Origin of the sequence: Quisquiliibacterium transsilvanicum (assembly GCF_014202215.1) — a bacterium.
GTDB lineage: Bacteria > Pseudomonadota > Gammaproteobacteria > Burkholderiales > Burkholderiaceae_E > Quisquiliibacterium > Quisquiliibacterium transsilvanicum.
In genome coordinates this window covers 1-107911 of sequence record NZ_JACHGB010000009.1, presented here as the reverse complement: position 1 = coordinate 107911, position 107911 = coordinate 1, and the positions used below count along the sequence as shown (strand labels likewise).

General features: G+C 69.9%; 94 protein-coding genes, 1 tRNA gene, 1 pseudogene and 1 riboswitch. Of the genes and pseudogenes, 28 read left to right on the top strand and 68 right to left on the bottom strand.

What is annotated here, in order from left to right; translation table 11 throughout:
• Window positions 1–263: 263 nt before the first annotated feature.
• From HNQ70_RS19530 to galU, 6 genes are all read right to left on the bottom strand, one after another.
• The gene (locus HNQ70_RS19530; protein ID WP_183970758.1) at window positions 264–1430 is read right to left on the bottom strand and encodes a sugar-transfer associated ATP-grasp domain-containing protein; all 1167 of its coding nucleotides are present in this window, start codon (window positions 1428–1430) and stop codon (window positions 264–266) included.
• 76 nt (window positions 1431–1506) lie between these two features.
• Entirely contained in the window at window positions 1507–2319 is an 813-nt protein-coding gene (locus tag HNQ70_RS19525; RefSeq protein WP_183970757.1) for a glycosyltransferase family 2 protein, read from the bottom strand.
• Window positions 2320–2359: 40 nt separating this feature from the next.
• Entirely contained in the window at window positions 2360–3460 is a 1101-nt protein-coding gene (gene wecB / locus HNQ70_RS19520) for a non-hydrolyzing UDP-N-acetylglucosamine 2-epimerase (protein WP_183970756.1), read from the bottom strand.
• Between the two features lie 6 nt (window positions 3461–3466).
• Window positions 3467–4804: a nucleotide sugar dehydrogenase gene (locus HNQ70_RS19515; RefSeq protein WP_183970755.1), complete on the bottom strand. Its 1338-nt coding sequence runs from the start codon at window positions 4802–4804 to the stop codon at window positions 3467–3469.
• The gene (locus tag HNQ70_RS19510) at window positions 4801–6090 is read right to left on the bottom strand and encodes a glycosyltransferase (protein WP_183970754.1); all 1290 of its coding nucleotides are present in this window, start codon (window positions 6088–6090) and stop codon (window positions 4801–4803) included. Before HNQ70_RS19510 ends, HNQ70_RS19515 begins: the two co-directional genes overlap by 4 nt.
• 49 nt (window positions 6091–6139) lie before the next feature.
• Window positions 6140–6961, bottom strand: a complete 822-nt coding sequence (galU, locus tag HNQ70_RS19505; protein ID WP_183970753.1) for a UTP--glucose-1-phosphate uridylyltransferase GalU — start codon at window positions 6959–6961, stop codon at window positions 6140–6142.
• 193 nt (window positions 6962–7154) lie between these two features.
• Here galU and HNQ70_RS19500 point away from each other — a divergent pair, with 193 nt between their 5' ends.
• The 5 genes from HNQ70_RS19500 to HNQ70_RS19480 all read left to right on the top strand — a co-directional run bounded on the left by HNQ70_RS19500 (window position 7155) and on the right by HNQ70_RS19480 (window position 10049).
• Entirely contained in the window at window positions 7155–7412 is a 258-nt protein-coding gene (locus HNQ70_RS19500; protein WP_183970752.1) for an acyl carrier protein, read from the top strand.
• Between the two features lie 4 nt (window positions 7413–7416).
• A complete protein-coding gene (locus tag HNQ70_RS19495) occupies window positions 7417–8379 on the top strand; it encodes a serine aminopeptidase domain-containing protein (RefSeq protein ID WP_183970751.1) in 963 nt (320 codons plus the stop codon).
• The gene (locus HNQ70_RS19490) at window positions 8366–9355 is read left to right on the top strand and encodes a hydrolase 1, exosortase A system-associated (RefSeq protein WP_183970750.1); all 990 of its coding nucleotides are present in this window, start codon (window positions 8366–8368) and stop codon (window positions 9353–9355) included. The genes HNQ70_RS19495 and HNQ70_RS19490 overlap by 14 nt, the downstream gene beginning before the upstream one ends.
• 78 nt (window positions 9356–9433) lie before the next feature.
• Complete coding sequence (locus HNQ70_RS19485) at window positions 9434–9727, top strand: BrnT family toxin (protein WP_183970749.1); 294 nt, start codon at window positions 9434–9436, stop codon at window positions 9725–9727.
• Window positions 9714–10049 (top strand): hypothetical protein, encoded by a 336-nt coding sequence (locus HNQ70_RS19480; protein ID WP_183970748.1) that lies wholly within the window; start codon window positions 9714–9716, stop codon window positions 10047–10049. Before HNQ70_RS19485 ends, HNQ70_RS19480 begins: the two co-directional genes overlap by 14 nt.
• A 26-nt stretch (window positions 10050–10075) precedes the next feature.
• Here the strand turns inward: HNQ70_RS19480 and HNQ70_RS19475 are convergent, their stop codons facing one another.
• Complete coding sequence (locus HNQ70_RS19475; RefSeq protein WP_183970747.1) at window positions 10076–11287, bottom strand: right-handed parallel beta-helix repeat-containing protein; 1212 nt, start codon at window positions 11285–11287, stop codon at window positions 10076–10078.
• Here HNQ70_RS19475 and HNQ70_RS19470 point away from each other — a divergent pair.
• A complete protein-coding gene (locus HNQ70_RS19470; protein ID WP_183970746.1) occupies window positions 11286–11426 on the top strand; it encodes a hypothetical protein in 141 nt (46 codons plus the stop codon). The two genes, HNQ70_RS19475 and HNQ70_RS19470, sit on opposite strands and share 2 nt — an antisense overlap.
• 245 nt (window positions 11427–11671) lie before the next feature.
• On the opposite strand, the gene HNQ70_RS19465 is transcribed toward HNQ70_RS19470, so the two are convergent.
• The 15 genes from HNQ70_RS19465 to HNQ70_RS19395 all read right to left on the bottom strand — a co-directional run bounded on the left by HNQ70_RS19465 (window position 11672) and on the right by HNQ70_RS19395 (window position 24464).
• The gene (locus tag HNQ70_RS19465) at window positions 11672–11947 is read right to left on the bottom strand and encodes a helix-turn-helix domain-containing protein (RefSeq protein WP_183970745.1); all 276 of its coding nucleotides are present in this window, start codon (window positions 11945–11947) and stop codon (window positions 11672–11674) included.
• Window positions 11934–12254, bottom strand: coding sequence for a type II toxin-antitoxin system RelE/ParE family toxin (locus HNQ70_RS19460; RefSeq protein ID WP_183970744.1), 321 nt, complete (start codon window positions 12252–12254; stop codon window positions 11934–11936). Before HNQ70_RS19460 ends, HNQ70_RS19465 begins: the two co-directional genes overlap by 14 nt.
• Before the next feature lie 184 nt (window positions 12255–12438).
• Complete coding sequence (locus HNQ70_RS19455) at window positions 12439–13569, bottom strand: TadE/TadG family type IV pilus assembly protein (RefSeq protein WP_183970743.1); 1131 nt, start codon at window positions 13567–13569, stop codon at window positions 12439–12441.
• Between the two features lie 11 nt (window positions 13570–13580).
• A complete protein-coding gene (locus HNQ70_RS19450; RefSeq protein ID WP_183970742.1) occupies window positions 13581–14237 on the bottom strand; it encodes a hypothetical protein in 657 nt (218 codons plus the stop codon).
• Window positions 14238–14512: 275 nt separating this feature from the next.
• Window positions 14513–14902: a DUF192 domain-containing protein gene (locus HNQ70_RS19445; protein WP_183970741.1), complete on the bottom strand. Its 390-nt coding sequence runs from the start codon at window positions 14900–14902 to the stop codon at window positions 14513–14515.
• Complete coding sequence (locus tag HNQ70_RS19440; RefSeq protein WP_183970740.1) at window positions 14899–15780, bottom strand: type II secretion system F family protein; 882 nt, start codon at window positions 15778–15780, stop codon at window positions 14899–14901. Before HNQ70_RS19440 ends, HNQ70_RS19445 begins: the two co-directional genes overlap by 4 nt.
• Complete coding sequence (locus HNQ70_RS20555) at window positions 15777–16628, bottom strand: type II secretion system F family protein (protein WP_183970739.1); 852 nt, start codon at window positions 16626–16628, stop codon at window positions 15777–15779. The genes HNQ70_RS19440 and HNQ70_RS20555 overlap by 4 nt, the downstream gene beginning before the upstream one ends.
• Window positions 16625–18427: a TadA family conjugal transfer-associated ATPase gene (locus HNQ70_RS19430; RefSeq protein WP_183970738.1), complete on the bottom strand. Its 1803-nt coding sequence runs from the start codon at window positions 18425–18427 to the stop codon at window positions 16625–16627. Before HNQ70_RS19430 ends, HNQ70_RS20555 begins: the two co-directional genes overlap by 4 nt.
• Before the next feature lie 16 nt (window positions 18428–18443).
• Window positions 18444–19841 (bottom strand): type II and III secretion system protein family protein, encoded by a 1398-nt coding sequence (locus tag HNQ70_RS19425; RefSeq protein WP_183970737.1) that lies wholly within the window; start codon window positions 19839–19841, stop codon window positions 18444–18446.
• 19 nt (window positions 19842–19860) lie between these two features.
• Window positions 19861–20844 (bottom strand): Flp pilus assembly protein CpaB, encoded by a 984-nt coding sequence (gene cpaB, locus HNQ70_RS19420; RefSeq protein ID WP_183970736.1) that lies wholly within the window; start codon window positions 20842–20844, stop codon window positions 19861–19863.
• Window positions 20841–21020: a hypothetical protein gene (locus HNQ70_RS19415; protein ID WP_183970735.1), complete on the bottom strand. Its 180-nt coding sequence runs from the start codon at window positions 21018–21020 to the stop codon at window positions 20841–20843. Before HNQ70_RS19415 ends, cpaB begins: the two co-directional genes overlap by 4 nt.
• On the bottom strand, window positions 21017–21802 hold the full coding sequence (locus HNQ70_RS19410; RefSeq protein ID WP_183970734.1) for a hypothetical protein: 786 nt from the start codon (window positions 21800–21802) through the stop codon (window positions 21017–21019). The genes HNQ70_RS19415 and HNQ70_RS19410 overlap by 4 nt, the downstream gene beginning before the upstream one ends.
• Window positions 21799–22722, bottom strand: coding sequence for a hypothetical protein (locus tag HNQ70_RS19405; RefSeq protein ID WP_183970733.1), 924 nt, complete (start codon window positions 22720–22722; stop codon window positions 21799–21801). The genes HNQ70_RS19410 and HNQ70_RS19405 overlap by 4 nt, the downstream gene beginning before the upstream one ends.
• Complete coding sequence (locus tag HNQ70_RS19400; protein WP_183970732.1) at window positions 22712–24139, bottom strand: pilus assembly protein TadG-related protein; 1428 nt, start codon at window positions 24137–24139, stop codon at window positions 22712–22714. Before HNQ70_RS19400 ends, HNQ70_RS19405 begins: the two co-directional genes overlap by 11 nt.
• Window positions 24140–24167: 28 nt before the next feature.
• Window positions 24168–24464 (bottom strand): Flp family type IVb pilin, encoded by a 297-nt coding sequence (locus tag HNQ70_RS19395; protein ID WP_246435165.1) that lies wholly within the window; start codon window positions 24462–24464, stop codon window positions 24168–24170.
• Window positions 24465–24699: 235 nt separating this feature from the next.
• Between HNQ70_RS19395 and HNQ70_RS19390 the strand changes: the two genes are divergently transcribed.
• From HNQ70_RS19390 to HNQ70_RS19370, 6 genes are all read left to right on the top strand, one after another.
• Complete coding sequence (locus HNQ70_RS19390; RefSeq protein WP_183970731.1) at window positions 24700–24984, top strand: type II toxin-antitoxin system RelE/ParE family toxin; 285 nt, start codon at window positions 24700–24702, stop codon at window positions 24982–24984.
• Window positions 24985–24989: 5 nt separating this feature from the next.
• Window positions 24990–25337 (top strand): HigA family addiction module antitoxin, encoded by a 348-nt coding sequence (locus HNQ70_RS19385; protein ID WP_183970730.1) that lies wholly within the window; start codon window positions 24990–24992, stop codon window positions 25335–25337.
• 142 nt (window positions 25338–25479) lie between these two features.
• Window positions 25480–25752, top strand: a complete 273-nt coding sequence (locus tag HNQ70_RS20465) for a type II toxin-antitoxin system prevent-host-death family antitoxin (protein WP_183970729.1) — start codon at window positions 25480–25482, stop codon at window positions 25750–25752.
• Window positions 25749–26132: a PIN domain-containing protein gene (locus HNQ70_RS19375; protein WP_183970728.1), complete on the top strand. Its 384-nt coding sequence runs from the start codon at window positions 25749–25751 to the stop codon at window positions 26130–26132. The genes HNQ70_RS20465 and HNQ70_RS19375 overlap by 4 nt, the downstream gene beginning before the upstream one ends.
• Window positions 26133–26144: 12 nt before the next feature.
• Entirely contained in the window at window positions 26145–26273 is a 129-nt protein-coding gene (locus HNQ70_RS20460) for a hypothetical protein (protein WP_281381719.1), read from the top strand.
• Window positions 26274–26278: 5 nt separating this feature from the next.
• Entirely contained in the window at window positions 26279–26749 is a 471-nt protein-coding gene (locus HNQ70_RS19370; RefSeq protein ID WP_183970727.1) for a HigA family addiction module antitoxin, read from the top strand.
• Here the strand turns inward: HNQ70_RS19370 and HNQ70_RS19365 are convergent.
• On the bottom strand, window positions 26688–30359 hold the full coding sequence (locus tag HNQ70_RS19365; RefSeq protein WP_183970726.1) for a hypothetical protein: 3672 nt from the start codon (window positions 30357–30359) through the stop codon (window positions 26688–26690). The two genes, HNQ70_RS19370 and HNQ70_RS19365, sit on opposite strands and share 62 nt — an antisense overlap.
• A gap of 264 nt (window positions 30360–30623) precedes the next feature.
• A riboswitch (cobalamin riboswitch) is annotated at window positions 30624–30831 on the top strand.
• Window positions 30832–30988: 157 nt separating this feature from the next.
• Here HNQ70_RS19365 and HNQ70_RS19360 point away from each other — a divergent pair.
• A complete protein-coding gene (locus tag HNQ70_RS19360) occupies window positions 30989–33814 on the top strand; it encodes a ribonucleoside-diphosphate reductase subunit alpha (protein WP_183970725.1) in 2826 nt (941 codons plus the stop codon).
• Window positions 33811–34956 (top strand): ribonucleotide-diphosphate reductase subunit beta, encoded by a 1146-nt coding sequence (locus HNQ70_RS19355; RefSeq protein WP_183970724.1) that lies wholly within the window; start codon window positions 33811–33813, stop codon window positions 34954–34956. The genes HNQ70_RS19360 and HNQ70_RS19355 overlap by 4 nt, the downstream gene beginning before the upstream one ends.
• 11 nt (window positions 34957–34967) lie before the next feature.
• Here HNQ70_RS19355 and HNQ70_RS19350 read toward each other — a convergent pair.
• The 19 genes and pseudogenes from HNQ70_RS19350 to HNQ70_RS19260 form a co-directional block, all read right to left on the bottom strand.
• Window positions 34968–35098 (bottom strand): annotated as a pseudogene (locus HNQ70_RS19350) (VapC toxin family PIN domain ribonuclease); the annotation flags it as partial.
• A gap of 176 nt (window positions 35099–35274) precedes the next feature.
• Window positions 35275–36591, bottom strand: coding sequence for an isocitrate lyase (gene aceA / locus HNQ70_RS19345; protein ID WP_183970723.1), 1317 nt, complete (start codon window positions 36589–36591; stop codon window positions 35275–35277).
• Between the two features lie 300 nt (window positions 36592–36891).
• Complete coding sequence (locus tag HNQ70_RS19340; RefSeq protein WP_183970722.1) at window positions 36892–38175, bottom strand: EAL domain-containing protein; 1284 nt, start codon at window positions 38173–38175, stop codon at window positions 36892–36894.
• A gap of 31 nt (window positions 38176–38206) precedes the next feature.
• Entirely contained in the window at window positions 38207–41209 is a 3003-nt protein-coding gene (locus HNQ70_RS19335; RefSeq protein ID WP_183970721.1) for a PAS domain-containing protein, read from the bottom strand.
• Complete coding sequence (locus tag HNQ70_RS19330; RefSeq protein WP_183970720.1) at window positions 41199–44150, bottom strand: ATP-binding protein; 2952 nt, start codon at window positions 44148–44150, stop codon at window positions 41199–41201. Before HNQ70_RS19330 ends, HNQ70_RS19335 begins: the two co-directional genes overlap by 11 nt.
• Entirely contained in the window at window positions 44147–45445 is a 1299-nt protein-coding gene (gene nosR / locus HNQ70_RS19325; protein ID WP_183970719.1) for a response regulator c-di-GMP phosphodiesterase, NosR family, read from the bottom strand. The genes HNQ70_RS19330 and nosR overlap by 4 nt, the downstream gene beginning before the upstream one ends.
• Window positions 45438–46943, bottom strand: coding sequence for a sensor histidine kinase (locus tag HNQ70_RS19320; protein ID WP_183970718.1), 1506 nt, complete (start codon window positions 46941–46943; stop codon window positions 45438–45440). The genes nosR and HNQ70_RS19320 overlap by 8 nt, the downstream gene beginning before the upstream one ends.
• Window positions 46940–49000, bottom strand: a complete 2061-nt coding sequence (locus HNQ70_RS19315) for a putative bifunctional diguanylate cyclase/phosphodiesterase (protein WP_183970717.1) — start codon at window positions 48998–49000, stop codon at window positions 46940–46942. The genes HNQ70_RS19320 and HNQ70_RS19315 overlap by 4 nt, the downstream gene beginning before the upstream one ends.
• Entirely contained in the window at window positions 49001–49660 is a 660-nt protein-coding gene (locus HNQ70_RS19310) for a response regulator transcription factor (RefSeq protein WP_183970716.1), read from the bottom strand.
• Complete coding sequence (locus HNQ70_RS19305) at window positions 49657–50769, bottom strand: ATP-binding response regulator (RefSeq protein ID WP_183970715.1); 1113 nt, start codon at window positions 50767–50769, stop codon at window positions 49657–49659. The genes HNQ70_RS19310 and HNQ70_RS19305 overlap by 4 nt, the downstream gene beginning before the upstream one ends.
• On the bottom strand, window positions 50756–51181 hold the full coding sequence (locus tag HNQ70_RS19300) for a response regulator (protein WP_183970714.1): 426 nt from the start codon (window positions 51179–51181) through the stop codon (window positions 50756–50758). Before HNQ70_RS19300 ends, HNQ70_RS19305 begins: the two co-directional genes overlap by 14 nt.
• Window positions 51182–51215: 34 nt before the next feature.
• Entirely contained in the window at window positions 51216–54566 is a 3351-nt protein-coding gene (locus tag HNQ70_RS19295) for a PAS domain S-box protein (RefSeq protein WP_183970713.1), read from the bottom strand.
• 93 nt (window positions 54567–54659) lie between these two features.
• Complete coding sequence (locus HNQ70_RS19290) at window positions 54660–56000, bottom strand: DNA recombination protein RmuC (RefSeq protein ID WP_183970765.1); 1341 nt, start codon at window positions 55998–56000, stop codon at window positions 54660–54662.
• Between the two features lie 28 nt (window positions 56001–56028).
• On the bottom strand, window positions 56029–56511 hold the full coding sequence (locus HNQ70_RS19285) for a globin domain-containing protein (RefSeq protein WP_183970712.1): 483 nt from the start codon (window positions 56509–56511) through the stop codon (window positions 56029–56031).
• Window positions 56508–59003: an ABC transporter permease gene (locus HNQ70_RS19280; protein ID WP_246435162.1), complete on the bottom strand. Its 2496-nt coding sequence runs from the start codon at window positions 59001–59003 to the stop codon at window positions 56508–56510. The genes HNQ70_RS19285 and HNQ70_RS19280 overlap by 4 nt, the downstream gene beginning before the upstream one ends.
• 127 nt (window positions 59004–59130) lie before the next feature.
• Entirely contained in the window at window positions 59131–60765 is a 1635-nt protein-coding gene (locus HNQ70_RS19275; protein ID WP_183970711.1) for an ABC transporter ATP-binding protein, read from the bottom strand.
• Window positions 60762–61793: an ABC transporter permease gene (locus HNQ70_RS19270; RefSeq protein ID WP_183970710.1), complete on the bottom strand. Its 1032-nt coding sequence runs from the start codon at window positions 61791–61793 to the stop codon at window positions 60762–60764. The genes HNQ70_RS19275 and HNQ70_RS19270 overlap by 4 nt, the downstream gene beginning before the upstream one ends.
• Window positions 61790–62833, bottom strand: a complete 1044-nt coding sequence (locus HNQ70_RS19265; RefSeq protein WP_183970709.1) for a microcin C ABC transporter permease YejB — start codon at window positions 62831–62833, stop codon at window positions 61790–61792. Before HNQ70_RS19265 ends, HNQ70_RS19270 begins: the two co-directional genes overlap by 4 nt.
• 13 nt (window positions 62834–62846) lie before the next feature.
• Complete coding sequence (locus HNQ70_RS19260; RefSeq protein ID WP_221302910.1) at window positions 62847–64679, bottom strand: extracellular solute-binding protein; 1833 nt, start codon at window positions 64677–64679, stop codon at window positions 62847–62849.
• A 135-nt stretch (window positions 64680–64814) separates the two neighbouring features.
• Between HNQ70_RS19260 and fabI the strand changes: the two genes are divergently transcribed.
• On the top strand, window positions 64815–65609 hold the full coding sequence (fabI, locus tag HNQ70_RS19255; RefSeq protein WP_183970708.1) for an enoyl-ACP reductase FabI: 795 nt from the start codon (window positions 64815–64817) through the stop codon (window positions 65607–65609).
• 117 nt (window positions 65610–65726) lie between these two features.
• On the opposite strand, the gene HNQ70_RS19250 is transcribed toward fabI, so the two are convergent.
• Entirely contained in the window at window positions 65727–66962 is a 1236-nt protein-coding gene (locus tag HNQ70_RS19250; protein WP_425504394.1) for an NAD(P)H-dependent flavin oxidoreductase, read from the bottom strand.
• Window positions 66963–67121: 159 nt separating this feature from the next.
• On the opposite strand from HNQ70_RS19250, the gene senB reads away from it, so the two are divergent.
• Window positions 67122–68138: a selenoneine biosynthesis selenosugar synthase SenB gene (senB, locus tag HNQ70_RS19245; protein WP_183970707.1), complete on the top strand. Its 1017-nt coding sequence runs from the start codon at window positions 67122–67124 to the stop codon at window positions 68136–68138.
• Complete coding sequence (selD, locus tag HNQ70_RS19240; RefSeq protein WP_183970706.1) at window positions 68135–69193, top strand: selenide, water dikinase SelD; 1059 nt, start codon at window positions 68135–68137, stop codon at window positions 69191–69193. The genes senB and selD overlap by 4 nt, the downstream gene beginning before the upstream one ends.
• Window positions 69194–69200: 7 nt before the next feature.
• On the opposite strand, the gene HNQ70_RS19235 is transcribed toward selD, so the two are convergent.
• Complete coding sequence (locus tag HNQ70_RS19235) at window positions 69201–71624, bottom strand: penicillin acylase family protein (RefSeq protein WP_343060839.1); 2424 nt, start codon at window positions 71622–71624, stop codon at window positions 69201–69203.
• Between the two features lie 66 nt (window positions 71625–71690).
• On the opposite strand from HNQ70_RS19235, the gene HNQ70_RS19230 reads away from it, so the two are divergent.
• From HNQ70_RS19230 to HNQ70_RS19215, 4 genes are all read left to right on the top strand, one after another.
• Window positions 71691–72395, top strand: a complete 705-nt coding sequence (locus tag HNQ70_RS19230) for an ABC transporter ATP-binding protein (RefSeq protein ID WP_183970705.1) — start codon at window positions 71691–71693, stop codon at window positions 72393–72395.
• 6 nt (window positions 72396–72401) lie between these two features.
• The gene (locus HNQ70_RS19225; RefSeq protein WP_183970704.1) at window positions 72402–74951 is read left to right on the top strand and encodes an FtsX-like permease family protein; all 2550 of its coding nucleotides are present in this window, start codon (window positions 72402–72404) and stop codon (window positions 74949–74951) included.
• 1 nt (window position 74952) lies between these two features.
• Window positions 74953–76035 carry a lipocalin-like domain-containing protein gene (locus HNQ70_RS19220; RefSeq protein ID WP_183970703.1) on the top strand — a complete coding sequence of 361 codons (1083 nt, stop codon included), beginning with the start codon at window positions 74953–74955 and terminating at the stop codon, window positions 76033–76035.
• Between the two features lie 118 nt (window positions 76036–76153).
• The gene (locus tag HNQ70_RS19215) at window positions 76154–77206 is read left to right on the top strand and encodes an aldo/keto reductase (protein WP_183970760.1); all 1053 of its coding nucleotides are present in this window, start codon (window positions 76154–76156) and stop codon (window positions 77204–77206) included.
• A gap of 172 nt (window positions 77207–77378) precedes the next feature.
• On the opposite strand, the gene HNQ70_RS19210 is transcribed toward HNQ70_RS19215, so the two are convergent.
• From HNQ70_RS19210 to gspG, 12 genes are all read right to left on the bottom strand, one after another.
• Window positions 77379–77897 carry a YkvA family protein gene (locus tag HNQ70_RS19210; protein ID WP_183970702.1) on the bottom strand — a complete coding sequence of 173 codons (519 nt, stop codon included), beginning with the start codon at window positions 77895–77897 and terminating at the stop codon, window positions 77379–77381.
• 193 nt (window positions 77898–78090) lie between these two features.
• Window positions 78091–79296, bottom strand: coding sequence for a type II secretion system inner membrane protein GspF (gspF, locus tag HNQ70_RS19205; RefSeq protein WP_183970701.1), 1206 nt, complete (start codon window positions 79294–79296; stop codon window positions 78091–78093).
• Between the two features lie 58 nt (window positions 79297–79354).
• On the bottom strand, window positions 79355–80794 hold the full coding sequence (gene gspE, locus HNQ70_RS19200; protein WP_183970700.1) for a type II secretion system ATPase GspE: 1440 nt from the start codon (window positions 80792–80794) through the stop codon (window positions 79355–79357).
• Window positions 80795–80805: 11 nt separating this feature from the next.
• Window positions 80806–83211, bottom strand: coding sequence for a type II secretion system secretin GspD (gspD, locus tag HNQ70_RS19195; protein WP_183970699.1), 2406 nt, complete (start codon window positions 83209–83211; stop codon window positions 80806–80808).
• Window positions 83208–84008: a type II secretion system protein N gene (gene gspN / locus HNQ70_RS19190; RefSeq protein ID WP_183970698.1), complete on the bottom strand. Its 801-nt coding sequence runs from the start codon at window positions 84006–84008 to the stop codon at window positions 83208–83210. Before gspN ends, gspD begins: the two co-directional genes overlap by 4 nt.
• Window positions 84009–84509: a type II secretion system protein GspM gene (gene gspM, locus HNQ70_RS19185; RefSeq protein ID WP_183970697.1), complete on the bottom strand. Its 501-nt coding sequence runs from the start codon at window positions 84507–84509 to the stop codon at window positions 84009–84011.
• Window positions 84506–85747 carry a type II secretion system protein GspL gene (gspL, locus tag HNQ70_RS19180; RefSeq protein WP_183970696.1) on the bottom strand — a complete coding sequence of 414 codons (1242 nt, stop codon included), beginning with the start codon at window positions 85745–85747 and terminating at the stop codon, window positions 84506–84508. The genes gspM and gspL overlap by 4 nt, the downstream gene beginning before the upstream one ends.
• A complete protein-coding gene (gene gspK, locus HNQ70_RS19175) occupies window positions 85729–86655 on the bottom strand; it encodes a type II secretion system minor pseudopilin GspK (protein WP_183970695.1) in 927 nt (308 codons plus the stop codon). The genes gspL and gspK overlap by 19 nt, the downstream gene beginning before the upstream one ends.
• Window positions 86656–86690: 35 nt before the next feature.
• Window positions 86691–87320, bottom strand: a complete 630-nt coding sequence (locus HNQ70_RS19170; protein WP_183970694.1) for a prepilin-type N-terminal cleavage/methylation domain-containing protein — start codon at window positions 87318–87320, stop codon at window positions 86691–86693.
• Between the two features lie 41 nt (window positions 87321–87361).
• Window positions 87362–87793: a type II secretion system minor pseudopilin GspI gene (gspI, locus tag HNQ70_RS19165; RefSeq protein WP_183970693.1), complete on the bottom strand. Its 432-nt coding sequence runs from the start codon at window positions 87791–87793 to the stop codon at window positions 87362–87364.
• Complete coding sequence (gene gspH, locus HNQ70_RS19160) at window positions 87762–88238, bottom strand: type II secretion system minor pseudopilin GspH (RefSeq protein WP_343060838.1); 477 nt, start codon at window positions 88236–88238, stop codon at window positions 87762–87764. Before gspH ends, gspI begins: the two co-directional genes overlap by 32 nt.
• A complete protein-coding gene (gspG, locus tag HNQ70_RS19155; protein WP_183970692.1) occupies window positions 88226–88675 on the bottom strand; it encodes a type II secretion system major pseudopilin GspG in 450 nt (149 codons plus the stop codon). Before gspG ends, gspH begins: the two co-directional genes overlap by 13 nt.
• Window positions 88676–88790: 115 nt before the next feature.
• Here gspG and HNQ70_RS19150 point away from each other — a divergent pair, with 115 nt between their 5' ends.
• From HNQ70_RS19150 to HNQ70_RS19130, 5 genes are all read left to right on the top strand, one after another.
• Window positions 88791–89555, top strand: a complete 765-nt coding sequence (locus tag HNQ70_RS19150) for a type II secretion system protein N (RefSeq protein WP_183970691.1) — start codon at window positions 88791–88793, stop codon at window positions 89553–89555.
• A 99-nt stretch (window positions 89556–89654) separates the two neighbouring features.
• Complete coding sequence (locus HNQ70_RS19145; protein ID WP_183970690.1) at window positions 89655–90308, top strand: TetR/AcrR family transcriptional regulator; 654 nt, start codon at window positions 89655–89657, stop codon at window positions 90306–90308.
• Window positions 90305–91099 (top strand): thymidylate synthase, encoded by a 795-nt coding sequence (locus HNQ70_RS19140; protein ID WP_183970689.1) that lies wholly within the window; start codon window positions 90305–90307, stop codon window positions 91097–91099. The genes HNQ70_RS19145 and HNQ70_RS19140 overlap by 4 nt, the downstream gene beginning before the upstream one ends.
• Window positions 91099–91647, top strand: a complete 549-nt coding sequence (locus tag HNQ70_RS19135) for a dihydrofolate reductase (protein ID WP_183970688.1) — start codon at window positions 91099–91101, stop codon at window positions 91645–91647. Before HNQ70_RS19140 ends, HNQ70_RS19135 begins: the two co-directional genes overlap by 1 nt.
• Before the next feature lie 41 nt (window positions 91648–91688).
• A tRNA-Arg gene (locus tag HNQ70_RS19130) sits at window positions 91689–91764 on the top strand.
• An 85-nt stretch (window positions 91765–91849) separates the two neighbouring features.
• Here the strand turns inward: HNQ70_RS19130 and HNQ70_RS19125 are convergent.
• From HNQ70_RS19125 to HNQ70_RS19110, 4 genes are all read right to left on the bottom strand, one after another.
• Window positions 91850–93841: a putative bifunctional diguanylate cyclase/phosphodiesterase gene (locus tag HNQ70_RS19125; RefSeq protein WP_183970687.1), complete on the bottom strand. Its 1992-nt coding sequence runs from the start codon at window positions 93839–93841 to the stop codon at window positions 91850–91852.
• Window positions 93842–94040: 199 nt separating this feature from the next.
• Entirely contained in the window at window positions 94041–94562 is a 522-nt protein-coding gene (locus tag HNQ70_RS19120) for a flavodoxin family protein (protein WP_183970686.1), read from the bottom strand.
• Window positions 94563–94569: 7 nt separating this feature from the next.
• A complete protein-coding gene (locus HNQ70_RS19115; protein ID WP_183970685.1) occupies window positions 94570–96036 on the bottom strand; it encodes a UbiA family prenyltransferase in 1467 nt (488 codons plus the stop codon).
• A 40-nt stretch (window positions 96037–96076) separates the two neighbouring features.
• Window positions 96077–96766, bottom strand: a complete 690-nt coding sequence (locus HNQ70_RS19110; protein WP_183970684.1) for a TetR/AcrR family transcriptional regulator — start codon at window positions 96764–96766, stop codon at window positions 96077–96079.
• A gap of 171 nt (window positions 96767–96937) precedes the next feature.
• On the opposite strand from HNQ70_RS19110, the gene HNQ70_RS19105 reads away from it, so the two are divergent.
• Both HNQ70_RS19105 and HNQ70_RS19100 read left to right on the top strand, forming a co-directional pair.
• On the top strand, window positions 96938–98092 hold the full coding sequence (locus HNQ70_RS19105; protein WP_183970683.1) for an acyl-CoA dehydrogenase family protein: 1155 nt from the start codon (window positions 96938–96940) through the stop codon (window positions 98090–98092).
• A gap of 121 nt (window positions 98093–98213) precedes the next feature.
• A complete protein-coding gene (locus tag HNQ70_RS19100; protein WP_183970682.1) occupies window positions 98214–98993 on the top strand; it encodes an enoyl-CoA hydratase-related protein in 780 nt (259 codons plus the stop codon).
• Window positions 98994–99172: 179 nt separating this feature from the next.
• Here HNQ70_RS19100 and HNQ70_RS19095 read toward each other — a convergent pair whose 3' ends face one another.
• The 8 genes from HNQ70_RS19095 to HNQ70_RS19060 all read right to left on the bottom strand — a co-directional run bounded on the left by HNQ70_RS19095 (window position 99173) and on the right by HNQ70_RS19060 (window position 107751).
• Window positions 99173–100354: an ABC transporter substrate-binding protein gene (locus HNQ70_RS19095; RefSeq protein WP_183970681.1), complete on the bottom strand. Its 1182-nt coding sequence runs from the start codon at window positions 100352–100354 to the stop codon at window positions 99173–99175.
• Between the two features lie 49 nt (window positions 100355–100403).
• A complete protein-coding gene (locus HNQ70_RS19090; RefSeq protein WP_183970759.1) occupies window positions 100404–102230 on the bottom strand; it encodes an AMP-dependent synthetase/ligase in 1827 nt (608 codons plus the stop codon).
• Window positions 102231–102325: 95 nt separating this feature from the next.
• Window positions 102326–103102 (bottom strand): ABC transporter ATP-binding protein, encoded by a 777-nt coding sequence (locus HNQ70_RS19085; RefSeq protein WP_246435157.1) that lies wholly within the window; start codon window positions 103100–103102, stop codon window positions 102326–102328.
• Window positions 103102–103860 (bottom strand): ABC transporter ATP-binding protein, encoded by a 759-nt coding sequence (locus tag HNQ70_RS19080; protein ID WP_183970679.1) that lies wholly within the window; start codon window positions 103858–103860, stop codon window positions 103102–103104. The genes HNQ70_RS19085 and HNQ70_RS19080 overlap by 1 nt, the downstream gene beginning before the upstream one ends.
• A gap of 4 nt (window positions 103861–103864) precedes the next feature.
• A complete protein-coding gene (locus HNQ70_RS19075; protein WP_183970678.1) occupies window positions 103865–104941 on the bottom strand; it encodes a branched-chain amino acid ABC transporter permease in 1077 nt (358 codons plus the stop codon).
• Between the two features lie 13 nt (window positions 104942–104954).
• Window positions 104955–105830 (bottom strand): branched-chain amino acid ABC transporter permease, encoded by an 876-nt coding sequence (locus HNQ70_RS19070; RefSeq protein ID WP_183970677.1) that lies wholly within the window; start codon window positions 105828–105830, stop codon window positions 104955–104957.
• A gap of 195 nt (window positions 105831–106025) precedes the next feature.
• Window positions 106026–107180 (bottom strand): acyl-CoA dehydrogenase family protein, encoded by a 1155-nt coding sequence (locus tag HNQ70_RS19065; protein WP_183970676.1) that lies wholly within the window; start codon window positions 107178–107180, stop codon window positions 106026–106028.
• An 82-nt stretch (window positions 107181–107262) separates the two neighbouring features.
• On the bottom strand, window positions 107263–107751 hold the full coding sequence (locus tag HNQ70_RS19060; protein ID WP_183970675.1) for a response regulator: 489 nt from the start codon (window positions 107749–107751) through the stop codon (window positions 107263–107265).
• Window positions 107752–107911 lie beyond the last annotated feature (160 nt).

Here is a 107911-nt window from a genome sequence, read left to right as displayed (position 1 = left end):
AACCGACGAAACGACAGGCGTAGCTGAGCGGTTCGACATCAACTTTCGCATTGACGTGGTCCGGCGTGCGGAAGTCCAGTTGTGCAGACCTTCCCTAACACCCGTCTGGCAAGGGCCTTAAGATTCTTCACGTGAGCGCTCCAACTGCCGCCTAAAGCCGAAACGATAGATGCCCTCAAGGACGCGGTTGCTGCGAGCGCCGCATTGGCCATCCCCTTCAGACACCGGGTATCCTCCATTTGCAGCGCGACGGCAGGGCAAGGTCAAAGCGCCCGCCGCGCCAGCGGCCCCCAGATTCGATGATTCAGCAAGGCGCGCCCAATCGGCCCACTTAGTACGCCACGTCCCGTCGCCGCTTGAATGAGATTCATGTCACCGTCATAGTTCATCTCTAGAATCAAAGGCCCCTCCTTCGTAACTGCAACGTCCCAACTCTGAAGAGGGACGCCGGGGAAGGCCAACGCTGCACGAGACATCGTCTCCAATAGCACCGTCCATCCAGGCAGGACAATTCCGTCAAGGCAAGCGCCACTATCCGGATGCTCATGCACGAGCATTTGCTTGAGTCCAAGCCCTGAAAGCACTCGCCGTACCCTGCCAGTATCTGGGTCCACATCGGCCAGCAGGTTCCCGGTCGCCCCCCCTGAAAAATGATCGGTTAGTTGATCCGTTCGCTTGACCTTCCAAATCGCGTGTATCACCTGCGGTCCGCCGTCCCCGACGAGCACCACCAACCTCAGCCCCGAGACCCCGCCCGGCGCCAATCGTTCAAGGTCGGGATGCTGACGCACCAACTCCTGGAACACGAATCCCGTCCGACCATACCGGCGCAACTGTTCAACGAACTCCGAGACGGGGACTGGAGGCTTGCCTTCCAAAAGAAGCAGCTTATTCTCGTGATCGTAGCCCTTGATCAATGCAGCCCCATTTCCATGCGTTCCTTGAATTGGCTTGCAGAAAAGAGGAAGGCATGTCGCTTGTGCGAAAAAAGAGACGACATCAGACTCATCGCGCAGGAGCACCGCACCCATGGATGTTCGACCCACACCTGAATAGACGGCATGCACGCGTGGAAAAGGAATCTGGACTGCATCGCAAATTGAGTAGAACGAAAGCTTGTCGAACGACAAGGCCCCCCATCGGAGGTCATTCAGGGCTAGATTCAATGCCATGACACGCCCGTAACCGACAAATCCGTTCTGTATTTTAGGCACGCGCATGTTCGGCTCAAACAAACGATAGTCGATGTACTCGGAAGGCGTGAGCTTTCGTCCGGAGAGATAGCCGCTCGCCATCTCGATGAATTGCTTGGCAATTGGATACCCAGCGAGTTCCTTGGCCTGCGAAGCACTGCGCCAAGTGCGCAAGATCTTTCCCCAAACCATCCTGATCTCTCCGTGTTCTAATTCGAATTTAACTACTGGTTTCACCAACCATATTCTGCGCTTCGGCGCAGGTGAGGTCGGCTCGCAAAGCGATAGGTCAGCTCTGTTGGTGTCATGAAAGTCAAGATCCTTTGGACTGACGTCCGATTCGCCGGTACAAGCGCGCTAAACTGAGAAAGTACCCGTGCTTCCAGAACAGATACGCCAGCCCCTTCGCGTGCCGTGTAGCAAACCCGTTGAGTTTCGCCCCGCGCGACAGCTCCTGCGCGTCATGCACGGCCTTCACCCGGGGGTCGTACACCACCGTGTACCCCGCCTTCCAGACGCGCAGGCAGAAGTCCACGTCCTCCGGCGAATAGAAGATCTTCTCGTCGAGCAGCCCCACCGCATCCAGCAGCGACCTGCGGAACAGCCACAGCGCGGAGATGGCGTAGTCCACCGTGCGGGGCTCGGTGGGCGGCTTTGCGCTCGCCTCCAGGTTGCGCAGACCCACCAGCCGGTGCAGCTTGCGCACCAGCGTGGGAAAGGTGTCTGTGGAGAGCTGGAAGCGGCCGTCCGGGTACTCCAGGCGCGGCACGGCGATGCCGCAGCGCGGGTCCGCTTCCAGCGTGCGGATCAGAGCTGCCAGCGTGGGCGCCTCCACCCAGGCGTCCGAATCCATCACCAGCACGTACTCGCCGGTGGCGCGGCGCAGCGCCTGGTTGCGCGACACGGTGGTGCCCAGGTTGCGCTCGTTGTAGGTCACCTTCAGCAGGGACGGAAACTCGCGCTCTAGCGCCTGCAGGATCTGCACCGATCCGTCGGAGGAGCCGTTCTCCACCACCCAGAGCTCGTTCTCGCCGCCCAGCGCAGCGAAGGCCTGCGCAAGCGAACGCACGCACTTCTCGATGTGGCGCCTGGAATTGAACGACAGCACCACCGCGGAGATCTTCATCCTCGCTCCTTCGGCATTCGTTGCAGGCTGGGCGGGCCGCTCACAGCAGCCTGTCCAGCGCGTCCACGATGCGCTCCGAAGCGTGGCCATCCCACAACTCGGGCCTGCGCCCTGCCTTGCCCTCGCCGCGCAGGACCGCGGCGGCGGCCTGCAGGATGCGCTGCGGGTCCACCCCCACCAGCGTGTTGGTGCCCTCGGTCATCGTCACAGGCCGCTCGGTGTTTTCGCGCAGCGTGAGGCAGGGCACGCCCAGCGCCGTGGTCTCTTCCTGCAGGCCGCCGCTGTCGGTCATCACCAGCGCGGCGTCCTTCCAGAGGTTGAGGAAGTCCATGTAGGACAGCGGCCGGGTGAGCTCGATTCCCGGCCCCAGTTCCAGGCCGAAGCGCTCGATGTTCTGCCGGGTGCGCGGATGCACCGGGAACACCAGCGGCAGCTCGCGCGAGATTTCGCCCAGCGCCCGCACGATCGGGCCCAGCGTCTCGGGATGGTCCACGTTGGACGGCCGGTGCAGCGTCACCACGCCGTAGCGCCCCAGCCGCGCCTTCAGCGCCGGGCTCTCGCCCGCGCCCGGCCCTTCGGCCTCGAGCTTGGCGCGCTGGAAGAGCAGGTTGTCCACCATCACGTGGCCGACGAAGAAGACGCTCTCGCGCGGCTTGCCTTCCTGCAGCAGGTTCTCCACGCCGGCGGGCTCGGTGACGAAGAACCAGTCGCTGATCGCGTCGGTGACCAGGCGGTTGATCTCCTCAGGCATGCGGCGGTCGCCGCTGCGCAGGCCGGCCTCCACGTGCGCCACCGGCACGTGCGCCTTCTTGGCAACGATGGAGCAGGCCAGCGTGGAGTTGACGTCGCCAACGACCAGCACGCAGGCGGGGAGCTCGCGCTGCAGGATCTCCTCGAAGGCCACCATGATCTTCGCGGTCTGCGCGGCGTGGCTGCCGCCGCCGGCCTCAAGGTGGAAGTCCGGCTTGGGGATGCCCAGCTCGTCGAAGAAGACGTCGCTCATCTCCCGGTCGTAGTGCTGGCCGGTGTGCACCAGGCGGAAGTCGAAGCGGTCGGCCCGCGCCTGCAGCGCCCGCACGATGGGCGCGATCTTCATGAAGTTGGGCCGCGCGCCGGCCACCAGCAGGATGGTCTGCTTCATCGATGCTCAGCCCTCGACCAGCGCGGCCGGACGGCCCACCGAGTGGTACTCGAGGCCGTGGCGGCGCACCGCCTCCGGTTCGTAGAGGTTGCGTCCGTCCAGGATCACCGGATGCTTCAGGCGCGCGCGGATCTCGTCGAACGGAGGCGAGCGGAACTCCTTCCACTCGGTGACGATCATCAGCGCGTCCGCGCCGCGCACCGCTTCCAGCGGCGAGGCCGCCAGCGTGAGGTCGGCGCGCTCGCCGTAGATGCGCCGGCACTCGTCGGCGGCGATTGGGTCGTAGGCGCAGACGCTGGCGCCCTCGGCCCACAGCGCCTCGATCACGCTGCGCGCGGGCGCCTCGCGCATGTCGTCGGTGTTGGGCTTGAAGGCCAGCCCCCAGATCGCGAAGCGCCGGCCCTGCAGCGCGCCGAAGCGCTTCACCGCCTTGCGCACCAGCGTGGTCTTCTGGTCGTCGTTCACCGCCTCCACCGCGGCCAGCAGCCGCAGCGGCGCGCCATGCTCGTCCGCGGTGCGCATCAGCGCCTGCACGTCCTTGGGGAAGCATGAACCGCCGTAGCCGGTGCCCGCGTACAGGAAGGAGTAGCCGATGCGCGGGTCCGAGCCGATGCCGCGGCGCACGTCCTCGATGTCCACGCCCACCACCTCGGCCAGCCGCGAGAGGTCGTTCATGAACGAGATGCGCGTGGCCAGCATGGCGTTGGCTGCGTACTTGGTGAGCTCCGCGGCCCGCCGCGACATCACCAGCGTGCGCTCGTGGTTGCGCTGGAAGGGCTGGTAGAGCTCGCGCATGATCGCCTCGGCGCGTGCGTCCGACAGGCCCAGCACGATGCGGTCGGGCTTCATGCAGTCGTCGACCGCTGCGCCCTCCTTCAGGAACTCCGGGTTGGACACCACGGCGAAGTCGATGTCCGCCCCGCGCTTCGCGAGTTCCTCGCGCACCGCGGCCTCCACCCGGTCGCCGGTGCCCACCGGCACCGTGCTCTTGTCCACGATCACCCGGTAGTCGGGCATGTGGCGCCCGATGTTGCGCGCCGCGGCAAGCACGTACTGCAGGTCGGCCGAACCGTCCTCGTCCGGCGGCGTGCCCACCGCGATCATCTGCACCTCGCCGAACTCGGCGGCCTTCTTCGCGTCCAGCGTGAAGACCAGGCGCCCGGCCTCCACGTTGCGCTTGACGATCTCGTCCAGGCCCGGCTCGTGGATGGGGATGATGCCCCGCTCCAGGCTGCGGATCTTGGCCTCGTCCACGTCCAGGCACATCACCTCGTTGCCCATGTCCGCGAGGCAGGCGCCGGTGACGAGGCCCACGTAACCGGTTCCGATGACACTGACTTTCACTTCGACTCCATCAAGGGGGAGGCGACCGTCGCCCGCGCCGCGCGCGACGCGGCGAGCGCCTCGAATTCATCGACCAGCGCATCGATGCGCAGGTCCCAGGCATTGCCGCGGGCATAGGCCAGCAGCGCCTCGCGATCCCAGTCGCGGGCCAGCGCGGCGGCCAGGGCCTGGCCGAATGCCTCGCCGTCCCAGAACTCCACCAGCGTGCCCACGGCCTCGCTGGCCACCACCTCGGCGTTGCCGCCCACGCGCGTTGTCACTACGGGCACGCCGCAGGCCATCGCTTCGAGCAGCACGTTTGCCCAGCCCTCGTAGGACGTGGCCAGCGCGAACACGTCGGCCGCGCCGTAGTACCACTTGAGCTCCTCGGGCGCCTGGCGCCCGCACAAGCGAACGCATTCCGCCACCCCGTGCTCGCGCGCCAGCGCAAGGATCCGCTCGCTCATGTCGCCCTGCCCCGTGCCGCCGCCCACGATCAGGTAGACCACCTTGCCGAAGCGCTCGCGCAGCGCAGGCAGCAGCGGCACCACGCGGTGGAAGCCCTTGAGCTCGATGAGGTTGCCCACGCCGATGAGCACCTTGGCATCCGCATCCAGCCCCAGCCGACGCCGAGCCTCGGTGCGGTCGACCGGCTCGAACTTCTCCAGGTCCACCCCGTTGCCGATGACGCGCGCCCGCTCGGCCGGCAGTCCCAGCGGCTCGGCGACCTCATGGCGCAGGGAGTCCGACACCGCGATGACACGATCCGCATGCGCCAGCGCATCGCGCAGCGAGGGCTCGCAATCGGTGCCGATCAGCCGCTGGTCCTTGCTGCCGCGCAGGGTGATGGTCACCGGCAGCCCCAGCCTGCGGCCGATCAGCGTCGCTGCATGCCCATCCGGATAGGCGAAGTGTGCATCGATGATGTCGACGCCGAAGCGCCGCTGCTGGGCGCGCACGCAGCCCAGCGTGCTCCAGGCCATCAGCCGGCTGTCGAGCCGCTTGAGCACGCCCGGCAGGCTTAGGAAGCGCGGGCGCAGGATCTCGATGCCCTCGACCACCTCGCGCGCAGCGCCCATCGGCCTGAAGCCCTTGCGCACCATCCGCACCAACCAGTCGAACGGCGACCAGGGCTGCGGCGCCACCACCACCAGCGGCAGGCGCTTTGCCACCCGGAACATGCGCTCGCGGATGAAGGTGCCTGCGGTGGGTGCGGCGGCGCTGGGGAACAGGCTGGAGTAGACGAGGATGCGGGGGCCCTTGGGCAGCCCGCCATTCCCCGGCCCGCTCTGCGTGACAATGCTCATCGTGCCAACGCAAGCCGGAACGTGCGCACCACGGTCGATCCGCGCCCGCTCAACGCAGCCCGAAGTAGATGTTCGCCGTGAGGAAGCCCTGCTTGCTGCCGCAGTCGAAGCGCTTGCCGCCGAAGCGGTAGCCGTACAGGCCGGGGTTGTCCACCTGGCGCGCCAGCGCGTCGGTGAGCTGGATCTCGCCGCCGCTGCCGGGGGCCTGGGTCTCCAGCGCGTCCATCACGCTGGGGTGCAGGATGTAGCGGCCCACCACCGCGAAGGTGGACGGCGCCTCTTCGACAGGGGGCTTCTCGACGATGGCCTTCACCTTCATCACCGTGCCCTGGGTGGACTCGGGATCGATGATGCCGTACTTGCTCACGTCGGCCCGCGGCACCTGCTCGATCGCGATCACGCTGCCCCCGGTGCTCTCGGCCACCGGCAGCATCTGCTTTAGCACGCCCTCCGGGTGGCCGTCGATGAGGTCGTCGGGCAGCAGCACGGCGAAGTGTTCGTCGTCGCCGATCATCGGCCGCGCACACAGCACCGCATGGCCCAGGCCCAGCGGCGCCGGCTGGCGCACGAACAGCACCTTCACGTGCGCCGGAATGATGTTGCGCACCGCCTCCAGCGCCTCGAACTTGCCCTTGGCCTCCAGCTCGGCCTCCAGCTCCGGGGCGCGGTCGAAGTAGTCTTCCACCGCGCGCTTGCTGCGCCCGGTGACGAAGATCAGCGTGTCGCAGCCCGCTTCGATGGCCTCGTCCACCGCGTACTGGATGATGGGCCGGTCGACGATGGGCAGCATCTCCTTGGGGATGGACTTGGTGGCCGGCAGGAAGCGGGTACCCATACCTGCGACGGGGAAGACGGCTTTTCTGAGCTGCATGGGCGTGACGGCTCCGGTTGACGGCTTGGTTGAATGCATTATCGCCCGCCGAGTATGACGGCTCCGTGCGAAACGGCGCGCGGGGCATGCTGTGGCCCACCGCCGGCGTGCGATCGGACACAGGCAGGCCCCAATCCCGCCCAAGCGGCCGGCCCGGCCCGTTAAAATCCCGGCCAAACACCAGGAACCTCCCATGTCCAGCCCCTCCCTCGACACCGCCCTGCGCGGCATCCTCGAATCCGCGATCGGCAAGCGCGCCGTGCCGGCCCAGCTTTCCGACTCCACCCAGCTGCTGGGCGCAATCCCCGAGCTCGACTCGATGGCGGTGCTGGGCATCCTCACCCAGATCCAGGACGACTTCGGCTGCCAGATCGAGGACGACGAGGTGAGCGGCGAGATCTTCGAGACCTTCGGCGACCTGAAGCGGTTCGTCGAGTCCAAGCTCGGCTGACGCGGTGCGCGCCCGGCTCGAACCCGCCTTCCTGGAAGGCTTCCAGGGCGGCCGCCGGTTCGCGCTGTGGGTTGCGCCCCCCGAGGGCCGCCCCGCCCGCGGCTCCATCCTGTGCGTGCAGCCCTTCGGCGAAGAGGCCAACCTCTCGCGCCGGGTGCTGGTTGCCCAGGCATCGCGCCTGGCGCTGGCCGGCTGGACCACGCTGCTGCTCGACCCCTACGGCACCGGCGATTCCGACGGCGCCACCGGCGACGCCTCCCTTGCGCTCTGGCGCGCCGACCTGCTACGCGCCAGCCGCCTCGCCCGCGAACGCGCCCCCGGCCCCTTCGTGCTTTGGGGCACCCGCCTGGGCGCCCTGCTGGCCGCCGAGCTTGCGATCGCCCTGGACCAGATCGCCAGCGCCATCATTTTCTGGCAGCCCGCGGCCACCGGCGCGCAGCTGGTGGACCCGTTGTTGAAGCTCGCCACGCTGGGAGCTGCGGCGCGGAAGGCGGCTGGACGGGCTGGAGAGGCGGACGCGGCGGCGAAGGCCACAGCGGCGGCAAGGGGCATGGACGCAGTTGCTTCCACGGATACGGGACCGGCCTCTGCGGACCGGGAGGCGCCCGGATTCTTCCCGGGCATCGGGGACGCTGCCCGCGCCGAGCAGGTCGACGTGGCCGGCTACCGCCTGCGCCGTGAGCTTCTCGACGACCTTCGCGGCCTCACCATGCAGCCGCCCGTCCAGGGCGAGCACAGCGCCCCCTGCCCGGTACTGGTGCTCGGCATCCAGCGCGTGTACACGCCTGGCGCACCGTCGCCCAAGCCGCTGGCGCAGATCGCCGAGCGCTGGCTGCATGAAGGCTTCCTGACCAGCCTGCGCGTGGTGCCCGGCGAGCCCTTCTGGTCCTCGCTGGAGCCCTCCACGCCGCTGCTGGCCTTCGACGCCACCGAAACCTTCCTGGAGTCGATCGATGGCGATGCTTGAGCAGGCGCTGGTCTTCGACGGCTCGCAGGGCCCGCTGGTGGGCATCCTGGCCCGCCCCGTCACCGACTGCCGCGCCGCCGTGCTGATCGTCGCCGGCCAGCCCCAGACCCGCGTGGGCGCGCACCGCATGTTCACCGACCTGGCCCGCGAGCTCGCCGCCCAGGGCGTGGCCAGCCTGCGCTTCGACGTCGGCGGCTGGGGCGACAGCCCCGGCGAAGCCCTCGCCTTCGAGCGCTCCGACCGCGACATCGCCGCAGCCGCCTCGGTGCTGCGCACCGCGCTGCCCGGCGCGCCCCGCCTGTGGCTCTGGGGCCTGTGCGACGGCGCCTCCGCCGCGGTGCTGGCCCTGCCCGCCGTGCGCGCTGCCGGCGTCACCCCCGACGCCGTCTGCCTGGTCAATCCCTGGGTGCGCACCGAGGCCAGCCTGGCCGCCGCGATGGTGAAGACGTACTACCTCAAGCGGCTGATGCAGGGCGAGTTCTGGGCGCGGCTGCTCACAGGACGGATACCGATCGCGAACCTGGTGCATGAGCCGCTTCGGCATTTGCGGGCAAGGTTTGGGCGCGGCAAGCCCGGGGGCTCTGGGGGGGCTGCCCGGACGCGAGGCGGGGCCAGTGCCGCTGGCGAAGGAGGGGCGGCCGAGACGATGAGCGCGGCTGGGACCGTGGGCGCGACCGATGCGCTCCCGGCGCAGGCCACCGCCGCGACCGCCGCCGAAGCTTCGGCCGGCCCCGACCTGCCCGAGCAGTTGCTCGTGCAACTCTCGGCCTACCGCGGCGCGGTCTACACCGTGCTGTCCGGCAACGACCTCACCGCCGCCGAGACCGACGCCCTGATGTCACGCGACAAGCGCTGGCGCAAGCGCCTGGACCGCAAGGGCGCCATCCTGCGCGTGCCGGGGGCGGACCATACGTTCTCCGACCCGGATCACTGGGCGGCGGTGATCAGGTGGGTGGGAGAGAAGGCGCGGGGGTGATCATCCGTGCGCCAGGACTGGCAGCCTGTCAGTCAGTCGCCTGAAGACAAAAGGCACACACGAAGCTACACTTTCCGAGTGAAGGCATTCCGATGGAACCCCGACAAGAATCGCGAACTCCTGGCTGAGCGCGGTGTCTCGTTCGAGCAGGTTGTGGTCGCCATTGAACTTGGTGGGCTGTTGGACGTTCTGATCCACCCGAACACAAGGAAGTACCCAAACCAACGGCTTATGGTCGTTACCTGGGACGGCTACGCCTACCTGGTGCCTTATGTGGAGGAAACAGAGCACTTCTTCCTCAAGACGATCATTCCCAGTCGGAAGGCGACGCGCGACTACCTCGAGAACGGAGAACCAGATGGCACGGCCTGATCCCTTCGAAGTCGAAATCGTTGATGCCTACGAGGCAGGCAAGCTGAAATCTGTAGCCTCCAAGGCCGAACTCGATCGTCTGAAGGCAGCCGCCCGGGCAACTGCCCTCAAGGATCGGCGAGTCAACATCCGCCTTTCCGCAGGGGACCTGCAGGACATTCAAGTCAAGGCGCTGGCCGAAGGTCTGCCGTATCAGACCCTGATCGCCAGCATCCTGCACAAGTACGTAACGGGCCGCCTCGAGGAACGTGAGCCTGGCGGGGCCTCGGCGGCGGCAAAGCCGAAGACATCGGGCCGTCGCTCAACGCGCAGCGATGCCTGACCCATAGGCCGAGCATCACCCGCGATTCAGGTCTGGAAGGCTCCCGGGCTCAGGAGCACACCCTCGGGCACGGGCTCGGTGCCCATCGGATGCACGTACTGCTCGCGCGGCACGAGCGGCACATCGCCCAATGCCGGCAGGCGGACTGCCGAGCCGCGCACCGAGGCGCCGGGGCGCAGGCGGAAGTCGTACTGCGACGGATCGCTGAACTGACCCTCGCTCAGGTAGGCGTTGCCGCTGCCCTCGCCGTCGACCACGCCGTCGAGCGAGCCGCGGCCCACGAACAGGTTGTTCTGCACCAGTGCCAGCACCGAGCCCGGATACACGCGCACGAACACCCCGCCCGCGGAGCGGCGGTTGACCACCGTGTTGTGCACGAAGATCAGCTCGTTCTCCGGCCATTTGTACTTCTCCGGGCCGTAGGTGACGACGTGGTTGTTCTGGGTGCGGCGCTCCTGCACGATGAGATTGCCCATCACCAGCGCCTTGCCGCCGTTGGAGAGGTCGATCTCGTAGCTGGCCTCGCCGCCCTCCTCGTCGGTGAGCCGGTTGAAGAGGATGCGGCTTTCGCGCGCACGGCACTTCAGCAGCTGCCCGACTTTGGCTCGCGCGAAGTAGCTGGCCCGCACATGGCAGCGCGCGATCTGGCCGACGTACAGGTTGTGCGTGTAGCCGTCGCCGAAGCCATTGCCGGAGAACTCGCAGCGGTCGATGAAGATCTCCGCGTCATTGTCGTTGCCGGTGAGCAGCCCGTTCTGGTTGCCGGTGAAGCGGCATTCCCGCAGCGAGAGCTTTCCGCGCTCGAAGCGGATGCCGGCGCCGTTCTTGTCTGGCACCCGAACCCCTTCGAACTGGATGCCGGAGATGTCGAACTCGCCGTTGCGCAGCACCCAGATCGCCTTGCCCTCGGCATGCTTGCCGTCGGCGATCATTCGCACAGGCCCGCCCACCGAGCGGATGGTCAGCCGCTTCTGCAGCCACACGGCCACGTCGCCGCGATACTCGCCGGCCTCGATCTCAACCACGTCCCCGTCCTTGGCGATGCCCGCGGCAATCGATACGGCGACGGCATCGCCGCCCTTGCCGACGCGGATCACGCGGGCGCCTGGCGCTGGGGCCGACGCCGACACCGACGCCGGCGCTTTGGCTGGCGGCTGCGCTGCGAAGGCCGCGGGCCAGGCCGCGCCTGCCATGGCTGTGGCGCCAGTGGCGAGCAAGCGGCGGCGAGTGGGTTCCATGTCGAAGGTTCTCCTGTTGTCGGCGATGCGCCGTTCTTCACGGCTCGGCAGCCAGTGGCGCGTGATCTACCGGGTCGAAGCCGCCAAGGTCCATCTGCTGGTTACGGCGGTGGCTGTCCATGACTACCAGAGAACGTAGATGAAGAACTCTCGCGCCGCGAAGAAGCGAGTCGAAGTCTCCATGGGCGAGACCGTTCGGGTGCTCCGCGAGCTTCAGGAACTCAGTCAGAACGACTTGGCGGACCTGACGGGTATGCGTCGCAAGCGTGGAGCAGGCCCCATTTGCGCTCGTCCGCTTGAACCATGTCTCACGCCGATTCCCGCTCTTCCTGCTTCTTCAAGTGGGAGGCGTAGGGGTTCTTTCGGGACGAGAAATCGTACTCTTTAAGCAGCAACGTCCAGCAGCGCCTTGGGATTCTTGTCCGCCACCATCAGCAGTGTCCTTGCGGGCCCCGATGGCGCGCGCCGTCCCTGTTCCCACTCCTGCAAGGTACGCACCGACACCCCGATCAACCTGGCGAACTCGGACTGCGACAGCCCGATTCTCCCCCGAATCTTCGCTACAGAAGGAACCGTCGTGATACGTCCGACTTCGCCCCGCTTGATCTGTTGAATCCCTTCCAGGATTTCCGCACCGATGTTGCGATCAGTTTTCCTCATCGCTGAGCTCCTGCCGGATCTCGCGTAGAACGCGCGCCGGGATATTCTCGGCCTGGTTCTTCGCATAGATGGTCAACATCCAAATGACACCCTTTGCGGCTCTGGCGAAGTAGATCACCCGCACACCGCCTCGCTTGCCCCGTCCAGAGACGCCCCAGCGCAGCTTCCTTACGCCTCCCGACCCCGGGACGACCTCTCCAGACTCGGGGGCCTGCGCCAGATGAGCCTGAAGCGCAGCGTACTCCTCGTCAGACAAGTAGTCGTAAACGAGCCGAGTGAAGAGCGGCGTTTCGATGAACGAAAGCATCGCGAGAATCCTACGTCACTGCCGTAGAAACGGCGAGGACGATCGCCCTTGCCGCGGAACTCTGAGTCACATCGTGACGCGCGGACCATGTGCACCGCCATGGGGATGACGCCGACGAAGGCCCCCCGCCGAGTCCGTCGCGAACGTGGAGCCCGCGTTGCGGGCACGCCGAGGATCGGCGCACTCACGAAGCCCCGCACATCCCCGGCGGCGGCGTCAGCCGATCGCCGCCCAGCTTCAGGAACCCCGGCGCGCGATCATGGCTCCCGTCCTGCGTGGGCGACGCGCCCCCGGGGTTCTGCTTGCGCGGCGCGATGGGCCGGAACGCGCCCTCTGGGTCAACCACCCCGGGGCCCAGCGAGGGACCGGGCGTGACATCGGTCTCCAGCGGCGGCGGCGCGTCGGCGTCGCGGGCGGGGCTCTGCATACGCACGGTGGCGGACACGCGCACCGGCCAGCGGGGGCGCGATCTGCCGTCGTCGCCCACTGCGTCGTAGTGAGCGCAGGCCCATCGCCGCGGGGAGGCCGCGGGCGCTGGCACCCCGAGGTCGACCGTGCCGAGGCGCATCGACGCCCCAGCACCCGCCCAAGCACCCGCCCCAGCACCCGCCCCAGCACCCGCCCCAGCACCCGCGCCCCCGCCACACCCGTCGATGCCCCGCATCACCCACGCCGCCACCCGTCCGATCAGGGGCACCGTGAGCGGCACCCCATAGACCACTTCGACCTTCAGCAGATTGGCGTCCGACAGCGTCTGCTTCGACGCGCTACCGATCGGCTCCGCGCCCCGGTAGCCGGCCACGCCGCTGGCCGGCAGCCGCATGCCGGTGCGCAGCGTGAGGTTGTCGTTGGGGATCTCGAGCAGTCCCTCGATGGGTTGGCCGTCCGGGGCGCGGGCGGTCTCGGCCCAGTCGGTGAAGCTCCCGGCGGTGGGCGCGAGCCGGCGCCACGAGGCCCACCCGGCCGCCTTGCCCTGCGACAGGTGCGCGCGGGTGCGTGCGACGTTGGCTGCATGCTCCTCCGGGCCGCTGGATCCGTAGAGCCAGGGCGCCAGGCCGCGCGCGAAACCGCGTTCGATCGCGTCGGACGACGCATGATCGACGCTGCCCGCACGCGCCGCCTCCTGTGCGGCGTGGGCCACGGCGCCGCGTCCGTGAAAGAGCAGTCCCCACTGGAGCACCGAGAGGCCGAGCAGCAGCACGATGGGCGCGGCCAGCAGGGTCTCTACTGCGGCGACGCCGGCCTGGCGCGGGGCGGCGGAGCGATGGCCGGCGTTCTCGGATGCGGCGCCTGGCGCCTGCGTTCCCAGGCTCATGGTCCTCGCCTTCACGGCCGCGGCGCACCGCGCAGGTACTCGATCCTGGGCGGCTCGGGATCGGGCCTCGGCTGCGCGCTCCGCTGCGCGGCCGCTTCGCGCGCGGAAGCGCGATCTCGCCCCACCGCGCGATCACGCTCCACGCCGCGGCTTCTGGGAAGATCCGCTTCCGCGCCCTTCCCGCCCGCCCATGGCCGCGCTCGCGTGACACGCTCCAGCGCATCGGCCTGCCCGGCGAGCTCGGCGCCGAGCGCCTCCCGCGCCGTCGCCGTCGTGTCCGCTCCATCGCCCGCAAGCGCCCGCGCCTCGTCCAGCGCCGCCCCGGCCAGCTCCAGGTTCACCGAGGCGAGGTTCACCAAGGCCTTGAGTCGCGCCTCGCCCTGCGCCCCGGAGCCGGCCTTCCGGTAGGCGCTGGCCGCGGCCAGCAGGTGGCCACGCCGGTGGTGCAGGTTGCCGATCCGCAGCCAGGCCTGGGGGTTGGCCGAATCGAAGGCGGTGACCGCCTTGAAGGCCTCGAGCGCCTGGCCCCAGCGGGCGCCCTCGTAGGCGTCTTCTGCCTCCGCGAGCAGGCGCGCGATGGTGGCCGGATCGACAGGGCCCGAAGGCGACGCGTCGTCGGCGCGCGGCCCAGTTCGGTCGACCTTGGGCGCCGCCAAGTCGGCTGCCACGGGGAAGGGATCGACCGGCGGTCCCTGGGTCGCGCAGCCCGCGTTCAGCCAGAGGAGCGCGGTAAGCGCGATCACCCGGCGCGCGGGCAGAAACGTCGGCGCTTGGACAGACGCCCGGACAGACGCTCGGACAGGCGCTCGGACAGGCGCGTGGGCTGACCGCTGCGCGGACTCGCGCAACGGCGGCACCCGGCCAGCTCCGCCCGTCGCCCCGCCCTGTCGCTCGCCCGCGGGCTCCTCAGTCGGCCGTTCAGCATCGAATCGTTGCGCTCCCATCACACCCTCCTGCGCTCGAGGCAGTCGCCCACCACCAACCCCAGGCGCTCCGCCTGCCCGGCAGCGAGCTCGATCACGCTGTGCGCGCCGAGGCAGATGCGGACCCGCCAGGGCTGCACGGCAGCGTGGATGCGCAGAATGCGGCCGCCGCCGTCGACGAACACCAGGTCGACCGGAAAGCGCATCGCCATCGTGTGCACCGCATCGCAGGGCACCAGCCACAGGCCGCGCTCCTGCGGTGCCTGCATGCGGCCCAGCCAGCCGCGCAATCGCTGGCGCACCGAGCCCGCCACCTCGACGCCCAGGTTCACCGGGCGACCTTCCACGCCGAGCAGGGCAAACGCCGTGCCGCGCGGGCCCACCACCAGGCCTTCCATCGTTCTGTTCATCGCAACCACCCCTCTTCAAGGAACCGGCTCGCCACCGGGAACAGCAGGATCAGGAACGTGCAGGGAAAGACGAAGATCAGCAGCGGCGGCAGCATCTTCACCGGCGCCTCCATCGCAAGCTTCTCGGCGCGCAGGAAGCGCTCGTTGCGCCGCTGCTCTGCCTGCGCGCGCAGCACCGGCCCCAGCGAGCTGCCCTGCTTCTCGGCCACCAGCAGCGCCGCCACCAGGCTGCTCACCGCCGGCGTGGCGAGCCTGTCGCCCAGCGCGCGCAGCGCTTCGGCGCGCGGCCGGCCCGCCTTCAGGTCGCGCAGCACCCGCCCAAGCTCGATGCGCAGCGGGCCGCGCGGACCCTTGTCCACCGCCTGGGCCAGCGCCACCGGCAGGTTCAGCCCCGACTCCACGGCAAGCGTGATCACGTCCAGGTAGAAGGGGAGCTCGCGCAGCACCGCGCGCCTACGCGCCTCGGCCCGGTCGCGCAGCCAGCTGGCGGGCAGCGCCTGGCCCAGCAAAGCGGCTACTGCCAGCAGGGCGAGTGGCGGCGTGCCGCGCGGACTCCACACCAGCGCCGCGCAGGCGAGCGCGAGCAGGCCCGCCACCAACCGGCCGGCCAGGAACTGCTCCGGCGTCAGCGTGTGCTCGAGACCGGCCCGGCGCAGCCGCTCCAACTGGACGAAGCGGGTGCGCGCCGAGGTCCAGGCACCCAGGTGCGCGGCAAGCGGCTGGGTGAGCGGCCAGGCCAGCCGCCAGAAGGTCGGCGGACGGTCCTTGTAGCGCCGGTCCTCCGGGGCGCCGGCGCGCAGCACCGACGCGACCCACAGGAAGGCCGCCATCGCGGACGCGGCGCCCGCCCCCATCGCCACCACCAGCCAGGCACTCATACGTCGATCCTCATCACTCGGCGCATGAAGTAGAGGCCCAGCAGCTGCATCACGACCACCACCGCGCAGGTGGCCAGGCCGTAGCCAGTGGTGAACAGCGCGGACATCGCGGTGGGCTCGACCAGCCAGAGCAGTCCGGCGCACAGCACGGGCAGCAACCCCATCGCCCATCCCTGCAGCCGGCCCTGGGCGGTGAGCGCGCGGATCTTGCCCTCGATGGCCACCTTGCGGCGCATCGCGTCCCCAAGCGACTCCAGGGTCTCGGCGAGGTTGCCGCCGGTGGCGCGGCTGATGCGCATGGCGGCGCACAGCAGGGCGGTCTCCTCGAGCGGCATGCGCCGCTCCAGGCCGGTGAGCGCCTCGTCGAAGCTGGCGCCCAGACGCTGCTCGCGCAGCATCAGGTCGATTTCCTGGCGGGCCGGCGCATCCATCTCGGCGGCGGTCTGGCCCAGCGCCTGCGTGAGCCCGAGCCCTGCGCGCATTCCGCCTGCCGCGAGCATCATCAGGTCGGACAGCTGCAGCCGGAATGCATGCGCGCGCCGCCGCCTGAGCCACCCGAGCAGCAGCCGCGGCAGCATCCCGCTGGCAAGTGCAGCCAGCGCCGCGCCCGGCAGGCCTCCGCCCAGCAGGAGCACGCCCAGTGCCACGCACGCCGCCGTGCCCAGGTTCAGCGCCAGCAGGCGCTGCGGCGAGACGTAGAGATAGGCCCGCGCCAGCTGGCGCGACACGCTCGCGTCGAAGCGCGCGCGGTACGCAGGCGCCAGCCGGGCCACCGTGATGAACACCAGGTAGAAGCCGATGGCGGCCGCGCCTGCGGCCGGCAGCACCACCTGCAGCGTCGCGCTCACGATGCTGTCCCTCGAACTGCACTCAAACCGCTCGCACCCGCACCGCTCCCGCCCGCACCGGTCGCGCCCCAGGCGGGCGAGTGACCGGCTGCGCGCAGCGTCTCGAAGAACTGCGGCATCACCTCGCTGGCGACGAAGCGGCCACGCTCCCAGCGGAAGACCGGCTGCATCAGCACCCGGCTGCCCTCCATGCCGGTGACCTCGGCGATCTCGACGATGCGCCGGCGCCCGTCGGCCGCCCTCGCCTGCTGCACGATGAGATGCACCGCCGAGGCGATCTGGTCGCGGATGGCGGCCACCGGCAGATCCATCCCGGCCATCAGCACCATCGTCTCCAGACGCGCGACCACGTCGCGCGGGCTGTTGGCGTGAATGGTCGTGAGCGAGCCGTCGTGCCCGGTGTTCATTGCCTGCAACATGTCCAACGCCTCGCCGCCCCGGCACTCGCCGACCACGATCCGGTCCGGACGCATGCGCAGCGCGTTGCGCACCAGGTCGCGGATGCTGACGGCGCCGCGGCCCTCCGCGTTGGAGGGCCGCGCCTCCAGCGAAACCAGGTGCGGATGCGCCAGCCGCAGCTCGGCGGCATCCTCGATGGTGACGATGCGCTCGCCCGATGGGATCAGGTTGGAGAGGACGTTGAGCAGCGTGGTCTTGCCCGAGCCAGTGCCCCCGGAGATCACCACGTTGCGCCGGTGCGCCACGCACAGGCGCAGGAACTCGAGCATCTCGGGCGAAGCCGAGCCCAGCCGCTGCAGATCGGACGGCGCCAGCAGCTGCCGGTTGAAGCGGCGGATGGTGACCGTGGAGCCGCGGATCGCCAGCGGCGGGATGACGGCATTCACGCGCGAACCGTCGGCCAGGCGCGCATCCACCATCGGCGAGCTCTCGTCGATACGCCTGCCGATCGGCGAGACGATGCGATCGATCACCGCGCGCACCGCGTCCTCGCTGCTGAACACCGCGGCGGTACGCTCGAGCCGGCCCTCGCGCTCGACATAGATCTCGTCGGCCCGGTTCACCATGATCTCGCTGACATCCGGATCGGCGAGCAGACGCTCCAGCGGGCCCAGGCCGATGGCCTCGTCCAGAACGTCTTCGAGCAGCCGCTTCAGGTCCAGCCCGGCAGGAAGCTCCGGCTCGGCGGCGATCAGCTCGCCGAGCAGTTCGCGAGTCTCCGCCCGCAACTGCTCGCTGCTCAGTTGCCGCAGGTCCTTGCGGCGCAGGTCCACGGTCTGCAGGAGCCGGCGGTGCATCAGGCGGCGCCACTCGACGTCCACCGGCCGGGCGTGTTGCCGGGGCAGGCTGGCGTCGGTGCGGGGCGCATCGCTTGCGCCCGCGTGAACGCCAGCCGTTGAGCCGGCGCTGTAGCCAGCGCGGTGGCCGGGAACACCCGGCCCGTTCGGCACCCCCGCCACCGCCTCGGGAGGCTCGTCGGCGGCAGCAAGGTCGTCCCGCCAGAGCACGCCTGTTTCCGCATGGGCCCGAGTCACCCCTGCCTCGGCCTCCGGCCCGCCGGACACCCGGAGCCGGTAGCCTGCGATCACGATTTCGTCGGCATCAGAGAGCGGCGCGAACTCCACGATGCGCTCGCCGTTGACCCAGGTTCCGCCAATGCTGCCGCAGTCGACCAGTCGCAGCCCGCGCTCCATCCGATGCAGCTCGGCATGCACCCTGGCCACCCGCCAGCTGTGCAGTTGCACGCCGCAGTGGCGGTGCCGGCCGATCCGGCAGGGAAGGCGGTCTACCCGCACGCTGCGCATGGGCAGCCCGTCGGCCTCGATGGTGATCGTGATCATGGCTGTGCTCCGCGCTTCACTCGACCATCCGAACCCGCTTGCGGGCCCGCTGGTAGGACTGCAGGACCGGCTCGCTGCGCAGGCGCTCGGCGGGCGGAGGCGCGGCCCTGTCCCCTGCCGGACTCCCCGCGGCTGCCTCGGCCTGCCCGGCACCCGCTGAGACCGCGGCCGATCCGGTCGGCAGCACAGCAGGCCGCTCGACGTCAGCGAATCTCGGCGTGATGAACACCACCAGCTCGGTCTGGCGATCGCGGAACGCACGCGACCTGAACAGCCGCCCCAGCACCGGCAGTTCGCCCAGCGCGGGCAGCCGGTCGATGCTGTGCGAGGATTCCTCGGAGAGCAGGCCGGCGATGACCAGGGTCTCGTGCTCGCGCAGGTTCACCTCGGTCTCGGCGCGCCGCTTGGTGAGACCGGGCACGTCCTTGACCATCACCTCGAAGTTGACCGCCGAGATCTCGGTGGCGATCTTCGCGGCGATGACGCCGCTCTCGCTGGCCACCGGGCTGACGTCGAACTTCACCCCGTACTCCTTGAACAGCACGGAGGCATTGCCGAGGCCGGTGGTGAAGGGGATGGGCAGCTCGCCGCCGGCGACGAACTTCGCGCTGCCTCCGCTGCGGCAGGACAGGCTGGGCTCGGCGAGCATCGCCGCGTCGCCGTTCTGCACCATCAGGTTAATCATCGAGGTGAGCGAGCTGACGATGCCCAGGCTGGTGACGAAGGGCGCGAGGCGCGGTCTCACCTCGATTCCGGCCACCCCCTCGGCGATGCCGCCGGGGCGCATCGCGCCGCTGCGATGCAGGTCGCCCGCGATGCCGAAAGCCGGGCCGGACATGTTGCCGCTCCAGCGCACACCCAGGTTCTCGAGCTGGTCGCGGCGGATCTCGACCATCTTCACGTCCATCGCGATCATCCGCTCCAGCCCCACGCGGCTGACCAGGTTGACGATCTGCGGATAGCGCTTGGAGACTTCCGCAAGCCGGCCGGCCTGCTCGTCGGACAGGTTGCCGCCCTCCACCACCACCTTGTCGCCGACCACCCGCGTGCGCACGTTGGAGGCCCCGCCGAGCATCGCGCGGATCTCGTCGACGAGACGCGCGGCGTCGGCCGCGATGACGTTGACCACTACGGAGCGCTGGGTGCCGTTGCGCGCCCACAGGTGCAGCGTGCTCTGCCCGGGCGCCTCGGGAATGATCAGCACCTGCTTGTCGTCCAGCGCAGTGGCCTGGATGACCTTGCCGTTGCCGATGACGATTCGCCTGACCTCGCGTTCGTCCAGCAGATGGGCCTGACCGACATAGAGTTCGAGCGCGGCGGGCGGCAGCGGCATGCCTTCTGGCGAGCCCCAGGCCCCGGCCCCGGTGAGGCACGCGGCAAGCATCGCGACGAACGGGCGGAACAGTCGTTTCATGGCAGGAGGCTCCGGGGAATCAGCGGGCGGCGGGGACGGCGGCGGAAGGATTGGCGCCACCCGAAGGGAGCGGCCCGGTGACGGCGGGCGGACCAGCGACTGGAGGTGCCGCGGCTGGCGCCATCGCGGCTGCCGCCTGTGACAGCGCCTGGGCCAGCCGGTCGGCATTGCGCAGCGGTCCCTGGCCGCCGACGATCACCTCCGGGGGCGAAGGCGGCGGAGCGGTGGCGGCGCCCCGCTCCATGCCCAGCAGCCCGTAGACGTCCAGCGGCCGCTGCGCCACCGGCTCGCGGTCGCCAGGGTTGCGCAGCATCGCAGTGAGCTTGCCGCTGCGCTGCGCCACCACCAGGCGCTGTGCCTGCTCGGGGCTCACCTCGATGGTGATCGCGGTGTAGGCCCGGGCGCCGGGGCGCTCGTCGTCGCCCGGCCGCACTTGCCGCCCGGTGGCCAGCACCCGCACGTCCTGCATGAGCGCGCGAGTGATCTCCTGGGGCAGCGGTGCGCCGCTGCTTCCCGGCAGGCGCACCGAGAGCATCAGGTCGATGCGGTCGCCAGGCTGCAGCATCCCGGACAGCGAGTTCACCTCGTCGACAGCGACGGTGAGCGCACGCACGCCGCTGCGCAAGCGCGCGGAGAACGCACCGGAGTCGGGTGCCGCCACCGCGAGCTTCTGCAGCGGCTCCCCGGCCCGCATCGGCTGCAGCAGGCGGGCTCCGGCGACCGCATCGAAGCGGTCTGGAGTGACCGTTCCGGCCGGCAGGAACTCGCGCGGCATGTCGCGCACCGCCATGTTCTCGGCACTGACCGTCTCGCCACGGCGGAGGTCCAGCTTGGCAACCACCACCTGGATGGACGGCTGGCGCGGCGCGAGCCGCTCGCGCTCGATGGCCAGCTGTTCGCTGAGGTAGCCGCGAGCCCCGAAGGCGGCGAGCGCGCCGAGGCCGAGCGCAGCGGCCAGCAGCAGCAGGTTGCGGTGACGGGCGAGGAAGGCGAGCGGTTTCATGGGCGTGACATCGCGTAGGTGAACTTCTGGTAGTGGTCGGCGAAGGCGCGGAAGAGCTGCTCCAGCGCACTGTCCGGACCGATGGCCAGCGCAAGCGCCAGCAGCGAGACGACGATCAAGTACTCGACCGAGCTCTGGGCGCGCTGGCGCCCCGCTGGAAACACGCGGCGGCTCATGGCGCGGCCCCGCTTGCATGGAGCACCACGCCGCTGCGGCCGGGTCCGGCCGGGGACACGGTGAACACCACCTCCGCATCGGCGCGCCTGAAGCGCCTGGCCTCGCCGCGCGCACCGGCCGAGTGCAGCACCGGGTCCGGCGCATAGCCGCGCGCCGCCAGACGCTGCCCGATCGCGTCCGCCAGCCATGAAGGGCTGCCCTCGGCGACGGCCACCAGCGTCTGGCCGCGCCGGCCCGCGTCCACCGCAGAGAAGCGCCGCAGCACGGCGCTGCCCTCGGGGAGCAGTTCGGGACCCGGCAGCGCGGCCCCGGCCGAGCCAAAGCCGGCGCCGGCGCCCAAGCCGCCTGCGCCCAAGCCGCCCGTTCCCGAGCCGCCCGTTCCCGAGCCGCCCGCACCTGACACGCCATCCGCACCGCCGGCCGGCCAGACGCTCAGCACCCCCTCGCTGCCCCCAGATCGACCAGGACGGAACTGCAAGGTCCTGAATCCCTCCGCACTCCACGAGGACAGCACCCGCCAGCCGGGCAGACCCGTCTCGACGAGATCCGCCCCCTCTGCGCCGCGCCACTCACGGCGCACCACACGTGCCAGCTCGTCCGCCTGGAGCGGCGTGGTGAAGCGCGCCACGCGCACCCGCCGGCCCTCGATCTCGCCGTCCTCGATCACCGGCTCCATCCGCGCCCGGAACGGCAGCTCCAGCGCCGAACCGGTCCACGCCGCTGAAAGGGGCGCCATGGCCGCAAGCGAGAAGGCGAGCGCAATCGTCAGGATCAGGCTCATGGCATGAGCTCCTCGTCAGGCGGGACCTGTGCGTCGGCGCCAACGGTCCCGATGCGGTCCGCCGGGACACGATCGACATCCACCTCGTGGTAGCGGAACGCGTCCGCCTGCGGCTCCAGCCCGATCGCGCCCATCAGCCCGATGAACCCGCGCGTGAGCGCATGGCGCGCGTCTATGCTGGCCTCCCAGGCGGCGAGCACCGTGGCACCCTGGCTGACGCGGGTCTCCACGCTGTCCTCGGCGCCGCCGTAGGGCCCGCTGGCGTTCCAGGCGTCCGTGAGGATGGCGGTGGTGGCCCGCATGCGCAGCGGGATGGAGTCGAGCTGGCTCAGGAAGTCCGAGGCACTGGAACTTGCCGAGATTCCCGCCTGTACCCGCGCCGCCACCAGGCCCTCACGTATACCCAGCCCGAACCTGCCGGGCCCCGCCTTCTCCGCCAGGAAGCCGGCTGCATCGGCCACCCCGCCCCCGCCCTGCGATGACGCAAGCGACAGCCCGGCGTCGAAGGACTGCAGGTCGATGCGCGCGCCGATGTCGGAGAAACGCTCGATGAGCGGGCGGTTGGTGCGGTCCACCCACAGCGGATTACGGTCTGCGGCGGGCGCGTCGTCCATCACCCGGTCCTCGGTCAGCGGCTGCACGTCGGTGCGCGAGAAGGCGCGCCGACGCAGCTCATCGACCAGCTCCGGATGCGCAGCGCCGTCGCGGCAGTCCTGCGGGCGGGCGGCGCACTCGAAGGCCAGCATCCGCGAGGCGGCCACGCTGGCCTGCTGCAGCGTCTGCACCTTGCCCAGCCAGACGATCAGCAGCGCGAACGGCACCAGCACGATGGCCGCCACCAGGGCCTCGACCAGCGCCTGCCCGCGGGCCTGCCGGTACCGAGCGACTGCGTGCGGACGCGGACGGGGGTTAGCGCACATAGTTGTCCGCCAGCGCACGCTGCGCAGCGCTCGGTTCGACCAGCCGTACCTGCCAGTACGGGCTGTAGAGACTTGCGTATTCCAGTCGCTCCGGCGCGCCGCTGGGGCGCCGGAAGTAGACCTCGGCCGCGCCCACCGACCACAGCCGCCGGCCGGCGTAGTTTTCGGCCAGCCGCAGCCGGCCCACGCCCACGTTGAGCACGTTGGCCGTGTGCACGTCGCCGGCTTCGGCCCGGGCCAGCACCGCCACGCGGCTGGAGGGAAAGCGCGGATTGGCCAGCGCTTCGTAGGCCAGCTCGCGCACCGTCTCGATGCCGTTGTAGGCCTCGAAGCCGGGATGACCGCTGCCCGCGATGACGGCTTCGGCCAGCGCCGCGGCCATCGCGTTGTGCCGGACGTCGCCGGGGTTGCCCTTCAGCGGGCCCTCCAGCGGGAAGCTCCAGGTGCCGTCGTCCGTCGAAGGCCGCTCTGGCGGCGCCTCGGCCGGACCGGAGGTGGCTTGCGCCGCGCCCCAGCCAAGCGGAATGGCCTCGCGCTGGTTGCAGCCCTTGAAGCCGAAGAAGCCGCTGCTGGGACGCCAGTCGTGCAGCGAATGGGTGTCGGCCGCCTCCCATCGCTCGAAGGCCGGCGTCATCACCGTGCCGCCCCGCTTGTGCAGCTCCTGGAACCATTTGGTCGGCGACACCAGCGGGTTGCCGAAGCAGCTGCTCGGCAGCAGCCACAGGGTGAGGTCCATGCCGCGCGGGCCGGCCACGAAATCGTCCAGCGAGTCATCCACCACGCCCTTGAGCCTTGCGCGATCCTCGTCCGCGTAGCGCCGGGTCATCGCCCTGAACTGACCCTCGTCGGGCAGCGCGAAGGCGAAGAAGCGCGGATCGTTGGCGCGCGCCACCTCGTTGGCGACTGCGCCCAGGCCGAAGGTGTCCACCGATGCGTGCAGCACCTCCTGGCTGGTGGCCAGCAGCCGCTTGTAAGCGCTGCGCGCCAGCACCTCTTCTCCGGAGGCCATCTCGGTGAGCTCCCGGCCGGTGCGTGCGAGGTCCGACCCCATCTGCAGCACCGCCGCCACCGGCGGATAAGGCGTGGCCAGCACGGACGCGGTGGTGGTGAAGCTCTCGAAGTACTTCGCCCAGGACGCCAGCGTGACCGCCTGCGCGATGGCGACTTCCTGCGCGACGATGGCCCGGTTGGCATAGGCGTGGTAGTTCATCACCCGGGCCCGCCACAGCGCCGCGCTCCAGGCGGCGGCGTCTGCGGCGTTGTCGAGCCGCTGCCGGGTGGAGGCAACCTGGCCGGTGCTGAACATGAAGTAGAAGCCGAGCGCGCCGGCGAACAGCAGCACCAGCGCAAGCACCAGCGCCTGACCGCGCTGGGCGGCCCGGCCGCGCACGGATACGGATGCGAACATGGCGTCCATGACCTGACTCCGCGGCGGCCGGGGCCGGTCAGGGGCGGTTGCTGGCGTTGAAGTTGTCCAGGCCCTTGCGGACGTTGGCGTTGGTCTGCGCCGTGTTCGCGTTGGTCTGGGCGTTGCCGATGGCGGTGGCCGCGTCCTGGCCGGACATCTCGAGCGCGAGGCCCGCGGTCTGGTTGCGGATGGTCTGGCCGAACAGCGTGTAGATGCCGATGGCGGCGACCGCGATCAGCGCGACGATGATGATGTATTCGGTCATCCCCTGGCCGGCCTGGCGGCGGGCGACGGGGTGACGAGCGGCAAGAACGGGGCGTGCGAGGCGGTTCATCTGGAGTGGCTCCTGGGCGGGTTGATGTGCGCAGGAACCATTTGACGCGGCGACCGCGTCGTCGCCTATTGCACCGAACGTCTAGCCCGGGAACTCTCGAACGGGGGTTCTAATCTCGGCAGATCGCAATGATGACGAGATCCGCCCGTATGGCGGAGCATGATCGCTGCTTCCAACCGCTGCGGCGGCTGAAAGTAGTGGTTGATGTTACTAATACCGTTTGGCGATACTATCCATGATCACAAGCTTCGCGGACAAGCGGACCGCCGCCATCTTCGACGGCCATGAAGTCCGCGGCCTGCCTCGTGAGATGCAAGGCGCAGCGCGCCGCAAGCTGAAGATGACCGACGCAGCACCGTCCATCGCAACCCTGCGGGTGCCTCCCGGAAACCGCCTGGAGACTCTGAAGGGCGACCGCAGGGGGCAGTGGAGCATCCGCGTAGACGGCCAGTGGCGCATCTGCTTCCGATGGAAGGATGGAAATGCGCTCGATGTCGAGATTGCGGACTACCACGGGTGAACCATATGAGCATCAAGCGCAGCGAACTGAGGACGCAGCACTACGAGGACGTCGCGACTGGCCGGCGGCTCGGCGCAGTCCATCCCGGACACGTGCTGCTCACTGAGTTCATCGAGCCGCTGGGCATCACCCGCTACCGCGTGGCGAAGTCCATAGGCGTGCAGCAACGGCGCATCGACGAGATCTGCACTGGAGAGCGGGCTGTCACTGCCGACACCGCGGTGCGCCTCGGCCTTGCCTTCGGCGTCGATCCGCAGTTCTGGCTGAACCTGCAGGCGCAGTACGACATCGAGACGATCGAGCGCGAACAGGGCGCGCGGCTTGCCGCGGAGGTTCGGCCGATCGCCGCGTGAACCAGGGTCGGAACGGAAGCTCGTCGCCTATCCGCAGACCTCGCTGGTCATCGGACAGCGGATCGAACGCTGACTGGCCGGGTGTCGGCTTGGTGTCGACTCAGATAGACTAACTGTTAGTCCACTTCGATCGGAGTCCACCGTGCAGGTCTTCAACGTCCATGAAGCCAAGACCCATCTCTCGCGCCTGCTCGAATTGATCGAGCGCGGCGAGGAAGTCCTCATTGCGCGGTCCGGCCAGCCCGTTGCCAGGCTGACAGCCTATCGCCCGACGCGTCGCAGCATCGCGCCACCGGGGAGCATGAAAGGCCGCGACTGGCAGATGGATGACGATTTCGATGCGCCGATCGACGCGCTGTTTTCCTGTCTGCAAGAGCCTGAAGGCGAACCCGGCGCACCGGAAGTCGGCCGGTGAGGCTGCTTCTCGACACGCATTTCGCCTTCTGGTGGCAGACCGGCGACCCGCGCGTCACGGAGGAAGTCCGTAGCCTGGTGGAAGCTGCTGACGAAACCTTCGTCAGCAGCGTTTCCCTGTGGGAACTGACGATCAAGGCTGGCTTGGGCAAGGTCCGCATCGACTTGTCCGCTTTCGCAGAACAGGTGGAATCGATGGGCTTCACCTGGCTGCCGATCGAGAACGCCCACATCCTTACGCTCACCGTCTTGCCAGGCTTCGACGACCATCGTGACCCCTTCGATCGCTTGCTGCTAGCCCAGTCGATGAGTGAGCCGCTCATTCTCCTCACGGTGGATGGCAAGCTCGGCCGTTACGGAAGCACTGTCCGAGTCGTCTGATCCGTAGGTCCGATGGCGATGAAGTTCGCGGCCTGCCTCGTGAGATGCAGGCGTCAGCGCGTCGACATCCAATTGCGCATCTGCTTCCGCTGGAAGGATGGCAATGCGCTCGATGTCGAACTGGCGGACAACAACGGATGAAGCACATGAGCCGCAAGCGCAGCGAACTGAGGACGCAGCACTACGAGGACGTCGCGTCCAACCGACAGCCCGGCGCAGTGCATCCCGGGCACGTTCTGCTCACCGAGTTCATCGAGCCGCTGGGCATCACCCGCTACCGCGTGGCGAAGTCGATAGGCGTGCAGCAACGGCGCATCGACGAGTTTTGCACCGGAGAGCGGGCCGTCACCGCCGACACCGCGGTGCGCCTCGGACTCTCCTTCGGCGTTGATCCGCAGTTCTGGCTGAACGTGTCGAAGACCTCGAAGCGCCGGCCGGCTCACTGTCAGCCGGGCGCCGGCTTGGCGCTGACCGAGCCAGACAAAGCTTTGTGCCGTCCCGGCCGGAGTCGAGCATGCGGGTCTTCGACATCCATGAAGCCAAGACCCATCGCGATCAGGGTGCCTTTCCGACCGGCACGATCTTCGGCGGCTCGGTCTTTACCTTGCGGCCCGTGAAGTCGGTCGAATAGGTCTTCTCCTGCTCTTCGCCCGAGGTCTTGGTCTCACCCTGCGTGACGCCGTAGGTGCCCTCGGCTGCGATCTTGACGCTCTCCTTGGCGTTGCCAACGCCGACGTTTCCGCCCACCTCCGTCACGCTCTCGACGCCCACCTTCACGCCCGCCGTCTGCGACGTCGCGGTGACGACGGACTGGGTGCCGCTCGTCTTCCGGGTGATGGTCATCTTGAATTCTTCGGTCGGCTGGATGACCTGGAAGGTCTGAGTCTTCGCGAAGTCCTCCTTTGGCACGACGACGAGGAAGGCGTCCTGCGTCGTCCAGGCCTTGAACTCGACGTCCATCTGCGGCGTGCTCAGGTAGGTCGGCGTGCCCTGGTTCGTGCCCACGATGCGCACCGTGACGTCCCGCTCGACGCCGAAGTCCGCCGGCAGGTTGTAGAGGCCGACCTTGTCGCCGACGGCACGGCCCGAGGCCCCGAGTCCCATGTCGATCATCAGGCCGTCGGACTTCCAGGCACGGCCGCCGGTTTCCTCGAGGTACACGGTCCACTGCCCACGCATCACCGTGCGGGTGTCGTAGCTGAATATGAAGTCGACCGACTTCTGCTTCGGAGACTGCTGCGGCGTGCGGGTCGGCGTCGGGACGGGTGGCTTGGTCGTTCCACCGCCACCGCCACCGCCACCACCCGTGCCGCCACCGCCCGTGCCAGTGCCACCCGTGCCAGTGCCACCCGTGCCAGCGCCCTCTGTGCCGCCCCCTGTGCCGCCACCCGTGCCGCCACCCGTGCCGCCGCCCCCAGGGGCACCGCCGCCCCCGCCCGTTGGAGCCGGACTTGCCCCGGTGCTCGGCTTCGTCACGCCCTGCTCGGCGTTCTGCAGCCCTTGCTTCGCCAGCGCGGTCGCGTTATTCGACAGTGTCTGCAGGAACTGCGTCACTTGCTGCAGCCCCGACATGTCGCGGAAGGCGCCGAGCGCGTTGAGGATCGACGCCGCGCTCGAGAAGCCGGTCGGGTCGGGAATCGCGGACGGGGTCACGATGTTGACCATCGCCGGCGGGAAGGCTGTCGCCCCGAGGCCCTTGGTCGGGTCCTGATAGCGCGAGTCGAGGCTCGCAGTGCCGATCGGAGGTGCGTCATCGGGGATCGGCGAGAGCTTCCAGTCCCAGAAGCGCGTGTTGTCGATCACCTCCGATGCGTTGCAGTGGCCGAGCTTGGCCTCGGCGAACACGCCGCGCTCCGGGGTCGTCAGCAGCTGCTCGACGTACTGGTTGAACTGCGGCACCTTGAAACGCTCGATTCCGAAGGCCTTGCCGAGCATCGAGTCGCTGCCGCTCGATGCCGGGAACACCAGCTGGTCGCCGACGACGTCGAGCAGCTGGTTGTCGATCAGATCGAGCAGCCGCACACCGTTGATCGCCCGGTGCGCGAGCAGCTGCTCGCGGTCCCAGGTGCCGAGCGACAGCCAGATCGCGCGCCAGTAGTGGGGCAGGTTGCCGTTCAGGTGGGCGAGCAGCCGGTGCAGGCAGCACAGCTCCTCTTCGGACAACAGGTCGTCCACCGTCTTGACCTGCGGCTTGAACGGGGTCACGCGGAAGCGGTGGGTGCGGCCGAGCGTAATGAGCGTCGGGGTCTTTTCGTCGACCATCACCCAGCGCCCGGGTCCGCCGGTGGTCTCGATGCGGACGCTGCTCAGGTCCCAATCGACGTCCCCCTTGCGTTCGCCGTAGGCGCCGACGCTCAGCTCGATCGCGAAGACGTCGCTCCAGCGCACCTGCATCTGTGGCTTCAGGTCGTAGACGAAGTCGCTGTTCGGCTGGATCGGCGGGTTGTACAGGTGCAGCTGTTCCTTGTACTTGATGCCGTTCACCACGGTCATCAGGCCCGGGTCGGTGAGATCGAGCGTCGTGAGCGTGTTCGACTTCCAGACGACGCGCATCGTCGCCGAGGCGAGGACAACGATCCGCGGGCCATTGCGCAGCGAGACGGTCAGCGTGCCGAGGTTCTCCGTCACCGTCGGGTCGCCCTGGTCCTTGAGTTTCTGCTTCGTGCGCTCGAGCGTCAGCTCCAGGCAGTCGCGCCGCCGTACGATGTCGATGCAATCGCTGACGCGCGGATCGAGCAGCACCCGACGGATGACCGCCTCGTGCTTGAGCACCAGCGCGTAGTCGAACTCCTCGAACGCCATCTGCACGAAGATCGCCGGCCGCACGTCCGAGGGCCGCGTCAAGAGACGGTGGTGCTGCAGCACCTCGTAGTAGAGGATCGTCAGCGCGTGGCTATGGTTGTAATTGGCGACGATTCGCGTGCGGGCCTGCGCGGTTTCGGCCTGCGTGCTTTGCACGACCACGGTCGAGCTCAACTCGCGCAGTGCCGAGGAGGCCTGGTGGAACGCGTCGGTGATGTTCTGCGTCGTGTTGCCGACGACGTCGCGCAGCCCCCGGCTCTCGGCCGAGGCCCCGCCCATGCCGAATGCGCCGGCGACGCCGAGGCTCACCGGCCCGATCGGAATGCCTGCGCCGGCGCTCAGGGCGCCACCAGCCTCGAACGACGAGCCGGACTGCGACTCCTTGACGACCATGTGCACCGCTTCCGACAGCGTGCGGTCGCGCAATGTCGCGTGCTGCAGGTCCTCGGCCTCCTTCGTCTGCTCGTTGCGCACCGCCGCGTCGCGCCGCGTCCAGTCGACGATCGAAACCGCGACCTTCTCGCCCGGCGCAAGCGGCAGGCTGTAGGCGATCTGGCCGAGCGAGTGGCCGAGCGGGTACCACTCGGTGCTGTAGACGATGCGCCAGCCGAGGGTCGCCTTTCGTGCCCCCGGCGACACGCCCGGGATCTCGCGCACGCTGCGGTCGTCATACTTGATGTCCGCCCGAGTCAGCGAGCGGACGATCTGTACGAAGCGGACCATCCGCGTCGACAGGTTCGACGGCAGCAGCGTCTCGCAGCCGTCCTCGCCGATGAGCAGCGCCCCGGACATCGAGAACGAGCCGGGCGACAGGCGCCAGTCCAGGATGCCGGGCGTCTGCATCGACGGCATGGCCGGCCACAGTGGCCGGCCCCGCAGCATCCCTTCGTCGAGGTCGATCCGCAGACAGGCGAAGCGCGGCCCGAGGTCACCCTCGCGCAGCGCATCGAAGACGATCGCCGGGTCCTTGAAAGGCAGGACCTGCAACTGCGCGACGGCGACCGTCAGGCGCGGCTTGCCGGGCGCCAGCAGCCCGGCGCGGTCCAGCGTATCGCGCAAGGCGACGACAACGTCCTCGGCGCGCAGCGGCCAGAGGTCGAACGACGCGTAGCCGACGTGGTCGGTGCCAACGACGCCGAGCGGCACGACCTTGAAGCCGAGCTGCCCCGGCGCGACGCCGGCGGCGCGGCCGCTCTCGACCGCGAGGTCGAAGCGGGCGATTCCGAACAGCGGCACGCGGGTGATCGGCTGCGCGGTGTCGATGTGCCGGACGAACACCCCAAGCAGCTCGTACGGGATGTCCAGGTCGAAGCCCATGTCGACCTGCTGCTTGTCCTCGTCCCCCCCGAGCACGCCGAACCGTGTGGGATCGAAGCGGACCGTCGCGAACGCTTCCTTGCTGGTGAACCGGCTGAGGCCTGGCATCTGCGCACCCCGCTCAAGCTATGCGAGGATCGCGCCGAGGAAACACAACGCTCGCGCGCTGACCGCTCGAGCGAAAAGCATAGAAGCCTTCAAGGCTCTCGGCAAGGCCCAGGACAGCCTTGCGACCGGCCTGCGATGGACTGGCCCGGGCGGGCTCCGGGCGCCTGCCACCGCCCGGGCCACACAACGCCGATTGCTCGGCAATCCATCCGCGCCAACGAACCTGCCGGCCCCCCGGTTTGACAGCCCACGGTCGCGCCGCTAACCTGCCCCGCTGTTCATGGTTGCCTGCCGGAGACGGCAGGCATGAAAAGGGAATCCGGTGCCACGCCCGCGCGTGAAGTCCGGAGCTGCCCCCGCAACTGTCGACGGCGAGTCCTGCGCCTCCCCATGCCACTGGATGCAATCCGGGAAGGCTGGCGCAAGACGATGACCCGTGAGCCAGGAGACCTGCCATGAGCGCCACCTTCAACAGTTTGGGGCGGGGTGTCCCTGACAAGAGGCATGGCTCACACCATTTCGCTTGCCCGTTTTCCTGATGGACCGACGCTGCCGCCTGACTGCAGCATGGCGGTGACGCGTCACGTCGGTCCATCGGAGATCCGCCCCGTTCGCACCGGATCTCCACCATGCAAGAACCCCCCAGCATCGATTCAGCCCCGGATCTCGCGTCCGCGCACGCCAGCTTCCGGGTGGTCCGCCGCAATGGCACGGTAGTCTCCTTCGACGCGGACAAGATCGCGCTCGCAATGAGCAAGGCCTTCCTCGCGGTCGAGGGCCACAAGGGCGCGGACTCCTCCCGCGTGCGCGACCTGGTCCCCAGGCTGACCGGGACCGTGGTCGACGCCCTCACCCGCCGCATCCCCGACGGCGCCACCCTGCACATCGAGGACATCCAGGACCAGGTGGAACTGGCGCTGATGCGCTCGGGCGAGCATGACGTGGCGCGCGCCTACGTCCTCTACCGGGAGCGGCGCGCGGCCGAGCGCGCGGCGCCCAGGGACGCCGGCCAGAGCGCCCCGGTGCCGACGCCCACGCTGCACGTGCTCGACGGCGACGTGCGACGTCCACTCGACCGTGCCGCGCTGCTTTCGGTGTGTCGCGATGCCTGCGAGGGGCTCGCAGACGTCTGCGCCGACACCGTCCTCGATCATGCGATTCGCGATCTCTACGACAGCGTGACGATGACCGCGGTGCGACAGTCGCTGGTGCTGGCCGCACGTACGCTGATCGAGCGCGAACCGGACTACGGCCATGTCGCGGCGCGCCTGCTGCTGTCCGCGGTGCGTGCCGAGGTGCTGGGGCGCGAGGCCTCGCATGCGGAGATGTCGAGCCCCACGGGCGGCTACCGCGAGTGCTTTCCGCAGGCCATCCGCCGCGGAATCGACGCCGAGCTGCTCGACCCGCGGCTCGCTGAGTTCGACCTCGACCGACTCGCCGCGGCCCTGGCGCCGGAACGCGACCTGCAGTTCGACTACCTCGGCCTGCAGACGCTCTACGACCGCTACTTCCTGCACGTTGACGAACGCCGCATCGAGCTGCCGCAGACCTTCTTCATGCGCGTGGCAATGGGCCTGGCGCTGAACGAGATCGATCGCGAGGCACGCGCGCTCGAGTTCTACCACCTGCTGTCGCGCTTCGACTTCATGTGCAGCACGCCCACGCTGTTCAACAGCGGCACGCGCCACCCGCAGCTCTCGTCCTGCTACCTGACCACGGTGGCCGACAGCCTCGAGGACATCTACCAGTCGATCAAGGAGAACGCGCTGCTGCAGAAATTCGCCGGTGGCCTGGGCAACGACTGGACTCCGGTGCGCGCGCTCGGCAGCCGGATCAAGGGCACCAATGGACACAGCCAGGGCGTGATCCCCTTCCTGAAGGTGGTCAACGACACTGCGCTGGCGGTGAACCAGGGCGGCAAGCGCAAGGGCGCGGTCTGCGCCTATCTCGAGACCTGGCACCTGGACATCGAGGACTTCCTCGAACTGCGCAAGAACACTGGCGACGAGCGGCGCCGCACTCACGACATGAACACGGCCAACTGGATTCCGGACCTGTTCATGAAGCGGGTGCTGGCGGAAGCCGAGTGGACGCTGTTCTCGCCGGTGGACGTTCCGGAGCTGCACGAGACCTTCGGCCCGGCCTTCGAAGCGGCCTACCTTGCAGCGGAAGCCCGCGCGGCGCGCGGCGAGATTCCGCTTCACAAGAAGCTCCCGGCGGTGCAGCTCTGGCGCCGGATGCTGACGATGCTGTTCGAGACCGGCCACCCGTGGATCACGTTCAAGGACGCCTGCAACCTGCGCTCGCCGCAGCAGCACGCGGGCGTGGTGCATGGCTCGAACCTGTGCACCGAGATCACGCTGAACACTTCGGCCGACGAGACCGCGGTGTGCAACCTCGGTTCGGTCAGCCTGCCGGCGCACCTGGCCCGCGACGCCGGCGGCCGCTGGACGCTGGACCACGGCCGACTGCAGCGCACGGTGCGCACCGCGATGCGCATCCTCGACAACGTGGTCGACCTGAACTACTACGCCACGCCCAAGGCGCGCACCGCCAACCTGCGCCACCGTCCAGTGGGGCTTGGAATCATGGGCTTCTCGGACACGCTTCACCAGATGGGGCTGGCCTGCGCGTCGCACGCCGCGGTGGAGTTCGCCGACCGATCGATGGAGGCGGTCTGCCACGCGGCCTACTGGGCGTCGACCGAGCTGGCCGAGGAGCGCGGCGCCTATTCCAGCTTCCGCGGCAGCCTGTGGGACCGGGGCATCCTGCCGCAGGACAGCCTCGCGCTGCTCGCCGAGGCCCGCGGCGTCGGGCCCGACGGCAGCGTTCTGCTGGAGGTGGACCGCTCCTCGTCGCTCGACTGGGGCGCACTGCGCGAACGGATCGTTCGCCATGGCATGCGCAACTCGAACTGCGTCGCCATTGCGCCGACCGCCACGATCTCCAACATCGTCGGCGTGTCGGCCTCGATCGAGCCGGACTACCAGAACCTCTATGTGAAGTCGAACCTCTCGGGCGAGTTCACCATGGTCAATGCGCACCTGGTGCGCGAGCTCAAGGCCCTCGCGCTGTGGGACGAGGTCATGGTGGCGGACCTGAAGTATTTCGATGGCTCGGTGGCGCGCATCGACCGGATCCCCGCCGCGCTCAGGACACGCTATGCGACGGCCTTCGAGATCGAGCCCCGCTGGCTGGTCGAAGCCGCGGCGCGCCGGCAGAAATGGATCGACCAGGCGCAGTCGCTGAACCTCTACGTGGCGGGCGCCTCCGGCCGCAGGCTGGACGCACTCTACAGGCTGGCCTGGCTGCGCGGCCTGAAGACCACCTACTACCTGCGCAGCCTCGGCGCCACCGCGATGGAGAAGACCGGGGCCCCTCCGTCACAGGCTGCGGACGAGCCCGCACCGATGGCCTGCTCCATCCTCGACCCGGAATGCGAGGCCTGCCAATGAGCGCGTTCTTCGATGACTGGGACCGCCCGGCGCCGCGGCAGACCGGTTGCGCTTCGGGCAGCGCACCCGGCAGCGGCGCCGCTGCAGGGCAAGCGCCAGGCGTGCCCGGCGCGGGCACGGCCGCGCACGCTTCGGCAGCCGCCCCCGTGCGCGCCTCCGACAAGCGTGTCGTCAACGGCCAGGGCGACATCAACCAGCTCGCTCCGTTCAAGTACCCCTGGGCCTGGCGCTTCTTCCTCAACGCCAACCGCAATCACTGGACGCCGCTGGAGATCCCGATGGCGCAGGACGTCCACGACTACCACCACCGGCTCACGCCCGCCGAGCGCCACGTGTTCGAGAACGTACTGGCCTACCTCACCACCTCGGACATCCTGGCGATGCGCAACATCGGCCTGGCGGTGATGGAGAAGATGACCGCTCCCGAGCTGCAGGTCTACCAGGCGCGCCAGGTCTACGAGGAGGCCCTGCACACCTGGACCTACCAGCACTGCATCGAGAGCCTGGGCTTGGACCAGCAGGAGATCTACAACCGCTACCGCGTCGTGCCGGAGATCCACGGCAAGATCTCGCTCGCCAACCGCCTGCTCGAGCGCGCAATGCGCACCGATTTCGATCTGCGCGATCGCGGTAACCTGCACGAATTCGCGCTCTCCTATCTGTTCTTCGCGGGCATCTTCGAGGGCTGCTGGTTCTACAACGGCTTCTCGCCGATCTTCGCGCTGCAGCGCCGCGGCCTCATGAAGGGCACGGCCGAGCAGCTGCAGTACATCATGCGCGACGAAGTGATGCATTGCGCGTTCGGCATCCGCACGGTGCGCACGCTGCTCGCCGAGGAGAATCTGCAGCTCGATCCCCTTGCCGTCGCCCGGCTCTGGGAAGAGGCCGAAGCCGCCGAGTCCGCCTACGCAGGCTACCTGCTGCGCGAACCCATCCTCGGCTACTCGGCGTCCCTGCACATGGGGCAGTTCCGCTTCGTAGCCAACCGCCGCGCGCGGCAGCTGGGCGTGGCCGAGCCCTTCCCCGGCGCGCAGAACGTCCTGCCCTGGCTGGACGAGCAGTCCAATCTGCGCAAGGAGAAGAATTTCTTCGAGACGAGGGTCACCGAGTACCAGACGGGGGGCGCGCTGGCCTGGGAGTGAACGAGGCTGGCTCACGGCGCCTGGAAGATCCACGGATCGAGCAGCGCCACACCCGTGCCACCGAAATCCGCCACGTTTCGCGTGACCACGGTCATCTCCCATGCACCAGCGCCGTGGCCGCGATCAGGCAATCGCGATCGGCTGTGCCGGTCAACTGCCGATCGCGCTCGCAGGAGAGCAGCACATGGGAGGCGCGGCCGCGGTCGGTGATGACGACGGGCCCGGTCGCCGCAGCCTGCTTCGCGGCCCACTACCGGCGCGCCAAAAGAAAAAGACCGGCCAAGGCCGGTCCTTTTCATGCTGCAGCGAGAAGCGCGCTTACGCGGCCTTCTTGCCCTTGCTGTCGAAGAACTGTTCGTCTTCGGTCGAGCCCTTCAGCGCGGCGGTGGAGGCCTCGCTCTCGACGGTGGTGGTCACCGCGTCGAAGTAGCCGGTGCCGACTTCGCGCTGGTGCTTCACCGCGGTGAAGCCGCGATCGGCGGCGGCGAACTCGGCTTCCTGCAGTTCGACGAAGGCGCTCATCTGGTTGCGGGCGTAGCCGTAGGCCAGGTTGAACATGCCGTAGTTCAGGGCGTGGAAGCCGGCCAGCGTGATGAACTGGTACTTGTAGCCCATCGCGCCCAGCTCGCGCTGGAACTTGGCGATAGTGGCTTCGTCCAGGTTCTTCTTCCAGTTGAACGAGGGCGAGCAGTTGTAGGACAGGAGCTTGCCCGGGAACTGCTTGTGGATCGCCTCGGCGAACTTCCTGGCGAACTCGAGGTCGGGCGTGCCGGTCTCGCACCAGATCAGGTCGGCGTAGGGCGCGTAGGCCAGACCGCGCGAGACGGCCTGGTCGAAGCCGTTCTTCGTGCGGAAGAAGCCTTCGACGGTGCGCTCGCCGGTGAGGAAGGGCTTGTCGTTCTCGTCGACGTCGGTGGTGACCAGGTCGGCGGCTTCCGCGTCGGTACGGGCCAGCAGCACGGTGGGCACGCCCAGCACGTCGGCGGCCAGGCGGGCGGCGACCAGCTTGGAGACGGCTTCACGGGTGGGCACGAGAACCTTGCCGCCCATGTGGCCGCACTTCTTGGCCGAGGCGAGCTGGTCTTCGAAGTGCACGCCCGCGGCGCCGGCTTCGATCATGGACTTCATCAGTTCGAAGGCGTTCAGCACGCCGCCGAAGCCGGCTTCCGCGTCGGCCACGATGGGCGCGAAGAAGTCGACGTAGCCCTCGTCGCCGGGGTTCTTGCCTTCCATCCACTGGATCTGGTCGGCGCGCGTCAGCGTGTTGTTGATGCGACGCACGACCGCCGGGACCGAGTTGGCGGGATACAGCGACTGGTCCGGGTACATCTCGCCGGCCAGGTTGGCGTCACCCGCGACCTGCCAGCCGGACAGATAGATGGCCTTCAGGCCGGCCTTGACCTGCTGCATCGCCTGGTTGCCGGTGAGGGCGCCCAGCGAATTGACGAAGGGCTCGGTGTTGACCAGGTTCCAGAGCTTCTCGGAGCCGCGCTTGGCCAGCGTGTGCTCGACCTGCAGCGAGCCGCGCAGGCGTACGACGTCCTCGGCGGTGTAGCCGCGCTTGATGCCGCGCCAGCGCGGGCTTTCGGACCATTCTTTCTGAAGCTTCTGGGCTTCGAGTTCACGCGAGGACATGAGCGACTCCTGACTTGGATGTTGAAAAGGAAATGCCTGAAAACAGGAAAACGGAACCGGGAAATGAAAGGTGGCTGGGACCGCGCACCGGCCCGGGCCGGGGGTCCTGCAGCGAAGGCGATAAGTTAGCGGGTTTTTCTGCAGCGCAACAGCATTTTGTCACTTTTCTGCAGCAATGGAAACTCGCTTCGATTCAACGACTTGAACGTCATGTTCCACGATACGGAACAGTCTGTTCCAGCATGAAAAACGCTGCTGGTGCAGTGCACTGCCAGCGTTTCACATTGCGGATTCTGATTCTCAATGCGCAAAACCGCGTCTTCCGGAACGGCGCCGCGCGAGCCACCCGGGGATCTCCGCCGCCGGCATCGGCCGGCCGATCAGGTAGCCCTGGGCGAGGTCGCAACCCACCTGGCGCAGGTAGTCCAGCGCGCGCTCGTCCTCCACCCCCTCGGCGGTGCAGCGCAGCCCCAGGCTGTGGCCGAGCTCCACCACCGAGCGCACCACCGCGCGCGACTCCTGCGAACGGTTCAGCGTCATCACGAAGGAGCGGTCCACCTTCATCTCGGAGAAGGGCAGCCGCACCAGCTGCAGCATCGAGGAGAAGCCGGTGCCGAAATCGTCGATCGAGAGCTGGAAGCCTTTCATCCGCAGGCGGGTGAGCAGGTCGAGCGACGCCACCGGGTCCTCCATCGCGCTGGTCTCGGTGAGCTCCAGGATCAGCCTGGACGGCGCAATGCCGGCGGCGGCGCAGCGGGCGTCGATGCGGTCCGCGAGCTGCATGTCGCGCAGGCTGCGCGCCGAGATGTTCACCGACAGCGACACCGCGCCTTCGACCTGCAGCGCCTGCACGGCCCCTGCCCCCGCCGGGCCTGGGAAACTGCGCCCGAACCAGGGCAGCGAGAGATCGAGCACCCGGTCGGTGAGCGCGTCGATCACGCCACCCTCCTCGGCCACCCGCACGAAGCCGCCCGGCGAGACCAGCCCGCGCAGCGGGTGGCGCCAGCGCACCAGCGCCTCGAAGCCCGCGAGCCGGCCGGACGCGCAGTCGATCTTCGGCTGGTAGTGGACCTCGATTTCGTGGTCGGCGAGCGCCCGGCGCAGGTCGTCTACGGTGACGACGAAGGTTGCGGAAAGCTCCGCGCCGAACCCGCCCAAGGGGAACGTGGCGCCGGCCCCGGCGCCGGCCCCGGGGATGGCGCCAGGCGCCAGCGGGGCATCCGCCAGCAGCGCCCGCAGCGCCGCAGGCGAGAACGGCTTGGCGAGCACTCCGGCGATGTCCAGCCCGTGCTCCTCGGCGGAGCGGCCTGCGGCGTCGAGCACGCGGCTGCCCACGCCGCTGGTGACGATGATGCGGGCGCGGCAGCCGCGCCGCGCCAGCTGCACCATCACCTCCACTCCGTCCATACTGGGCATCACCAGGTCGAGCGCGATGTGGGTCGGCGTCCATTCGTCGACCAGCGCGAAGAAGCGCTCCGGATCGGTGGTGAACCGGGTGTCGAAGCGCACGGTCTCGGCGATCAGGCCCATGGTCTGCCCGATCGACGGATCGTCGTCGAGGATCAGGAGTCTCCGACCGCTCACGATCGCCCCCTGGCCTGCGAAAACTGCCGCCTCATGAGTCGAGCGCAAGCCGGACCTTGCGGGCGAGGTCCGCGCGCCGGTAGGGCTTGCGCAGCAGCTGAACGCCGGGGTCAAGCCGCCCGTCGTGCACGATCGCATTCTCGGCATAGCCCGAGGTGTACAGCACCTTGAGCCCGGGCCGCATCTTCGCCGCCTCCTCCGCCAGCTCGCGCCCGGTGAGCCCGCCCGGCATCACCACGTCGGTGAACAGCAGGTCCACCGGCTCGCCGCGGCGCAGCACCTCCAGCGCCTGCGCGCCGTTGCCCGCCGCCAGCACGCGGTAGCCCATCGCCGCCAGCTGCTCCTGGCCGAAGCCGCGCACCAGCTCGTCGTCCTCCACCAGCAGCACGGTTTCCTCGACGGCGCGAACAGGCTTCGCCTCGGCCGACGCGGCCTGCGGCGCCTCCGGCTCGGCCCGCGGCAGGTACATCTTCACCACGGTGCCCTGGCCCGGAGCCGACTCGATGCTCACGTGGCCGCGGGACTGTCTGACGAAACCGTACACCATGCTGAGCCCGAGGCCCGTGCCCTTGTCCTTGTCCTTGGTGGTAAAGAAGGGCTCGAACACCCGGGGCAGGTCCTGCGGCGATATCCCCGCGCCGATGTCGGACACCCGCACCTCCAGGTAGCGGCCCGGCTCGACGTCGCCATGACGCGCCGCGTAGGCCGGGTCGATGCGGACGTTGGCGGTGCCGATCGCCAGGCGCCCACCCGCAGGCATCGCGTCGCGAGCGTTCAGGCACAGGTTCAGCAGCGCCCCCTCGAGCTGCGACGGATCGACCAGCGCCGGCCAGGCGTCTTCTGCCGGCTCCAGCACCAGCTCGATGTCCTCGCCCAGCGTCCGGTGCAGCAGCCCCTGCATTCCCGCCACCAGGCGGTCGACGTCGGTCGCCTGGGGCTCCAGCGCCTGCCGCCTGGCGAAGGCCAGCAGCCGCTGCGTGAGTTCGGCGCCGCGCTGCGCCGCCCCGGAGATCATCTCGGCAAGCGCCCGCAGGCGGGTATCTCCTGCCAGCTCCTCGCCGAGCAGCTCGGCGTTGCCCAGGATCACGGTGAGCAGGTTGTTGAAGTCGTGCGCCACGCCTCCGGTCAGCTGTCCCATCGACTCCAGCCGCTGCGATTCCTCGAGGCGCTGCTCGAGGGCGATGCGCTCGCTGACGTCGGTCATTCCGCCGACGATGCGCAGCGCCCGGCCCTGTTCGTCGCGGATCACGAAGCCGCGATGCGCGACGCGGGCAACGCTGCCGTCGCTGCGCAGGAACCGGTACTCGGCCTGCCAGTGGCTCTCCTGCCCCTCGGCCAGCCGGCGCAGTCCGTCGAGCACCCGCTCCCGGTCGTCGGGGTGGAGCCGGTCCGGCCAGGGACGCCCGCCGCCTGCCGCCTCGCCGCCCGCGTAGCCGAACAGCCGCTCCATTCCCTCGCTCCACCAGACAGTGTCGGCGCCGAGATCCCAATCCCAGATCGCATCGGCGATCGCGCGGGCCACGTTGGCGAAGCGCTCCTCGTGCAGGCGGCCCTGCTCCTGCGCCTCCCGGCGCCGGGTGACGTCGTGGAAGTAGACCGCGAGCCCCTCGTCGCCAGGGTAGACGCGCACCTCGTACCAGCGTCCGGACAGCGCGACCTGCTCCTCGAACTCCATGGCGCGGCCCTGGGTCAGCGATTCGCGGAAGACGCTCTCCACTCGGGTGCCAAGCAGCTCCGGCCAGGTCTCCCAGATCACCGTTCCGGCCACGGCCTCGCGCGGACGCTGCATCAGCCGCTCGGCGCGCCGGTTCACGAAACGCAGGCGCCACTCGCGGTCCAGCGAGAAGAATCCGTCGCCGATGCTGTCCAGCGTGGTGGAGAGCCGGTCCGCTGCGCGGCTCGCCTCCTGCTGCAGCCGGGTGGTCTCGTCGACGTCGGTGGTGGTGCCGTACCACTTGATCACCGCGCCCGCCTCGTCGCGGATCGGCTGCCCTCGCGACAGGTGCCAGCGCCAGGCGCCGTCGGCGCGCCGCAGCCGGTACTCCACCCGGTAGGGCGCCTCCGACGCCAAGCTGCGCATCCAGGCCTGGCGCATCGCCTCCCGGTCGTCCGGGTGCACGGCCAGCCGCCAGCGCGCCCGGGGCGGCTCGCCTTCGCCCAGCGACCCGATGTAGTCGTAGAAGGCCCGGCTGGAGTAGTCGACCACGCCGCTCGGCGACGCGGTCCAGACGATCTGCGGCATCGCGTCGGCCAGGTCGCGGAACCAGCGCCGGCTCTGGTAGGCAAAAGCCTCCTCGTGCTTCTCCAGGCTGAGATCCTGAAGCGCGCCCTCGACGCGGACGATCGCGCCATCGGGGCCGCGCACCGCCTGCCCCATCGCCCGCACCCAGATCGCCCGGCCGCCCTGGCCCGAGAGCTGCGCCTCCTCGTCGAAGGGCGTGCCCTCGCGCACGCAGGCCTCGAAGGCCGCCCACAGGCGGGCCTGCGACTCCGGCATGTAGCGCTCGATGGCGTCGGCGAGCGTGGGCTGAGTGCCGGGCGGCACGCCGTAGATCCTGCAGGTTTCGTCCGACCAGGTGATCTCAAGGTCGGGGACCGATGCCGCCCAGCTTCCCAGGTGCGCCACCCGGTTGGCCGCCTGCACCAGAAGCAGCTGGTGGCGCAGCGACTGCCCGGACTCCGCGAGCGCCTCGCGCGAGCCGCGCAGTTCCTCGATATGGCGCAGCACGCGCACCGCGAGCCCGGCCGAGATCGCGATCGCGAGGATGGACAGCACCCGGTTGGCGACGACGTCGGCCATGGCGATGCCCGCGTGCGCAGCCGGCGAGAGCAGCCCGCCGGCCACCGTCAGCGCCACCGCGCCCGCCGCGCTCCACAGCACGAAACGCTTGTTGCGGCTGAGCGCCGCGAGCAGCACCACCGGCATGTGCAGCGTGCCGTGCGCGAAGCCCAGCGGCGTCAAGGTGTCGGCGGCGAACACCCCGAGCAGGCACACCGCGGTCAGCACGTACCAGAGGGTCCGATCAGCCCGCATCGAGCGTCTCCCTCAGCTTGCGCGCGAGGTCCGAGCGGCGGAAGGGCTTGCTCAGCAGCTGCACGCCGGGATCGAGCCGTCCGTGGTGGACGATGGCGTTCTCGGTATAGCCGGACATGTAGAGGACCTTCATCTCCGGCGCGATCAGGCGCGCCCGCGCCGCGACGTCCCGCCCGGACAGGCTGCCCGGCAGCACGACGTCGGTGAGCAGCAGGTCGAAGCCTGGCTGCTGCCGGAGCCGCCGCAACGCCCCCTCCCCATCCTCGAAGGCCTCGACCTCGCAGCCCAGCGCGATCAGGCTGTCTTCGGTGTGCCTGCGCACCAGCGCATCGTCCTCCACCAGCATCACCCGGCGCCGCGTCGCGGGCCGCTGCGGCGGCTCGGGCTCCGGCGGCGGGCGGAGCGGCTCGGCGCCGGGCGCCGCGCGCGGCAGGTAGACCTTCACCGTAGTGCCTTCGCCCGGCTCGCTGTAGATCCTGGCGTGCCCGCCCGACTGGCGCGCAAAGCCGTACACCTGCGGCAGGCCGAGCCCCGAACCCTTGCCCGGCGGCTTGGTGGTGAAGAAGGGCTCGAAGGCGCGCGCCACCTCGTCCGCAGACATGCCGTGGCCGGTGTCCGAGACCGCGATCATCACGTACTGGCCGGCAGACATCTGGTTCGCCTCGGCGTAGTCCGCATCCACCGACACGTTGCCGGTCTCTATGGTGAGCCGGCCGCCCTGGGGCATCGCGTCGCGGGCGTTGATCGCCAGGTTGAGGATGGCGTTCTGGAGCTCGTGCGGGTCGGCCGAGGCCTTCCAGAGGCCGCTGCCGCGCACCAGCTCGATGTCGACGTCCGCGCCGAGCGTGCGCCGCAGGATGCCCTCGGCTTCGGCGACCAGCTCGCCCACGTCCACCGCGCGCGGATCGAGCGGCTGGCGGCGGGCGAACGAGAGCAGCCGGTGGGTCAGCGCCGCCGCGCGCTCGCCCGCTTCGCGGATGCCCTGCGCCTGGGCGCGCACGCCCGGCGCCGCGCCCTCCAGGTGCTCCAGCAGCGAATCCGCGTTGCCCAGGATCACGGTGAGCAGGTTGTTGAAGTCGTGCGCCACCCCTCCCGTGAGCTGGCCGACGGCCTCCATCTTCTGCGCCTGGCGCAGCCGCTCCTCGGTGTCCACCTGCCGGCTCACGTCGATGAAGTAGACGGTGAGGCCGGCGTGATGCGGATACGCACGCACCGAAAACCAGCGCCTCAACGGCGGGAAGTGGAACTGGAAGCTGCGCAGCTGCCCGGTCGACACGGCCAGCTCGTACTCCTTCTGCGCGATGCTGCCGGCCGCCTCCGGGAACTCGTCCCAGATCCGCCTGCCGAGCAGGCTGTCGCGGCTGCGCTCCAGCACCCGCTCCGCCTCGGCGTTGAGGAAGGTGAAGCGCCAGTCCCGGTCCACGACGAAGACCGCGTCGGAGATCGACGCGAACACGCTCTCCACCTCGGCCCGCGCCGCCACCGCCTGCTGCAGCGCCTGCTCGCGGGCCCGGCTGGCCAGGAAATTCTCGAGAACCGCGCCCGCCAGGCTCGCCAGCTGCGCCATCTCGCTGAGGTCGTCCGAGGTGAAACGGCCGCGCAGCTTGCCGGTCAGCGCGATCCGGCCGAGCTGGCGGCCGTGGTGCGCGGTCAGCGGAACCAGCAGGCTGTCGCCGACGATCCGCGGTGCTGCGTCCTGCGGATCGGCGCCTCGGGAAGCGGCGTCCGGAAGGCCGCCGCCGGTCGCACTTGCCCCGCTCGCGCGCTCGACGGATCCGGGCTCACCGGATGCGCCTGCGTATGCCTCTGCACTGGCATCGCGCACGCCGATCAGCCGGCGCGACACCTGGGCCAGCCGCGACATCAGGCTGTCGACGTCCGGCTGCCTGGCGAGGTCCTGGAACGCGCCGGCCAGCAGCTTCAGGTGCTCGGAGCGCCGGGTCTCCCAGCGGCGCCGGCGCGACAGATGCACCCAGGTGGCGTACGAGGCCGCCGCGAACATCGCCAGCGCCAGCCCGACCACCGTGCCCTGGAAGACCGCCCGGCGGCGCCATGCGCCCAGCACCTCGTCGCGTCCCAGCCCGACGTAGACCAGCGCCCTTGCATCGGCAACCCGCTCGAAGGCGGTGATGCGCTCGACGCCGTCGGCCTGCGACGCGGCGACGAAGCTGCCGCGCTCGCCGGCGAGAAGCCGCTCGCGGAACACATGGGTGTCCGACACGTCCATGCCGATGACGTTCTCGGTGAGCGGGCTGCGCGCGACGATCACGCCGTCGCGGTTGAGCAGGCCCACCACGCCGTCTTCGCCGGTCTTGATCGCCGAGTAGAACTCCAGCAACTGGTCGATCGAAACCGCGGCGGCGATCACGCCCGCGAAGCGGCCATCGGAGTCCTCCAGTCGGCGGGTGACGTTGAAGATCCAACGGTCGCGCGCATGGCCAACCCTGCCCATGCGCGGCGGCCCGATGTAGAGGCCGGCGTCCGCTGCGTCGCGATGGGCCTGGAATTCGGGCTGGACGGAGAGATCCACCGGCGCCACCCCGGGCGCGCGCGAGCTGGCCCGCAAGCCGCCGCGGGCGTCGAGAACGAAGAAGGCGAAGGTGGAAGGCGATACCCGCTGCCGCGCAGCGAGCATCCGGTGCAGCGCGCCGGGATCCCCCGCGACCGCCGGATCGCGCAGCGCCTCGGCCACCGTGGCGATCGCGAAATCGATTCCCGCGAAGGCCTGGCGGGTGTGCTCGGCCAGCGCCTCGCTGAGGTTCTCGACGTCGCGGTAGGCGAGCGCCTCCACGTGCCTGCGGTCGGCAACGAGCTGCAGCGCAAGCACTGCCGCCAGCACCGCTGCCACCACCAGGTTGACCAGCACGAAGGCGCGCGCCGGGAGACGCCGGCGCGCACGGGCGGGCCGCGCAGGTTCGCCGCCCCGGCCGCGGCTGTTCACGCGAACACCCAGATCCACAGGAACTCGTCGCCCGAGGCCTCGAAGCGCCGGATCTGTGCGCAGATCTCCTCGTCGAGCAGGTGGTCCTGGCTGAGCAGCAGCGTTCCCGAGCCGGTGACCAGGTCCTCGGCGAGGCGCATTCCGGGCCGCAGGTCTGCGCTGGACACCAGCAGCTTGCGCGGCGCGGCCTCCAGCGGCTGGTTGGCATGGCGCAGCACGGCGTCCGCGCAGGCCTCGTCGTAGAGCGTGCCGCGCCGGCGCCGCAGCAGGTCGAAGGCCTCGGCCACCGACAGCGGCCGGTGCTCGATGACGCCCGCGAGGAGGTGCTCCAGGTCGGTGGCGACCCGCAGCAGGCGCGCGCCCAGCGGAATGTCCGCGCCGGCCAGCCCGTCCGGCGCCCCGCTGCCGTCGACGTTCTCGTAGAGGTGGCGCAGGATGCGCCCGGCGTTCGCCAGCGAGGGCAGCGCGATCAGGTGAGCCTCGCCGCGCTGTGGATGCATCCGGTACTGGACTCGCTCGGCGTCGTCGAAGGCCGCGACCGGCCGGCGCAGCAGATCGTCCGGCAGACCCAGCTTGCCGATGTCCTGCAGCAGCGCAGCGAAGATCACGTCGGCCAGCGCGTCAGGGTCCATGCCGAGCAGCGGGCCAACCGCCCGCACCCGCCGGGCCACGCGCCTGGGACAGCCCGCGGCGAGGCCGGAGCGCGACTCGATCAGGCTGGACAGCAGCCGCACGGTGCCGACCAGGTCGGATTTCAGGCGGCTGCCCGCCACTTCGAGCTCGGCCAGCGTTCGGCTCAGTTCCGCGGTGCGCTCGGTCACCCGCGCCTCGAGCGTGGCATTGGCGCTCGCCAGCCGCCGGTTCAGCTCCTGGGTCAGCTTGAGCAGCGAGTCGCGCTCGCGCTCGAGTTCGCGGCGGCCGATGCCCTCGCGCAGCGCCTGCTCAAGCTCGCGGTCGTCCCAGGGCTTGGACAGGTAGCGCAACACCTCGCCCTCGTTGACCGCGCGCACCGTGGAGGCCATGTCCGAATAGCCGGTCAGCAGGATGCGCACCGCGCCGGGAGCGATGCTGCGCGCCTCGCGCAGGAAGTCGGCGCCGTTCATCAGCGGCATCCGCATGTCGGAGACGATGGCGTCAACCGGCTCGCGGCGCAGCACCTCGAGCGCGGGCGGGCCGTCCTCGGCGGTGAGCACGTCGAAGCCGCGGGCGCGCAGCGTGCGCCGCAGCGCGCTCAGGATGTTGGGCTCGTCGTCGACCGCGAGCACACGGTACTGTCGCAGGTCCTGATCAGGCATGGGGTTCGTCTCCCTGTGGCGATGGCTGCGCGACGGGCAGCGCAATGCTGAAGGTGGTGCCGGCGCCCGGCGCGCTGCGGACCTCGATCGTTCCGCGGTGCTTGCGCACGATGGCATAGGACAGCGAGAGGCCGAGCCCCGTGCCCTGCCCGACCGGCTTGGTGGTGAAGAAGGGTTCGAAGATCCGGTCACGGATGTGCTCGGGAATGCCGCAGCCGTCGTCGGCCACCTCGATGCGGACCTGGTCGCCCTCATGCGCTGTGGACACGCGAATCTCCCCGCCGCGCTCGATCGCGTGGGCCGCGTTCACCACGAGGTTGAGGAAGACCTGGTTCAGCTGCGAGGGCAGGCACTGCACTTCGGGCAGGGGCCCGAGCTCACGCACCAGCCGTCCCTTGTAGCGGATCTCGTTGTTGGCGATGTTCAGGGTGCTCTGCAGCCCGGCGTTGAGGTCGGCCCACTCCCACTCGTCATGCTCGCCGCCGCGCGAGAAGTCCTTGAGGTCCTGGACGATCTTGCGCACCCGGTCGAGGCCTTCGCGGGTCTCGGCCAGCAGCGCGGGCACGTCCTCTACCAGCTCGCGCAGGCCCGGGTCCGCCTCCAGCGCTGCCGGGCCGAGGCTGGACTTGAGCCGGCCGAGCAGGCGCTCCAGGTAGCCCTCGAGCGTGCCGACATTCGAGTAGACGTAGCCGATCGGGTTGTTGATCTCGTGGGCCACGCCCGCGGCGAGCTGGCCGATCGCGGCCATCCGCCCGGACTGCTCCAGCTGCGCCTGCGCGTGGGTGAGGCGCGCGTTGATCTCCGCCATTTCGCGGTTCATCCGCGACAGGCTCTGGATGCGGCGCTGCTGGTCGTCATGCATCCGCGAGTTGTCGATCACCAGCGCAAGCATGCTGGCCATGATCGAGCCGCGCTGCAGGTCCTGCTCCTCGTAGCTGCGCAGGTCATCGTAGCGGTTGACCGCGAACACCCCCACCAGGCGCTGCTGGATTTTCAGCGGCCAGCACAGCGAGGACGCGGGGATGCGCCTGGCGGCCGAGCCCTCGGACGCTGCGGACGCGGCTGCGGCGGTGGTCTCGGCCAGCGCGCCCTGTGTGAGCAGCGGCAGGCCGTCGCGCGCCACGCGGCCCAGCACGCCCTGGCCGAGCCGCACGCTGCGCCCCAGCGCCTCGCCGGGCAGGTCGGTGGCGGCGACGATGCGCAGCTCGTCGGCATCGCCGAAGTACAGCGCGAGCGTGCCGCTCTCGGCGGCGAAGGCATCGACCACGTGGCGCAGCATGCGGCTGAGCGCGCTGTCCAGATCGGTGGCGTCGGCCGCGATCTGGCTGAGCGCGTAGAGCTCCTCGACCCAGGTGATTCGCGAGATCTGTTCGGTGGTGACGAAGACGTCGCCGAGGATCCGGCTCAGGTCGAGCGGAAGGTCCGCGCCCTCGCTCTCGGTGCGGCCGATCGCATAGAGCTGCTCGAGCCAGGGAATGGAGGATCCGGGTCCGCTCATGCTGCGCCTCGGGGAGGAAAGCCGGACGGCGCAGCGCCCGGCAGGAGCAGGGCCGCCGCCGCCGCGGTCATCGGGCGCGCCAGCAGGTAGCCCTGCAGCACGTCGCAGCCGAGCTCCAGCAGGATGCGCGCCTGATCTTCAGTTTCGACGCCTTCGGCGATCACCTTCTTGCCCAGCGCCCGCGCCAGCGCCACCACGCTGTCGACGATCGCCCTGGCCTGCGGCTGCGCCCCGAGCCCGAGGGTGAAGCGCCGATCCAGCTTCAGCGCCGACACCGGCAGCTCCCAGAGGTAGGCGAGACTGCTGTAGCCGGTGCCGAAGTCGTCCAGGTGGACCTCGATGCCGCGCCCGGTAAGTGCGTGCGCCAGCGCGGAGCCGCTGTGCAGGTCCTGCATCAGCAGCGACTCGGTGATCTCGACCTGCAGCAGCTCCGGCGGCAGCCGCCACCGGCGCAACGCGTCCTCGACCGCCGCCAGGAAGTCGCCGTTGGCGACCTGGCCGACCGACACGTTCACCGCGACCGGCTCGGCAGCAAGGCCGCGGTCCAGCCAGGCGCGCAGCTGCGCGCAGACCCGGTCCAGCAGCCAGCGCCCGAGCGGGACGATGGCGCCGCACTCCTCGGCGAGCGGAATGAACTCGTCCGGCGAGACGGCGCCGAGCGATGCGCTCTGCCAGCGCGCGAGCGCCTCGAATCCGCACAGCTGGCGCCCGACGGCGCTGAACTTCGGCTGGTAGACGATGCGGAAGGCGTCGTCGAACGCGCCCGAGCGCAGCGCATCGAGCAGCTGCTGGCGCCGCCGCTGCGCCCGGCCCAGCGCCGCATCGAACAGGCGAGCCCGGCCCGCGCCCTCCTGTCGCGCCACCAGCAGCGCCACGCTGGCGTTGGCCAGCAGCGCGTCGGGGCTGGCGCCGCCCTGCGGATGCAGCGCGATGCCGACCGAGGCGCCGATCCGCAGGCAGCCGTCGGCCAGGACGATCGGCGCCGACAGCGCCGCCAGCATGCCGTCGCAGGCGGCAAGCGCCTCATCGGCGTCGTCGGTGTCGAGCACCGCAACGAATTCGTCGGCGCCCATGCGCGCCACCGAGGCGCCTTGTGGGCGGCTGCCGACCAGCCGCGCCGCCACCTCCTTGAGCACCGCATCCCCGGCCCGATGGCCGCGCGCCTCGTTGATCGCGCCGAAGCGGTCCAGGTCGATGCTGGCCACCGCGAGGCGCCGCGTGCCGCGCCGCGCCGCGCTGCAGGCCTCGCCGAGCAGCTCGATCGCCGCGTCGCGATTGGGCAGGCCGGTGAGCGGATCGTGGCGGGCGAGGTGGGCCAGCCGCCGCTCGCGCAGGTGATCTTCGGTGACGTCGCGCAGGTAGACCGACACGCCCTCGCGGGCGGGGAACATCCGGGCCTCGATCCAGCGCGCGCCGGTCGGCCAGTACTCGCTGAAGATGCTGGGCGTCATCTCGCGCGCGGCACGCAATGCCCGCGCCTGAAGGCGCGTGCCCACGCCATCCGGGAAGGTCTCCCAGACCCCGGCGCCCACCAGCTGCGCCGCGGGGCGCTCGAGCAGCGCTTCCAGGCGCCGGTTGACCAGGCGCAAGCGGTGCTCGCGGTCGAGCGCGAAGAAGGCGTCCTCGATGCGGTCGAGCACGCCGGCCGTGCGGCGCTCGGCCTGCACGCGGGCAGTGACGTCGGTCTGCACGCCGACGTAATGGACAGGCAGGCCGTCGCGGCCAAGCACCGGCGACAGCACCAGCCGGTTCCAGAACAGTTCGCCGTCGCTGCGGTAGTTGCGCAGCGTCACGTCCACCGACTCGCCCTGCGCCAGCGCCTGCCGGATGGCAGCGAGCTCGGGCTGGCGCCGGTCGGTCCCCTGCAGGAAGGAACAGCTGCGCCCGAGCGTCTCGGCGGCCGGGTAACCGGTCAGACGCTCGAAGGCGGGGTTCACGTAGACCAGCGGCATGCCGGGCAGCCGGGCATCCGCGATCGTGATCGCGCTGCCGGCGGCCCGCATGCAGGCCGCCAGGATCACGGCGTCCAGCCCCTCGAGGCGATCGCGCGCATTCATTCAGAGCGGCCCTTCCGGATCGACCAGGCCCTTGCGCACCGCATAGAGGGTGAGGCCGGCGATGTCGTCGATGCCCAGCCGCTCCATCAGCCGCGCCCGGTGCGCCTCCACCGTCTTGGGGCTGAGCCCGAGATCGAAGGCGATCTCCTTCGTGGAAGCGCCCCGCGCGATCCGCACCAGCACCTCGCCCTGGCGCGGCGTGAGCTCTTCGTCGCCCGCGCCGCGGGCGCCGGCGGGCCGCAGCCCGGCCAGCACGCGGCTCGAGGCGCGCGGCGCCAGGTAGCTCTCGCCGCACATCACCGCCTCGATGGCGCGGCCCAGCTCGGAGGCCGACGCGTCCTTGAGCACGTAGCCGTCCGCGCCGCTCCTGAGCGCGCCCTGCACGAAGTCCGCGGTGTCGTGCATCGACATGACCAGGATGCGCAGGCCAGGATGGGACTCGCGCAGCGCAGCGATCGCACGGATGCCGTTCATGCGCGGCATCGACAGGTCGGTGATGACCAGGTCCGGCGCCAGGCGCGCGACAAGGTCGAGCAGCGCCAGGCCGTCGTCGGCCTCGCCGACGACTTCCAGCCCGCCAAGGTCGCCGAGAATTGCGCGGATGCCTGAGCGCACCACCTGATGGTCGTCCGCGAGCACGACGCGGGTCGCCTCGTTCATCGATGTCCTCCGTGTTCGTCCGTGGCCGGGAAGCGCAGGATCGCGCAACTGCCGCGACCCTGGCGCGAGACCAGCCGCAGCCGGCCGCCGGCCAGCTCGGCGCGCTCGATCATTCCGTACAGCCCGAAGTTCTCGTCGCTGGGCCCGCCCGCCAATGTCCCCGCCACGTCGAAGCCGCAACCGTCGTCGGCCACGATCAGCGTCAACGCCCCTTCCGGATGGAAATGCAGCCGCACCAGGACCTTGGCCGGCGCGGCGTGCCGGATCGCGTTCAGCACCGCCTCCTGGGCGACACGTACGACGGCGATCCAGCGCGGCGAGCCGTCGCGCGGCTCGGCGCCGCGCACCTCGAAGCGGCCGTGCACGCCGGCCGGATCGAGCAGGCGCTCGGCGGCGCCGCGCACCGTGGCCGACAGCCCGAGCAGCTCGAGCTGCGGCGGCTTCAGCGAGAACGACATGCTGCGCACCTGCTCCATGGCGGACCGGGAAAGCGTCAGCGCGGCCTGCAGGTTCTCGCGCGCCTGTCCCGGGTCGGCGCTGCGCTGTGCCGCGCCCAGCTGCAGGACGACGCCAGCCAGCGTCTGGCCGAGTTCGTCGTGCAGCTCGCGCGCGATCCAGGCGCGCTCGCGCTCCTGAGCATCGACCAGCCGTGCGGAGACCCGGCTCAAGCGCGAGTACGCCTGCTCGAGCTGGACCTGGACCCGCCTGCGCTCGCGCTCCAGCCGACGCTCGCGCAGCACCCGCTCGAGCCCCGCCGGGACGAGGTCGATACGGTTCTTCAGGAAGAAGTCGCAGGCTCCTGCGCGCAGCAGCGCCACCGCCGCCTCCTCGCCGACGGCGCGGGTCAGGACGATCAGCGGCACCTCGGGCTGGACGCTGCGGATCAGCTCGAGCGCGCGATAGGGTGAGAACGCGGGCAGCGAGTAGTCGCAGAGAACCGCGTCGACCGGATCGCTGAGCGCGACCAGGAAGCCCTGCTCGTCCAGCGCGGAACGCAGCGTGAAACGCATTCCGTGGCGCAGCAGGGCCAGCCGCAGCAGCTCCACGTCATCGGCCGAATCCTCGACCGCGATCAGGCGCAGTTGCGCGGCCTGATCAGGCGACGACATGCGCGCCCCCGTCCGGGGGTGAGCCGGGGTGTGACCAGTAGTTCGCCACGCCGTGCAGGGTCCTGGCCCAGTCGTCCAGGGTCAGCGGCTTGCGCAGGTAGATGTCGGCGCCCGCCTCAAGACTGGCACTGATGTCCTCGGGCGTCTCCGAGGTCGACATCATGACGATGGGGCAGCCCGCCCAGCGGCTGCGCTCGCGGATCCTGCGCACCGTGGCCGGGCCGTCCATGCCCGGCATCTTGACGTCGACCATCATCAGCACCGGCGCCTGCGCGGCCGCGTCGAGCGCCTCCAGCGCCTGGTTGCCGGAACTGACCGCGAGCACGTCGATGCCCGGAAACTCGCGTGCAAGCACGAGCCGCATCAGCGCCAGCTGGTCCTCGTCGTCGTCCACCAGCAGAATGTTCTTCACCGTCGTGCCTCCGTTTCGGTCCGCATGCGCGCCCTCACCTCGCCGGGCCGAGGGTGAAGGCGAACTTCGCTCCGCCCTGCTCCCCGGACTCCGCCCAGACCCTGCCCCGGTGCATGCCGACGATCCGGGCCACGATCGCCAGGCCGATCCCGCTGCCCTCGAATTCGTCGCGCCCGTGCAGGCGCTGGAAGGGCTGGAACATCCGCCCCGCGTACTCCGCGGGGAAGCCGACGCCGTTGTCGGCAAGGCTGAACACCGTCTCCTCGCCGGCTTCGCCGAGCACCTTCTCGACCTCGAAGCGCAGCCTGGACACCGGCTCGCGCGACGAGAACTTCACCGCGTTCCCGACCAGGTTCTCGAGCAGGATGCGCACCAGGTTCGGATCGGCGCGCACCTCACAGGCGGCGGGGGCCTCGAGCTCGATGTCGCGGCCCGGTTGCCGGTCGCGCTCGGCCTGGATCACTTCGCGCAGCAGGCCGACCAGCTCGAAGGACTGCGGCGCAAGCTCCTCCCTGCCCAGGCGCGACAGGGCGAGCAGGTCGGTGATCAGCGTCTCCATCCGACGGGCGTTCTCGGCGATGCGCCCGACGTAGTGCCGCGCCTCGTCGTCGATGCTGCCCACCTGTCCGTCCAGCAGCACGCCTGCGAAGCCCGCGATCACGTGCACCGGCGCCCGCAGGTCGTGCGACACCGAATAGGAGAAAGCTTCCTGGCGCTCGACCGCCTCGTTGAGCTCCTGCTGCACCGACTCGAGCTCGCCGACGTCGGTGTCGACGCCGACCCAGGACAGTACCGAGCCGTCGGCGTCGAATACCGGCGCGGCCGCCGTCAGCATCGAGTGGACCTGCCCGTCCCGGCCGCGGATGCGCCGGCGCATCCGCATCGTCCGCCGCTCGCGCGCCGCGTCGGCGAAAGCGCGACGGGTGGCGCAAACGTCAGCGGGAGGAAGCGCGTCGACCCAGTGCATGCCGAGCCAGCCGGCCTCGCGCTCGCCGACCAGCTCCTGCCAGCGCCGGCTCAGGAAGGTCAGGCGCCCGCGGGCATCGGCCTGCCAGATCACCTGCGGCGAGAGCTCGGCCAGCGTCCGGTAGCGCTGTTCGCTGATGCTGAGCGAGGCGGTGCGCGTGGCGACTGTCTCCTCGAGCGTGGCGTTGAGGCGCTCCAGCGCCCCGCGCGCGGCGAACTCTTCGGTCCTGTCGATCGGCGAGATGATGCGCATCCGGCGCCCGTCCATCTCGGTGGTGGCGCCATGAACCTCAACGCGCCGCAGCGTGCCGTCGCGACGGCGGCACCACAGCCCGCCGCCATACTCACTGCCGCCAAGGAGCTGGCGGCGGGCGACGTCGAGCTCGTCCCGGTGCTCGGGCGGCACCAGATCGGAGACCCGCATCGCGAGGAATTCCTCGCGGCCGTAGCCGAAGGCCTCGATCCCTGCCCGGTTGACGTCGGCGATCGCCCCGGAATCCAGGTCGTAGATCCACAGCGGCAGCGGGTGATCGTCGAACAGGTGCCGGTAGCGCGCCTCGCTGGCCCGCACCCGGTGCTCGGCGGTCCTGCGCGCGGTGGTGTCGCGCCCCACCGCCACCCAGTGCCCGACGATGCCGGCGCGCCCAAGGATCGGCGATACGTGCAGTTCCAGCCACACGCGGGCGCCATCCCTGAGGGTGAAGCCTATCTCGGTGCGCGAGGCCTCGCCGCGCAGCAGCGCCTCGACGACCTCTCGCTGCCGCTGCGGGTCGATCGCGGCCCCCTCGAACAATGTGCTTTCCGCCCCCACCAGCGAGTCGCGATCGCGGCCGACCAGGCGTAGCAGCGCCGGGTTCACCCAGACTACGCGCGGCTCCGCAGCCGTGTCGGGGCCGAGTTCGCCGATGACGACGATGTCGTCGGTGCCGCCCAGCGCCGCCTCGAAGAGCGCCACCTGCTCGCGTGAGGACTCCAGGTCGGTGACGTCCTGGGCGGTGCCCTTGAGCCGGGCGCGAGCGCCCTCGCCTGGGCCCACAGCCACATCTTCGCCCGCCGCCACCTGGCAGGCCTGCGCCCGCTGCTGGATGCGGCGCACCGTGCCGTCCGGGCGCAGGATGCGGTGGACCAGGTCCAGGCCGCGCCCGCCGGACAATGCCCCGGAGAACGCCGCCTCCAGCATCGCCCGCTCGGACTGCGGCGCCATCGCGACGAGCTCATCCAGGCTGTGGGTTGCGTCAGGCGCCAGCCCGAGGATGTCCAGCACTTCGGCCGAGCAGTCGAAGCGGCGACTGACCGGGTCGCATTCCCACGCGCCCAGGCGGGCCAGCCGCTGGGCCTGCTCGAGCTCCGCGCTGCGCGCGCGCAGGGTCTGCGCCACCGATTCGAGGACCCGCTGCTGCGAGCGCAGGCGCCGCAGGATCCCCGCGAAGGCCCGCGCCACGTCGCTCGACTCGCGGGCCCAGAAGCTCGGCACGCTCACGGCATCCGGGTCGTGCGCCGCGGTGCGCACCATCGCGTCCAGCGCACGGGAATCCGCGAGCAGCGAACGTCTGAGCAGCCAGACACCCAGCAGGCCGGAGGCCAGCGCCGCGAGCGCGAAGCCCGCGAGCGCCAGCGTCCCCCAGCGGCGCATCGGAGACTCGAAGGCATCCACCGGGGCGCTGACCGTCAGGAAGCCGACGTCGGCGTCGCGAAAGCGCACCCGCCGCGTCTCGCTGAACTCTCTGCCAGCCGGGCTGCCGTGCAGGGCCGCCGACACCGGCGCGCCGCCCGAGGAGGCGACCGGCGCGCCGTTCACGCTGACCAGTCGCACCTGAATCGGCCCGCCCGAGGCGGGAAGGAGCACCTCGGTGAGCGCCTCGGGACGGACCGCGAACTGCACCACCCCGGCAAACCGCCCCGCCCCGTCCTCGAGCCGACGGGCGAGGAAGACCGTGGGCTCGCCGGTGACCCGCGAGATGACACTCTGACTGACCACGATGCGGGCACCGGCCGCCGCATCGGCGAAGTGGGGACGGTGGGCCACCGAGAGCTCGAGGCGCGCGGGCGGCGTGGCGCAGCGATAGCTGCCGTCGGCACTGACGTAGCCGCCGCCGACGATCCAGCGCTGGGTCCTGGCCAGCCGCTCGAACAGCTCCGAGCAGCCCGTCCGGGCATCGACGCCGAGCGCGGGCAGCTGCTCGGCCGCCAGATCGAGGAGGTCTGCATAGGTGGCCAGGCGCAGCTGCAGCGCCTGCACCTGGGTCTGGGCAACCTCGTGCAGGAACTGGGCGCGACTGTCCTCATCGGCGCGGAAGCTGAGCAGCAGCAGCGCGACCGCATAGGCAAGCAGGGGCAGCAGCGCGAGGATGCCGACGCTGGCCACCTGCTGCACGACCGTGCTTCGCGGCCGGCGCGCATCGGACGGAACCATCGACATTCGGGAAATTTAACACTGCGCCCTCCGGCCGCCCGCGCCGTCCGTCCGACGGCGGACACGCACCCGGCCGATCCGCGGAAGACCCCCGACGGACTAAGGATTTTCCTCAGTCGAATCGCTGTCCTCCTGCGACACTGCCTCTTGCGGCTCTGCTTGCGGCTCTTCGCCCAGCAGGCTACGGGTTGCGGCGCTCTCCGGCAGCGCCTGCACGTCGCGCAACCTGCGCTCGATCGCGCGGGAACGGGTCTCGTAGGCGCCCAGGGTGCGCGAGGCCTTGTCGACCTGCTCGCGCGCCTTGGCCACCATGTCGCCGAACTTGCCGAATTCGGTCTTGACCGCGCCCAGCAGCTGCCAGACCTCGCTGGAGCGCTTCTCCACCGCGAGCGTCCGAAAGCCCATCTGCAGGCTGGACAGGATGGCCGACAGCGTGGTTGGCCCGGCGATGACCACGCGGTGCAGCCGCTGCAGATCGTCGATCAGCCCGGGCCTGCGCACCGCCTCGGCGTACAGGCCCTCGACCGGCAGGAACATCAGCGCGAAGTCGGTGGTGTGCGGCGGCGAAAGGTACTTGTCGCGGATGCTCTTCGCCTCCACCCGCAGCCGCTGCTCCAGCTGACGCATCGCGGCCTCGGCGCCGGGGGCGTCCGCCTGCTCGTGCGCCTGCAGCAGCCGCTCGTAGTCCTCGCGCGGGAACTTGGCGTCGATCGGCAGCCACACCGGCGCGTCTTCGGCAGTGCCCGGCAGCCGGATCGCGAACTCCACGCGCTCGCCCGAACCCGGCACCGTGGCCACGTTGACCGCGTACTGCTCGGGAACCAGCATCTGCTCCAGCAGCGCCGCCAGCTGCACCTCGCCCCAGACCCCGCGGCTCTTGACGTTGGTGAGCACCCGCTTGAGGTCGCCGACGTCGGAGGCCAGCGTCCGCATCTCGCCCAGCCCGCGATGCACCTCCTCCAGCCGCTCCGACACCTGCCGGAAGGACTCGCCGAGCCGTTGCTCGAGGGTGGCGTGCAGCTTCTCGTCGACGGTGCGGCGCATCTCCTCGAGCCGGCTGGCGTTGTCGAGGTGCAGCTCGCGCAGGCGCGCCTCCAGCGTGGCGCGGACCTCGCCCAGGCGCTTCTCGTTGGCCTCGGTGAGGCGGTCGAGCTGGCCGGCGAAGCGGTCGATCTGCGCGTTCTGGACGCCGGCGATCGAGGCCATCTGCTGGTTCAGCGCGCCGCCGAAGCGGTTCAGGGCGCCGGTGAGTTCCTGGCGATCCTGGCGCGACTGGCTGGCGAATTCCTCGCGCAAGCTGCGCACCATCCGTTCCGTGGCAGCGGCCTGCCGTACGGCGAGCTCCTCGATCGCCGGACCGGGATCCGGCGGACGGCGCAGCAGCAGCACGACGAGAAGGCCGACCGCGAGCGCAGCGAGCACCAGCAGGCCGAGCAGCATCAGCCCGGGCGGCAGCGCGATCGTGCCTTCAGCCGTCACGGTTGCGCATCCAGTCCGCAGTGTTGTGGAAGGAGCCCAGCAGCCGGTCGAACAGCGGCTGGCCCACGCCCATGTCGTCCATCGCCCGCGCCATGCAGACCAGCCACTGGTCGCGCTCGCGGCTGGCAATGGGGAACGGCAGGTGGCGCGCGCGCAGGCGCGGATGGCCGAAGCGCTGCTGGTAGAGGTCGGGACCGCCCAGCCAGCCGCACAGGAACCAGAAGAGCTTGTCGCGCGAGCCGTCCAGCACATTCGGATGGAGGCGGCGGATGTCGGCGAACTCCGGCTCCATGTCCATCAGGTCGTAGAAGCGGTCGACCAGCCCGCGCACGCCGGGCTCGCCGCCGAGCTGCTCGAAGGGCGTGGCCTGCGGGTGGTCGACGCCCTGGACGACATGGGTGCCATCGCCGCTCCCGGCCCCGGCGCCCTCGCCGCCCCGGGCGCCCTCGCCGCCGTCACCGGCCGCGCTCACGAGGCCCTCAGCGTGTCGAGCGGCGGCGCGCGCAGCACGCCGCGCAGGCTCAGCCAGCCGGCGAGCATCGCCAGCACGGCGCCGGCCGCCGTGCCCCAGACCAGGCTGGACCAGCGCACCGCGAACTCGAACTGGAACACCTGCTGCGCCAGCACCCAGCCGATGGCGATCGCGCCGCCGGAGGCGAGCAGGCCGGCCAGCGCGCCCGACAGGCCCAGCTCCCAGAGCTGGGCCTGCGAGAGCTGCGCGCGCGAGGCGCCCAGCGCGCGCATCAGCCCCGCCTCGCGCACCCGCTCGTCGCGCGAACTGGCCAGCGCGGTGTGCAGCACCACGACGCCAGCCGCCAGCGTCAGCAGGAACAGGAACTGCACCGCCAGCACCACCTGCTCCAGCATCTTCTGCACCTGGTTCAGCAGCGCCCCGGTATCGAAAATCGTCAGATTGGGGTGCTCGCGCACCAGCGCGGCCTCGACGCGCGGCGCATCCACGGGCTGGTGGAAGGCGGTGATCAGGGTCTGCGGCGCGTCGCGCAACGCACGTGGTGAGAGGATCATGAAGAAGTTGACCCGCATCGAATCCCACTGGACCTTGCGCACGCTGGTGGCACGCACCGCCACTTTCTCGCCGGCGATGTCGAAGGTGAGCTCATCGCCCAGCTTCAGTCCGAGCGTGGCCAGGATGCCGGATTCCACCGAGACCTCGAGCCCCTCCGGCGCGAACCACTTGCCCTCGACGATGCGGTTGTGCGCCGGCGCCTGCGCCGACTGGGAAAGGTTGAACTCGCGGTCAAGCATGCGCTGGGCGCGGTCGCCGTCGAAGTCCTCCGGGCGCACCGGCCGCCCGTTGATCTCCACCAGCCGGCCGCGGATCATCGGCAGCAGCTCGACGTCGCGGATGCCGGCCTGCGCCAGGCTGCGGATCACCGCATCGCGCTGGTCGGGCTGGATGTTGATCACGAAACGGTTCGGCGCGTCTGGCGGACTGGCGCGCCGCCAGCTGTCGATCAGGTCGGTGCGCGTGACGGTGAGCAGCATCAGCGCCATCAGGCCCACCGCGAGCGCCACGGTCTGCACCACCGAGGCGCCCTGGCGGCGCGACCACGAGGCCAGCGCCAGGCGCAGCGCCGGCCGCCGCCGCACCAGCGCGGTACCGCGCAGCGGCGCGATCAGCCGCATCGCCAGCCAAACAAGCACCGAAAAGACCGCGCCGCCGACCACGAATCCGCCCAGCGCCACGGCGGCCAGCTTGCGGTCGCCCGCGAACCACAGCAGCAGGCCCGCGAAGGCCGCGAGCGCCAGCAGCAGCGCGACCCACGGAGACGCGCCGGCACTGCCGAGGTCGCGCCGCAGCACCCGCAGCGGCGGCACGCCGGCCAGGCGCAGGAAGGGCCAGGCGCCGCAGCCCAGCAGCAGCACCAGCCCGGCGGCCAGCGCCTGCAGCGCGGGCCAGGGACCCGGCATCGGCAGCGGCATTCCGATCAGCGGCGAGATGGCGCTGACCAGGCCGAAGTGCACCAGCCAGCCGAGCAAGGCTCCGACCAGGCCGCCGGCCAGGCCGATCCAGAACAGCTCCAGGGCCAGCACCGCCGACAGCCTGGACTGGCGGATGCCCATGGCGCGCATCACCGCGCAGCCATCCAGGTGGCGCTCGGCGAAGCGCCGCGAGGCGAGCCCGATGGCCACTGCGGCGATCAGCGCCGACATCAGCGCCACCAGCGCCAGGAAGCGCTCGGCGCGTTCCAGGGTGTTGCGCAGTTCCGGGCGCCCGCTCTCGAGGGTCTCCACGCGGGCATTGCGCCCGAGGCGCGGCTGCACCCAGGCCTCGAAGCGGGACAGCGCGGCGGGCTCGCCGGCGACCAGCAGCCGCCAGGTCACCCGGCTGGCCGGCTGCACCAGCCCGGTGGCCTCGAGCTCGTCGAGGCGCAGGATTGCGCGCGGCGCGAAGTTGACGAAATTGGCCCCGCGATCCGGCTCCAGCGTGATCACCTGCGCGGCCTGGAAGCGCGCGTCGCCAAGCTCCAGCGCCGCGCCCGGCGGCGCGCCGAGCGCCTGCAGCAGCTGTGGATCGACCCAGAGCGTGCCGGGCGCGGGGATCCCGCCAGCGGCCTCGTCGGGCGCGCCGGGCGCGCTCGCCACCCGCACCGCCCCGCGCAGCGGATAGCCCTCCGACACCGCCTTGACCGATGCCAGCTGCGGCGGGCCCTGCTCGCCCACCACCATGCTTGGGAAGCTGACCGTCAGCGCGCTGGCCAGCCCCAATCGGCCCACCTCGTCGATCCACTCCTTGGGCAGCGCGCGATCGGAGCCGATCACCAGGTCGGCGCCCAGCAGCTGGCGCGCCTCCAGCGAGAGCGCCTGGCGCATGCGGTCGACGAAGAAACCGACGCTGGCGATCGATGCGACTGCCACCACCAGCGCCGCCAGCAACAGGCGCAGCTCGCCGGCGCGCCAGTCGCGCCGCGTGAGCCGCCAGGAAAAGCTCAGGGGATTCAAGGAGATGCGTCCGATACCGTTGGTGCGCCCGCAGGCAAGCACGGATTATCCGCGAAACGCCGGCGGGGATCGCCCGGGGCGCTGATGGGTCGTCGCACCCGGGGCGGCCGACTTGCATCCGGCGACCTCAATCCGGCACGGCGGCGAGCAGCTCCCGGGTGTAGGGATGGACGGGCGAAGCGAACACGGACTCGGTCTCTCCTGCCTCCACCACCCTGCCGTCCTTCATCACCATCACGCGGTGCGCCATCGCGCGCACCACCTGCAGGTCGTGGGTGATGAAGAGATAGCTCATGCCATGAATGCGCTGCAGCCCGGAGAGCAGCTCCAGCACCTGGCGCTGCACCGACACGTCCAGCGACGAGGTGGGCTCGTCGAGCAGCAGCAGTTCGGGCTGCAGCACCACCGCCCGGGCGATCGCGATGCGCTGGCGCTGCCCGCCGGAGAACTCGTGCGGATAGCGGTTCAGCATCTCGGCCGTCAGCCCCACCTCCTCGAGCACCCGCACCACCGCCTCGCGCAGGCGCGCCGCGTCCAGCTCGGGGCGATGCAGCGCGAGCCCCTCGCCGACGATCTCCTCGACGGTCAGGCGCGGCGACAGCGCGTTGTAGGGGTCCTGGAAGACCACCTGCATGCGCCGGCGCAGCGGCCGCAGCCGGCGCCGGTCCATCGTGTCGATCCGCACGCCGCCCAGTTCGATCGCGCCCGTGGTGCGGGCCTGAGACAGCCGCAGCAGCGCCATCCCCAGCGTGGTCTTGCCGGACCCGGACTCGCCGACGATGCCCAGCGTCTCGCCGCGCGCCAGCTGCAGTCCCACTCCCTGCACCGCCTCGAAAATGTGGCGCGAGAACCAGCCGGTGCGCGACTCGAAGCGGCAGCCCAGGCCGCTTGCGCGCAGCAGCACGGGCGCCGACTCCGGCACCGGCGCCAGGTCCCGACGCGGCCGGCTGTCGACCAGCCTGCGGGTGTAGGGGTGGCGCGGCGCATCGAACACCTCGCGGGCAGGTCCGGTTTCCACCAGTCGACCGGACTGCATCACCGCAACCCGGTCGGCGAAGGAGCGCACCAGCGGCAGGTCGTGGGTGATCAGCAGCACCGCCATTCCCATCTCGCGCTGCAGTTCGGCGAGCAGCTCGACGATCTGGCGCTGCAGGGTGACGTCCAGCGCAGTGGTCGGCTCGTCCGCAACCAGCAGGCGTGGATGGCAGGCCAGCGCCATCGCGATCATCGCCCGCTGCCGCTGGCCGCCGGAGAGCTGGTGCGGCAGGCTCGCGAAGCGCCGGCGGGGCTCGGCGATGCGCACCCGTTCCAGCAGGCGCAGCGCGCGCTCTGCGGCCTGCGCGCGGGGCAGTCCTTCGTGGAGCTCGATGGTCTCGCAGATCTGATCGCCGATCGAATAGAGCGGATTGAGCGCGCTCATCGGCTCCTGGAACACCATCGCGATGTCGCGGCCGCGCACGCCGCGCATCTCGCGCTCGGACAGCGACAGCAGGTCGCGCCCGTCGAACAGGATCCGCCCGCCGTAGCGCGCATCCGAATGCAGGCGCAGCAGCGAGTAGGCGGTGACCGTCTTGCCCGAGCCGGACTCCCCGACCAGCGCGAAGCGCTCGCCCGGCGCGATCGAGAAGCTCATGTCCTCGACGACGCGCGCGCTGACGCCCGCAGTGGCGAAGTCGACGCGCAGGTTCTCGACCGACAGCAGCGGCGCCGCCGCCCCTGATGCTGCGTCCGCGCTTCTTGCGTCCGGCGTCGTTGCGCTCATCCCTTCCTCGTGTCCAGGGCGTCGCGCAGCGCTTCGCCGATGAAGATCAGCAGCATCAGCGTGCCGACCAGCACCGCGAAGGTGGGCAGCGAGATCCACCAGGCGTCCAGGTTGGCCTTGCCCTGCGACAGCAGTTCGCCCAGGCTGGGCGTGGACGGCGGCACGCCCAGGCCGAGGAAGTCCAGGCTGGTGAGCGCGACGATTGCCGCGCTCATCCTGAAGGGCAGGAACGCGATCACCGGCGTGAGCGAGTTCGGCAGCACGTGGCGGCGGATGATGGTGCGGTCCGGCAGGCCCAGCGCGCGCGCCGCGGTCACGTACTCCAGCCCGCGGTTGCGCAGGAACTCCGCGCGCACGTAGTCGGACAGCCCCATCCAGCCGAAGGCCGAGAGGATGGCCAGCAGGATCCAGATGCTGGGCTCGAAGATCGACGCCAGGATCAGCAGCAGGTAAAGCTCCGGGATCGAGCCCCAGACTTCGATCAGCCGCTGCAGCGCGAGGTCGGTGCGGCCGCCGAAATAGCCCTGCACCGCCCCGGCCAGGATACCGATCGCGGTGCCCACCGCGGTGAGCCCCAGCGCGAACAGCACCGACAGGCGGAAGCCGTAGAGCAGGCGCGCCAGTACGTCGCGGCCCCGGTCGTCGGTGCCGAGCAGGTTGGCTGACGAGGGCGGCGCAGGGTCCGGGCTGGGCGCGAAGTAGTTGATGGTGTCGAAGCTGTAGTTATTTGGCGGATACAGCGCCCAGTTTCCGCCGCTGGTGATGCGCTGGCGAATGAAGGGGTCGAGGTAGTCGGCGGGCGTGCGGAAATCGCCGCCGAAGGCGGTCTCCGGGTAGGTGCGCGCCAGCGGCCAGTAGAGGCTGCCTTCGTAGCTCACCACGATCGGCCGGTCGTTCGAAAGCAGCTCCGCGCCCAGGCTGGCGACGAACAGCGCCAGGAAAACCCACAGGCTGACCAGCCCCCGGCGGTTGGCACGGAAGCGCAGCCACGCGCGCCGCGACGGCGACAGTGACACCGGTGCGCTCATGCCGCGTCGAACTTCACCCTGGGATCGACCCAGGTGTAGCAGAGGTCGGTGACCAGCTTGGTGACCAGCCCGATCAGCGAGAACACGTAGAGCGCGCCCAGCACCACCGGGTAGTCGCGGCGGATCACCGCCTCGTAGGACAGCAGCCCCAGCCCGTCGAGCGAGAAGATGGTTTCGATCAGCAGCGAGCCGGCAAAGAAGGCGCCGACGAAGGCGGCCGGGAATGCGGTCACCAGCGGGATCAGCGCGTTGCGGAATACATGACGGTAGAACACGCGGCGCTCGGGCAGCCCCTTGGCGCGCGCCACCAGCACGTACTGCTTGCGGATCTCCTCGAGGAAGACGTTCTTGGTGAGCATGGTGGTCACCGCGAAGCTGCCCACGACCAGGCAGGCCAGCGGCATCGCCAGGTGCCAGAAGTAGTCGAGCACCTGGCCCATCAGCGACAGCTCGGCGAAATTGTCGGAAGTGAGCCCGCGCAGCGGGAAGACTTGCAGGAAGGAGCCGCCGCCGAACAGCACCAGCAGCGCCACGCCCAGCACGAAACCGGGGATGGCGTAGCCGACCAGGATGGCAGTGCTGGTGACCAGGTCGAAGCGCGAGCCGTTGCGCACCGCCTTGGCGATGCCAAGCGGAATCGACACCGCGTAAGTGATCAGGAAGCTCCACAGCCCCAGGCTCATCGACACCGGCAGCTTCTCGACGATCAGCTCCCAGACGCCCTTGTGGTGGAAGTAGCTGGTGCCCAGGTCGAAGCGCAGGTAGCGCCAGAGCATGTCCAGGAAGCGCTCGTGCGCCGGGCGGTCGAAGCCGTAGAGCGCGCGGATCTCCGCCAGCCGCTCGGGGTCCACGCCCTGCGAGCCGCGATAGACGTTGGAGGTGGCGGCCACTTCGCCGCCGGCGCCGCGCCCGCGCAGCTCCTGCACCAGCTGCTCGACGGGTCCGCCGGGCACGAACTGGATCACCACGAAGCTCACCAGCAGGATGCCCACCAGGGTGGGCACCATCAGCAGCAGGCGCTTCAGGATGTAGGCGGCCACGGCAGTCCCTTCTTCAGTGGCCGTTGGCCGACGCGCCGGGGCGCACCCACCAGGTCTTGAGCAGCCAGCTCTCGGCGCCGTAGTAGCGCGGCAGGCGCTCCGGATGGGCCAGGTGCTTGCGGTAGGCGACGCGATGGGTCGGCGCGTGGAAGTGCGGCACCATGTACCAGCCGTGGCGCAGCACCCGGTCGAGCGCGCGTGCCACCGCAACCAGCTCCGCGCGGCTGCGGCTGGCAAGCAGGCGTTGCACCAGCGCGTCCACCGCGGGGTCGCTCACCCCGGTGACGTTGTCGGAGCCGCGCTCCTTCGCTGCGGCGCTGGTGAAGCGCTCGACCAGCTCGTTGCCAGGCGTCTGGCTGGCCGGCAGCAGACCGACCATCACGTCGAAGTCGAACTCGTCGGCGCGCTTCTGGTAGAGCGCGGGGTCGGTGGTGCGCAGCCGCGCGGCGATGCCGAGCTTCTCCAGGTTGCGCGCCCAGGGCACCGCCACCCGCTCCAGCGCGCGCGAGTACGAGAGGATCTCGAACTCGAACGGCGCGCCGGCCGCGTTGCGCAGCCGGCCGTCGTCGGCCACCTTCCAGCCGGCCTCGGCCAGCAGCCCCAGCGCCTGGCGAAGGTTTTCGCGCAGGCTGGACGGCGGGGTCGTCACCGGCGGCACTGGCGCCGCGCCGAACACCTCGGGCGAGAGCCTGTCGCGCAGCGCCTCGAGCACCGCCAGCTCGTCCGGCCCCGGCATCCCGTCCGCCTGCATCTCGCTGTTGGTGAAGTAACTGGGGCTGCGCACGTACTGACCGTAGAAGATCTGCCGGTTCATCCACTCGAAGTCCATCGCCAGCGCGAGCGCGCGGCGCACCCGCACGTCGGCGAACAGCGCGCGCCGCGTGTTCAGCGCGAAGCCCTGCATTCCCGCGGCATTGGAGTGCGGGAACTCGCGCTTCACGATCTCCCCGGACGCGTAGCGGCGCCCGGTGTGGCCGCGCGCCCAGTTGCGCGCGGAGTTCTCGGCCACCCAGTCGAACTCGCCCGCCTTGAAGCCCTCGAGCCGCGCGGTCTCGTCCTTGAAGTACTTCCAGGTGACACGCTCGAAGTTGAAGCTGCCTCGGCGCACCGCCAGCCCCTCGCCCCAGTAGCCGGGGTTGCGCCGGTAGGTGATCGAGCGGCCCCAGTCGGCCTTGTCGATGAGGTAGGGGCCGCTGGCCAGCGGCGGCTCCTGCACCAGCTGGTCGAAAGGCTTGCCCGCGCCCCAGTTGCGCGAGAACACCGGCAGCTGCAGGCCCAGGATCATGTGCAGCTCGTGGTTGCGGCGCGCGAACTCGAAGCGCACCCGGCGCTCGTCGAGCACCCGAACGCGCGCCACGTCGGCGAAATACTGGCGGAAACGCGGATGGGCCTGCCGGCCGATCAGGGTCTCGAAGGAGTGGCGCACGTCCTCGGCGAGCACCAAGCTGCCGTCGGAGAACCGGGCCGCGGGATGGAGACGGAAGGTGATCGACAGCCCGTCGGCGGCGAAGTCCATGTCGTCGGCGAGCAGGCCGTACATCGAGAAGGGCTCGTCCTCGCTGGCCTCAGCCAGAGTCTCGAACATCAGCGTGCCCAGGCCGGCTGCCGCCATGCCCTTGAGGGTGAACGGATTGAGCTTGTCGAAGCTGCCGAAGCCGTTGAGGTTCAGCGTGCCGCCGCGCGGCGCTTCGGGGTTCACGTAGTCGAAGTGGGTGAAGCCGGGCGGGTACTTGGGGGTATCGCCCCAGGCCAGGGCGTGGGCGGCCCGTGCGGGCGCAAGGGGCAGCAGGAGCGCGAGCAGCAGCGCCAGCAGCAGCGCGAGCGGCGCCGGCATGGCGAAGACCATGACCGGGCGGAGCGGCTGTGCGTGCGGAGGGCGCATGGCGGGCGATTCTATCGGAGCGCCGCAGCATCAGCCGCTCCCGGTGCGCGTGCGAGAATACGCCCCGAATCGACATCGGACATCTCAAGGAGCACATCGATGGGCTTTCTCGCCGGCAAGCGCATTCTGGTCACCGGACTGCTGTCGAACCGATCCATCGCCTACGGCATCGCCAGGAGCTGCCGGGAACAGGGCGCGGAACTCGCGTTCACCTACCAGAACGATCGCTTCCGCGAGCGCGTGAGCGAAATGGCGGCCGAGTTCGGGTCGTCGCTGATCTTTCCCTGCGACGTCGGCGACGACGGCCAGATCGAAGCGCTCTTCTCGGGCCTGCGCGAGCAGTGGGACGGTCTTGACGGTCTGGTGCACGCCATCGCCTTCGCGCCACGCGAGGCGATCTCCGGCAATTTCCTCGACGGCCTGAGCAGGGACGGCTTCCGCACCGCCCAGGAGATCTCGGCCTACAGCTTCCCGGCGCTGGCCAAGGCGGCGCTGCCGATGATGGAAGGACGCCGCAGCGCGCTGCTCACGCTGTCCTACCTGGGCGCAGTGCGCATGGTGCCCAGCTACAACACGATGGGCCTGGCCAAGGCCAGCCTCGAGGCAAGCGTGCGCTACCTGGCCGAAGCCCTGGGCCCGCGCGGCATCCGGGTCAACGGCATCTCGGCCGGGCCGCTGCGCACGCTGGCGGCCAGCGGCATCAAGGGCTTCTCGAAGATCCTGTCGATCGTCGAGACGAACGCGCCGCTGCGCCGCAACGTCACCATCGAGGACGTCGGCAACGTCGCGGCCTTCCTGCTGTCGGACCTCGCCGCGGGCGTTACCGCCGAGATCACCTACGTCGACGGCGGCTTCAGCCGCGTGATGGGCGGCGCCCCGGGCGGGGTGGAGTAAGGCTGCCGGGGCGCACGAGCGCCACGGCCAGGGCCGTCAGTTGCCGGGCCGGTCAGCTGCCGGGCCGATCGGCCACCGGGCCGGCAACACCCCGGCCAACAGCGCCCGGGTCCCCGTTCAGACGGCTTCCGCCAGCTCGCGCCGGGCGACCGGGGCCAGCCCGGCCGTCAGCGCGGCAGGCATGCGCCCGCTCAGCAGGTACTCGATGAGCTCGCGCGCCGGGCGGATCGCGCTGCCGAATGGAATCGACGAGGCGCCGCGGAAGAACAGCCCTCGCGACACTTCGCCTTTCATGGCGGCCGCGAGCTGGCTGTCGATGCAGAACTGGCCGAACTTGGCCAGCCCGTCGCGCAGCCCGCACACGGTGAGGCACTGCAGGCCCACCGCGCACTTGTTCTGGTGCGACGAGGCCTTGCTCTTGAGAAATTCCTCGCGCTTCAGGTAGCGGTCCAGCCAGGGCGTGCGCACAGCGCGCGCCGGCAGGCCGGCGACGCTGACGAACTCGACGACGTCCTGGGGTCCGGCGCCCGCCAGCACCCGCTTGAAGTTGGGGTGCGCGTCGCCCTCCTCGGTGACCGCGAAGGCAGTGCCGAGCTGCACGCCCGAATACCCGCAGGCCAGCAGCTGCCGCACCCGTTCATGACTGTTGATGCCGCCCGCGGCAATCAGCGGAACGCGCTCGGACTCGATGCCCATCTCGCGCATCTGCGCGGCGACGCCTTCAGCCACCGGCTCGAAATCGAAGCGGCCGTCCTCCAGCTCCTCGATCCGGGTGGCGCCCAGGTGGCCACCGGCGTAGCGGGGATGCTCGATGACGATCGCGTCCGGCAGGCGCTTCTTGCGCATCCACTTGCGCAGCACCAGGGCCACGCCGCGCGCATCCGACAGGATGGGGATCAGCGCCACCTTCGGGAAGTTGGCGGTCATCTCGGGCAGATCCAGCGGCAGCCCCGCCCCCATCACGATGGCGTCTGCCCCGGACTCGCAGGCCTGGCGGACCAGCGCGGGGTGCTCGTCGACCGCCTTCATCACGTTGACGGCGATGGCGCCGCGGCCGCCGGACTGCTCCTTCGCCATCCGGACCTCGCGGTCCAGCGCGATCAGGTTGAGCCGGTCAAGGGACTCCCGGTCGCGCACCCGCCTGCTCTGCTCCATCAGATCCTCATGATGATGACGCAGGTCGACCGACGCCACGGTGCCCAGCGCCCCGGCCCGCGCCACTGCGGACGCGAGGCGGTGCGCCGACACGCCGACCCCCATGCCGCCCTGAACCACCGGCAGCAGGGCATGGTCGCGCAGCCTGAGCAGGCGCATGCCGGCCGCGGTGAGGTGATCGAAGAGGAAATCGTTCATGTGGGATCGGTCCGGATGGAAAAACTTGCGAATTGTCAACTTCACCGGCCCCCGGCGTCATTGACATTCATCAGGATCGCCAGCGATTCTCCCTGACCCGACGGCGCGCGGCCCCGTCGGCGCGTACAACGATCCAGGCAGACACGACAGACAGCCCCGGTGCGCCCTCGCATCCTCATCATCTCCCCCGCCATCGCCGCCGACCGCAACGGCAACTGGCAGACCGCCTGGCGCTGGTCCGGCTTCCTGCGCGCCGGCTTCGACGTGGAGGTGGCCAGGCAATGGGATGGCCGCCCGGCGGACGCGATGATCGCGCTGCATGCGCGCCGCTCCGCCGAGGCGATCGAGCGATTCGCCGCCGCGGGCGGGCCGGTGGCGGTGGTGCTCACCGGCACCGACCTCTACCGCGACATCCGCGACGACGCCTCGGCGCGCCGCTCGCTGGAGCTGGCGAAGCGGCTGGTGGTGCTCCAGGAGCGGGGCGCAGACGAGCTGCCGGAGCACCTGAGGGCGCGAACCGAGACCATCTTCCAGTCCGCACGCACGCTGAGCCCGGGCACGCCGCGGGCGCGCAGCTTCGACCTGCTGCTGGTGGGCCACCTGCGGGCCGAGAAGGACCCGCTGACCGCGCTGCGGGCGCTGCAACGGCTGCGCACGGACGAACCGCCCTTCGACCGGCTGCGCCTGCTGCACGCCGGCAGCGACCGCGACCCGCAGACCGGCGAGGCCTTCCGGCGCGCGGCCGCCGAGGATCCCCGGGTGCGCCTGCTCGGCCCCCTTTCGCATGCCCGTACCCGCCAGATGATCCGGCGCGGCCGGGTGCTGCTGCTGCCCTCCCTGATGGAAGGCGGTGCCAACGTGCTGATCGAGGCGGTGACCGCCGGGATCCCGGTGCTGGGGTCGCGGATCCCGGGATCGGTGGGCATGCTGGGCGCAGGCTACGATGGCTGGTTCGAGGCCGGCGACGATGCCGGGCTCGCGGCGCTGATCGCACGCTGCCAGCGCGAGCCGGCCTTCCTCCAGCATCTGCGCGCCCAGTGCGCGCTGCGCGCGCCGCTGTTCGACCCGGCCGCGGAGAGGGCAGCGGTCAGGCGGCTGGCGCATAATCTCGTGTCATCCGACACCGCGCCCGCCCCGGCCGGCAGCACCGCTCGACGCAACACGGAACGCCCATGAACGCCCCCGAATCCCCCGCCCCCATCCGCCTCACCTCCTTCTCGCATGGCGGCGGCTGCGGCTGCAAGATCGCCCCTGGCGTGCTGGCCGAAATCCTCAAGAGCAGCAGCCGCTTCCCGGTGCCGCCCCAGCTGCTGGTGGGCATCGAGACGGCCGATGACGCTGCGGTCTACCAGCTCAACGACGAGCAGGCGATCGTCGCCACCACCGATTTCTTCATGCCGATCGTCGACGATCCGTACGACTTCGGCCGCATCGCAGCCACCAACGCGATCTCCGACGTCTACGCGATGGGCGGCACGCCGATCATGGCGCTGGCGCTGGTCGCGATGCCGATCGACCGCCTGCCGGTGGAGACCATCCGCGCCATCATCGAAGGCGGCGAGTCGGTGTGCGCCGCCGCCGGCATCCCGATCGCCGGCGGCCACACCATCGACTCGGTCGAGCCGATCTACGGCCTCGTCGTGCTCGGCGTGGTGCACCCGAAGAACCTCAAGCGCAATGCCGGCGCCCGCGCCGGCGACAAGCTGATCCTCGGCAAACCCCTTGGCGTGGGGGTGCTGTCGGCCGCGCTGAAGAAGGAAGCGCTGTCCCCCGAGGGCTACGCTGCGATGATCGACAACACCACCCGCCTGAACGTCTCCGGCCGCTCGCTGTCGACGCTGGAAGGCGTGCACGCGCTGACCGACGTCACCGGCTTCGGGCTGCTGGGCCACGCGCTCGAGATCTCGCGCGGCTCGCGCCTGCAGATGCGCATCTCGATGCAGCAGGTGCCGCTGATCGACGGCGTCGCCCGCCTCGCCGCCGACGGCTTCGTCACCGGAGCCTCCGGCCGGAACTGGGCCGGCTACGGCGCGGACGTGCGCCTGGGCAGCGGCATCGGCGCGGTGGAACAGGCGCTGCTCACCGACCCTCAGACCAGCGGCGGGCTGCTGGTGGCCTGCGACCCGGCCAGCGTGGACGAGGTGCTGGAGATCTTCCGGCGCGACGGGTTTGCGGCGGCGGCGGTGATCGGCGAACTGGAGATGGGCGAGCCGCTGGTGATCGTCGACTGAGCCTGAGTCAACGCGCCGGCCGCACCTCAAGCGTCCGGTATGCCTCCTTCTCGATCCGCGCCCTGTCGGTCACCATCGGCAGGTACTCGACGCGCGCCCAGCGCTCGGACAGGTCGCGGTAGTGCGAGGACAGCACGTGGCCGCTCTGCCCCGTCGAGTGGATGAAGCGCGAATTGTCCATGTCGGCCAGGTCGTAGATCGCGCGCAGGCTGGCGGCCCAGCGGTTGGCGAAGGGCTCGGCCGGATCCCAGGGATTGTTGCGCCCCACGTTCACCGTGTTCACGTCGCCAGGCGAAGGCACGCGGATCTCGAAGAACTTCGCCAGCAGGGCCTGGCGGCTGAAGGGACGATGCTCCGACACAGCCTGGTGCGCGCTGCCCCATTGCCAGGCGGCGATGTCCTCGCCGTAGCGGGACTGCAGGTCTGCCACCGACTCGTCCAGCGCGCGGTCGACCAGCTGGCGGCAGTCCTCGACCGGCTGCGTGCGGATGTCGTCGCACCAGCGCGCCATGCCCTCGCCGGCCAGCGCCCTGACCAGCGCGCGGGTCCGCACCCGCTGCCGCTCGACCAGCGGGAACAGTTCCTCGCCCACCTCGTCCTCGAAAACCAGGCGGCGCAGCCGATCGATCCAGGCAGTGACGATCAGCGGCTCGGGGGCGTCGGCCACCATTCGCGCGTCCCACTGTGCAACCCGCTCCAGCGCGGCGCGGCCGGCCGGCGTGGCGGGCGTCGCCTTGCGCAGCATCGGCAGCAGCTCCGCCATCGGCCTCGACAGCACGTCGGCCTGCATCGACTGGAAAGATGCGGGATCGTGGCGCTGCTTCTCGCCGAGCAGCTCGACGATGCGGTCATGCCGGTAGGGAAGCGTCCACTCGGCGCTGATGAAGTACGGGTAGTCCTGCCCGAGGATGTTCTGGTTGGCGGTGACCACCGCCCCCGAGGCGGGCCGCCAGCTGCGCGGCAGCTGCTCGAAGGGGATGAAGCCGTCCCAGTCGTAGCGCGCATCCCAGCCGGGCGCCGGCGCGAGACCCCGCAACGCGTTCCCGGCCTTGCGCACCGGCACCCGGCCGGGGGCGATGAAGCCCACGTTGCCGTCGACGTCGGCGTAGACCATGTTCTGCTGCGGGGCAGCGAAGCCGCGCAACGCCTCGGTGAACTGCGGCCAGTCCTGCGCGCGATGCAGATCGAAGCTGGCCCGCATCGTGCCGTCGTCCGGAGTCAGCGCGGCCCAGCGCAGGGCCAGCACGTAGCGGGCGTCCAGCTTGCGCGCCTGCATCGTCCGGCCGAGCTGCGCGTGGACATCGGAGATGACCGGGCCGTGGCGCGTGTCGCGCACCTGCAGCGTCACGTCCGGCGCGCCCTTCACCCGAATCACCTCGGTGCGGCGCTCGAACGCTGCCCAGCCCTCGGGGGTCTGGTAGCGCCCTGGATCGGCGGGGTCGATGCGCTCCAGATAGAGGTCCTGGGTGTCCGGAGCGGTGTTGGTGAAGCCCCAGGCGATGCGCTGGTTGCGCCCCAGCACCACCGTGGGCAGGCCCGGCAGCGTGGCACCGATGGCATCCAGCCCCGGTGCCGACAGATGGGCGAAGTACCACAGCGCGGGCGAGTTCAGGCCGAGGTGCGGATCGTTGGCCAGCAGCGGCTTGCCGGACACCGTATGCCTGCCGTCGACCACCCAGTTGTTGGAGCCGATGCCGTCGATGTTGCCCGGCGGAATCGCCTGCATCAGCGCGGCGACGTCGCCACGGTCCAGCCCTTCGTAGAGGCGCGCGAGGTCCGGCAGCTGCGCTGGCGGGTCGGTCTCGAAGAGCTCGCCAAGGCGCTGCGCGTCCAGGCGGCCCGACAGCGCGAAGCGCAGCAGCTCGGTGGCGTGGTTGCCGGAAAGATCCCAGGCCATCATCGTCGACCAGCCGATGCTGTCCGCCGGGGTCCACTTGCCGGGGCGCACGCCGAGCAACAGGAACTCGGGCGGCAGCTTCCAGGTCGCGCGCCCGGTCAGACCGATGCCCGCGTTGACGCCGTCGGCATAGGCCTGCAAGGAGCTCCGGGTGGCGAAGTCGAGGTTCTCGACGATCCGCTCGGCATTGCGGCGGACGCCCAGGGTGCGCAGGAAGCGGTCGGTGTCCAGCGCCCCGGGGCCCAGCACCTCGGCCAGCGTGCCGCCGACGATGCGCCGATTCATCTCCAGCTGCCAGAGCCGATCCTGGGCGTGCAGCAGGCCGAGCGCGAAGTAGGCGTCGTTTTCGGCGGCCGCGAAGACGTGGGGGATGCCATGGACGTCGCGCACCACGGTGAAGGCCGCGCCCGGACCGCCGAGCTCGAGCTCGCCCCTGGTCTGCGGCATCCCGGCAAAGCGCCAGGCGATCAGCAGCCCTGCCGCGATCGACAGCAGCGCCACCAGCGCCCAACCGGTCCAGCGAACGATCCGCACTGCGCTCTCCTTGCGTCGCGCGCGGGCTGGGTCCCGCGCGAGCCGTTATCATAGTCTCGACCCCCGATGACCCATCCCGACGCTGCACCCTCCGCTCCCGGCCAGGCCGCGCCGCTCGTGCGCATCGAGGGCGTGGGCAAGCGCTTCGGCGAGCGCTGGGTGCTGCGCGGTCTCTCGATGCAGATTCCCGCTGGTGCCATCGTGGCGCTGCTCGGCGAGTCCGGCTCGGGCAAGTCGACGCTGCTCAACCTGATCGCCGGCCTCGAGCCGGTGGACGCCGGCGAGATCCACGTCGGCGGCATCGCGGTGCACCGGCTCGACCCCGATGACGCCGCGCGCTTCCGGCGCGCCTCGCTGGGCTTCGTCTTCCAGGCCTTCCACCTGATTCCGCACCTGGACGCGCTGCGCAACGTCGCGGTGGCGATGCTGCTGGCCGGCGCCCCCGAGGACGAGTCGCTCGCGCGCGCCGCGGAGCTGCTGGCGCGCGTGGGGCTGGCCGGGCGCGAGCGAAGCCTGCCGCGCGAGCTCTCGGGCGGGGAACAGCAGCGGGTGGCGCTGGCACGCGCGCTGGCGCACCGGCCGCGGCTGCTGCTGGCCGACGAGCCCACTGGCAACCTGGACCCCGGCACGGCGGCGACGGCGCTCGAGATGCTGGCCGAGCAGGTACGCGGCCACGGCACGGCGCTGCTGATGGTGACGCACTCCGAGCAGGCAGCCTTGATCGCGGATCTCCGCTTCAGGCTGGGCGCGTCGGGCCTGCGGGCCTGCTGAGCCGCGATGACCAGCCTGATGCGCTGGATCTGGGTGGGCCAGTGGCGGGCCTCACCGGGGCGCGCGCTGACTGCGGTGGTGGCGATCGCCATCGGCGTGGCGCTCGGCCTGGCGATCCACCTGGTCAACCGGTCGGCGCTCCAGGAGTTCGGTGCGGCGATCGCGGTGGTCAACGGCGACGCCCAGGCGCGGCTCGAGGCGACCTCGGGCAACGGCTTCGACGAATCGGCCTGGCCGCTGCTGGCGCGAGAGCCCCTGGTGCAGGCGGGCAGCCCGGCGATCGAACTGGATCTCGCCGCCACCGTGGAGGGTCGCCCGGAAGCGGCGCCGCAGCGCCTGAAGGTGGTGGCGATCGATCCGCTGCGCGCCGCGGAAGTGACGCCCGGACTGCTGCCCCGGGTCGACCAGGATGCCGTCGAAGCCGGGCCCGCGACGCTGTTCGGGGACGACGCAATCTTCCTCTCCGAGTCCGCGCTGAAGGCGCTGGACCTGCGGCCCGGCGCACGCCTGCTGCTGCGCAGCGGGCTCGAGACATCACGATGGCGGGTGGCCGGAACCGTGCCGGGTGCGGCGCCCGGACAGGCGATCGCGGTGACCGACCTCGGCTCGGCGCAGTGGCGCTTCGGCTGGCTGGGCCGGATCTCGCGGATCGACCTGCGCCTGGTGCCCGGCGCAACGCTGTCGGGACTGCAGGAGGCGGTCGGCGCCAGCCTGCCGCCGGGGGCGAGCTGGAGCGGGCCCGATGCCTCGCGCCAGCGGATGTCGAACCTGTCGCGCGCCTACCGGGTGAACCTGAACGTGCTGGCGCTGGTCGCGCTGTTCACCGGCGGCTTCATCGTCTACTCCACCGTCTCGCTCGGCGTGATGCGCCAGCAGCAGGAACTGTCGCTGCTGGGCGTGCTCGGCGCGCCGCGCTCCTTCCTTTCCACGCTGGTGCTGGGCCAGGGTGCGGTGCTGGGCGCACTCGGCGCGGGCCTGGGCCTGGCCGGCGGCATCGGCATCGCGGCGGCCATGCTGGCGCTGACCGGCGGCGACCTAGGCGGCGGCTACTTCCAGGGCGTGCGCCCGGCCCTCGCACTGGATCCCGCGGCGCTGGCGCTGTTCGCCGCGCTGGGCATCGGCACAGGCCTCGCGGGCAGCGCGGTGCCGGCCCGCGCGTTGCGCAGGCTCGTGCCGGCGCGGGCGCTGAAGGGCGGCGGCGAGGCCGTGCTCGACCGGCGCAATGCGGCAGGCTGGAGCGCCGCGCTGGCGCTGGCGGGCGCCGTCCTGGTGGCGCTGCCGCCAGTCGCCGGCCTGCCGCTGGCCGCCTACGCCGCGATCGCCGCCTGGCTGTTCGCCGGCATCGTCTTCGTCCCGCTGCTCACGCGCGCGCTGGGATGGCTGCTCGCAGCGATGCCTGGACTGGCCTGGCGACGGCCGGCGCTGTGGCTCGCGGTGCAGCGCATCCGCGGCGTGCCGAACAGCGCATCGGCAGCGCTGGCTGGCGTGGTGGCCAGTGTGGCGCTGGCCACGGCGATGGCGATCATGGTGCACAGCTTCCGGGGCTCGGTGGAGCGCTGGCTCGACACGGTGCTGCCCGCGGATCTCTACGGCCGGGCCGGCGTCGCCAGTGCCCCGGGCCACCTGCCCGAGGGTGCCCGGGAGCGCCTGGAGTCGCTCCCGGGCGTGGCCGCCGTCGAGCTGCAGCGCGCGGTGGAGATCGTGCTCGACCCGGCCCGGCCGGCGGCTATGCTGGTGTCGCGTCCGCTGGCGGGCGAGGAGGCGCGCCGGCTGCCGCTGACCGGCGCGCTGCTGCGGGCGCCGCCAGGCGCCGTCGCCATCCACGTCAGCGAGGCGATGGTGGACCTGTACGGCTTCGCACCCGGGCGGCTGGTGACGCTGCCCATCGGTCCAGCTTCGCAGCGCTTCTTCGTCGCCAGCGTCTGGCGCGACTATGCGCGCCAGCACGGAGCGATCGCGATCGATGCGGCCGACTACCTGCGTATCACCGGCGACGGCGGCGTCAACGAGGTCTCGATCCGGCTGCAACCGCCGGCCGACGCGCAGCGGGTGCTCGACGCCCTGCGTGAACGCGTGCCCGAGCTGGCGGCGGTGGAGTTTCGCAGCGCGGCCGAACTGCGCGCGATCTCGCTGCGGATCTTCGACCGCAGCTTCGCCGTCACCTATGCGCTGGAGGCGATCGCCATCGTGGTGGGACTGTTCGGCGTGGCGGCCACCTACGCCGGCGAGGCGATCGCGCGGGCCCGCGAGTTCGGCATGCTCAGGCACCTGGGCCTGACGCGCGGCGGCGTCACTCGCACCTTCGCGCTGGAGTCGACGCTGCTGATCCTGGCCGGCCTGGCCTGGGGCGCGGCGGTGGGCACGCTGATCGCAATGGTGCTGGTCCACCGGGTCAACCCGCAGTCCTTCCACTGGACGATGGACCTCGCCTGGCCGCTTCCGCTGCTCGGGGTCAGTGCCGCCGCGCTGCTGGCCTTCGGCGTGATCGCCGCGGTGCTGGCCAGCCGCTCGGCGACCGGAACGGGGCCGGTGCGTGCGGTGCGGGAGGACTGGTGAGATGAGGCGGCGCTGGCTGCTCCGGACTCTGGCCGCGGGGCTGCTGTCGGCGCGGGCCCCAGCCGCCGCCGGGTCGGCGCCGGTTCGCTACCCGCCGGTGCTCCCGGGCGGCGCGCTCGCCTTTCCGCAGGACTTCGGCGCCCATCCCGCCTGGCGCACCGAATGGTGGTACCTGACCGGCTGGCTCGACGCAGACGGCCGAGCGGTCGGCGTGCAGATCACCTTCTTCCGGTCGCGCACCCGGCATGACGACGCCAACCCCAGCCTCTTCGCGCCGAAGCAGCTGCTGCTGGCGCACGCGGCGGTGGCGCTCGAGGGGCGGACGCAGCTGCGGCATGCGCAGCGCGCGGCACGCGAGGGCTTCGGGCTGGCGCGCTTCTCGGTGGATGACACCGACCTCTCGATCGGCGACTGGTCGCTGCGCCGCACACCGAATGACCGCTACCTCGCGACCATCCCCGCCGACGGGTTCCGGCTCGACCTGGAGTTCCGCCCCGACGCGCCGCCCTTCCCGCAGGGCGACGCCGGCTACTCGCGCAAGGGTCCGCGGCCCGAACAGGCGAGCCGCTACTACAGCCGCCCGCAGCTGGACGTCCGGGGCAGCGCGCGGCTCGGCGCCGCGGCCGACGGCGATACCCAGCCGGTGCGCGGCAAGGCCTGGCTGGATCACGAGTGGTCGAGCGAGCTGCTCGACGCCTCCGCCGCGGGCTGGGACTGGGTGGGCCTCAACCTGCACGACGGCAGCGCGCTGATGGCTTTCCGGATCCGCCGCAAGGATGGCAGCGTGCTCTGGTCGCATGCGCGCTGGATTCGGAGCGCGGCGCCCGCCCCGGCGCCGGAGTTCGAACCGCTGCGCCTGTGGCGCTCGGCGCGCAGCGGCGCAACCTATCCGGTGGAGATGCTGCTGAGGGTCGGCGCGCGCCGGCTTCGACTGGTCCCGCTGTTCGACGACCAGGAGCTGGACACCCGCGCCAGCACCGGCACCATCTACTGGGAAGGCGCGATGCGGGTGCTCGAGGACGGGCGCGAAGTGGGACGCGGCTACCTCGAGCTGACCGGGTACGCGGAAGCGCTGCGGCTTTGAAGTCCCCGCCCTGAGGCGCGCGCGCCGGCAACGGAACGCTCCGCCCGGCGAGGCCGCCCGGCCCTCCGTAGAATGCCTGCTGCCCACCATCGAACGCTCTCTGAGGAAGCACCCAATGATCGAACGCATCCGGCTCGGCGCCAGCGACCTCGAAGTGCCGCGGATCTGCCTGGGGACGATGACCTTCGGCGGCCAGAACACCGAGCGCGACGGTCACCTGCAGCTCAACTATGCGTTCGAGCGCGGCATCGACTTCATCGACACTGCCGAGGTCTACCCGATCCCGGTCACCCCGGACAGCGCCGGCGCCACCGAACGCATCGTCGGTTCATGGCTGCGCGGCAAGCCGCGCGACAGGATCGTCATCGCGAGCAAGGTGGGCGGGCCGGGGCGCGGCATGCAGGGCATCCGCACCGGCGCACGCGAGGAGGGGCTGCCGCTGGACAAGCGCGACATCGTCCTCGCCTGCGAGGCCAGCCTGAAGCGCCTGGGCACCGACTACATCGACCTGTACCAGATCCACTGGCCGGCGCGGAACGTGCCGCAGTTCGGCGCAAACCGTTTCGACGAGGCGCTCGAGCGCGAGGCGGTCACGCTGCGCGAGCAGCTGGAGGCGATGGCGCAGCTGGTGCGCGAAGGCAAGGTGCGCCATGTCGGCCTGTCCAACGAAACTGCCTGGGGCGTCTGCGAAGCGACACGGCTGGCCGACCGCTTCGGACTGCCCCGCATCGCGTCGATCCAGAACGTCTACAACCTGATGTCGCGCGAATTCGAGCACGGATTGCACGAGACCTGTTTCCGGGATCGCGTGGGCCTGCTCGCCTACAGCCCGCTGGCCTTCGGAGCGCTCACCGGCAAGTACCGCAACGGCGCCCGGCCCGCAGGCGGGCGGCTGACGCTGTTCGGCGACGCCTGGCCGCGCTATGCGAAGCCGGCCATCCCGGCGGCGGTGGATGCCTACGCGGAGATCGCCTCACGCTTCGGCCTGACCCTGACGCAGCTCGCGCTCGGCTTCGTGGCCAGCCGGCCCTTCGTGGCGAGCACCATCATCGGCGCCACCACGCTGGACCAGCTGCGCCAGTGCATCGACGGATGCGGCACCCGGCTGCCGGCGGAGGCGATGGCCGCGATCGAGGAAGTGCACACGCGGATGCCGAATCCGGCGCCCTGAGCGCGGGCGGCGCCTTAACCCGCTGCATGCTGCACGCTGCATGCTGCACGCTGCACGCTGCACGCTGCACGCTGCACGCTGCACGCTGCACGCTGCAGCAGGGTGCGCCTGAACGCGGCGCCTGTCGGCAGCGCATGTCAGCGGCGCCGACCCGTGTCGTCAATCCGTGGTGTCAATCCGCAGCGCTACCACCGCCTCGCTTGCGCGCCGGCCGTCTCGCCTCGGAGACGACCTTGGCATCGTTGACCCCGCCTGCCGCCGGACGCCTTGCGGCGCGCGGCCGGGCCGCACCGCTGCCGGCAGCCGACCTGCTCGACCTGCGCACCGGCTCGCCGATTTCCACCTCGACCTCGGCATCGCGCTGCCGGCCCGCGCTGCCGGCAGCCCCCGCCTTCTGGAAGCCCAGCGCGGTCAGCACCTTGTCGGCGCGAGCGCCGGCCTCGGCCACCACGCTGGGCGGCAGGCGGCCCACCAGCATCGGCACCCCGACCGACAGCACGAGCAGGTCGTCGACGAAGCCCACCAGCGGCACGTCCGGGATCAGGTCGACCGGGCTCAGCAGGTAGGCGAGCGCGGCACCGGCGGCGATCTTCAGGGGCAGCGGCGTGTCGGGATGACGCACCGCGAAGAAGAGGATGAGCGCTTCGCGACCGGCCTTGCGGGCCAGCCGGCGCATCTTGAGGATCCACATGCTTGTTCCTGACGAGGCACGAACCTCGATATGCGGTGATGAACGGGGCAACAGCGCTGCAGGGACATGCGCTTCGAGCTCTGTTCGTGTTCGGCAATGCCCGCCAATACTAGCGGGCTTCTGATCCCGTACGAGCCTCGCGACTTGCGGCCGCCGCCGCGCCTCAATCGACTGAACCCTCTCGCGCTTTGCGCTAGCGCACCAGCTGGTTGATCTCGATGATCGGCAGCAGCACCGCAAGCACGATCAGCAGCACCACGCCGCCCATCAGCAGGATCAGCATCGGCTCCAGGATGCTGGTCATCGCGATCGCGCGGCGCTCGGTCTCGGAGGAGAGCGTGGCGGCGGTTCGCTGCAGCATCTCCGCGAGGTTGCCGGTGGACTCCCCGCTGGCGATCATGTGCACCATCATCGGCGGGAACTGCCCGCCGGCGGCAAGCGCCCGCGACAGCGGCGCGCCTTCGCGCACCCGGGAGATCGCGTCGGCCACGTTGGCGCGCAGCGCGTCGTTGCCCAGCGTTTGCGCGCCCGCCTCCAGCGCGCGGATCAGCGGCACGCCGCTGGCCGCGAGAATGCCCAGCGTCGACGCGAAGCGCGCGGTGTTGATGCCGCGGATCAGCCGCCCGAACAGCGGCAGCTCGAGCAGGCGCTCGTGCCAGGTCAGCCTGAAGCTGGGCGAGCGCAGCGCAGCCCGGAAGGCGAAGCCCGCGGCGACCAGCGCCGCCAGCATCCACCACCCCCAGTTGCGCACGAAATCCGAGGCCGCGATCAGCGCCTTGGTCAGCATCGGAAGCTCCTGCCGGCTCTGCGCGAACACGCCCACCACCTGCGGAACCACGTAGGCGAGCAGCGCGGTGATCACGCCGATGGCCACCAGCGTGACGATCGCCGGATAGGTGAACGCGAGCGTGATCCGCTGCGACAGCGCGGTGCGCGCCTCGACGTAATCCGCCAGCCGGTCCATCACCAGCGCGAGGTCGCCGGACTGCTCGCCCGCCGCCACCAGCGCCCGGTACACGTCGGGGAAATCGCGCGGAAAGCGCGACAGCGCCTGCGCAAAAGTCTGCCCGGACACCACTTCGCTGCGCACTGCGGCGAGGCGGTCGCGCACCGCGGGCCGCTCGGCCTGTTCGATCACCGCGCCGAGCGCCTGTTCCAGCGGCAGCCGCGCCGACAGCAGGCTGGACAGCTGGCGCGTGACCAGCGTCAGCTCGGCGGTGCGGATCCGCCCGCCGAGGGCCTGGCGCATGCCGCCCGCCGCCCCCGCGGGCAGGACCTCGATCGGCACCAGCCCGCGCTCGCGCAGCAGCGTGCGCGCCTGCCGCGGCGAGTCGGCGTCGAGCACGCCCTTCTCGATGCGTCCGTCGACGGTGGAAGCCTCGAAGCGATAGGCGGACATGAGCGGTGCGGTCGGATGCGTTGGCGAAGCGCGACGGCCGGCGGAACCCGGTCCCGCCTCAGTCCCGCGTCACGCGGATGACTTCATCGAGCGAGGTGACGCCGGCTTCGACCCAGCGGCGGCCGTCCTCGCGCATCGAGATCATCCCGTTGGCGAGCGCCGAAGCGCGAACCTCCGACTCGGCCGCGCCGCGATGGATCAGCCCGCGCAAGGCGTCGTCGACGGTGAGCAGCTCGTAGACGCCGGTGCGGCCCGCGAAGCCGCTGCGGTTGCAGGCGACGCAGCCCACCGCCCGCCAGCCGCTGGTGAGCGGATCGGGTTCGCGGCACTGCGTGCACAGCTTGCGCACCAGGCGCTGGGCCGCCACGCCGAGCAGGCTCGACGACAGCAGGAAGGGCTCGACGCCCATGTCGATCAGGCGGGTCACCGCGGAAGCCGCGTCGTTGGTGTGCAGCGTGGCCAGCACCAGGTGACCGGTGAGCGAGGCCTGCACCGCGATCTGAGCGGTCTCGAGGTCGCGGATCTCGCCGATCATGATCACGTCCGGATCCTGGCGCAGGATCGAGCGCAGCGCCTTCGCGAAGCTCATGTCGATGCGCGCGTTCACCTGGGTCTGGCCGATGCCGTCGAGGTCGTACTCGATCGGGTCTTCCACGGTGAGGATGTTCGTGGTGCTCGAGTCCAGCCGAGACAGCGACGCGTACAGCGTGGTGGTCTTGCCCGAGCCGGTGGGACCGGTCACCAGCACGATGCCGTGCGGCTGGTGCACCAGCCGGTCGAAGGCGGCCAGGGTCGACTGGCTCATGCCCAGCTTGGCAAGGTCCAGGCGGCCGGCCTCCTTGTCGAGCAGGCGCAGCACCGCGCGTTCGCCGTGACCGGTGGGCAGCGTGGAGACCCGCACGTCGATCGGCCGTCCGCCGATGCGCAGCGCAATGCGGCCGTCCTGCGGCAGGCGCTTCTCGGCGATATCGAGCTGGGCCAGGATCTTGATGCGAGAGACCAGCGCCGCGTGCAGCTCACGGCGCGGACGCACCACGTCGCGCAGCGTGCCGTCGACCCGGAAGCGCACCAGCGAATGGCTCTCGAAAGGCTCGATGTGGATGTCCGAGGCGCCGTCGCGGCTGGCCTGCGTGAGCAGCGCGTTGATCATGCGGATGATCGGCGCGTCGTCCTCGGTCTCGAGCAGGTCCTCGATGCGCGGCAGGTCCTGCAGCAGCCGAGACAGGTCGAGATCGCTCTCAACCTCATCGACCACCGAGGCGGCCGAGCCCTCCTGCTGCGAGTAGGCGCGGGAGATCGCAGCGGCCACCTCGGCGTCCGGCTTGCGCACGGTCACCAGCCGGTAGGGCAGCGTGCGCGACAGCTCGGCGAGCGCCTGCACCGGTGTCGTGGCGCCGATCCAGACTTCGAGCTCGTCGCCCGAGGCCGCTGCGACGAGCACCTGATGGGTGCGTGCGAAAGCGTACGGAACGTAGCGCGCCGGGGACAGCGTGGACATCGCCGCGGCGCTCAGTTGCCGCCCGCGCCGGGCGCGCGCAGCGGGACGAACACCTCGTTGGGCGCACCGCGGATCACCGCGGGACGCGACTCCTCGATCGGCGCCGGACGCTGCGCGACCGAGGCGTCGACCTCGGGCACCAGGCTGGCGGGCTCGCGCACGCCGGGCACCTGCCCCGCCTTGCCCGGCAAGGACGGCATCGGGGCGAGCTCGGTCGGCTGGAAATCCGGCAGGGCCCAGTGCTTCGGCAGGCGCGAATCGCCGCGCATCTGCTGCATGTAATCGTAGCGGTCGGCGGTCACGCCGCGGGCCGCCGCGGCGTCACGCAGCACCACCGGGCGCAGGAACACCAGCAGGTTGGTCTTGACCCGCTTGCGGTTGTCGTAGCGGAACAGCTGGCCCATCACCGGGATGTCGCCCAGCCCGGGCACTTTCGATTCGCCGCCCTCGACCCGTTCCTCGATCAGGCCGCCCAGCACCACGATCTGGCCGTCGTCCACCAGGACGTTCGATTCGATCGCCCGCCGGTTGGTGATCAGGCCCTGCGCAGTCTGGCTGGCGACGTTCGAGGTCTCCTGGAAGATCTGCATGCGCACGCTGCCGGACTCGGAGATCTGCGGACGGACCCGCAGCGTGGTGCCGACGTCGCGCCGCTCGATCGTCTGGAAGGGGTTGACCGAGGCGCCGCCGGTGCCGGTGGCAGTGAACTGCCCAGTGAGGAAGGGCACGTTCTGGCCGATGATGATGCGCGCCTCCTCGTTGTCCAGCGTGAGGAGGTTGGGCGTGGCGAGGATGTTGGCGTTGGCGCGCGACTCGAGCGCGCGGGCCAGCAGTCCGAGGTTGAAGATGGTCTCGCCGCCGACCGTGATCGCGCCTTTGACCACGCCGAGGTTCAGGCCCTGGCCGGCCGACAGCGGGTTGACCGCCAGGTCGAGGATGTTGGAGCCGCCGTTGCGCGCGCCGAGGTTGGTTCCGCCGATCACGCTGGATCCGCTGCGGCCGTCCAGGCCGTTGAGGAACTGCCACTGCACGCCGAGCTCGGCCGCCTTCTCGGCAGTGACCTCGACGATCAGCGACTCGATGAAGACCTGTGCGCGCCGGGCATCGAGCTGCTCGATCACTGCGCGCAGGTTGCGAAAGACCGGCGCGGGCGCGGTGATGATCAGGGAGTTGGTCGACGGATCGGCGGCGATGATCGCCCCGCCGGCCTGGAAGCTGCCGCCGCCCTGCTGCTGGGCGCCGCCCTGCGTCGCACCGAGCGCCTGCGCGGTGTTGGGCGTAGCGCCCATGCCCGTCGACGCGCCGAGCGAAGCGCCCGCGCCCGCGCCGGCGCCGGTACCGCTGGCGCCGAGGGCCGAGAAGCCCGACCCCATGGTGCCTGCCGCGGCGCCCATGCCTGCGCCGCCGCCTGCGCCGCCGGTCCCGCCGTCGCCGGAAAGAACGCCGCGCAGCACCTCGGCCAGGCGCGCCGCCTCGGCGTTGCGCAGGTAGACGACATGGATGTTGCCGGGCTGCTCGCTCGGCTGGTCCAGGCGCACCACCAGGCTCTTGGCCAGGTTCATCTTCGCGCGGCTGGGAGTGCGGATCATCACCGCGTTGATCCGCGGATCGGCCATGACGGTCACGCGCTGGCCGGGGTCGACCTGGGCGCCCTGCGCTGCGCGGCTGGTGTCGTCGAGCATCCGCGTCACCGCGACCGCGATGTCACTCGCGAGCGCATGACGCACCGGCATCACCTCGACGTCGCTGGTCGACGGCGTGTCCAGCGTGGCGATGATCCGGCCGAGCCGCTGCAGGTTGGCCGCGTAGTCGGTGACCACCAGCGAGTTGTTGCTCGGATAGGCGGTGATGGTGTTGTTGGCGGTGATCAGGGGGCGAAGCACCGGCACCAAATTGCTCGCCGATTCGTAATTCAGGCGGAAGATCTGCGTCATCACCTGATCGCCGCCGCGATCTGCGCCGCTGCCCACCGACACCGGACCCGACTGCAGCTTGGCGTCCGCCTCCGGCACCACCCGGGAAATCTGGCCGCTCTCCACCACCGCGAAGCCCTGCACGCGCAGCGAGGCCTGCAGCAGCTCATAGGCCTTCTGCCGGGTCACCGGCACTGGCGTCTCCAGCGTGATCTTGCCGCGCACCCGCGGGTCGATCAGGAAGGAGCGGTTCAGCAGGTGGCCAAAGGCGCCGACCACCGCGTCGATCTCCGCATCCCTGAAGTTGAGCGTGATTCGATCGGAGGAAGAGCGCTCGGGCGGCTGCGCCTCGGCGCGCACCTTGCCGGGCCTGGACTGCGCATGCGCCGAAGGCGGGCCGGCCAGCAGGGCCGGGCAGACGGCCGCGAGCAGCAGGAAGGCACGCATGCGCCCCTCGAGCGGCCCACGGGCCGCGGCAAAAACGCGCAGCATGCGCAACATCATCCCCCAATCCTGATGATCGTCCGGTCACCCTCGCGCCGGCCGATCAGGGCGAGCAGCGACTGCAAACGGGATTTCTCGGCGCCCTCGGCGCTGGCCGAGGCGGTGAAATTCAGGCCGGCGCGTCGCGCCCATTGTCCGCTGCCCTCCAGCTTAAGCGGCCCCGAGAGCGTGCGCAGGGCGAGGGACACGTCCTGACCGGTGCCGGTGACGTCGATGCGATAGCTGCCAAGGGGCCGCACCGGGGTCATCGCGGAGGCTGCATCGCGCAGCTCCACGCTGACGCGCCCGTCGAGCACCCCCTGCCGGATCGTGAGGGAATCCCAACGCAGCGACAGCGCCGCGGATGGCCGGATTGTATTCCAGGGGGATCCCAGCCTCGACAGATCGACTGACGGAAGGTCGAGGCTTCCCGCGCCGATGCGCACCTCGGCCGGATGCCCGCCGATGCTCACCGGCTCGGGCATCGAACCGAGCGACAGGTTCGCGTCGATGATGCCCAGCATCAGCGGCAGCACCGAGAGCGTCCAGTCCACCGTGCCCGGCAGCGCAAAACCGTCGACCACCGGGCCGTCTGCGCCCATGGCCGAGGGATCGGCGACGACCAGCCTGCCCTGCCCGCGCCAGATCGTCCCCTCGGCGTCGGCCAGGCGCACCCGCCCGAGGCTGGCGCGATCGAGGGCACGGTCGGCCCAGGAGGCTGGCGCATAGATAGCCGCCACCAGCAGCGCCGGCAGCAGCGCGGCCAGGGCCAGCGCCAGCCAGCGGCCGAGACCGCGCCGCCGCATCCCGCCGGCCACTCAGCGGCCCTCCCGCGACGGTGCCTCGAGCACCAGCCGCACCGACACCACCCCGGGACTCGCCTCGCGGGTGATGGAGACGGTCGCCACGCGCAGGCGGGTCTCGCGCACCGTGGTGTCCAGCCATTCGAGCCAGCCGGCGTGCGGAACGTCCTTGAAGCGCAGGTCGAACAGCCCGTCGGAGACCTCCAGCGCTGCAAGGCCGGAGCCCATCCCGGCGGCCTGCACCGACTGCTCGATGGAACGCTTCAGGGCATCGACCGAACCGGCCACCGGCGCCATCGCGCCCAGCTGCCGCGCTTCCCCGGCCAGCGCAGCGACCTGGGAGAGCTGAGTGCGCAGCGCGGGAAGCTCGGCGCGCAGCTTGTTGCGCCCCTGCCAGGCCGGCTCAAAGAAGCCGAGATACACGACGCCCAGGGCGAGCACCACGCCCGCCAGCGACACCAGCCGGCGCTCGCGTAGCGCGAGCCCACGCCAGTACTGGATTGCGGCCTCGATCACGTGAGCGGCCCCACGATAACGGTGGACGGCTGCCGGGGGTCGAGCTCGAGCTTCAGGCCGCGCTGCCGGCAGGCGGCGCGCAGGCCCTGCTCCGCCGACGGGCCTGCGAGGAAGCCCTCGCGCAGCCGCACCTGCAGGCGACCATCCCGATACTCCAGAGACGCGACCGCATCGACCGCCCGCGGCCCCAGGGCCTCGGAGAACCGGGTGACCAGCGGCAGGAAGTCGTCCGGCCCGCTCTGCCCGGTCGTCAGCCGCAGCTCGCTCACCTGGCGCTGCATCTGCAGCAATGGATCCACCACCACCTGGGCGGACGGAAAGGCCTCGCGGAACGTCCGCTCCATCTGCACGCGCAGGTCGGTGCGCTCGCGCGACAGGCTCGCCCAGTGCAGGTTCAGCCCGGCCAGGAAGACCAGCACGCAGGCCGCCGCCAGCGCAGCGGGCAGCCGCCAGGCGCGCCAGTCGACGCCGGCAAGCCAGCGACTGCCGGCATTGCCCTGGCGCGCCGAGAGCAGGTCCACCGGGGCGGGTTCGGGCAGGGGCAGCGGACTGCAGTCCACCGGCAAGCCGAGACGCGCAGCGGCCTGCGCCGCCGCCTCCTGCCAGCCGGGTGCATCGGCGAAGACGTCGACGCCCGCGGGCCGGACGCCGGCATGCGCGACAGCGTCGATCGCGGCGCAGAGCGCGTCGGCGCCGAGCTCCGCGTTCTCGGAGGCCGTCCAGCCGTAACCGTCGTTCTGGCCGGTGCGCACCGCGAGCCCGCCATGAACCTGCGCCACCGACCAGCGCGCCTCGCGCAGCGGCAGCGTGAGCTGCGTCGGCCAGGCCGCGGTTACGCGCACGCCGCGCCGCTCGAAGGCGCCGACGACGAACTCCAGCCAGCCGCGATCGATGACCGCGAGCAGACGGCGCCCGTCCGCGAGCCGCGGGCCCAGCGCAAATGCGCAGGCCTGTGCGTCCTGCAGCAGGGAGTCCTCGACGACGTTGGGAATCGCGCGCGCCAGGCGCACCCCGGAGAGCGGCGGCAGCGTGACGGGAAGCAGCGTGACGTCGCGCGCGTCGAACAGCAGCACCGCGGACCGGAGTCCGGGCATCGCCTCGAGGCTGCTGCGGGTCGTTCCGCCCTCGCTGCCCGGCAACGCGAGGACCAGCGAGGACTCGGACGCCAGCGCCCGCTCGCCGATCGAGCGGGGCGGAACCCAGACCACCGCGGAACGCTTCAGTATCGTTGCTGCCATAGGATGTCGACGCGATCGGAACTACGCGCGATCAGAGTTTCGCTGGTGGTTTCGACGCGATCGAAGCGTACCATCCCGCGCACGATGAAAAACCGCGAGCCGACGGACAGCAGGTTTGCGGGCAGGACCGGCTGGCCATCGATCTGGAGGGCCGCCTCCTCGAGGGTCCTGAAGTAGGTGCGCTCGCGCCGCGCAACGAAGCGCCGCGCGCCGCCGAGCTCGAGCGACGGCACCAGCGCTGCCAGCACTTCGGCAGGCGCGGTGTTCACGTTGACGAGCGTCGGTTCGGGCAGAACGACGACGAACGGGCGCAGCGCCTCGATCACCGCGGCGTCGAAACCGGGGACGGTGCGCAGGTCATCGAGACGCAGCAGGGCGAGCTCTTCGGGGGGGACGGTGTTGCCTTCCAAGGTGCGCGGAATGCTACGCAGCAGACGTGACAGCACCATGTCCGCGAGGCTCTCGGGCTGCCCCAGCACCGACAGCAGCCGGCGGAACGCAGCCAGGTGCACATCCGAGACCCGGCCGCCCTGCACCATCGCCGCCAGATTGAAGCGCGCCTGCGCATCGAAAATCTGCCCCGCGAGCATCGCTGGCCGCGACTTGCCGCCGATCTTCGCGCCGCCGGTCACCGTCTCGTCGAGCTGCGTCTCTGCAACCGGCACCGCCCACGGCTCGCCGAGATGATCGACCACGCCGCCGCGCGCATCCGCGCGCAGGATTACCTTGGCCCAGTCCAGCGCAGCCCGCTCGACCCAGCGCGTCTGCGACAGCGCAAGGCGGTTCTCCACCGATCGCACCGTCACGCTCTCGCGCACGAAGAGCCCTGCGACGACAGTGGTGGCAAGCATCACCACCAGCAGCGCAGTGACGACCGCGACGCCCCGCTGCCCGGCGGCGCCACGCATGCGGTCGGTTCCTTCCCTGCGCGGGGGGCGCATGCTCAGTCCCTCACCGGAAAGACGCGCAGCACGCGCTCGCCGTTGTCGCGCTCGACCAGCATCTCGATCCCGGTGATCTCGAGTTGCGCGGGCGGCAGGCCGCCGGCCTGGACCAGCGCCGCAGAAGGCAGCCAGCCGCGTCCTGCGACCCAGCCGCGGACGTGAAGCGCGGCGACGCCGCCGATCAGCGGCTGCCAGGTCATGGGGGGCTGGGGAACCATCGCGTCGGGCCGCGCCATCGCGAACCCGCCGAAGCCGCGCTCCAGGACGCCGCCCCGCAGGCGCCACACCACGCGCTGCAACTGGGCCTGGCCGCTTTCCGGGGGCAGCTCGCGCAGCAGGTGCATCGCGGGCGGCGCGCCCTCTTGCTCCACGACGAAGCCGATGGCGGGAACGCCCGGGTTCAGCAGCCGAGTCGGCCAGGATCGCCGCAGGTCGTCCTCCAGCTGGGTGAAGGTCACCGACAAGGCCCTGAGCCCATCCGAGCTCTCGGTGATGTGCTCTCGCCCCCTGAGCACCGAGTCGAGCCCGCGCCAGCCGAGCACGGCGAGCACGGCCATCAGCGTCACCGCGATCAGCAGCTCGATCAGCGTGAAGCCGCGCGCATGCCGGACGGTGCTCCGGGGCGTCACGGTGCGAACCGCAGGCGGGCGCCCGCCGGCTGCGCTGCGCATCACGGCAGGTTGGTCGCGAAGCCGACCAGCCGCGCGTGGCGGTGCCCGCTGGCCGGGTCGTGCACCGAGACCTCGACGCGGCGGAACGACGCGTTCGGCGTGGCGAACACGTTCTCGCGGCACTCCAGCGCCACGCCTGCCTGGCTGCAGTCGAAGCGCGAGCTGCCGACGGCGGGCCATTCGGCCTGCACGCGCATCCGGGACAGCCGGTTCTCCGCGCTCCACTGCGCAAGCGTGCGCGCCCTGAGATCGGCGGTGCCCTGGGCGAGCGAGCCGATCGCCCGCAGCGAAGCCATCAGCGCCACCGAGACGATGGTCAGCGCGACCAGCACCTCGACCAGCGTGAAGCCCGCCGACCGGCGCGCCGCGGGCGCGCGTCGCGCATCGGACTGAGCGGACTCAGGGGCGGACTTCGAAGTAACCGAGGCCATTGGCGGAGATGAGCACGCTCGCATCGTCGCGCGCGAGCCTGAGAGTGAACGGAACGTCGACCGAATCGCGGCCGAACTCGACCTCGGCGCGCCCATCCGGGCGCTGCACCGAGAGGCTCGTGGGCTGGTCCCAGGCGCGCGCGCGCAGATCCGTGTCGTCCGCCAGTGGCTGCCAGCGCCGCTCGCGCAGGACCAGGAAACGGTAGCCGGATTCGTCGGCCTGCAGCCGCAGCGGCTGGCCGCGCACCTGGGCCTCTTCCCGGGCCAGCGAAAGGAGCTGCGCCAGCCGCTCCGCCTCGAAGCGCAGCCCGCGCTGCGCGCCAGGCAGCCCGTTGATCGCGACCATGGACAGCGCGATTCCGGCGATGACCAGCGCCACCAGGAGCTCGATCAGGGTGAAGCCGCGCTGGCGCGGCCGCGGACGGCGCAGGCTCAGAGGCTCCACGAGCCGACGTCCCCGTCGGCGCCCTCGCCGCCAGGCTGGCCGTCGGCGCCGAAGCTGAAGACGTCGATTTCGCCGCGCACGCCAGGGTTCAGGTACTGATAGGGCTTGCCCCAGGGATCCATGGGGAGTTTGTCGAGGTAGGACTTCCAGTTCGCCGCCTCGGGACCGGCGGACGGGCGCGAGACCAGCGCCTGCAGGCCCTGTTCAGTGGTGGGATAGCGCTGGTTGTCGAGCCGGTACAGTTTCAGCGCCTGCATCACCGCTGCAATGTCCTGCCGGGCCGCGACCGCGCGGGCCTCGTCCGGCCGGTTCATGACCCGCGGGACCACCAGCGCGGCGAGCACGCCGAGGATCACGATCACGACCATGACCTCGATCAGCGTGAAGCCGCGCATGCGCTTCGCGGCTGAAGGCTGGGGTCGGTTCGTCGGGGCCATTCGTCGTCTCCGGAAACGTGCTGTAAAGAGTCGCGGCTATCATACCAGCGGGGTCCCGGGCCCCCGGCCCCGCGGCGCAAGGCGCGCGCGGCCGCCCGCCCCAACCAGGCTCAGCATGCGCACACGTCCTTTCCCGCCCCTCTCCTCACTCGGCTGGCCGGCCTGGCTCGGCACGCTGGCCGGCGTCGCCGTGCTGTGCGCGATCGCCGCCTGGTGGATGCTGCAGCTGCTCGCGCCGGCAGCCCCGATCGCCCCGGCAGCCTCCGCGGGCGGCGTCCAGGCGCTGCCCGAGCTGCGGCTCGCAGCGCATCTATTCGGCACGGCCGCCGGGCCGCAGGGTGCGGTAGCGGCAGCGCCGTCGAACATCTCGGTGCTGGGCGTCCTCTCCGCGGAAAGCCGCGGCAGCGCGATCCTCTCGGTGGACGGCCAGCCCCCGAGGGCGTTCGCGGTCGGCGAGGCGGTCACGCCCACGCAGACCCTGCTCGCGGTCAATGGGCACACCGTGCTGATCGGCGAGAACGGCCGCCAGGTGGAACTGGCCGCGCCGGAGCGCTCGTCGCTGTCCCTGCTCAGCAACGGCCCGGCGCGCCCGGGCGGGCTCCACCCCGGATTCACCCCGCCATCCGGATCGGCGCCCCGGATCGCCCGGCCGCTGGGCGCCTCGGGCGGCGGGTCGGTCCCGGCGATCACCGCGCCCCGGCCGGGCTACACGCCGCCGGCGAGGCCCGGCGCGATCCCAGGAATCGTCCCGGTGATCCCGCCGGCCCAGGGCTTCGATGCGCCGGCCGCGTCCGCGCCCGAGGCGGCCGCCAGCGTTCCCGGCACGCCCCAGGGCATCGCCCTGCCGGGAATCCCCGGCGCGGGCGGGGCCGATCGCTGACCGGCGGTGCGCTTCCGATAAAATTCCGGCCTGACCGACCGGTCAGCCTCTGGTCCATCGAGTCCGAGGGATCGGCTGGTCGCAACCGGGGAACTCACCTTGTCCACTGCCACCGTCCCCGCCAGGAAGTCCTTTCGCGAGACCCAGTTCGAGGTCCGCGAGGAAGCGATCCTCGCGGCCACCAACCGGCTGCTCGCGTCACGCGGCTACGAGCTGATGTCGATGGACGACATCGCCGCGGAAGTCGGCATCGCCAAGGGCAGCCTCTACAGGCACTTCGAGTCCAAGGAGGCGCTCGCCGCGGCGGTGATGGTGCAGTTGCTCGAACGCACGCAGGAGGCGCTGGCCGCGCTGCCCGCCGACCTGTCGGCCCGCGGCAAGCTCGCGCAGCTGCTGCGTTGGACGCTCGCCGAGCGTCTGGCTGGCGGCGTGCCGCACCTGCCGTCGACCAGTCCCACCCTGCGCGACAGCCTGCTGGCGAACCGCGCCTACATGGACCGGCTGATGGCCTTGTCCGAGGCGGTCGGCGGCATGATCCGCCAGGCCCGGCGCGATGGCCACTTGCGCGCCGACATGAGCGAGGAGTTCGTCCTGTTCACGATCTACGCGCGTTCCTGCGACCCCACGATGGACTTCCTGAAGGCGACCGGAAGCCTGAGCGACGAACAGATCGTCGAGCAGATGGTGTCGGCCTGCTTCGACGGCATCGGCGCCACCGGCCCGGCCGCAACCTCCGACGGAGCCAAGCGATGAAACCCTACCTCGACCTGATGCGGCATGTGCTCGAGCACGGCGCGGACAAGGCGGACCGCACCGGCACCGGCACGCGCTCGGTGTTCGGATGGCAGATGCGCTTCGACCTGTCGCAGGGCTTCCCGCTGGTCACCACCAAGAAGCTGCACCTGCGCTCGATCATCAACGAGCTGATCTGGTTCCTCAGCGGAGACACCAGCACGCGCTGGCTGCGCGAGAACGGCGTGAGCATCTGGGACGAATGGGCCGACGAGAACGGCGAGCTGGGCCCGATCTACGGCTATCAGTGGCGTCACTGGCGCACGACCGACGGCGGGGAAATCGACCAGATCTCGGACGTCATCGATCGCATCCGCAAGGACCCCGATTCGCGCCGGCTGATCGTTTCCGCGTGGAACGTCGCCGACCTGCCGAAAATGGCGCTCGCGCCCTGCCATGCGTTCTTTCAGTTCTACGTGGCAGGTGGCCGGCTGTCCTGCCAGATGTACCAGCGCAGCGCCGACATCTTCCTCGGCGTGCCCTTCAACATCGCCTCGTACGCGCTGCTGACCCACATGGTTGCGCAGCAGTGCGACCTCGAGCCCGGCGACTTCGTCTGGACCGGCGGCGACTGCCACCTGTACTCCAACCACCTCGAGCAGGCGCGCGAACAGCTCGCGCGCGAGCCCCATCCGCTGCCCCGGCTCGAGATCCTGCGCCGTCCGGACAGCATCTTCGACTACCGCTTCGAGGATTTCGCGGTGCATGACTACCGCGCGCATCCGCACATCAAGGCACCGGTGGCCATCTGATGGCGGCGTCCTCACCGCGCCCGCGCGTCACCATCGTCGTTGCGCGCGCGCGAAACGGCGTGATCGGGCACCGCAACGCGCTGCCATGGCGCCTGCCGGAGGACCTGCGGCACTTCAAGGCGGTCACCACCGGCCATGCCATCCTGATGGGACGCAGGACCTTCGAGTCCATCGGCCGCGCACTGCCCGGCCGGCGCACCATCGTGGTGACCCGCAATCCCGACTGGCGCCATGAAGGCTGCGAACGCGCAGCGTCGCTGGACGAGGCGATCGCGATCGCCGCCCGCCCGGGCCCCGATCCCGCAATCGCCACCGACGAGGTGTTCGTGATCGGCGGCGCGCAGTTGTACCGCGAGGCGCTGCCCCGCGCCGACCGCGCGCTGGTCACCGAGATCGCGCTCGAGCCGGAGGGCGATGCCCACTTCGCGGCCCTGGCCCCGCCGCACTGGACGCTGCGCGCCTCGCGCGCCGAGGTCTCCGCGAGCGGCCTGGCCTACCGGATCGAGGACTGGGAGCGCAGCCGTGCCGAAGGCGCGGACACCGGCTGAACCCCTGCCCGCCACGTCGACTCCGGTAGAATTCCGGCTTCGCCTCCGTAGCTCAGTGGATAGAGCATCTCCCTCCTAAGGAGAGGGTCGCACGTTCGATTCGTGCCGGGGGCGCCAACGATCCGGGGCCGGCAAACGCTGGCCCCTATTCGTTGCGGCACGACGCTGTACTACGCCTGCCCGGACTGCGAGGCGCGCTACTTCAGGCTGCGCCGCTGGATGATGCGGCTGTCGCGCGGCCGCGCCTGAAAGGGACGATCGACACCGCAGCGTGTTCCCGCCCATTCATCCAGGCCTCGAAGGCCTCGAGGGGCACCGGGCGCTGGATCAGGTAGCCCTGCATCTCGTCGCAGCCGAGTTCCCTCAGCATCGCCGCCTGGCCTTCGGTTTCCACGCCCTCGGCCACCACCACCCGCCGCAGGCTGTGCCCGAGCGCGATCACCGACTTGGTGATCTCGATGTCGTCCTGGTCATGCGGCAGGTCGCAGACGAAGGAGCGGTCGATCTTGATCGAGTCGATCGGGAAGCGGCGCAGCCAGGCCAGCGACGAATGGCCGGTGCCGAAATCGTCCAGCGCGATCCGTACCCCGAGCGCCTTGAGCTCGTGCAGCAGGCCGGCCACCCCGGCCGCGTCCTGCATCACCATGCTCTCGGTGAGTTCCAGCTCGAGCAGGCGCGGATCGAACCCCGTCTCCTCGAGCGCCCCGCGGATGTGCGAGACCAGTTCAAGGTCGCGGAACTGCCTCGGCGACAGGTTCACCGCCACCCGCAGGCTGCGCCCCGCATCCATCCAGCGCCGCCCCTGCCGGCAGACCTCATCGATCGCCCAGCGCCCGATCGGCACGATCAGGCCGGTCTCCTCGGCGACCGGAATGAACTGATCCGGCGGAACCAGCCCGCGCTCCGGATGGTGCCAGCGCAGCAGCGCCTCGGCCCCGGTGATCCTGCCGCTGCGCGCATCCACCTTCGGCTGCCAGTAGACCCCGAACTGGCCGGCCTCCAGCGCGCGGCGCAGGCTGGTGGCCAGCTGCATCCGATCGAACGCGCTGCGATGCAGCTCCGGCGAGAAGTAGCCGATGGCGCGTCCGCCGGCACGCTTGACCCGGTACATCGCCAGGTCGGCCTGCTGCAGCAGGGTATCGGCGTCGGCGCTGTCGTCTGGAAACACGCTGATGCCGATGCTCGCCGACAGTTCGAACTCCCGGCCCTCGACGGGGATTGGCCGCGACAGGGCCTCGAGCAGCCGCTGCGCGACGGCCTCGGCGCCGCCGTCGTCGCAGCCCTCGACCAGCACCAGGAACTCGTCGCCGCCCAGCCGCGCGAGCGCATCCTCGCTGCGCACCGCCGCGAGCAGCCGCTGCGCGATCTCGACCAGAACACTGTCGCCAACCGCATGGCCGAGCGTGTCGTTGACCTGCTTGAAGCCGTCGAGGTCGATGAACATCACCGACACTGGCCGGTGCTGCCTGCGCGCCCGCGCCAGCATGTCCTGCATCTGCCGGGCGAGCATGGTGCGGTTCAGCAGCCCGGTCAGCGGATCGTAGTGGGCGAGGTGGAACACCCGCTCCTCGGCACGCTTCTCGGTGGTGACGTCGCGCGCCACGCCGCGGTAGCCGGCGAAGCGGCCGGACGCGTCGTAGACCGGCTCGCCGCTGATCGATACGTACTGGTCCTCGCCGGTGGCCAGCGGCCGGCGGTAGACGACGTTGCTGAAGGTCTCGTGCCGCTCCAGCATCTCGCGGTGCGCGCTCCAGTCGTAGCCGACCGGCTCGATGCCCTCGATCTCCCAGCGCCGCACTCCCGCAAGCTCGGCCTTCCCCATTGCGAACTCGCCTCGATGGGAAATCACCGACACGAACCTGAACTCGGCGTCCTGCTCCCAGAACCAGTCGGAGCCCAGCCGCGTCAGCGCGCGAAAGCGCGCCTCGCTCGCGGCGAGCGCGCGGGTGCGCTCGGCCACCCGCGATTCGAGCAGGTCGCGCTCGCGAGCGAGATCGACGTAGAGCGACTCCATCTCGCGCGAGACCATCTCCTGGGAGCGCTCGCTCACCCGGCGGTCGTCCTCGGCCTCCTGATAGGAGCGGCTGATGAGATTGAGCAGACCGGTCCAGCCCGCTTCGTCCGGCACGGCGCCGGCGCCAAGCGACAGCCGCTCCAGTTGCGCGAGGAGCGCGGCATGCAGCGGCTTCGTCATCGGCAGCCCCCGTTGCGGAACAATGGCTCCGCTGCCGGACTGGCCGGCCGCATCGGCGCAACAGTGTTCGACGTGTGTGCATTCTTCATGCCAACCCGGATTCGACGACAGGCCGAGCCGCAAGGGCAGCGCGCGTGGAGAATCGGCGGGCGGCGCCCGACGGACGGGAGCGCGCATGGCCCGTGCCGCGCGCGGCGCTCTACCAGAGCCCCATCGAAAGACCCGCAGCGAGGCCGCCCCCGACCTGCCCAGCACGCTCGAGATCTTCCGGCGGGATCCGCTTGGGCGCGAGGATCGCCTCGGGCGTCTGCGCGTGGGTGCAGACGATCAGCGGCTCGGACACCCGCCGCAGCCGCCACCCTGTGGCGATGCGGTCGATCTGGCGCGCTGCGCCCTGGCCGTCCGAGCCCGCGCAGACGATGCTCGCATACGGGCGGCCGTTGATCCGGTCGAGCGCGGCGTAATAGCTGCGGTCGAAGAAATCCTTGAGCATTCCCGACATCGAACCGAGGTTCTCGGGTGTGCAGAACAGGTAGCCGGATGCCTCGAGCACCTGCTCAGGCCGCGCCCGGTCGGCGCGCAGCAGCAGGACCTCGAGCGCCTCGCCGTCGGCGCCAGCTTCGGCAGCGGCGCGCGCGGCGGCGTCCCGCGCCGCGCCAGCGAGCTGCTCGGTGCCCCCGGTCATCGACCACCAGACGATCAGCAGCGGCCCGCGCGCCATCGCCGCCTCACTCCAGGTGCAGCAGCGCTGCGCAGGCGAATGCCAGCCCGATCGCCGCCACCAGCCAGCGGCTCACCGGATCGCGCAGGGCGAAGACCAGCGGGTCGTCGTCCATGGCGCCGCGCGCGGTCATCAGCCACAAGTGTGACAGCCAGGCCAGCAAGCCCACCAGCATCAGCCACAGCAGCCGGGGCGCCGCATAGCGATGGGCGATCTCCGCCGATTCGACGTACAGCGCGAGCACCAGCACCGCGGCCACCGAGGTGGCGGTGCCGAGCGACTTCAGAACCTCGTAGTCACCCGCTTCATAGCCCCGGCCGCGCGCACGGTCCACCTCACGCGCGCGCATCGACACCAGTTCCGCGCATCGCTTGACGGTGGCAAGGCTGAAGAAGAGGAAGACCGAGAAGGCGAGCAGCCAGAACGACACCTCGACGCCGACCGCGGCGCCGCCTGCCAGGATGCGAATGGTGTAGAGCGCGGCCAGCGCGATCAGGTCGAACACCGCCTGGCGCTTGATGAAGAGCGAGTAGGCGAGCGTCAGCAGCCCGTAGGCGGCGAGCCAGGCCGCCAGCGCGGAGGCGACGAGCGCGGCGATGCCCAACCCAGCCGCGAACAGCGCCACGGCGGCGGCCACCCCGGACGAGGCCTTCAGTTCGCCGCTGGCAAAGGGACGCCGATGCTTGGTGGGGTGCCGGCGGTCCGCCGACAGGTCGAGCAGGTCGTTGACCAGGTAGCCGCCGGAAGCAACGCAACCGAAGGCGACGAAGGCCAGCAACGCCGCGAGCACGGCGGCCGGCTCGGTCACCAGGAAGGCGGTCAGCAGCGGCACGAATACCAGCAGGTTCTTCAGCCACTGATGCGGGCGCAGCGCCCTCAGCCAGGCGCGCGCGCCGCCCCCGCCCGCGCCGGGGAACACCTCGGCCACCTCCGCCTGCGCCCTGGCGGCAGCTTCCACCGACGGCGACGCAGCAACCACCACGGCCTGGCTGGCGGCCGCGAAGATGCGCACGTCCTCCGGCCCGTTGCCGCAGTAGACGAAGCCGCCAAGCCCCGCATGCTCGCGGATCGCCGCGAGCTTGTTTGCGCCCTTCAGGTTGTGATGCCCGTCGCTGGCCAGCACACCCGAGAAGAGCCCCAGGTGGGCCGCCACCTGCTCGGCGAGGCTTCGCTCGGCAGCGGTGGCCATCCAGACCCGCCGGCCCGACCGCACCTGCGCCTCGAGCCATTCGAGCAGGGGCCGGTTGTAGGGCAAGGCCGCCACGTCCACGTTGCCGACACCGGCAAGCGCACGCTTCATCGCCGCCCGGCCGGCGGCCAGCGCGCCCAGGCCGCGCAGCGCGGCGAACGGGCGCAGACGCAGGCCGGACAGCAGGCTCTCCCAGAGCAGGTCCGAATGGATGAGCGTGCCGTCGAGATCGACGTAGATCGGCGGCTGGTCGGCGCCAGCGCCAACCTCTTGGACATGGGTCATGCGCCGATTATAGGGAGCCCGCGCAGCGAGCCCGCGCCGCCTATCTGCGCCGCCCGCCCCCATCGATGCGGGCCTCCAGGCGATCGAGCCGCTGCCGCAGCGAGTCGACCGAGGCCTGCGCTCCAGGAATCTGCCAGCCCTCGAGCAGCATCCTCACGATCGCCTGCGCCGTCTGGCCGGGATCGAAGTCGCGCTGCCGGTCGACCTGGTTCCAGACGATGTGCTCCAGCCCGCCGAACAGCATGTCGCGCGCCAGCACCGGGTCAAGATCCGCCCTGAGCTCGCCACGCTCGATGCCGTCGGACAGCGTCTTCAGCAGGAACCTGCTGTAGCGGCGGTTCAGCGCATGGAGCGTCGAGCCGAAGTACGCGGCCTGGCCGCGCGCCTCGCGCGCGATGATCCGGCCCACCCCCGGATCGTCGAGCGCGATCTGCAGATGTCGGGCCACCAGATAGCCAAGCCGTTCGCGGGTTCCGTTGATCGCGTCGAAACGCGGCTCGATGTCCGCGATCAGGCGGTCGTAGAACTCGGCCAGCACCGTGTCGAACAGGTCCCGCTTGTTGCGGAAGTAGGTGTAGATGGTGCCCTCGACGCAGCCCGCGCTCCGCGCGATCTCCCTGACCGAGGCCGCCTCGAAGGGCTTGACCGAAAACACCTCGCGCGCCGCTGCGAGGATCTCGGCGCGCCTGGCCGACTTGCGCCGTCGCGGCAGGAAAGCTGGAGCTGTCATCCTGGGAATAATGAATCCGGTTCAAGCAGATCAAGCTGCTCTCCGGAAGCGTTCCGGAGGAGGTGAATCTGCTGCGCCGCATCTTGACGAAACCGTCCCATTAGAGCACTTTAATGAACGCGATTCAATATCGACACAGTCTCCTCCATCCCCTCGTTTCCGGAGTCACGCATGCCCTCGCTCTACACCGAGCAGCACGTCCAGATGCAGGACGCACTCAAGAAATTCATCGAAACCGAGATCAACCCCTTCGTCGACGAATGGGAGAAGGCCGAGATCTTCCCCGCTCATGAGGTCTTCGGGAAGATGGGCAAGCTCGGCTTCCTGGGCGTGAACAAGCCAGTGGAGTTCGGCGGCCTGGGCCTCGACTATTCGTATGCCGCGGCGATGAACGAGGCACTCAGCCACATCAGCTGCGGCGGCATCCCGATGGCCATCGGCGTGCAGACCGACATGGCCACGCCCGCGCTGGCCAAGCACGGCTCCGACGAGCTTCGCAAGGAGTTCCTGGAGCCCGCGATCTCCGGCGAGTACGTCGCCTGCCTCGGCGTCTCCGAAGTGGGCGCCGGCTCGGACGTCGCCTCGATCAAGACCACCGCGCGCAAGGACGGCGGCGACTACGTCATCGACGGCGGCAAGATGTGGACCACCAACGGCACCCAGGCCGACTGGATCTGCCTGCTGGCCAACACCTCGGAGGGCGGCGGTCACAAGAACAAGTCGCTGATCGTCGTGCCGATGAAGGCCAAGGGCGTGTCGGTCGCCAAGAAGCTGAAGAAGGTGGGCATGAACGCGTCGGACACCGCGCAGCTCTACTTCGACAACGTCCGCGTGCCGCAGCGCTACCGCGTCGGCGACGAGGGCATGGGCTTCATCTACCAGATGCAGCAGTTCCAGGAGGAGCGCCTGTACGCCGGCGCCGGCTGGACCAAGTCGTCGATGATCATCCAGGAGACCATCGACTACCTGCGCGAGCGCCAGGCGTTCGGCAAGCCGCTGCTGCACAACCAGTACATCTACTACAAGCTCGCAGAGCTGCAGACCGAGGTCGAGGCCGTGGGCGCGCTCTTCCACAAGGCGGTCTCGCTCTACATCGAAGGCAACGACGTGACCCAGCTGGCCTCGATGGTCAAGCTCAAGGGCGCGCGAGTGGCGCGCGAGGTGGCCGACTGGTGCGTGCAGTTCTGGGGCGGCATGGGCTACGTCGAGGAGACCCGCGTCAACCGCTTCTGGCGCGACACCCGTCTCGGCTCGATCGGCGGCGGCGCCGATGAAGTCATGATGGGCATCATCGCCAAGGGCATGGGCCTGGTTCCCCGGGGCTGACACACCCCGATTCCCGGACCGCCCGGCCTGCGCCGGGCGCAAGCCCCGTCTTACAATCCCCCCGCTTCCCGAGCCCGGCGCCGCCGGGTTCACGCAACCACATCCCGACACCCGAGGCCCCATGAGCGAACCCAACGTGCTGTACACGACCGAAGGCTCGGTCGCCACGATCACCCTGAACCGCCCGACGGTGCTCAACGCGCTGAACCGCGACCTGATGCTCGAGCTGCGCCAGTGCTTCGAGCGCGCGCGCGACGACGCCAACGTCCGCGCAATCGTGCTCACCGGTGCCGGCCGCGGCTTCGCTTCCGGCGCAGACCTCGGCGGCGGCGGCGGCCAGCGCATGGACTCGGGCACCACGCTGCGCACCCTCTACCACCCGGTCATCACGATGATGCGGGAAATGCCCAAGCCCATCGTGGCTGCCGTCAACGGCGTAGCCGCCGGCGCCGGCATGAGCCTGGTCATGGCCTGCGACATCATCCTGGCCGGCCAGTCGGCCAGCTTCCTGCAGGCCTTCTCGCGCATCGGCCTGATCCCTGACGCCGGCGCAACCTGGTTCCTGCCGCGCCTGGTGGGCGACATGCGGGCCCGCGCACTGGCCATCCTCGCCGACCAGATTCCCGCGGACGAGGCGCAGCGTCTCGGCATCGTCTGGAAGGTTTTCGCCGACGACCAGCTGATGGCCGAGGCCGGCAAGATGGCCGGCAAGCTGTCGACGATGCCGACCCGCGCCTACGCCATGATCAAGCAGACGCTCAACGCCACGCATGCCAACAGCCTTGCCGACCAGCTCGAGCTCGAGGCGCTGCTGCAGACCGAGGCCGGCCGCACCGAAGACTTCGCCGAAGGCGTCGCGGCTTTCCGCGAGAAGCGGCCCGCGCAGTTCAAGGGCCGCTGATTCCCCGGGGATCGAAGGCGGGGCCTGCACCCGCCTGTGTGCGTTCCGGCCGGGCGCACAACGGGAAAGAGGCGCCGATGGCGCCTCTTTTCGCGAGCCCGCCCGAAGGCGCTTTCATTCCCGAGGCCGCCCGAAGGCGCCTCCTGTTACGAGCTCGCCCGAAGGCAGGCTGGCAGCGGTCAGGCCTTCAGGAAGTCCGACACGGTCACCCAGCGGCCGTTACGGATCTGCTGCAGGCGCGTCTGCATGTTGCCCTGGCGGGTGGTAGGCGTCCAGCCGTACTCCGGCGTGCCTAGGAAGGTGCGCGGATAGGTCAGCGCCTCGAGCGTCTTCACGAAGCTCTCGGAACTCAGGCCCGGACCGGCCTTCTGTGCGGCGTTCACGAACATGTCGACCATGTGCCAGCCCGACACTGCCCAGAGATCGGCCTCTTCCTTGAAGCGCGCCTGGTACTGGTCCATCCAGTCATTCAGCAGCTTCGAGTTCTGCGGGTTGTCGCGGTAAGGGGTGGGCGTCTCGCTGGTCGCGTAGAGCCCCTCGACCGCCTTGCCGCCCGCCTTCGCCACCGCCGGCATGTAGGCGGCCGAGCTGCCGAAGAAGTCGGCGGTGATGCCGAGCTGCCGACCCGTGGCCATCGCACCGATCGTCTCGCGCACGATGGTGCCCAGCACGATCAGGTCGGGGTTGGCCGCGCGCAGCTTCTGCATCTGCGAGCCGAACTCGGTGGCGCCGCGCTTGTAGGTGGTCTTCTCGACCAGCGCCATCTTGTTCTCGCCCAGCGCCTTCTCGGCGCCGCGCAGGATCTCCAGGCCGAACTCGTCGTCCTGGTGCAGGATCGCGACCCGCTTGTATCCGTTGACGCGCAGCAGCTCCTTCAGGCCAAGCTCCACCGCGTACTGGTAGGGCACGAAAGAAGCGAACTTGAGCTTGTGGAAGGGCTCGTAGTTGCCCTTGTGCGCGGTCACCGGGAACAGGTGCGGCACGTTGCGCTCGATGCACAGCGGGATGGTCGGCAGCGACACCGGGGTGCCGATCGAGCCGATCATCGCGAAGATCTTGTCCTGCGACAGCAGCTTCTGCGCGCCCAGAACGGCCTTCTTGGGGTCGTAGCCCGAGTCCTCGATGGCGATCTTGAGCTTGCGGCCATGGATGCCGCCGGCGGCGTTGACCTGCTCGGCGCGCAGGATCATGCCGTTCTGGATGCCCTTGCCCAGCGTGACTGCCGGGCCCGAAAGATCGAGCAGCGAACCGATCACGATCTGGTCCTTGCTCACGCCCTGCGTGGCGCCGGCCAGACCCGGGAGAGCGAACACGGCCGAACCCGCTGCTGCGGCAGCGAGGAATTCCCTGCGTTGAGTCATGACTTGCTGATGCTCCTGCTTCTATCGATGGAGAGGGAGGCTGCGGATCTCATTCGCCCGATGCGTACATCGAGTCGATGAGTCCCATGTATTTTTCGTTGACCAGCTTGCGCTTGAGCTTCATGGTCGGCGTGAGCTCTTCGTCTTCCGCCGTGAGCTTGTGTTCGATCAGGCGGAACTTCTTGATCTGCTCCACCCGCGCGAACTTGCCGTTCACCCGGTCGATTTCCGACTGGATGAGCGCCTGCACCTCCTGGGTGCGGCACAGGCTGGCAAAGTCCGAGAACGGCACGCTGCGCTCCTGCGCGTAGTTCTCGACGTTCTCGTGATCGATCATGATCAGGCAGGTCAGATACGGCCGCTTGTCGCCCACCACCACTGCGTCGGTGATGTAGGGCGAGAATTTCAGCTCGTTCTCGATCTCCGAGGGCGTGACGTTCTTGCCGCCCGCCGTGATGATGATGTCCTTCATCCGGTCGGTGATCCGGAAGAAGCCTTCGTCGTCGATCACCCCGACGTCGCCGGTGTGCAGCCAGCCGTCCTCGTCGATCGTCTCGCGCGTCTTCTCGGGCTGGTTCAGGTAGCCCATGATGACGTTGCGGCCCCGCACCAGGATCTCGCCCTCGTTGGAGAGCTTCATCTCGTTGATCTCAGTGGGCCGACCGATCGAACCGAGCTTGAACGCGCCGGGACGGTTCGCGGTGCCGCCGCCAGTAGTCTCGGTCATGCCCCAGACCTCGTACATCTCGACGCCCAGCGCGTAGTACCACTTGATGAGCTCGGGCGAGATCGGCGCCGCGCCGGTCACTGCGAAGCGGACGTTGTGCATGCCGATCGAGCGGCGCACGTTGTTCAGCACGAAGAAGCGGCCCAGGCGGTTGGCCAGAGCCAGCCCGCCGGAAACCGGCTTGCCCGCGAAGCGCAGTTCGGCGACCTTGTAGCCGACACCCAGGGCCTTCGCGTAGGCCCAGCGCTCGAAGGGCGTGGCCTCCTTCATCCGGATCATGATCGCCGAGTAGAACTTTTCCCAGATGCGCGGCACCGCCATCATCACCGAAGGAGAGATCTCGCGGACGTTCTCGGCCACCGTCTCCGGGTTCTCGACGTAGTTCAGGCGCGCCCCGGTCTCCAGCGACAGGAACTGCCCGAACATCCGCTCGGCGATGTGACACAGCGGCAGGAAGCCCATCTTGTCGTCGTCGGCGGTCTGCTCGATCTCGGTGGGAAAGTGTTCCATCACCCACAGCAGGTTCGCGTTCGAGACCATCGCGCCCTTGGGCTTGCCCGTGGTGCCCGAGGTGTAGACCAGGATCGCCAGGTCGTCCGCCTTGCGGCTCTGCAAGCGCTTGTCGAACTCGCCCGGGTGGGCGCGGTCGTACTCCGCGCCGGCCGCCTCGAGCGCCGCCAGCGACATCACCTGCGGATCCTGGAAGTGCTGCAGGCCTTCCATGTCGAAGACGACGATCTTCTTCAGCCTGGGCAGCCGGTCCCGGACCTCCAGCACCTTGTCCAACTGCTCCTCGTCCTCGACGAAGATGAGACTGGAGCTGGAGTCCCCGGTCAGATATTCGACTTGCTCGGCAGCGTCGGTCGGATAGATGCCCGAGGACACGCCGCCTGCGCAGAGGATCCCGTAGTCGGCGTAGGACCACTCGCGCCGGGTGTTGGCAAGGATCGACGCGGTGTCGCCCGGCTGGAAGCCCTGCGCCGCGAGGCCCATCGCGATCGCGCGCACGTGCGCGCCGAACTCGTCCCAGCGGACCTCTTTCCAGATGCCGAGTTCCTTCTGCCGCAGCGCCACCTTCGGGCCGCGCTGCTGCACGGCGTTCCAGAATTTCTGCGCAACGGTCTCTCCCGGCAGATCCGTCTGGCGCATCGCGGGTGCGGGCCCGGACAACTTCGCGTTGCGCGCAGCCCCGCCCGAATCCGTTCCTGTCTTCAATGCCATCTCCATCGCATTCCCCTTGCCGCTCAGCGCCACTGCTTCTTCTTCTTCCAGCGCTTCTCGCCGCGCACGTTGTCCGCGGACATGCCGAGATAGAACTCCTTGATGTCCTCCTTCTCGAGCAGCCGCTCGCGCGTGTCCTGCATCACCACCCGCCCGACCTCCAGCACGTAGCCGTAGTCGGCGGTGGACAGCGCGATGTTGGCGTTCTGCTCGACCAGGAGCATCGTGGTGCCCTCCTCCTGGTTGACGCGCTTGATGATCTCGAAGATCTCCTTGACCAGCTTCGGCGACAGGCCGAGGCTCGGCTCGTCGAGCAGCAGCAGCTTCGGGCGCGACATCAGCGCACGCGCGATCGCCAGCATCTGCTGCTGGCCGCCCGACAGCTGTCCGGCCTCCTGGTGCTGGCGCTCGCGCAGGATCGGAAAGTAGACGAACATGCGCTCGATGTCCGGCGCAACGCCGTCCCGGTCCTTGCGCGTGTACGCCCCCATCAGCAGGTTCTCGCGCACGGTCAGCAGCGGGAACACCTCGCGCCCCTCGGGGACGTGGCTGATGCCCCTGCGCACGATCCAGTCCGCGTTCTTCCGCTGGATCTCCTCGCCGTCGAACCAGACGGTACCCTTCTGCGGATCGATGATCCCGGAAATCGTCTTGAGGATCGTGGTCTTGCCCGCGCCGTTGGCGCCGAGCACGGTGACGATGGCGCCCTTGCGCACCTCGAGGCTGACGCCCCGGATCGCCTGCACCGGACCGTAGCTCGACTCGATGTTCGCCAGGCGAAGAATGACGTCGTTGCTCATCATTCCCCCAGATATGCCGCGATGACGTCGCGGTTCGACTGCACTTCGGCAGGCGTGCCTTCGGCGAGCTTGCGGCCGTAGTTCACGGCCAGCACGCGGTCCGACACCCGCGACACCAGGCTCATGTCGTGCTCGACCATCAGCACCGTGATGCCCAGATCGTTCTTGATGTCCTTGATCCAGAACGCCATGTCGGAGGTCTCCTCGACGTTCAGGCCCGACGAGGGCTCGTCGAGCAGCAGCATCTTGGGCTCGGTGCACAGCGCGCGCGCCAGCTCGACGACCTTGCGAATTCCGTAGGGCAGCCCCGACACCATGCTCTCGCGGACCGACTGCAGGTCGAGGAAATCGATGACCTTCTCGACCCGCTCGCGGTGTTCCAGCTCGCGCCGCTTCACCGACGGCAGGAACAGCAGCTCCGACAGGAAGCTGCCTTTCGCATGCGCATGGCAGCCGATCAGCAGGTTCTGCAGAACCGTGGCGTGCTCGAACAGCTCGATGTTCTGGAAGGTCCGCCCGATGCCGTAGCTCACGACCTTGTCTGGAGGCACCCCGGTGAGATCGCGATCCTCGAAGACCACCCGGCCCGAAGTGGGCGCGTAGATCAGGCTGATCATGTTGAAGATCGTGGTCTTGCCGGCGCCGTTGGGTCCGATGATCGTGTAGACCTCGCCCTTGTTGACTTCGAAGCTCACGTCGTCGACGGCGGTCAGGCCGCCGAAGCGCTTGGTGAGGTTTTCAACCTTGAAGAACGTCATGGCCCTAGTGCACCCGTTCGGATTTCTGATACGACTTCTGCCGCATGAACATGCCGCGCTTGTAGAGCGGGAAGAGCGAGAAGTACGTTCGAATCTTGATCCAGCGCCCGTAGATGCCCTGGGGCTCGAACAGCACGATGACGATCATGATCACGCCGAACAGCGTGCCTTTCAGGCCCGTCTGCTCGGATACCGCCTGCGGCAGGTAGTCCTTCAACACCGAGATCAGCTCCGGCAGGCCGATCACGAAGATCGCGCCGAACACCGCGCCGTGCAGCGAGCCCATTCCGCCGATGACGATCATCATCAGGAACTCGATCGACATCGCGATGGTGAACTGCTCCGGGCTCAGGAAGCGGATCTGGTGAGCGTAGAGCGCACCGGCCAGGCCAGTGATCGCCGCGGAGAGGGCGAAGCTCAGCGTCTTGTAGCGCGAGAGGTTCACGCCCATGCTCTGCGCCGACACTTCCGAGTCACGGATCGCGATGAAGGCCCGCCCGGTGTGCGAGCGCAGCAGGTTGAACACTGCGAAGCCTGCAATCACCGCGCAAACCATGCACAGGTAATAGAAGCCCCAGTCCGTCTCGATCTTGCCGAACAGCAGCTTGGGCTGCGACACCAGCAGGCCCGAGTTGCCGTGCGTCACCGATTCCCACCGCGCGAGGATCTCCTCGACGATGAAGCCGAACGCGAGCGTGGCGATCGCCAGGTAGATGCCGGAGAGCCTCAGCGCAGGCAGGCCGATGATCACGCCCGCCGCCGCGGCGAGCAGCACCGCGATCGGCGCCGAGACGACGAACGGGAAGCCCTTGGCCTGGAGGATGGCCTCGGTGTAGGCGCCGATGGCCAGGAAGGCCGCGTGTCCCATCGAGATCTGTCCGGTGAAACCGGACAGCAGCATGAGGCCGAAGCCGACGATGCTGTAGATGTAGATGAACACCAGCTGCGTGCGGTAATAGTCGGGCAGCACCCAGGGCGCGATCAGCAGGAAGGCCAGCAGCGCCATGTACCAGGCAGCTGACAGGCCATGCTTGAAGAGCCGGAGATCCTGCTCGTAATGGGTCTTGAAGATGAAACGCATGGTGCGGGTCCTGTCAGACTTTCTTGCGACGCATCTCGGCGAAAATGCCGGACGGCCGAATCATCAGGACCAGGAGCACGACCACGTAAGCCGCCACGTCCTTGAACCCCTCGGGAAGATAGAAGCCTGCGTAGGACTCCACCAGGCCGATGATCAGCCCCCCGACGATGGCGCCGGGAATGCTGCCGAACCCGCCGACCACCGCCGCCGGGAATGCCTTCAGGCCGATGAAGCCCATGTTCGTGTGAACGAAGGTGATCGGCGCCAGCAGGATCGCGGTGAACGCCGCCACGCCGGCCGAGATGCCCCAGATCAGCGTGTTGATGCGGCGCACGGGGATGCCCATGTAGTTCGCCGCCAGCTGGTTCTGCGACGACGCCTGCATCGCGATTCCGACCCGGGTGAACTTGAAGAACAGGAACAGCCCGGCGCACAGCAGCGCTGTGAGCACGATGATGGCGATGTGGTCCGTAGAGACCACCAGGTCGCCAAGCCTCAGCGTGCCGTCCGAGTACGGCGCCTTCAGCGCGTAGGTATCGGTGCCCCAGCCGGGAACCATCGACGCCACGCCGCGCATCACGTAGCCCGCCGCCAGCGTGATCATCACCGCAGCGAAAGTGGGCTGCCCGATGATCGGCACCAGCAGGACGCGGTTGAATACCGCACCCACCAGCGCAAGCACCAGGACGGCGAAGATCACCGCGAGCCAGAAGGGAAACCCCCATATCACCGCAAAGGTGAGCGCGACGAACCCACCCAGCATCATCACGTCGCCCTGGGCGAAGTTGACGACCTCGGTGGCCTTGTAGATCAGGACGAAGCCCAGGGCGATGAGCGCGTAGATGCACCCGATCGCTACGCCGGCAATCGTCAGCTGCAGGATCTCCATGTCTCCGGTTCGCTCTCGTAAAGGTTGGACCGGGGCGGAGTCTACATAGAGGGCCGCTGAAAAAACTGCGCACCCCGACGCTGCAGATGCGTTTCTCGGGTTATCCCTGATCCGAAAAAACGAAGGGACGCCGCAGCGTCCCTTGGAGCGATCATCGCCCCGGCGCACGCGCCGCGGCGAGCCGGATCACCAGACTCATTTCGGCACGGCCAGGCCCATCGAACGGGTGATCACTTCCTTCATGATCTCGTTGGTGCCGCCGTAGATGCGCTGGACGCGCGCGTCGCAGTAGGCACGTGCAATCGGGTACTCCCACATGTAGCCGTAGCCGCCATGCAGCTGCACGCACTCGTCGATCACCTTGCACTGCAGGTCGCTGACCCAGTACTTGGCCATCGAGGCAGTCGCGGTGTCCAGCTTGCCGACCAGCAGCAGCTCCATGCACTTGTCGACGAAGACTTGGGCGATCTGCACCTCGGTCTGCATCTCGGCGAGCTTGAAGCGCGTGTTCTGGTAGGCGGAGACGGTGGTGCCGAACACCTTGCGCTCGCGCACGTAGTCGAGCGTCCAGTTGATCGCCGCCTGCGCATTGGCCACGCCGCTGATCGCGATCTGCATGCGCTCCCAGGGCAGCTCCTGCATCAGGTAGATGAAGCCCTGGTTCTCCTCGCCAAGCAGGTGCGAAGCCGGAACCCGGACGTTGTCGAAGAAGAGCTCCGACGTGTCCTGCGCCTTGAGGCCAACCTTCTTGAGCCGCTTGCCCTTCTCGAAGCCCGGCATGCCGCGCTCGACCATGAGCAGGCTGGTGCCCTTGGCCCCCGCCGAAGGGTTGGTCTTGGCCACCGTGATCACCACGTCGGCGTGGAAGCCGTTGGTGATGAAGGTCTTGGAACCGTTGATGACGTAGTGGTCACCATCGCGCAGCGCGGTGGTCTTCACGCCCTGCAGGTCCGAACCGGCGCCCGGCTCGGTCATCGCGATGGCGCCGATCATCTCGCCGGAGGCCATCTTGGGCAGGTAGCGGCTTTTCTGTTCCGCGGACCCGTAGCGAAGAATGTACGGCGCAATGATCTCCGAGTGCAGACCGAAGCCCAGACCCGTCGCGTTCACCCGGCCGCACTCCTCCATCATGATCATGGAGTAGAGCTTGTCGGCCCCCGAACCGCCGTACTCCTCGGGCATCGAGGTGCAGAGGAAGCCGTTGGCGCCCGCCTTCAGCCAGACCTCGCGATCCACATAGCCCTGGTCTTCCCACTGGTCGTGGAACGGGACAACCTCGTTCTCGAGAAACTTCCGGAAAGAATCACGAAACAGGTTGTGATCCTCGGTAAAGATTGTGCGTTCGATCATCGAGTCTTCTCCAGGAGGTCGCTCAGGAAGGGAGGTGCGAAACCCTAAACTATAGCGGCTGGCGACGCCGATGCGCGGGCGGTCACAGGTCGATATGCAGGCTTTCGGCACGACGCGCCCGCACGACCGCCTCGAGCAGCGGCAGGACAAAGGCCGCCTCGTCGAACGGCTTCTGCAGCAGCGCGGTATCCGGCGGCATCACCGCACGCACCGAGGCGAGATCCGACTCCCCGGTGACGATGATCGCAGGCACCGTCGCCCCGATTAGGCGGCGGAGTTCCTGAACGCAAGCCGCCCCGGAGAGCTGCCCAGGGAGCCGGAAGTCGGTGATCAGCGCATCGGGAATCCGCCCGGCAGCCTCGACTTCCGGAGCCAGCTCTTCGAGAGTGGCGCCGCCGGCATGGATCACTCCCCAGTCGTCCAGCAGATCCTCGATGGCCCGGCGCGCTTCCCGATCATCCTCCAGGAGAAGCACGTACGCCCCCCGCAGCTGACTCAACGCGTCCGCCCCGACCGGCGCCGCGTGACGCACCACGACCCCGGGATCGCTGAGATACGCCCCGGGCAGCATCAGCGTGAAGCGCGAGCCTCTGCCGAGGCGCGAACGCCAGCGCAGCTCGTGCGTCGGCAGCTGGTTGAACCGCCCCGGCTTTCGCGGAGGCTCTTTGGGTTAAGTCAGGCCACCACCTCGGTGATCTGACGGGTGATTTTCCGGTAATAGTTTGCCTCAG

Coding starts and splice junctions, on each gene's coding strand:
- HNQ70_RS19260 (WP_221302910.1), bottom strand. CDS start 64,679: ATGGTCTTCGCCATGCCGGCGCCGCTCGCGCTGCTGCTGGCGCTGCTG.
- HNQ70_RS19395 (WP_246435165.1), bottom strand. CDS start 24,464: ATGAACCGCCTCGCACGCCCCGTTCTTGCCGCTCGTCACCCCGTCGCC.
- gspG (WP_183970692.1), bottom strand. CDS start 88,675: ATGGCCCCGACGAACCGACCCCAGCCTTCAGCCGCGAAGCGCATGCGC.
- HNQ70_RS19105 (WP_183970683.1), top strand. CDS start 96,938: ATGCCCTCGCTCTACACCGAGCAGCACGTCCAGATGCAGGACGCACTC.
- HNQ70_RS19510 (WP_183970754.1), bottom strand. CDS start 6,090: ATGAGCATTGTCACGCAGAGCGGGCCGGGGAATGGCGGGCTGCCCAAG.
- HNQ70_RS19210 (WP_183970702.1), bottom strand. CDS start 77,897: ATGTGGATCCTCAAGATGCGCCGGCTGGCCCGCAAGGCCGGTCGCGAA.
- cpaB (WP_183970736.1), bottom strand. CDS start 20,844: ATGAAACCGCTCGCCTTCCTCGCCCGTCACCGCAACCTGCTGCTGCTG.
- HNQ70_RS19070 (WP_183970677.1), bottom strand. CDS start 105,830: ATGGAGATCCTGCAGCTGACGATTGCCGGCGTAGCGATCGGGTGCATC.
- HNQ70_RS19275 (WP_183970711.1), bottom strand. CDS start 60,765: ATGAGCGCAACGACGCCGGACGCAAGAAGCGCGGACGCAGCATCAGGG.
- HNQ70_RS19250 (WP_425504394.1), bottom strand. CDS start 66,962: ATGAACGATTTCCTCTTCGATCACCTCACCGCGGCCGGCATGCGCCTG.
- HNQ70_RS19445 (WP_183970741.1), bottom strand. CDS start 14,902: ATGAACAGAACGATGGAAGGCCTGGTGGTGGGCCCGCGCGGCACGGCG.
- HNQ70_RS19120 (WP_183970686.1), bottom strand. CDS start 94,562: ATGGCGCGCGGGCCGCTGCTGATCGTCTGGTGGTCGATGACCGGGGGC.
- HNQ70_RS19230 (WP_183970705.1), top strand. CDS start 71,691: ATGACCCATCCCGACGCTGCACCCTCCGCTCCCGGCCAGGCCGCGCCG.
- HNQ70_RS19305 (WP_183970715.1), bottom strand. CDS start 50,769: ATGTCGTCGCCTGATCAGGCCGCGCAACTGCGCCTGATCGCGGTCGAG.
- HNQ70_RS19295 (WP_183970713.1), bottom strand. CDS start 54,566: ATGTCGATGGTTCCGTCCGATGCGCGCCGGCCGCGAAGCACGGTCGTG.
- HNQ70_RS19310 (WP_183970716.1), bottom strand. CDS start 49,660: ATGAACGAGGCGACCCGCGTCGTGCTCGCGGACGACCATCAGGTGGTG.
- HNQ70_RS20460 (WP_281381719.1), top strand. CDS start 26,145: ATGGCGATGAAGTTCGCGGCCTGCCTCGTGAGATGCAGGCGTCAGCGC.
- HNQ70_RS19315 (WP_183970717.1), bottom strand. CDS start 49,000: ATGAATGCGCGCGATCGCCTCGAGGGGCTGGACGCCGTGATCCTGGCG.
- HNQ70_RS19355 (WP_183970724.1), top strand. CDS start 33,811: ATGAGCGCGTTCTTCGATGACTGGGACCGCCCGGCGCCGCGGCAGACC.
- HNQ70_RS19075 (WP_183970678.1), bottom strand. CDS start 104,941: ATGCGTTTCATCTTCAAGACCCATTACGAGCAGGATCTCCGGCTCTTC.
- HNQ70_RS19140 (WP_183970689.1), top strand. CDS start 90,305: ATGAAACCCTACCTCGACCTGATGCGGCATGTGCTCGAGCACGGCGCG.
- HNQ70_RS19270 (WP_183970710.1), bottom strand. CDS start 61,793: ATGAGCGCACCGGTGTCACTGTCGCCGTCGCGGCGCGCGTGGCTGCGC.
- wecB (WP_183970756.1), bottom strand. CDS start 3,460: ATGAAGCAGACCATCCTGCTGGTGGCCGGCGCGCGGCCCAACTTCATG.
- HNQ70_RS19455 (WP_183970743.1), bottom strand. CDS start 13,569: ATGAGCCTGGGAACGCAGGCGCCAGGCGCCGCATCCGAGAACGCCGGC.
- HNQ70_RS19390 (WP_183970731.1), top strand. CDS start 24,700: ATGATCACAAGCTTCGCGGACAAGCGGACCGCCGCCATCTTCGACGGC.
- HNQ70_RS19065 (WP_183970676.1), bottom strand. CDS start 107,180: ATGATCGAACGCACAATCTTTACCGAGGATCACAACCTGTTTCGTGAT.
- HNQ70_RS19090 (WP_183970759.1), bottom strand. CDS start 102,230: ATGCGCCAGACGGATCTGCCGGGAGAGACCGTTGCGCAGAAATTCTGG.
- HNQ70_RS19470 (WP_183970746.1), top strand. CDS start 11,286: ATGTCGAAGGTTCTCCTGTTGTCGGCGATGCGCCGTTCTTCACGGCTC.
- HNQ70_RS19290 (WP_183970765.1), bottom strand. CDS start 56,000: ATGCTGCTCGGCCTGCTGGTGCTCGCTGCGCTCGCGGTCGGCCTTCTC.
- gspE (WP_183970700.1), bottom strand. CDS start 80,794: ATGTCCACGCTGTCCCCGGCGCGCTACGTTCCGTACGCTTTCGCACGC.
- HNQ70_RS19525 (WP_183970757.1), bottom strand. CDS start 2,319: ATGAAGATCTCCGCGGTGGTGCTGTCGTTCAATTCCAGGCGCCACATC.
- HNQ70_RS19060 (WP_183970675.1), bottom strand. CDS start 107,751: ATGCTGCCCGGGGCGTATCTCAGCGATCCCGGGGTCGTGGTGCGTCAC.
- HNQ70_RS19320 (WP_183970718.1), bottom strand. CDS start 46,943: ATGAGCGGACCCGGATCCTCCATTCCCTGGCTCGAGCAGCTCTATGCG.
- HNQ70_RS19400 (WP_183970732.1), bottom strand. CDS start 24,139: ATGGACGCCATGTTCGCATCCGTATCCGTGCGCGGCCGGGCCGCCCAG.
- HNQ70_RS19430 (WP_183970738.1), bottom strand. CDS start 18,427: ATGATCACGATCACCATCGAGGCCGACGGGCTGCCCATGCGCAGCGTG.
- HNQ70_RS19225 (WP_183970704.1), top strand. CDS start 72,402: ATGACCAGCCTGATGCGCTGGATCTGGGTGGGCCAGTGGCGGGCCTCA.
- HNQ70_RS19475 (WP_183970747.1), bottom strand. CDS start 11,287: ATGGAACCCACTCGCCGCCGCTTGCTCGCCACTGGCGCCACAGCCATG.
- gspL (WP_183970696.1), bottom strand. CDS start 85,747: ATGGCAGCAACGATACTGAAGCGTTCCGCGGTGGTCTGGGTTCCGCCC.
- HNQ70_RS19115 (WP_183970685.1), bottom strand. CDS start 96,036: ATGACCCATGTCCAAGAGGTTGGCGCTGGCGCCGACCAGCCGCCGATC.
- gspD (WP_183970699.1), bottom strand. CDS start 83,211: ATGATGTTGCGCATGCTGCGCGTTTTTGCCGCGGCCCGTGGGCCGCTC.
- nosR (WP_183970719.1), bottom strand. CDS start 45,445: ATGCCTGATCAGGACCTGCGACAGTACCGTGTGCTCGCGGTCGACGAC.
- HNQ70_RS19135 (WP_183970688.1), top strand. CDS start 91,099: ATGGCGGCGTCCTCACCGCGCCCGCGCGTCACCATCGTCGTTGCGCGC.
- HNQ70_RS19100 (WP_183970682.1), top strand. CDS start 98,214: ATGAGCGAACCCAACGTGCTGTACACGACCGAAGGCTCGGTCGCCACG.
- HNQ70_RS19440 (WP_183970740.1), bottom strand. CDS start 15,780: ATGAGTGCCTGGCTGGTGGTGGCGATGGGGGCGGGCGCCGCGTCCGCG.
- HNQ70_RS19365 (WP_183970726.1), bottom strand. CDS start 30,359: ATGCCAGGCCTCAGCCGGTTCACCAGCAAGGAAGCGTTCGCGACGGTC.
- gspI (WP_183970693.1), bottom strand. CDS start 87,793: ATGGCCTCGGTTACTTCGAAGTCCGCCCCTGAGTCCGCTCAGTCCGAT.
- HNQ70_RS19410 (WP_183970734.1), bottom strand. CDS start 21,802: ATGAGCCTGATCCTGACGATTGCGCTCGCCTTCTCGCTTGCGGCCATG.
- gspF (WP_183970701.1), bottom strand. CDS start 79,296: ATGTCCGCCTATCGCTTCGAGGCTTCCACCGTCGACGGACGCATCGAG.
- HNQ70_RS19490 (WP_183970750.1), top strand. CDS start 8,366: ATGGCGATGCTTGAGCAGGCGCTGGTCTTCGACGGCTCGCAGGGCCCG.
- HNQ70_RS19125 (WP_183970687.1), bottom strand. CDS start 93,841: ATGACGAAGCCGCTGCATGCCGCGCTCCTCGCGCAACTGGAGCGGCTG.
- HNQ70_RS19220 (WP_183970703.1), top strand. CDS start 74,953: ATGAGGCGGCGCTGGCTGCTCCGGACTCTGGCCGCGGGGCTGCTGTCG.
- HNQ70_RS19095 (WP_183970681.1), bottom strand. CDS start 100,354: ATGACTCAACGCAGGGAATTCCTCGCTGCCGCAGCAGCGGGTTCGGCC.
- HNQ70_RS19480 (WP_183970748.1), top strand. CDS start 9,714: ATGGCACGGCCTGATCCCTTCGAAGTCGAAATCGTTGATGCCTACGAG.
- HNQ70_RS19360 (WP_183970725.1), top strand. CDS start 30,989: ATGCAAGAACCCCCCAGCATCGATTCAGCCCCGGATCTCGCGTCCGCG.
- HNQ70_RS19425 (WP_183970737.1), bottom strand. CDS start 19,841: ATGAAACGACTGTTCCGCCCGTTCGTCGCGATGCTTGCCGCGTGCCTC.
- HNQ70_RS19465 (WP_183970745.1), bottom strand. CDS start 11,947: ATGAGGAAAACTGATCGCAACATCGGTGCGGAAATCCTGGAAGGGATT.
- fabI (WP_183970708.1), top strand. CDS start 64,815: ATGGGCTTTCTCGCCGGCAAGCGCATTCTGGTCACCGGACTGCTGTCG.
- HNQ70_RS19415 (WP_183970735.1), bottom strand. CDS start 21,020: ATGAGCCGCCGCGTGTTTCCAGCGGGGCGCCAGCGCGCCCAGAGCTCG.
- HNQ70_RS19150 (WP_183970691.1), top strand. CDS start 88,791: ATGCGCACACGTCCTTTCCCGCCCCTCTCCTCACTCGGCTGGCCGGCC.
- HNQ70_RS19080 (WP_183970679.1), bottom strand. CDS start 103,860: ATGACGTTCTTCAAGGTTGAAAACCTCACCAAGCGCTTCGGCGGCCTG.
- HNQ70_RS19370 (WP_183970727.1), top strand. CDS start 26,279: ATGAGCCGCAAGCGCAGCGAACTGAGGACGCAGCACTACGAGGACGTC.
- HNQ70_RS19385 (WP_183970730.1), top strand. CDS start 24,990: ATGAGCATCAAGCGCAGCGAACTGAGGACGCAGCACTACGAGGACGTC.
- HNQ70_RS19110 (WP_183970684.1), bottom strand. CDS start 96,766: ATGACAGCTCCAGCTTTCCTGCCGCGACGGCGCAAGTCGGCCAGGCGC.
- galU (WP_183970753.1), bottom strand. CDS start 6,961: ATGCAGCTCAGAAAAGCCGTCTTCCCCGTCGCAGGTATGGGTACCCGC.
- gspK (WP_183970695.1), bottom strand. CDS start 86,655: ATGCGTGGCGCCGCCGGGCAGCGGGGCGTCGCGGTCGTCACTGCGCTG.
- HNQ70_RS19500 (WP_183970752.1), top strand. CDS start 7,155: ATGTCCAGCCCCTCCCTCGACACCGCCCTGCGCGGCATCCTCGAATCC.
- aceA (WP_183970723.1), bottom strand. CDS start 36,591: ATGTCCTCGCGTGAACTCGAAGCCCAGAAGCTTCAGAAAGAATGGTCC.
- selD (WP_183970706.1), top strand. CDS start 68,135: ATGAACGCCCCCGAATCCCCCGCCCCCATCCGCCTCACCTCCTTCTCG.
- HNQ70_RS19085 (WP_246435157.1), bottom strand. CDS start 103,102: ATGAGCAACGACGTCATTCTTCGCCTGGCGAACATCGAGTCGAGCTAC.
- HNQ70_RS19405 (WP_183970733.1), bottom strand. CDS start 22,722: ATGTGCGCTAACCCCCGTCCGCGTCCGCACGCAGTCGCTCGGTACCGG.
- HNQ70_RS19335 (WP_183970721.1), bottom strand. CDS start 41,209: ATGCGGGCTGATCGGACCCTCTGGTACGTGCTGACCGCGGTGTGCCTG.
- HNQ70_RS19460 (WP_183970744.1), bottom strand. CDS start 12,254: ATGCTTTCGTTCATCGAAACGCCGCTCTTCACTCGGCTCGTTTACGAC.